Source organism: Pseudomonas sp. DE0010 (assembly GCF_007680745.1).
GTDB lineage: Bacteria > Pseudomonadota > Gammaproteobacteria > Pseudomonadales > Pseudomonadaceae > Aquipseudomonas > Aquipseudomonas parafulva_B.
Map to the genome: position 1 here is coordinate 1 of NZ_VEJQ01000013.1, position 114,709 is coordinate 114,709.

Consider the following 114,709-nt stretch of genomic DNA (forward strand, 5'->3'; position numbering starts at 1 on the left):
GTACGGCGTGGTGAAATCTGGAAAGCCGTTCGACCCTCAAATCGCGCTTGCGAGGTGAGGGTCAAGACGGTATCTACCCGGAAATCGGCTAGCCTCAGAGGCGACGCTAGCAGTTGCTTCTGCAAAGTCCAAGCCTGCGCTATCTCAGCCAATACAGGACCAAGATAGATACCGTCTTAACCCTCAAATCGTACTTGGGAGGTAGAGGATCAAGACGGTATCTACCCGCAAACAGGCGGCACGGAGGATTCCCGATCAACGGTGGATTGACGCGCACAGGTGTTTTTGTTCTAGTGAAACCGGTTTCATCATGATCACAACAACCATAAGGTCCCATCATGAGCCCAGCACCCGCGCCAGTGCGCGACCGTGTCACCATCAGCGAGGTGGCCCGTGTCGCAGGCGTCTCGAAGGCCACCGTTTCCCGGTACATCGGGGGCGATCGCCAATTGTTGGCCGATGCCACGGCCCAGCGCCTGGGCGAGGTGATCGAGCAGCTTGGCTATCGGCCGAACCAGATGGCGCGCGGGCTCAAGCGCGGGCAGACACGGCTGATCGGCATGTTGGTCGCCGATATCCTCAACCCCTATTCGGTCGCCGTTATGCACGGCGTGGAGACGGCGTGCCGCCAGCATGGCTACAGCCTGGTCGTGTGCAACACCAACCGCGATGACGAGCAAGAGCGCCACCACCTGCGCGCCTTGCAGTCATACAACGTGGAAGGACTGATCGTGAACACCCTGGGCCACCACCCGGGTGAGTTGCTTACCGTCATGCGTGACCTGCCCATCGTGCTGGTCGACCGGCAGTTGCCTGAGCTCAACGCCGACCTGGTCGGCCTGGATAATGCTCACGCGATGCAGCAGGGTATCGAGCATCTACACGCCCGTGGTTACCGAAACATTCTCGCCATTACCGAGCCACTGGACGGTACCAGCTCGCGAGCCGAGCGCGTCCAGGCATTGACAGCCCTTGTCCAAACCCGTGCTGACATGCAGTGCCAGGTGGTGCCAACCGGCCCTGGATTGTCGCAAGCGCTCACCCGCTTCCTGGGGAGCGACGGCACCCGTCCCAAGGCACTTTTCACCCTCAATGGCGTTGCGACGCTGGCGGTGACCACCGCATTGCGCGAGGCCGGGCATGCGCTGTTCGGTGAGGTCGGGGTGATCGCATTGGACGACCTTGACTGGTACCCCTTGGTTGGCAACGGCATCACGGCCCTGGCGCAGCCCACCGAACGCATCGGTATGGCAGCCTTCGAACACTTGCTCAGTCGCCTGCACGGTGAACAAGGCGCCGCCCGGCGCATCGATTTCAAAGCGTCGCTGATCATACGAGGTTCCACCCACCCACGCTGAACACAACGGCGGCTTGCGGCTTGCCCGCGATGCCTGCCGTCTAAAAATGAAACCGGTTTCATAGGACAATAACAATGCATGCAAATCCTGTTTCCATCAGCCTGTCCAGCTACGGCGCAGACTTCGTCCGACAACGCGGCCAGGAACAGTTCATCGATCTGCTGGCCAGCGCCGGGGCAAGCCGCGTGGAGTTACGTGAGGAGTTGTTCTCATGTCAGCCCGACCCGACTGCTCTGGGTGCATTCATCGCCGGTGCAGGGCTGCAGTGTCTGTACTCCACGCCGCTGGAGCTCTGGTGCGCCCAAGGGATCCTCGCGCCCGAGTTGAAGGCCAAGCTGCGCATCGCCAAGGTACTTGGGGCTGTGGCGGTCAAGGTGTCCCTGGGGCATTACCGGGGTGACGTCGACATGCGGGCATTACGGGCGCTGCTGTCCGAGGACGGCCCGGTATTGCTGGTCGAGAACGACCAGACTGAGCACGGTGGGCGGATAGCGCCGCTCGTGGGTTTCTTCGAACAGGCACAGGCGTGCGGTGTGCGGGTCGGCATGACCTTCGACATCGGCAACTGGCAGTGGCTGGACGAGCCTGTGCTGGAGGCGGCCAACCGGCTTGGCCGTTGGGTCGAGTACGTGCATTGCAAGGCAGTGACCCGCCATGCCACCGGGCGACTGGCAGCCGCGGCACCCCAGGCGCCCGACCTTGAGCACTGGCAGCAGATACTGGCCCATTTCACACCTGGGGTGGTATGCGCGGTCGAATACCCGCTGCTCGGCGAAGACTTGCTGACCGTAACGCGCAGCCATGTACGTCAACTGTCCGCACTGGGTGCGCGCCATGACGCACGGGAGCTGAGCCATGCCTGATCATGACGTGTTGTGCTTCGGCGAGACCATGGCCATGTTCGTGGCCGATGATGTGGGGGATCTTGCACAGGTCGGGCGGTTCGGCAAACGCATTGCCGGTGCCGACAGCAATGTCGCCATCGGCTTGTCGCGGCTTGGCTTTGGCGTGCGCTGGATCAGCCGGGTAGGCAACGACTCGCTGGGGCGCTTCGTGCTCGACAGTTTGCGTGCAGAAGGGCTCGACTGCGCGGATGTGCAGGTGGACCCCACGCACCCAACCGGTTTTCAACTGAAGGCGCGCTGCGATGACGGCAGTGACCCTGTCGTCGAGTATTTCCGGCGTGGCTCTGCAGCCAGCCACATGAGCGCTTCGATGCTGGACCCGGCCTGGCTGCGCGCGGGCCACCTGCATGTAACCGGCATTCCGCTGGCGCTCTCGGATGGCTGTCGCACGCTGGCCCAGGCGTTGGTCAGCCAGATGCGCACAGCCGGTCGCACCATTTCATTCGACCCCAACCTGCGCCCGACGCTATGGCCCGACAAGCAGCGCATGATCGAGGAGATCAACGCCATTGCTGCCCAGGCCAACTGGGTGTTGCCGGGGCTGGAGGAGGGGCGTCTGCTCACGGGTCGTCAGACACCTGCCGAGATCGCCGGCTTTTACCTGGACCTTGGTGTGGACCTGGTGGTGATCAAGCTGGGCGAGGCGGGCGCCTATTACCGCAGCGCCAACGACGAGGGCCAGGTCGCGGCCGTACCCGCGCCATGGGTGGTCGACACCGTGGGCGCTGGCGATGCCTTCGCCGTCGGTGTGCTCAGCGCCTTGCTCGAAAGCCAGCCCGTCGAGCACGCCGTTGCCCGTGGCAATTGGTGCGGCAGCCGCGCCGTGCAATCGCGCGGTGACATGGAGGGCTTGCCGCGCCGGCACGACCTGACGACATACGAACTCCCACATAACCCTGAAATACGCACGGCCTGAATCACCTGTCGCACAAAAACAACAAGCTCAGGAGAAACTCACCATGAAACGTACAAGCCTGGCGCCACGCCGCTGGTGGTACATCATCCCCATCGTGTTCATCACCTACAGCCTTGCCTACCTGGACCGTGCCAACTACGGCTTCGCAGCAGCATCGGGCATGGCCGACGACCTGCACATCACCCCTGTGCTGTCCTCGCTACTGGGTGCGCTGTTCTTTCTGGGCTACTTCTTCTTCCAGGTGCCGGGTGCGATCTATGCCGAAAAGCGCAGCGTCAAGAAGCTCATCTTCGTCTGCCTGATCCTGTGGGGCGGGCTGGCCACGCTGACTGGCATGGTCAGCAACGTGTACATGCTGATCGGCATCCGCTTTCTGCTGGGCGTGGTGGAGGCGGCGGTGATGCCGGCCATGCTGGTCTACCTGTGCCACTGGTTCACCCGTGCGGAACGCTCACGCGCCAACACCTTCCTGATGCTGGGCAACCCAGTGACCATCCTGTGGATGTCGGTGGTATCGGGCTACCTGATCAAGCATTTCGACTGGCGCTGGATGTTCATCATCGAAGGCTTGCCGGCGGTGATCTGGGCGTTTTGCTGGTGGCGCCTGGTCGATGACCGGCCTGCGCAGGTTTCCTGGCTGAGCGAGCAGGAGAAAAATGATCTGCAACAGGCACTGGCGGCAGAGCAGCAGGGCATCAAGCCGGTCAAGAACTACCGTGAAGCGTTTCGCTCGCCGCAGGTGATCATCCTGTCACTGCAGTATTTCTGCTGGAGCATTGGCGTGTATGGCTTCGTGCTGTGGCTGCCCTCGATCCTCAAGCAGGCGGCCAACGTCGACATCGTCGAGGCCGGCTGGCTGGCCTCGGTGCCTTACCTGGCGGCGGTGATTGCCATGGTGGGCGTCTCCTGGGCCTCTGATCGGATGCAACGGCGCAAGCGCTTCGTGTGGCCACCGCTGCTGGTGGCAGCGCTCGCTTTCTACGGCTCCTACGCGTTGGGGACCGAGCACTTCTGGTTGTCGTATGTCCTGCTGGTGGTCGCCGGGGCCTGCATGTATGCCCCCTACGGCCCGTTCTTCGCGATCGTGCCCGAGATTCTGCCGGCCAACGTGGCCGGTGGCGCCATGGCCTTGATCAACAGCATGGGCGCGCTGGGCTCATTCGGTGGCTCGTGGCTGGTGGGATACCTCAACGGCGCCACGGGTAGCCCCGCAGCGTCGTACCTGTTCATGTGTGGCGCGCTGCTGTGTGCCGTTGCCCTGACCGCAGCGCTGAACAACTCAACCACCTCCGGGCGCGCCAAGACGCCTTGCCTGCGTCCGGCCACCCCCTTCAGGAACCCAACATGAATAAACGCATCGTGTTGTACAAGGCGTTGTCCCACGACTTGCTCGCGCGCCTTCAGGCCGCGGCAGAGGTCACCACCGTCGACCTGGCCCGCCCCGATGGGATGGCGCGCTTGCGTGATGCGCTGCCCGGCGCCCACGGCTTGCTAGGCGCCAGTTTGCGCCTGGATGCCAGCCTGCTCGACCTGGCGCCCGAGCTTGAGGTCATTTCCAGTGTGTCGGTGGGGGTGGACAACTACGACATCACCGACCTTGATCGACGCGGCATCGTGCTCACCAATACGCCCGATGTGTTGACCGAAACCACGGCCGACACTGGCTTCGCACTGATCCTGGCCACGGCCAGGCGGGTGGTGGAACTGGCCAACTGGGTGCGCGATGGTCATTGGCAATCAAGCCTTGGCCCTGCGCAGTTCGGCAGCGACGTACACGGCAAGACGCTGGGCATCGTCGGCATGGGGCGTATCGGCGAAGCACTGGCGCGGCGGGCGGCCGCGGGTTTCGGCATGCAGGTGATCTACCACAGCCAGCGACCCAAGCCTGACGTCGAGGCCCGCTACGGGGCCAGACGCGTTGCGCTGGACGCGCTATTGGCGCAGGCAGATTTCGTCTGCCTCACCGTCCCGTTGAGCGCAGCTACCGAGGGGCTAATCGGGCGCAAGGAACTGGCGCTGATGAAACCTGCGGCCATCCTGATCAACATCTCCCGAGGGCGTGTCGTGGACGAACAGGCGCTGATCGATGCCCTCGAAACACGACGCATCCGCGGCGCGGGCCTGGATGTGTTCGTTCAGGAGCCATTGGCGGTCGACTCGCCTTTGCTGCGGCTGGCTAACGTGGTGGCCACCCCGCACATAGGTTCGGCCACCGAAGAAACCCGGCAAGCGATGGCGCGTTGCGCTGTGGACAACATGCTCGCCGCGCTGGCGGGTAGACGCCCAGCCAACGCGGTCAACGGCTGATGCGCCGCCGCTGAGGATGGTCGATCAGCGGCAGTTGCCGGCTTTGCGGTAGCCCGCTGCCTGGGCTTCTACCTCGGTCGCGAAGGCGACCTGGTTCTTGGGCGCGACCTGGTGATAGCCCGGGCACCCGGCAGACAAGTGATACACGTGGCTGTTGCGGTTGCCCAGCACGGCGCCCACGGGGGCTTGGCTTGCTACGGTGGTACGGGCAGGCGCCGCCAGCGACGGCTGCACGCCATCGCCCGTGGGGGTGTAGTTCAGGGTCCACTTGCGTTCGCCCGTGACGAACGGGTTGGCGTGGCCCATGATGGCGGAAATGCGTCTGTCGCGCTCTTTTTCCCAGGCTGAAACGGGGTGCTGGCGGTCCCATGCCATCAGTAGCTGTTGCTGTTGGCGCGACATGTTCAAGCGGTAGCGATCGAACATGTAGAACGTGGTACGGGCGACCAGGCCCTTGACTTCATCCCTGGGCTCGGCCGAGCGCTGGGCAAAATCCACTTTGGTCGTGCACTGGCCATATTCGCCCTGGTTGCCACTGACCATGCCGTAGTTGAAATTGCTGCGGTCACCGTTGACCTCACCGACGGCAGGGTAGAGGTTGAAGAGGTCGGCCTCCATGGCGCGGAATACCGGGTCGCTGTCCACGCAGTGCTCCCGGCCACCGTTTCTCCAGCACTGGCGTTGGTTGCCGAAGGTATGGGCCGGCACGATGTGCTCCCACTCGGTGCGTTCGGCGCGGTTTTGCTGTTTGCGGGTCTGGTAGCCGCACGAAGCCGCGTCGATCCGTCCGCCTGACTTGCCTACCCATGTCCATTGGCAGCCGCAATACAGCTCGCCCATGGCGCTCTTGCCCTGGTCCATGTAGACCTGCTGCTTTGCCACGACCTTGGCTTCAGCAAAAGTGGAGGGCGGGTTTGCCCAGGCAGGGCTACTTAGAATCAGAAGTAGATGAAGGGCGTAACGCAATGATTTCATGGGTAAACAACACGCAGAGTACTGGGGCGTGCATTGTAGTACTTCTACCCAGAGCAGACAGCACGCATTGACCACCACGCGTAGGAAAACGGGTGGCCAATGGTCGCAGGGAAGGCGTGATGCTATTTGAAACCCGTGACTGCATGGGGCACGTAGGGTGCCTCGAGTCGAGCGGTCTCCTCAGCCGTCAGGCGCAGGTCGATGGCGGCCAAGGCGTCGTCCAGGTGCGCAGGCTTGGACGCACCGACGATGGGCGAGCTGACCCCTTGCTTGCCCAGTACCCAGGCAAGCGCCACTTGGGCCATCGGCACGCCACGCTCCTGGGCAATCTGTTCGACCACGTCGATGACGCGTCCGTCTTGCGCCTCGGTTTTCTCGAAGAATGACTGCCCGGACAGATCGGTGCGGGTCCGTTCGGTCTGCTGCCCGTTGGGGCGGGTCAGGCGACCACGTGCCATGGGGCTCCAGGGCATCAGCCCGACGCCCTGATCCAGGCACAGGGGAATCATTTCGCGCTCTTCTTCACGGTACAGCAGGTTCAGGAAGTTCTGCATCGACACGAAACGGCTCCAGCCGTTGCTGGCGGCTACCTGCTGCGCCTTGGCAAATTGCCAGGCATACATTGACGAAGCGCCGATATAGCGGGCCTTGCCCGCCCTGACCACGTCATTGAGCGCTTCCATGGTCTCTTCGATGGGTGTGGTGTAGTCCCAGCGGTGGATCTGGTACAGGTCGACGTAGTCGGTGCCCAAACGCGACAGGCTGGCGTCGATACTGGTCATGATCGCCTTGCGCGACAACCCTTGCTCATTGGGGCGGCTGGCGCCCTGCCACATGTTGGCCGGGTAGAACACCTTGGTGGCGATCACCGTCTCGTCACGCCGGGTGAATTCCTTGAGCAGTTTGCCGAGGATCACCTCTGAGGTGCCCGCGGAATAGCTGTTGGCCGTGTCGAAAAAGTTGATGCCCTGCTCGACGGCATGGCGAATGATGGGCCTGCTCGCGTCTTCGCCCAGTGTCCAAGGGTGCGTGCCGGCATCCGGCTCGCCGAAGGTCATGCAGCCCAGGCACAACCTGGAAATGTCCAACCCGGTGGTACCCAATTTCACGTATTGCATCAGTGTGTCCTCGTCAGCCTTTGAATAGGTGCAGCGTACCCGCGTTGGCCATGCGGGCAAATTCCGTGTTGCTGCAAGTGGGACCTGCAGGAATTCACAAGCGCAACAGGGGCTTGATCTGCTGGTGCAGGAAATCGGTCACTGCCTTTATCCGCGGCGTGGCGCGCACGTCTTCATGCACCGCCAGCCAGATCTCGATGCTCATGGTCTGCTCAGGCTGGCCAGCCACGGTCAACCCGTGCTCATGGGCCATGAAGGCGGGCAGGCAAGCGATGCCTATACTTCCGGCACACGCCTGGGCCTGGATGCGTAAGTCGTTGCTCAGCAGGGCGAAGGGTTGCTCGCCCGCCTGGCGGTTGAGCCACTGTTGCTGCGGTGAATGGGCCTGGGAGGCGTCATAGCCGATGTACCGGCGTGCAGAACCGCTGGCTTGGTAATCGGCACTGGCATACAGACGGTAGTCCAGGTGCCCGAGCAGGCTGACCACCAGGGTCGGCTCGGTGGGCCGTGACAGGATGATGCTGACGTCGGCCTCCCGCCTGGCCAGGGATGCCCGAGACTTGCTGCCCACCAGCCGCAGGCGCAGTTGGGGGTAGCGCTTGTAAAGGTCCCCCAGGCGCCTTGCGATGATGCTGCCCAGCAAGGCGGGCGGCGCCGAGAGGATCACTTCACCTTCTACCGTCTGTTGACCGGCGCTGGCAAAGTGTTCGAGGGCGAAGGACGATGCGGCCATCTGACCGGCCAACTCGCCCACGCGCTCGCCATCCTCGGTGAGCACATAGGCCCGTGCGCGGCGGTCGACCAGCTTCAGGTTGAGCGAAGCTTCGAGGGATGCGATCCGCCGAGCGACGGTAGCGTGGTCGACTGACAGTACCCTGGCGGCGGCAGACAGCGACCCGGTCGCGCAGAAGGTCGAGAAATGGCGTAGGTCTTCCCAATCGAACATGAGCGGGCTCGGCAGTTATAGGTCTGAGAGGGCCAGACACCGTCTTGGATACCAGCCCGTGCGGGAACGTAGCCTTGCCTCAAGCGCCGCCTTTCATGCGCCGTGCGACAACATAGAGCCCCAGCCCCAGCAGCGCCATGGCGGCGCCGATGTAGCCTGTACTGGTCCAGCCCAACCCCGCCGTGATCGCCATGCCTCCCAACCATGGGCCCAGGGCGTTGGCCAAGTTGAAGGCGGCATGGTTCGAGGCCGCTGCAAGGCTTGGGGCTTCGTGAGCGATGTCCATCAGGCGGATTTGCAAGGGCGCTGCCAGGGCGATCATGGTACCCACCAGGCCGATGCCCAGCAGCAGGCTCCACAGGTTCGCGGCGGCAAAAGTGAAGAACAGCAGGACCAACACCGACCACGCCAGCACCAGCCCCACGGCGCGGAACTGCAAGCGGTCGAACAATTTGCCGCCGACGATATTGCCGACAATGCCGCCCACGCCGAAGGCTGCCAGGCCAAACGGAATCCACTGCGGCGCCACGCGGGTCACTTCGAGCATGGTCGGGGCCAGGTAGCTGAACACGCAGAACATCCCGGCAAAGCCGATGGACGCAATGCCCAGCGCCATCCAGACCTGGGGCAGGGTGAAGGCCTTGAGCTCCTTGCGCGGGTCACTGCGCAGCTCATCATGACGCTGGGGCACGAAGCGCCACACCATGGCGATGGTGCACACGGCGATCAGCCCGACCAGCACGAACGCCGAACGCCAGCCAAAGTACTGGCCCAGGAAGGTGGCGATCGGGTTGCCCAACAACATGGCCAAGGTAAGCCCCATCATGACCCGAGCCACGGCGCCTGCGCGCTGGTTGTTGGCCACCATGCTCGAGGCCACGACTGCGGCAATGCCAAAGTACGCACCGTGAGGCAGGCCGCTGATGAAGCGAAACGCGATCAGCCCGCCAAATGAAGGGGCGAAGGCGGTGGCCAGGTTACCCAGCGCATACAGGCCCATCAGCAACAGCAGCATGTGCTTGCGCAGGATCTTGGCGCCAAGGATGGCCAGGGTGGGTGCGCCCACCATCACCCCCAGCGCGTAGGCGCTGATGGCGTGCCCGACCTGGGGTTCGCTCAGGTTCAGGTTACTGGCGATATCCGGCATCAGGCCCATGATGGCGAACTCACCGGTGCCAATGGCGAAGCTGCCCAGCGCCATGGCGGCTTCCATTTTTACGACCGTGCTTTTGCTGGGCAACGGGGAGGGTTCTAAAACTGACATCTGGCTCCTTGAAACATGCTGAAACGTTCAAGGGATGATAATGGCAACGCGAACGGTGCGTCGAGCCGCGCTGACTCGCTCGCCGACGCAATCAGCGGTCTTCTACGGGCGCAAAAGTAGGGCGAATGCGAGGTGGAGGACAGATGTACTCCATAGCGCTAGCGATCTAGATATTGACTCTGTCCGGCAAAGTCGATGAAGCGCTGGCTGGCCAGCGACAGGTACTCACCCGACCGCCAGCACAGCCGGAAACTCATCTGCTGGGCAGGCTCGAACGGCACGCCGACGATACCTGGCGTTCGTAATTGCACGGAGCGCAGCAATGTGGCCACGCCCATGTTGTCCAGTGCAGCCTGGACCACCAACGAAACAAAATTGCTCTGCAATGCCACTTGGTAGGTAATGCCGTGTTCGGCAAAGAAGGCGTCGAGCAACTGGCGCTGCACGAATGTACGGTCAAACACCACCATGTCGGTGCTGCGCAGGTCTTCGGCAGTCAGGCTTGCCTTGCCGGCGTAGGGGTGATCCGGGTGCATGCAGGCCAGCATCTCGTCGCTGCCCAACAGGATCGATTCCTTATCCGCGGGCACGCGGCGGGACTCGAGCAGCGCCAGGTCGATTTCTCGTTGCTCAAGGCGCTGGCCAATGTCTTCGGCGCTGCCCTCGAACACGGTCATGGCGATGCCGGGATAAAGCCTGCGAAAGGCGTTCATCAACCCGGGCACATAGTGCAGGCCGAACATGGGCGGGATCCCCAGCCGCACTTCGCCGCGCTTGAGGTCGGCCATGTCACGCAGTGCCTGGCGGGCCACGTCCATCTCCCGCAAGGCTGATGCGATGCGGGGCAGAAATTGCTCGCCTTCCACGGTCAGTACCACCTTGCGCGTGGTGCGGTTGAACAAACTGACGCCCAGTTCTTCTTCAAGGCGGGTCACGGCCATGCTCAGCGCAGGCTGGGCGATATGCAGGTGCTGAGCGGCCTTGGTGAAGCTGCCATGGCGGACGATTTCGACGCAACAACGCAGCGCCTTGAGATTCATTTAGGGCATTCCAGGATTGATAACGTTTTGTGATGCTCAGCATCATAACAATATATTTACTATTATTAACGCCAAGGCCTACGATGCGCGGCACTGAGACATCCTGCAACATCTCAGTCACGCAGCCAGCCGGCTGCATCCTCCCTGGATCTTGAGGTAGTACATTAAATGGCCAAGGCCGCCGATGTCGTTGTGCAATGCCTGGAAAACGAAGGTGTCGAGTATGTGTTCGGCATTCCCGGTGAAGAAAACCTCGACCTGCTCGAATCCCTGCGCAAGTCGAAAATCAAGCTGGTACTGACCCGCCATGAACAGTCTGCAGGCTTCATGGCTGCCACCTACGGTCGCCTGACCGGCAAGACCGGCGTCAGCCTTTCCACCCTGGGCCCTGGCGCCACCAACCTGGTCACCGCCAGCGCCTATGCCTACCTGGGCGGCATGCCGATGATGATGATCACCGGGCAGAAGCCGATCAAGAAGTCCAAGCAGGGCCGTTTCCAGATCATCGACGTGTGCGGCATGATGGACCCCATCACCAAGTACACCCATCAGTTCGCCTCGGCCGACAACATCCCGGCCCGCATGCGCGAAGCCTTCCGCCTAGCCGAGGAAGAAAAGCCGGGTGCCGTGCACCTGGAACTGCCTGAAGACATCGCCGCCGAGCAGACCGACGCCCTGCCTATTCCGCGCAGCCTGCACCGTCGTCCGCTGGCCGAGCACGTGGCCATCGAAGCGGCTGTGGAAAAACTGCAAAAGGCTCGCAGCCCGATTCTGGTGATCGGTGCCGGTGCCAACCGCAAGATGACGGCCAAGGTGCTCAAGCAGCTGATCGACAAGACCGGGATCCCGTTCATCACCACCCAGATGGGCAAGGGCGTGGTCGACGAGCGTCACCCGCGCTTCCTGGGCAACGCGGCGTTGTCGTCCGGTGATTTCGTGCACCGTGCGATCGAAGCGGCCGACCTGATCATCAACATTGGCCACGACGTGATCGAGAAGCCGCCGTTCTTCATGGTCCGTGGCGGCACCGAAGTCATCCACATCAGCTTCCGCTCCGCCGAAGTCGATGCCGTGTACTTCCCCCAGGTCGAAGTGATCGGCGACATCGCCAACGCCGTGTGGCAGATCAGCGAACAACTGACCGACACCGCGCACTGGGACTTCACCCGCCTGATGGCCATTCGTGAAGCCAACGAGGCGCAGATTGCCGAAGGCGGCGACGACGACCGCTTCCCGGTCTATCCACAGCGCCTGGTGGCCGATATCCGCCGTGTACTGCCTTCCGAGGGCATCGTGGCCCTGGACAACGGCATCTACAAGATCTGGTTTGCCCGCAACTACAAGGCGCACAAGCCCAACACCGTGCTGCTGGACAACGCCCTGGCGACCATGGGTGCCGGCTTGCCGTCGGCCATGGCCTCACACCTGGTCTATCCGGACCGCCCGGTGATTTCGGTGTGCGGCGACGGCGGCTTCATGATGAACAGCCAGGAACTGGAGACTGCAGTGCGCCTGGGCATGCACATCACCGTGGTGATTCTGCGTGACGACGGCTACGGCATGATCCGCTGGAAGCAGGCCAACATGGGCTTCACCGACTTCGGCCTGGACTATGGCAACCCGGACTTCGTCAAGTACGCCGAAGCCTACGGCGCCACCGGCCACCGTGTCGAAAGCGCCGAGGGCCTGTTGCCATTGCTGGAGCACTGCATCACCACCCCAGGCGTTCATGTGATCGACTGCCCGGTCGACTACAGCGAAAACGACCGCATTCTCAACAGCGAGCTGCGTGAGCGAGCGCTGGCGATCTGAAGCGTACCCACACGCTGTGGCTGATCGCTGTGTCGTTCATCCTGTTGCATCGACCAGATGCAACAGGCGGTGTAGATGTGATCTCCCGCTGTATGCGGCGGCCGCAATGGCCGCCGTGCTTTGAGCGTTTTCAGTCCTGGGGTTCAAGCAGGCCACGAAGGCTCATCACGATGGTACTCATGTCATAGGGTTTACGCGTGACCGGAATGTGCTTCAGGTGCGCGGGAATACTGATGCCATCGCCATACCCGGTTGCGAACAGGAAAGGGATGCGCCGACGTACCAATGCCTCGGCCACGGCGAGGGACGTACCTCTTCCCAGGTTCACATCGAGAATGGCGGCGTCGGGTGAGTGCCGCTCCAATATCTGCAAGGCTTCCTGTTCTGAACTGGCCGTGATGACGTGCTCGATGTGGGCGTCGTTGAGGATTTGCTCGAGGCCGATGGCAATGACCAACTGATCCTCCAGAATCATCACGCTCATGCCAGGTCGTGCGGCGAATGCGTCTGTCGAATCGATCAGGGGCGAGGCAGCAGCAGGCGCAGGCTCGGATTCCGCGACCGCCAGGTGCCGGGCTGGCAGCGTGAACAAGCCCTGAACCCCTTCAGGGTAGTATTCCACGCTACTGGTACCGCCCAGATCGAACGGGATGCTGCGCTCGATGAGGACCGACCCGAAACCTCGACGCCTGGGCACCTGCACCGGCGGGCCGCCGCTTTCCTGCCAGATGATGGCGCAAGCGCCTGCTGCGTCGATTGCCCAGTTGACACACAGCCGCCCTCCTGGGCATGACAGCGCACCGTACTTGGCGGCGTTGGTCGCCAGTTCGTGCAGCACCAGGGCCATTACCGAGTAGGCCCTGGCATCGAGAATTACGTTGGGGCCTTGCATGAAGATGTCGGCAATCGCCGTGCGATAAGGCGACAGTTCGGCATCGAGCAACATCGCCAGGCGCCCACCACCGTCACCCCGCACGACCTGGTCGTGGGCCAGGGACAAGGCCTGAATGCGGCCTTGCAGGGTGTTCACGTAACCCTTGAGCGTCTGGCCCTCGGCCGTGGGATGGGCGACCAGTGCACCAATCAGTGACAGGATATTCTTGACCCTGTGGTTGAGCTCCTCATTGAGCACGCGCTGGCGCACCTCGGCCTTGGAGCGCTCGCTGGCCAGCAGTTCGCTGTTGTGCAGCAACACCTCGACGATGGCAGTGCGAATGGCGTCCCCGAACTGCCGATCCTGCTCCGACCAGGGCGCAGATTGCTGGTGCACGGTCTGTTTCCAGATGGAAAAACTCGTGCGCGGCGTCAGCCGGTCGCCCATCGCGCCACTGGTATAGGTCTTGTTCGGGTCGCCCGCCCAGTCGAGGGTCTGCACCACTTCCTTGCGAAAGAACATGATGTAGTCCTGCGGGCGCTGCGAAATGGGGATGAGCAGCACGCCTGATACGTCGCTGAAGTAGGCCTGGGCCGCGGGATGGGCCAGGGACAGGCTGTTCGATGCCCACGTTCTGGCTCCGGCCACGCTTTCGGCAAAGCGCAGCAATTCTGGCACGCAGGTTCTAGGCGGAACGGTACCGGCACTCGACCAACGCCCTTGCAGCGAGATGCCGATGCCATCGCACGGGATCAGCGACATGAGCCTTGGCAGCCGGTCCTCGAAGAAGCTGTGCATGTCGGCCGCATGGTTGGCATCGCGTAGCATGAGGTCGAGCGTGTCGTGCACCTGCACGGCCGCTTCAAGTTGTTGCCGGCTGCGCAATGTTTCGATGTGCAGGGCAAAGAACTCGCCGAACATCTCGGCCGCCACTCGCCGGCCCATGGTCAGGTTGCGCGGCGAATAGTGGTGGCAGGCAATCAACCCCCACAACGCGCCATTGACAATGATCGAGATGGACATGGTGGCGCCCACGCCCATGTTCTGCAGGTATTCGCAGTGGATTGGGGAGACGCTGCGCAGGTGGGCATAGGACAGGTCCAATGGCTCGCCCGAAGAGTCCAGCACAGGCTCCAGGGCCATTGCTTCGAACTGCACGTCAGGGATGACCCGGATCGGGTTGCGCAGGTACAAGGCGCGTGCCTGCTGCGGGATGTCCGAAGCGGGAAAATACTGCCCCAGGAAGCTCTCGAGCGTACTGCGCTTGGCCTCGGCAATCACTTTGCCGGCGCCATCGGTGCCCAGTTGGTAGATCATCACCCGGTCGTAGCCCAGTACTGCACGGACAAACCGTGCGGCATCGCGGAACAGGCGGTCGGTCTGGTCGATTTCACGCAACTGCGCGATCAATGTGCGGGCAAGCTCGATGGGTTCCGCGACGTTTTGGCCGGCAGGCTCGAATTCCAGGATGGTGCTGCCCTTGAAGCGGTGCGCCGATACATCCACACGCCTGCCATCGGGCAGGGCGACTGCAAAGCTCAACGCCGGGCGCGAGCCTTCGCGTATGCGGGCCAGGGCATTGCGCAAGGTATGGGCGAGCTCCCCGCCAATCACGTCATCGAGTTTAAGGCCATTGAGTGGCAGCGCCGCCCCTAGTAACTGCGGCGCATTGACCGAGTGGCGCAAGATCACGGTTGCGGTGGCGTCGCAGGCCAGCAAGTAGCCGTGGGGCTGGATGCTGCCAGGAATCTGAATGGGTTCGCGGTCGCAATTACTCAGGTTTACCTGTGGGTCGAGGGTCATTAGCCATGCCTGTAGATGATGTAGAGGCTGCCTGCGCGGCCGCCGCTGTCAGCCTAGCAGCACACCCGCGTACGGCATAGCCGGTGAGTGCCCCGGATAGCAGTTTTGTGGGTGCCGGTCGTCTGCACGAGGTGCCCGCCCTTGTGCATGACAGGCTTCGATGGTTTCATGCGGCCCGTGATTGTGAAGGTAAACGCGCATGAATCGTCCGCTTTTCATCGCCATGGATGGGCCCAAGGGCACTGGCAAGACCACGCTGCTCGAAGCACTCACCCAGGCGTTGCGAGCCCAGGGCAACAAAGTGGTCAGGCTGTGTGAGCGCAACAATGATCCACAGCGCGCGCAGACTATGGAGTTGGTCAATCAGCTGGCCAGGCAGCCTTCGCCAGCGCTTGAGTGGCAGGTCTGCGAACAACTGGCTGAAAGTCGCGCCTGGATCACCCGGCACGTACTGCCGCGTCAACCTGGCGACAGCATTGTTCTGATCGACCGTTGGTACCCCTCGGACGCAGCGTTTCGCCGAACCGTGCCGTTCGATCAGGTATTGCGGTTGAACATCGAACGCGGCGTGCAGGTGCCTGACCTGCACGTTGCGGTGCTCACCACGGCGCAAACGTCCTGGGCGAGGGCGGCGGCACGCCGCCGGGGCCTCGGCAGCACGGTGATGCATACCTTGCAGGAGCAGATCGCAAGTACCCAGGCGTTCAGCCGTGCTGCAAACGAGCACGGCTGGTTGCTCTGTCAGAATGAAGGCGCCGTGACGGCTGCAGTCGACCAGTTGATGGAGTCCATCACGCCGCTGTTGCACGCCTGAACGCGACACTCAAGCCGCCGTGCTCAGAAGCCTTCCAGCACGATCTTGCCCCTGGCCTTGCCGCTCTCGATGACCGCGTGCGCCCGTTTCAGGTTGCTCGCATTGATCGTCCCGAAGTGTTCACCCAACGTTGTCTTGAGCACACCGCTGTCGACCATCTGGCTGATGCGGGTAAGCAGTTGGTGCTGCTTGATCATGTCGGGCGTCTGATAGAGCGAGCGGGTGAACATCAGCTCCCAGTGCAGCGACAAGGATTTGCGCTTGAGTGGGACCACATCCAGTTGGGCCGGGTCATCGATCAAGGCAAGCTGCCCTTGCGGGCGCAGGACCTCGATCAGTTGCTCAAGGTAGGTGTCGGTATGAGTCAGGCTGATGACGTGATCGACCGCTTCAATACCGTGTGCGCTGAGCTGGGCGGCCAGTGGGGCTGTGTGGTCGATGACCAGGTGCGCGCCCAGGTCTTTAACCCAGGCTTGGGTCTGGGCCCTGGATGCCGTAGCGATCACGGTCAGCCCAGTCAACTGGCGAGCCAATTGCACCAGGATCGAACCCACGCCACCGGCAGCGCCGATGATCAGCAGGTGCTGACCCTGACCGCCGTTTTCTTCGAGGCGCAGGCGGTCGAACAGCAGCTCCCACGCGGTGATGGACGTCAGTGGCAGCGCGGCGGCGCTGGCAGCATCCAGGCTGGACGGCTTGCGCCCGACGATGCGCTCGTCTACCAGATGGAATTCGCTGTAGCAGCCGGGGCGGTCGATGGCGCCGGCGTAGAACACCTCATCCCCTGGCTGGAACAGCGTCACCTGTTCACCCACCTCGCGGACAATGCCGACCGCATCCCAGCCCAGCACTTGTGGCTGGTCACCGCCACGGCTGGCGCGAATCTTGGTATCGACCGGGTTGACTGCGATGGCCTTGACTTCGACCAGCAGGTCTCGCGCACCGGGGGATGGTTTGGGCAGGTCTGCATCATAGAGCGATTGAGGGTCTTGCAGCGGCAAGCCGGGCTGCGAGTAAACGACAGATTTCATGGGGCAGGGCCTTGAGTGAAAAGGTACCTGCCTAGGCTATTCCTATCGTTTGCGAAGAAAAACAGGCTTAGAGGATTAATACTTTCTTTTCAGGAGTGAAAACGGGAGGGTAGTTGATGCGCGAAGGTTCAAACCTGAGGCCTGCATTGGCTCTAAGTTGTGAGGGGCCCGGCCTGACGGCGACGGGCTGCGAAGCAGCCCTGAAGCGGTGCATGGCACAACGCTTGCCGTCGGGGACCGGTTCGTGCGACGTGCGCGGTCAGAAATCGACCGATGCACTTAGAGACAGCGTACGTGGCGCACCGAGTACCAGATAGTTAGAGCCTGGATACCCACCAGCGGAAGCCCAATAGTCACGACCGGCCACGTTGTCCAGACGCGCACGCAGGGTGACATCCTTCTCGTCGACCTTGAAGCCGTAGCGGGCCCCCAGGTCCAGCCGCGTCCATGAAGGGATCTCGAGGTTATTGGCATTGTTGATGTACTGACGGCCGGTGTAGACCACTCGGCTGGTCAGGGTCAGGCCGTTCACACCTGGCACGTCCCATTCGCCACCGATGTTGGCCTGGGTCTTGGGCACGCCGATGGCCTGGTTGCCGTCGTCCTGACCGTTCTGGGTCTTGGTGAGCTCAGCATCGAGCAGGGTGACGCCGCCGAGCAGACGCACGCCGGGCGTCGGCTCGCCGAACACCGACAACTCGATCCCGCGGTTGCGTTGTTCGCCGCCTTCTTTGAAGACGAGGTCCTCGACGATGCTGACAGGCTTGCGGGTTTCAAACACTGCCAAGCTACCACCTAGACCACCGCCGTCGTATTTCACGCCTAGTTCCGTCTGCTTGGCAACGTAGGGCGCAAGGGAAGCTCCCGGATTGGATATCACGCCCTCGGAGCCATCGGGGAGTGTCGTCTTGGTGCCCGCGGTATCGCCTTTAGTCAGACCTTCAATGTAATTGGCGTAGATGGAGACCTGCTCGTTGATTTGATAGACGACACCGGCAACAGGAGTAGTTTCATAACGATTGTATTTAGATGTCTTGTTGCCCGAATCGTAGTCGTAACCCGTCACGTTCAGCCCCTGCCGGCGTGCGCCAAGGGTGACTAGCAACTGATCATTGAAGAATCCGAGGGTATCGGCGATGGCCAGGCTTTGGGTACGGGTCCTTGCTGTCACATGCGGGTCCGACATGGATCCTTTGCCCGGATTAGAAACAGGTTCAGCAACATCGTAAGAGTCATAGAGATCGTTGGCAAAACCACTGAAATTACCCGCCCAGGCATTACGGTCCTTGTTGTCGAACATCGAGCCGGACAGCACCCACTGATGCGACACCGGACCTGTTTGCAGGGTGTAGCGCATGCCCACCTCACCGGTGGCCACGGTCTCTTCCCGGTAATTGTCGAAGCGCGTTGAACGGGTCACGCCATTGGCGTCGGAGGAGGGGTTGGCCAGCACGTTCTTCTCTTCCCCCTTGCGCATGCCGATGGCAGCCCAGGTGGTGAGTGCATCGGAGAGGTCATACTCGGCACGGAAGGTGCCGAATGTTTGCTTCTCCTTGGAGTACGTCCAAGGCTGGCCGTAGTTTTTGTCGGCATCCGGCGGGCTGGGTACGCGGCCCGTAGGGGTGACGCTGGGCAGCGGGTTGTCGATGAAATGGTACTGGTGGCCGATGTCGGCCGAAAGCCGCAGACGCTCGCCTTGGTAGTCCAGGCCCAGGGCGAACATGTCCAGCGAGCGGTCCTGGTCCTGTACTGCGGTTTCACCGTCGCGCTTGGCCACGTTCACGCGAACGCCAAAACGGTCCAGCTCCCCGAAGCGCCGCGCCACGTCGGCCGAAACGGTACCGAAGCCCCGGTTTTCAACGCCAGCGGTCAGCCGGGTGAGGGGCTCGTTCGGGGCGCGCTTGGGCAGGATGTTGATGGCGCCGCCGATGCCGGTACCGCCCGGGGCAGCGCCGTTGAGGAAGGCGTTGGCCCCGCGGAATACCTCGACCCGCTCGATGAACTCCGCCGCCACATATTGACGCGGCAGCAGGCCATAGAGGCCGTTGTAGGCGATGTCATCGGAATACAGCGGGAAGCCGCGCATGACATACAGTTCCTGGAAGTTGCCGAAGCCACGGGCGACTCTCACGGAAGGGTCGTTCTGCAGAATATCCGCGACGCTGTGCGCCTGCTGGTCCTGGATCAGTTGATTGGTATAGGAGGTGGATGTGAAGGGCGTCTCCATGTAGTCCTTGTTGCCCAGGATGCCAACGCGCCCACCGCGGGCTACCTGGCCCCCTTCATATTCGGGTACCAAGCCATCCCTGGAGGCGTCGGCGCTGGCCGAGACTGCGGTCTCTTCAAGCTCCAGAACCGTACCGGTAGTGCCGGCCGCATTCACGGGCTGTGCGACCGGCACCGGGATTTCCAGTGCGTTCTGGGCAAGTGCGAGCGGTGAAGCCACGCTTGCGACCAACCCCAGGGGCAACCAGACGACAGTGTGCAACGCAGGCTTGCGGGCAAAATTTGGGAAGGGCATGTAAGAACCTGATGAAGGAATTGGGACGACAGGAAGTGGCCTTGCAGCAAGGTGCAGAATTATAGCGAGTGGGAATCGTTATCGCTAAGCTTTTGTTTGCATCGCCGGCTCAAGTTGTAACTCGGTGATTGCTCACGGATCTCGTGAGTCCCGGCCACTAACGGGTGCGGGTGGTCATCAGGGCGGGTGACCAACTGCGATGGCCACAGCGCGGGCAGGCAATGACGTCATGAAGTTGATGCTGTACCGGCAGACCACAACTGACGCAGCAATACAAACCTGCTGCAGGTGGGGCGTCGTATTCCAGGCGGTGTTCAGGTGGCAGCACTGACAGTCCCGGCTGAGTGTCTTCGGCTTTGTAGAAGTAGAGGCTCAGTTCGCCGTCGGTCTCAAGCAAACCCAACCGCACCTGGCCCAGGTGCTCCACCCCTTGCTGGCGCAGCTCCATGAACAACTCGTTCGAGGAGATGTTCAGGTTGCGCAACGAGTGAATTTCGTACTGCCCCTCCTTGACGACAGTGATCGGGAGGCCGTCGATCCAGGCTTCGCACGTCTTGCTCCGGCGCATCAGGTAGATCGTACCGCGATACAGGAACAGCAGCGTGACGAAGACCAGGGCCACCGGCAGCAATGGCACATCTTCGTAGAAGGTCACATCGCCGGCGGCCGAACCCAGGGTGAGGATAACGACCAGTTCGAAGCGCGAAAGCTGCTTGATGCCACGCCTGCCGCTGAACTTCAGAAACAGAAACACGGCGAGAAAGGCCGCAACCACGCGCATCATCACTTCCATCAGAAACGTGACGGGCAAGTCACCCAGCAGCATCCTTTGCAGATCGAATGACTCCATCAAGCGCCCTCCATCGCCACCTTGTGATCAATTGACCTAAGGGTAATGCCACGGTTCAGCCTGGGCTTGGCCATGGGCCGAGTAAGGGAGGGGGATTTTCGAGCGGGCAAAAGAAAGCCCGCTGCTAGTCGGGCTTAAGTCTTTCTCATGGGGATGAGTTGATAATCCACCTGGCAACGTGAAAATTCGGTGAAATAAAAGTCCCCATTGTGTAGAGCGCTAATTTGTGCGGCAAAGCCGATGAACGGTCAGATTCCAAGATGACCCTCAAGGCAGTTGCGCACGTGGCCACTCCAGGCTCTGGACCAAAGCCCGCAATCGCTGCTTGTCTTCTTCCAACGGCAATGCATGTTCGGCCCGCTTGAGCAACAAATCCACGTGCGCGATGCACGCTTGGCCAAAACGATCAGGCGCGATGTGCGCCAGGCTCGCCAGGGCCTTCACCAAGCGGATGTCCACTTCCAGCAAGCCGGCACCGTCCCGTGCAATCAGGGTGAAGAAGTCATCGAACATGTCGTCGACCGTTAAACCGCGCACATGCACGTTCTGAAACCGGCCATCGGTCGTAGTATCCGGCGCTTGCCGTGCCCATGTGGAAAAGCAGCGTACCCCACGGCCTATGACGTCGATAACCGTGCCAGAGTCGTTGGTCGCAGGAGACAGCGCGCGTGAAGCAATCTCTGCCAGCACCGAGAGCCCGAAGCGCGGGTCCTGGCCATAGGTGCGCCGTGCACCGAGCGTCACTGCAGCCAGAATCTCAGCTTCAAATTCTGCGCGATTGCCTGCCTGAACGCTGCACACGGCGCGTGCCAGTACAGTACCGTGATGCACGAAGCTACCCGGCAGCACTTCCAGGTAGATTACGGCATTGTGCTTGTCGGCTGCGTGGGCGAGGGCGCTGACATCGACGTGTTGTACATAGCCGATGTCATCGCAGGTAATCGGTACTGCGTCCGGGTCAACCTGCGTAGCATCCGTGTAGGGTTGTGCCCCCAGGTAAGGCCACTGCGCGCGGCGCTTGAGCGCTGCAATGGCCGCATCCTCAACGCGGTCGATGGTTTCCCCCACGCGGCCAAGCTTGGACAAGTGATCGATCCAGCGCAGCAGGGTGTACACGATCAGTACGATCATCACCAAGGTCACTGCAAACAACACTACACGGCCCTGAGCGCCATAAATGCCCGTACTCAGGGCGATGATGCCCACCAGGCTGAACAGAAAAGAGCCAATGAACGTCGCCAGGGCGTTCTGAGTAGTGGCGTCCTCCATTACCAGGCTGGTCGCGCGAGGTGTCACGCCACTGCTGGCGGCGCTGTAGGCCGATACCATGGTGCTGAGCGAAAACGTGGTCACCGCCAGCATGCTGGAGGCGATGATGCCCAGGATCTTGTCGACCGAGTCCGCCCCGACTTTCGCCGGCAACGACGCCGGGACCATGTCGCGCAAGGCGATGGCCAGCAGCGCGGTGAGTACACCGATCAGGGAAAACAGGCTGGCGCGAAACCACAGCCTTTTCGTCGTTTGCGCAAGTGCCCAACGCCAGCGAGCGATCATGGTTGTCAATCTTCCTTAGAGGTAGGCCGCGTCAGGGTGGAGCTCTGCGGCATCGCCACGATTGAGTCCAAGTGCGGGCAGATAGTTTCGCGACCCGTGTTCGGGTTTTGCAAACGAGACGGAACGACGGCAGCGCTGCGGTATCCTTATACAAGGCGCTGGATTTGTATAAGTGCGAGCGCTCGACGTTGTCCATCAAGCCCGATGCAGGCCGCGCCTGCCGGATGGAGTATCTGCCATGAACCTAGAGCAACTGAAGCAACTGGCCACTGCCGGCACCGTCACTGAGCTCGAACTGCTGTCGCTCGAAGGCGGCCTTTACGTACTGCGTGCGTTGACGCCCGACGGTCCGCAGACGTTCAGCGATGCCCAAGGGCAGGCGGTACGCCTGCGGTCGATGACGGAGCTGCGCGAGCTACTGGCCGATGTGCCGCCTGTGCCATGCATGCTGGTGCAGCATGTGGTGCATGACGAGATGTGCGGCCAGCGCGATGGCCCCCTGGCGCCGCTGCGCGTACCCGTGACGCTGGCACAGCAGTGGTAGCTCAGCCGGTGCAAACGATAGACGAGAGCCGCCTGCAAGCCTGGCAAGCCCTGTCGCAGTTCTTTCTGGACACCCAACTGACAGAGTCGAGCCTGGCGTGGGTGGCTAGGGCCATGGCCCAGAGCCCCTACACGCTTGATCAATTGCACAGCATGCTGTGGCATGAACTGTATCCTGCATTGCATTGGAACCTCAGGTCCATGGCCGGCGAGTGGGCAGGCTGGACGGATGAGTTCTTGATCGAGCACGTTAAGGTGCGGCCGTTCGAGCCGGCAGTTGCGCGCTGCGGGGCGGTGGGTGATGAGATAACACGGAGCTGGGAGCGGGCCGTGGCAAAGATGAGACCGTGCGCAAACCCCAGCTGAGCAGCCCGTAATGCCGCAGCCTGTTAATGGAACGCACGACGGCCCACCGTATGACTCGCTATGCATGCATCAGGCGCATGCAAGCTAGAAACAATTAGCGCTGTAGCCGGGTTCTGCATGCAGGTAACGTGGCCTGCATGCTCACCTCCCAAGGGGCATGCCCTCATACAACAACAATAACGAGCGCTCGGCGCCGCCCTTGGCGCGCGCGTCTGCGGCTGGAGATCACACATGTCTGTGCAATCCAACAGTGCCAGCGTCACAGTGCATTTAACAACCTCAGCCGTCGTCGCCAGCTCGGGCGCCTGGTCTACGTTACTGATCCTTACCGCCATCTACGCCATTAACATTGCCGACCGGTACGTACTTTCTACCTTGATCGAGCCCATCAAGCACGAGTTCCAGCTCAGCGACGCGGCTGTCGGGTTTCTGACTGGCGTGGCACTGGCCATTTTCTACGTCGCTGCAGGCTTGCCACTGGGCGCCTTGGCCGACCGGACGAATCGCAAGCGCATGGTCGGTGCAGCGGTGGCGGTGTGGTCAGCAATGACCGTACTGTGCGGGCTCAGCAGTGGTTTCTGGCAGCTGCTGCTGGCGCGTATCGGCGTCGGCGTCGGGGAGGCAGGGGGGACACCGCCCAGTCACTCGATCATCGCAGACAAATTCCGCCCGCAACTGCGCGCATTCGCACTCTCGGTGTACGGCATAGGCGCCAGCGTAGGCGCCTGGTTCGGCGCATCCGGCGCAGGTTACCTGAACGATGCCCATGGCTGGCGTACCACGCTGCTGGTATTTGGCTTGTGCGGCCTGCCGTTTGCTCTATTGGCCTGGTTATGTATTCGCGAGCCCAAACGCGTGGACGATGGCCTGCAGCCAGGTACCGTGCTTGATAAGGGCAGCGACAATGGTTTCAAGGCAGCCCTGGCCTACACCCTGCGCCACCGCGCACTGCTGCACCTGATCGCCGGGGCAACGGTGGTGACCTTCTGGGGCTGGGGGATTCTGTGGTGGGCCACCTCCTTCCTGGTTCGCAGCCACGGCCTGTCGGTGGGGGAAGCGGGGGCGCTGCTTGGCCCGATCCATGGTATCGCCGGGACAGCGATGATGGTCATCACCGTCGTCGTCATGCTGCTGCTGCGCAGTCGACCCTTGTCTGGCCAGGCCCGCTTCGTCGCCTGGACCACGCTGTTGGGCACGCTGTTCTCCGTGGCCCTGTTCATCACCCGTGATCTTGCGGTGAGCCATGTGCTGTTGTGGTTGTTCGTGCCAGTCACCTATATCTACATCGGGCCTTCGATCGGTCTGCTGCAGAACCTGTACCCAGCTGCTATGCGCGCCAAAGGCTCCGCCATCCTGCTGTTCACCGCCAACATTGCCAACCTGGCCATCGCGCCGCAGTTGATAGGGCTGCTTTCGGACCTGATTGCACCGCATCTGGCCGACCCCGCGCAGTCGCTGCGCTACGTGCTGCTGGGCTGCGCATTCACAGGCTTCTGGGCCAGCTACCACTACTGGGCCTGCGCCCATCACATGCAGAAGGAAATCCAATGACCCGGCCATTGGCGGTCACCGCCGAACACGTGCGTTACCACCCAAGGCCCCTGTCGGGCAGCTCAAAGGTGGAGATGGGCTGGGCGGTCGAACAAGGCCCGCTTTTAGCAGGCTTTGCGCGCTGGGATGGGGACAACGGGCCATTCAAGACGCTTGATTATGATGAGGTGTTGATGGTTGTCGAGGGCCATTTTGGCTTCGAACTTCCATCGGGCGAGCGCTTTGAGGGTGGACCGCAGACCACCCTGCGCATCCCTAAGCACACACCGGTCAAATACTTCGGCACCCAGGCGAAGGTATTCTTCGTCATCACGCCGCCAGGGGAGTAGTGGCATGGACCTGAGGCTCAAACCCCATGACGATCAAACAAACGGTTGGTCAGCGATATTGCCACCGCGCATGCCCCACGCACCCTTGCTCGGGCATGTGCACGCCGACTGGCTCGTGATCGGCGCTGGCTACGCTGGGCTGGCCGCCGCGCGCCAGCTGGCCTGGCTGCGGCCCAATGACCGCGTCGTGATCCTTGAAGCAGGCGTGGCCGGGGACAACGCCTCGGGGCGCAACTCGGGCTTTGCCATTGATGTGCCGCACAACGTGGGCAGTTCTACTGCCGAACTGGAGAAGGCGGTCAACTACAAGCGTTTGATGAAGGCCGGTATCGCTCACCTAGAAGCCATCGTCACTACCCAGCGCATCGCCTGTGACTGGAGCGAGCAAGGCAAATACCACTGCGCGGCCGCACCACATCTGGCCGACACCTTGTTGCGCCACCATGCTCAAGAATTGCACGCGCTGGGCGAGCCGTACCAATGGCTGGATCAGGCCGAACTGGCCCGGCGACTAGGGACCGCCTACTTTCACGCGGGCATCTACACACCAGGCTGCATTCTGCTGAACCCAGCGGCACTGACGCGCGGGCTGGCCGATACGCTGCCTGACAACGTCGTCATCTTCGAGAACAGCTCAGTGACGCGCTTGCAATACGCTGTAAATATCGTCGCTGAAACTGCAAGAGGTTCAGTTCGGGCTCGTCAGCTGATCCTGGCCAACAACGGCAGTGCCTGCCAGCTGCCAGGTTTTGAACGGCAACTGTTCAACGTGGCCTCTTACGCCAGCCTGACCCAACCGCTGACGCTAGCGCAGCGTGCCCGGCTGGGTAATATCGATGAATGGGGCGTGACACCGGCAAATGCCATCAGTGGCGCCACCCTGCGCTATACCCGTGATCACCGCCTGTTGATCCGCCAGCACTTCGATTTCACCCCGGGCCTGCAGGTAGGTAAGTCGGTGAGGGACAGGGTGCGGGCACAGCACCGGCAGGTATTCCTGGCACGCTTCCCTGAGCTGGAGGATGTGGCGCTTGAACACTTCTGGATGGGTTTTTTCTCCATCACTCGCAATGGTGCGCCGCGCTGGGGCAAGATTGGCGAAAACGTGCATGCCGCCGTCGGGTGCAACGGTGTCGGTATTGCCAAGCAAACCATCGCTGGCGTGACGCTGGCTGACATGGCGTGCGGGTTCGACAATCCCTTGATCGCCGATATGCAGGCCCTCGGCGCGCCGCAAAAGCTGCCACCCAGGCCGTTGCTGGATCTTGGCGTCAATGCTTACCTGACCAAAGAGCGCTGGGTGGGCAGGCAGGAATACTAGAAGGCAGGCCATGAGCACCCCACGCAAACGACTCCCGCCACTGCAAAACCTAGAGGCTTTCGAGGCGGCGGCCCGCCACCTGAGCTTTACCCGGGCGGGCGAGGAGGTCAGCCTTTCCCAGAGTGCCGTGAGCCGACAGGTCAAACACCTCGAAGACAGCCTTGGCGTGCAGTTGTTCACCCGCACGCACAAGACGCTGGAACTGACCAAGGCCGGACGCACCTTGCTGGGCGGGATCGAGCGTAGCCTGGCGGAGCTGCGTGGCGCGGTCGAAACCCTGGAAAACGAGAAAAGCCCAACCGTCACTATCAGCGCCAGCATGGCAATCGCCAGCTTCTGGCTGCTGCCCGGTATCGCCGAGTTCAAGGAACGCCACCCCGACATCCGCGTTCGGGTAATTGCAGCCGATGGGGAGGACTACGCGGGGATCCATAACAACGACACCGACTTCACCATCCTCTACGATCAGGTCCTAGGTCGCGACCAGGTGTGCATCGAGCTGTTCGAGGAAGTGATTTTTCCGGTGTGCACACCGGGCTACCTTCAAGGACGTACGTTAACCAACATGGTCGAGCTCTCGCGAGAAAAGCTGATCGACTTCGAGGTGCGGCACCTGCGCACCGTCAAAGGTTGGCCGGACTGGTTCAACCGGGCCGGATGCGAGACTCGAGGTATCAATTACACGCTGTCGGTTTCCAATTATGACCTGGCTTGCCGGGCAGCCTTGGCTGGGCAGGGTGTCATGCTGATGTGGGCCTACGTGGCACCCTGGCAAGACTTTGCTAACGGCACGCTCATCCGGCCTGTGGAGGCGGTGGTCAACACAGGCCACGTCGAATACCTGGTGCATGCCAAGGCGCTGGAGTCCTCGGCGCCGCATAGGGTGTTCAAACAGTGGATCCTCGACTATGCCAGCCGCACCAACCAGGCCACCCAGGCTTTTTTGCAGTGCTCAGGCGCTGATGGGAGCGCGGTTTCCTAGGCTACCCCAAGCAAGCGCAGCAATTGGGCATGTTCCCAGGTGCTTAGAAACACCACTGGGTTGGTGCCATAGGGTTGGCAGGCATCGAACTGGTAAGTGCGACCGTCAGGGCTGGAACAACGGATGCAATGATCCAGCGCGCCGTTTTCATTGCTCAAGGTGAGTACCCAACCGTCTGCTTGTACGGTGATGGATCCACAGGCCATTTCTGCCCAACTTGGTTCGCTTAGGCGCTGTAAATCTCGAATCCCGAGGACGATATCACGGAGTATCTGGTAGACCTCTCGAGGTGCTAGGGAAGGTGTCGTCACGCTGGCTGTCCGTTATCGATTGAGTTGAAAGTCAGTTGGCATAAGGTTTGTTAGCCTGCCAAAAGGCTTCGAGCCTATGACACCTGTTATGTGCAGGGCGCCTTTTTTTGATAGCCTCCTATCTTTCTGGAGGAATTGTATGACAGCCGCTAGCCGATCAAAACTTGCCGCCCGCTATGGTACCGAAGAGGTATCGCCGCTCACCCAATGCAATGCAGTGATCGAGCAGTTGCTCGACCATCGCAGCGTACGGGCATTTGAGGACCGATCGCTGCCTGATGGTACGTTGGACGCCCTGATTGCCGCTGCGCAGTCTGCGTCCACGTCCTCAAACCTACAGGTCTGGAGCGTGGTGGCCGTTCAGGATCCCGGCCGCAAGCAACGGCTGTCGGTGCTGGCGGGCAATCAGGCTTATATTCACCAGGCGCCGCTGTTTCTGGTCTGGCTTGCCGACCTGTCACGGGTGTCGCGCATTGGCGAGCAGCATGGCGTGGCACTTGAAGCACTGCCTTACCTCGAGAGCCTACTGCTAGGTACGATCGATGCGGCTCTTGCGGCGCAGAATGCGGTCGTTGCCCTGGAGTCCTTGGGATTGGGAAGTGTTTATATCGGCGGCATCCGTAACGACATTCAGGGAGTGGCCGCAGAGTTGGACTTGCCATCTCATGTCTATCCCGTGTTTGGCTTGTGTGTCGGCTACCCCTCTGCGGATCGCCCCGCCAAGGTCAAACCGCGGCTACCGCAGGAGGTTGTCCTGCACCATGAGACGTACTCGACCGCTCAGGAACAGAGCTTGCTGTCCCGTTACGACGAGCGCCTGGGGGCGTTTTACCACCGTGAAGGCATGAAAGCCTCGGGGTGGTCGGAACAGGTCGTCAGCCGGCTACGAAGCGTTGCCAGCTTGCATGGGCGGGAAGCGCTGTTTGATGAGTTGAAGCGGATGGGGTTCGGGTTGCGGTGAGGCGGCATTCACCGACCGATCACAGCGCATGTTCGTTTGAGGGACCCTAATGAATAGCTATCTTCAGGAAGTCGTGGACTTGCACCACCTGATCGAAGCACGGTTTGCCCGGGGCGAGGGTTCGGTTGAAGCGATGATGCAGCACTTCGTACCGGATTTTTCGATGGTTTCACCCGGAGGGCTGCAGTTCGAACTGCGGGATGTGGAGCAGCTTTTTGATCGGAACGCGGGCAGTCAGCCGGGGCTGAGTATCGAGCTCAGGGATTTGCAGACCCTGCATCAATGGACCGATGGTGCGATGGTCAGGTATCGGGAGATACATAGAGCCGAAGGTAAGAGCGAGACGGTACGGGTATCGACGGCATTGTTGGTGTTGGTTGAGGATCGGGTAAAGTGGCGTCATTTACATGAGACATGGGCATTATGATTGCTCGCGGTCGCCAGCAATCTTTTTGAATGCTTGAGGAGGCAGGCGGCAGCGGGATGGCGTCTGCCGCTTGGTCTGACCACGTGAGGCCGCTACCGGCCCGCACTCAAAAAAATGACACTCCCGCCTGCCGTGCGGCAGACCCTGTTTTCACCAGGGTGGCCTGATGCACCGATCCCCGTACAAAATTGCGAATCGATTCATTGCACTTTCCAAGCGTGCGCTGCTGAGCCCCCAGTTCCCGTGATGTTTCTCAGACCCAGCCAGGTCAGCTGGGTAGCTGCTTCATCGTTCGGGAAATCACCCCAAACGCCGGGGGCTTCCTCGAGAGCTTGCGCAGCCGTCAGGCCTCACCGAGCTGCTCTGGCAGCTCTTTAGAGATCTGGGGCAGGTCACGCAGGAATATCTTTTGGTTGGTAAAAACGCACCTCCTCATGCGATGCTCGAACACAAAATTTCCGACACCCAGATTCTACGAAATTGCCGATTAAGTGTTACGGGATGGAAATAATACTCGCCTAGTGCATGACGGGAAATCGTTTCACTGGCGATATTTTATTGATATAGATCAGTTCATCGATAGTACTAGGGCTGCATTTTTTTGAATGCAGTCTTGGTGATTTGGCATGCCTGCTCGGGGGCTTGTGGGCATTTAAGTCATGAGGTGTAGGAACAGTCCCTATTTTTGAAAGGGGCTAGCGCAGCAAGAAAATATGCGCCATGTTTGTCAGTGAAGCACTTCCGGGTAGTGCTGCTGGTCAAGCGTTATCTCGAAATTTACTCAATTATATTTGATCCGTTTTGTTGGGGTTGGGTGGCGCTTTTCAGAGAGCGCTGGTCCCTCCAGGAATCCCGGTTTGCAGGAGGCGGCATCGCTTCAAATAGCTTTCAGAATGAGGTGCCAAAGGCACGAATCAATATCAAGCTAGATCTGCATACAGGCGGCGCCCAGCGCAAGGTGGAACTTCCGCTAAAGCTCATGCTGATGGGGGACTACAGTAACGGCAAGGAGCAACGTCCGCTGTCAGAGCGGCCGAGAGTCAATATCAACAAGAATAATTTCGACAGTGTGCTGTCCGACCTCTCTCCGTGTCTCAAGCTTGTTGTTGAAGATACGCTATCGGGCGACGGTGGCGAGACACCGATCGAACTGAGCTTTCAGCGCATGAAGGACTTCGAGCCAGAGCAGGTTGCCCGGCAGATCCCCCAGTTGCGTGCACTGTTGGCGATGCGAAACCTGCTGCGTGAGTTGAAGGCCAATCTTCTGGACAACGCAACGTTCCGAGCTGAGCTGGAGCGGATTCTTAAAGATGAAGCGCTAAGTAACGAGCTGCTTAAGGAACTCGCTGCCCTTGCACCGCAAAGCAAGCGCTAGAAAACCATCATCTCGACAGACGGGAAGCTAATAAATGTCCGAAGAACAATCTTCTGCGCAATCGCGTGGCGCCACTGTGCTGGTGGAAGAGAGCCAGAGCGTCTATCACGCGCTGTTTGAAAGAATAAACCTTGAGCCGCTTGGTCAGATGGGCGGTATCGAGGTGTTCCAAAGTGTCGATGCATTGTCAGAAGCCACAGCTAATGAGCGCGTGACTGCATCGGTGAGCGTTTTTCTGGACCGCCTCAAGCACGTCTCTCCGAAGGTGGAGAAACTGGACAGGGCTCTGCTAGATGAGCACATCGCCTCGATTGATGCTCAGATCAGCAGCCAGCTGGATGCGGTCATGCATCATCCGGATTTTCAGCGGGTCGAATCAATCTGGCGTGGCGCGAAGTCGTTGATTGATCAAACGGATTTTCGTCAGAACGTTCGGATAGAGCTGCTGGATATCAGCAAAGAGCATTTGATGCAGGACTTTGAGGACGCGCCTGAGATCGCTCAAAGCGGAATGTATCTGCATACCTATACTCAGGAATACGATACGCCTGGCGGTGAGCCTATCGCGGCGGCGGTTTCGAATTACGAATTTGGACGAGGGGCGCAAGATATCGCGCTGTTGCGCAATGTTTCGAAAGTGGCAGCTGCGGCGCATATGCCCTTCTTGTGCTCGGTTGGCCCGGCGTTCTTCGGCAAGGACACCATGGAGGAAGTTGCTGCGATCAAGGATATCGGCAACTACATGGATCGCGCTGAATACATTAAATGGCATGCCTTTGCGCAAAGCGATGACGCCCGATACGTGGGGCCGACGATGCCCCGTGTGTTGGGGCGCCTGCCTTATGGGCCTGACACGAACCCGGTGCGACTCTTTAATTATGTGGAACAGGTTAAGGGGCCGGACCACAGCAAATACCTGTGGGTGAGTTCGACATTTGCATTCGCAGCCAACATGGTCAAAAGCTTTATCGCCAATGGCTGGTGCGTTCAGATACGAGGACCGCAGTCCGGTGGCGCTGTCAAGAACTTGCCGATCCATTTATACGACATGGGAACGGGTAGTCAAGTTAAGATCCCTTCGGAAGTGATGATCCCGGAGACCCGAGAGTTTGAGTTTGCCAATCTGGGCTTGATTCCGCTCTCCTATTACAAGAATCGTGACTACGCCTGTTTCTTCTCAGCCAACTCAGCGCACAAGCCGGCCATCTATGACACAGCGGAGGCCACGGCCAATAGCCGTATCAATTCACGGTTGCCGTATGTGTTCTTGCTTTCACGTATTGCTCATTATTTGAAACTGATCCAGCGGGAGAATATCGGCACCACCAAAGACCGACGCGTGTTGGAGTTGGAACTCAATAGGTGGGTCAGTGGCTTGGTCACCGAGATGACCGATCCAGGCGATGACCTGCAAGCCTCTCACCCGCTGAGGCAAGCAAAAGTGGTTGTCGAAGATATTGATGACAACCCGGGCTTCTTCAGGGTCAAGTTGTTTGCTGTGCCGCATTTCCAGGTTGAGGGTATGGACATCAACCTCTCCTTGGTTTCGCAGATGCCCAAAGCAAAATCTTGATTGCGGTTGCAGGAGTGTATGACGTGAAGATCGATCGGCCTTTATGGGCGTCTGGAGTGGTGTTGTCTGCGCAGCAATTTCAGCAGCAGGCCCGCTTTGAATCGTGGACAAATCGGAGTATCGCCTCACTGGCCCTGATTCACCCCTGGGGCATCCGCCATGTGGCGTTTGATGCAGAGGCGCTGAGGTTAGGCAAGCTGATGGCCACCCGGCTTCAGTTGTGCCTGCCAGACGGTACTTTGATTGACACCGATCGGTTGGATCGACTGCCCGGTGCTCTGGAACTCTCTCGGGTATTGCCCGGTGATATCCAGAAGACCACGGTTGTGCTCGCTTTGCCCCTGGAACAGGCCCATGGTAACAACTGCCTGTTTGAGGGCAACAGCGCCAAGCGGCCCGTCAGGTATCACCAGAAATGGCGTGATACCAAGGATCTCTACACTGGTGAAATACAGTCAATCAGCGTGCTCGAACAGGCGCTGAGCTTGCGCCTGGCTGACGACGATAATGCCGATTACTTGACCTGCCCGGTGGCTCGTTTGCTGCGTGATGGCCGGGATGGGTGGGCAATTGATGATACCTACATCCCGCCCTTGTTGAGGTTTGATGCTCATGCCGGGTTGTTGCTTCAGCTCGACAACTTGCTGACCCAGCTGTCCGCCAAGCGTGAGCGGTTGATGGGCATGCGTCGGGAGAGCAACCAGCGCATGGCGGATTTCGCTGTTGCGGATGTCACCTTGTTCTGGTTGCTCAATGCGCTTAACACGTATCAGCCAGTGCTGGCTGACCTGAAAGCGCAGCCTGGTCGGCATCCGGAACAGGTGTATCAGCAGTTGGTGAAGTTCGCAGGTGGTCTGCTGACCTTCTCGTTAGACCAGCACATAGAGGACATACCTGCCTCTCAGCACGCAGATCTTGAGGCGGTTTTCCCGCCGTTGATGCGTACCCTTTCTACATTGATGGAGGCGAGCCTGCCCTCACGTGTGCTGGCCTTGTCCCTGGAGGCACGCAGTGCAAACCGTTGGCAGGTTTCCCTGAGCGATCCCCGCTTGCTAGAGCCAGAAGGTGCTGACTTCTATCTCTCGGTTCGCTGCCGGCTGCCGGCCGTTCAAATTCAAAGCCAGTTCCCCCGGCTGTGCAAGGTCGGTTCCCCCGATGATGTGGACCATCTCGTCAATGCGGCGCTCGATGGCGTTCCTCTTAAACCTTTGAGCCATGTGCCGGCGGCAATACCGTTGCGGCTGGAGAATCAGTACTTCGCACTCGACCTCGGCCATGCAAAAGGGCGTGCGATGTTGGCTGATGGGGTCTGTGCGCTCTATGTTCCGAGCGTGTTTCAGGATGTCCAACTCGAATTGTTCGCGGTGCTTCGCTCATGAATCGTGCGACACAAAAGAACGCCGCAGTCAAGGTGGATATCGACGAGCTGCTACAAGATACCTATCTGTTGGTGGTCGAGTTGCGACACGGTACCGAGGCGCACACCAGTCCAGAGCTGTGGTCATGTTGCGTTGCTGATGTGGAACATGTGCGCGCCACGCTTCAAGAGGGCGGCCTGGATCGCCGTAGCATCGAGCTGATCAGCCATGCGCAATGTGCCCTGCTGGACGAGACGGTACTTACTTGCGCCAAGGGCAGAGCCCATGAGGACTGGGCGATGGAGACCTTGCAGGCAAAGTTCTTCAGCAGTCACCAGGCGGGTGAGTCGCTCTACGAAGATATGCGCACTGCGCTGCGCGAAGCCTCTGTGCACCCTCACGTACTCACGGTCTTTCAGCGGGTGCTGATGCTTGGCTTCCTCGGCCGCTATCGAGATGCCAATCACCCGGAGCGGCAGCAGTTGTTGACTGCCATCTCTGTCAAGGTGCCACCTTTGGCCACGAGCCAGTCACTGGTTATCCCGCTGAACACTGGTCCACGGATGCCGATCTGGGGATGGCTGCGTGCTCCGCTGGTTCACATCGTGATGGCCGCTGTCCTGTTGGTAGGCGCCTGGTGGGGGCTTGATAACGCGTTAGGTGAGGCAGTGGCCTCACTCTTGCCGGTGCAGGAGTGAGCGTAATGCCGCAGAGACACAAACAAGGGCTTTGGCTATGGGCCGGTGCGCTGTCCTTGTTGTTGATTGCCACGTTGCCGCTGGCTGCAGGGGTTCAAGCAATCGCGGCTCTGCTAGTCAGTGCGTTAGTGGCGGTGGGTTGGCGCCGCATATCACGTGCTACCGGCAAACGCAGCGGTGTCAGCCTGCCTGCTGGATCGTATCGTCATCCCGTTGTTCTAGTGGTCGGTGATTGTCTGGCCGAGCTGTTTGAGGACTCGTCTGCTGAGCAATTGGCTCCACGTGCAACAGGGGAAGGGTGTTATGTGCCAGTGCCCGACCTCTCGAAGTTGCCCGCAACCGTCGCCGATCTACTGCTGGAGCGGCCAGAATGGGGTGGGCAGTTCAGCGTCATGTGGGTCGTAACCCCCAGTGCCCATACTGACGGCGCAGTGCTTGCGAACCAGATTCAAAGCTTGTGCCATCAGCTCGCGATGCTGCGCAAGCGAGGTATACCGCTGCCGCTGCTGATTGTGAGCTATTTCCAGAGTGCGACTGGGCCTTCCCCCTGGTTCAGTTGGGAGGCAGAAGAGTCAAGTGTGCAAGTACGAGAGGCGGGTGAATGCCTGAGCCTGTCCGAATGGCAGCGCAGGGCCAAAGATCCTGAGCACCAGGCTGATCGACTACGCACCACGGTACAGTTGAACGCTGCCGTCGGTTGGCTGAACGAAGCGTGTTTGCCGGAAATAGACATAGGGAATCCCCGTCAGCAGATCGAAACTGCGCTCACCCTTGCGGTTGCATTTGTTCCCAGGGCTGAGGGGGCGCGTGACGGCAGTCTTTGGCACCGTTGGCTCCAGCAGCGGACCGGCCTTTCCTACATTCGTGATGGGGCCAATCACGCAAGCGCGTCGCTACCCTTTCCCGATGCACTGCTTCATTTGCTGCCCGGCAGGGCTCCATACAGTTCGCGTAGCAGGGCCGTGGTGATTGGGGTCTGGTTGTTGGTGCTAGCGGCGTGCGTCGCATTGATCAGCTCGGCGAGGCAAAACACGCTCCTGATACGTCAGGTCACCGATGATTTGCGGCGTTACAGCACCGCTTCGCTGAGCCCCGATTCGGCCAACGTATCGCAGCGCCAGGAGGCAATGATGGTGCTTCGCCAGGATGCGCAGCGCCTGGATCACTACTACCGCCAGGGTGAGCCGTGGTCACTTGGTATCGGGCTGTATCAAGGCGAAAGATTACGTCCTTCACTGCTGGCTGCGATCAACGGCCACCGCATGCCGACCGTGCCTCAAGGCGTGCCTGACAAGCCACGCACGGTTCGCCTGGACAGCTTGTCGCTGTTCAACAGTGGCAGCGCGCAGTTGAAGCCAGAGTCGACCAAGTTCCTGGTGAATGCGTTGGCGGGCATCAAGGCACAGCCAGGCTGGTTGATCGTGATCACAGGCCACACGGATGCGACGGGCAGTGACGAACAGAACCTGCGCTTGTCGCGAGCACGCGCCGCTGCGGTTCACGACTGGATTCAACACATGGGTGACATACCCAGCAACTGCTTCGCAGTACAAGGCTTGGGGGCGAGTGAGCCCGTTGCAAGCAACGACACGGAACAAGGACGGTCGGCCAATCGCCGAGTTGAAATTCGCCTGGTGCCGGAAGCGGGGGCTTGTCAGTCCTCGGCTACGGCCTCGGGATTGCAACCCCTGTCGCACTTCGCGACGCCCAACGTTTGAAATGAGGAACTTCTAAATGGCTATTCCTGTTTATCTGTGGCTGAAAGACGACGGCGGGGCCGATATCAAAGGCTCGGTGGATGTAAAAGGCCGCGAAGGTAGTGTTGAAGTCGTCGGTCAAGATCATGATCTGTATATCCCAACCGATAACAACACCGGCAAATTAACCGGTACGCGTATCCATACACCGTTTGTCTTCACTAAAGAGATAGACGCCTCTTCTCCTTACCTCTACAAGGCCGTGACGACCGGGCAGACGCTCAAAGAAGCGGAATTCAAATGGTACAAAATCAATGATGCCGGGCAGGAGGTGGAGTATTTCAACACCAAACTGGAAAACGTCAAGGTCGTGAAAGTTGCTCCAAAAATGCACGACGTCAAAGATCCAGCGAAAGAGAAACACAATCACTTGGAATTGGTCGAGTTGCGCTACGAGAAGATCACTTGGGCTTTCAAGGATGGAAACATCATCCATTCGGATTCCTGGAATGAACGCCCTAGCGCCGCTGCCGCTGGATAAAACCTGGCTTTCAGCCCAAGTTGGTTGACAGCTCCCAGTGTCTTGGGTTGAGCGTCCGTGCGCGGGCGTTCAGCCAAATACACCTCAGATAGTCAGATGCGCTCGCACTTGTGGCGCCATGCTGATCATTGACGACAAGGATGCCCTGTATGGCACACGATCCTACACGCCTGCTTCGCCGGCTGAACGCCTATTGTACCCAGGCACTCACGGCAGCAGCTTCACTTTGCCAGGCACGTGGGCACAGTCATATCACCGTTGAACAATGGCTGTTGAAATTGCTTGAACAAGGCGAGGGCGATATCGTGGTCATCGCCCGCCGATACGAGTGGGATATGGATGCCATCTGGCAGGGACTGCTTGACCACTTCAATACATTGCCTCGAAGCGTTCTCAGCAAACCTCAGCTGAGCGGTGAAGTGCAGCAGTTGATCATTAATGCCTGGTTGTTAGCATCGCTGGATCGTGACTGTGAGCAGTTGCGATCCGTTCACCTGCTGGGGGCGCTGTTTGAAGCGCCAAACTTGCTTAAGTGTTCAGCCGCTTGGCCTGCATCGAGCATCGGTCCTACGCAATCGGAGCAGGTGAAAGCGCTGCTTGAATTCGATTCGGAAGAACGTCAGTCAGAGTAGAGTTCATTGTTCAAGCCAGAAGTGCCGAGAGAGTCTGAGGCTGTGGGCGGTACAGGTGGTGATTCGGCATTGCTCGCCATCTTGGATCAGTTCAGCCATGACGTTACTGCCAAGGCTGCAGCAGGGCAGATTGATCCGGTGTTCGGCCGCGACGATGAGATCCGTCAGGTGATCGATGTGCTGAGCCGTCGGCGCAAGAACAACCCCATTCTGGTGGGTGACCCAGGTGTTGGGAAAACCGCACTGGTTGAGGGGCTGGCTTTGCGCATCGCCAGCGGTGATGTTCCCGATAGCCTGAAACCGGTGTGCATCCGTACGCTGGACCTGGGGCTGCTCCAGGCGGGCGCCGGGGTCAAAGGCGAGTTCGAGCAACGGCTGAAAAATGTGATCGACGCTGTTCAGCGGTCAGAGACTCCGGTGCTGCTGTTCATCGATGAAGCCCACACCTTGATCGGCGCTGGTAATCAGGCGGGGGGCGCAGACGCGGCGAATCTGCTGAAGCCGGCGTTGGCGCGTGGCGAGCTTCGCACCATCGCTGCCACCACCTGGAGTGAATACAAGCAGTACTTCGAGCGCGATGCGGCGCTGGAGCGTCGCTTCCAGATGATCAAGGTCGATGAGCCGGATGATGCCAATGCCTGTGTGATGCTGCGAGGGCTCAAAGCGCGATATGCCAGCTACCACGGCGTGCACGTTCAAGATGCCGCGGTGCAGACAGCAGTTAGCTTGTCCCGGCGCTTTCTGACGGGGCGACGCCTGCCAGACAAAGCAGTTGATCTGGTTGATACCGCCTGCGCACGCGTTCGCATGAGTCTGGATTGTGAGCCTCACGCACTGGTCCAGCTGAAGTCGCAAATGACGGCGCTGATTGCCGAGCAAAGGGCGCTGGAAGAGGATGCGCAGCTGACCGGGAATGTGGCTGAGCCGCGCCTGGCCAAGATCAATGCACAACGGACCCAGCTTGAAAGCCAGCAAACCGCGTTGGAGCTGCAATACCAGCAAGAGCTCGATCTCACTCATCAGCTGCTAGAGGCTCGCCTGGCCGAGCAGGTCGATACGGCTGCCTGCGCTCAGCTTCAACAAGACCTCAGCCACGTGCAAGGGAGTCGACCACTGTTGGCACTCGACGTGTGCGCACGCAGTGTGGCTGAAGTGATCGCCGACTGGACGGGCGTGCCTCTCGGCAGCTTGCTGAAGGATGAACATGCCAGCTTGTTGAATCTGGAAGACCAGTTGGCCGAGCGTGTTGTTGGCCAAGACACCGCGCTGAGTGCACTTGCTCAACGGTTGCGCGCCGCCCGAACGGGCCTCACTGATGACAAAGCACCGATGGGCGTGTTCCTGCTGGTCGGAACCAGTGGTATCGGCAAGACAGAGACGGCGCATGCATTGGCCAGCAGTCTGTTCGGTGGTGAGAAGTCATTGATCACGCTCAACATGTCTGAATACCAGGAGGCGCACACCGTCAGCCAACTCAAGGGTTCGCCGCCGGGTTATGTCGGCTACGGCCAAGGCGGCGTACTCACTGAAGCCGTTCGCCAGCGTCCCTATAGCGTCGTGTTGCTGGATGAAGTCGAGAAGGCCCACCGTGATGTGCTCAACCTGTTCTATCAGGTATTTGATCGCGGCCTCATGCGTGATGGAGAAGGAAGGGAGATCGATTTCCGCAACACCGTCATCTTGATGACTTCCAATCTGGGCAGCGACTTGCTGCAAGGCAGTGTCGAGCGGCAGCCAGACATTGAGGAAGCGGCACTGCACGAACTACTGCGTCCTGTGCTACGCGAACACTTCCAGCCTGCGCTGTTGGCGCGCTTCCAGACCTTGATCTTCCGCCCGTTGGGGGGCGATGCACTCAAACGCATAGTCGCCATCAAGCTCGATCAAGTGGCCAAACGCTTGCTGCGTCATTACGGCTTGCGATGTGAGGTTGATGACTCGCTCTACGAGGCGCTGGTCGCCGCCTGCCTTTTGCCAGATACCGGCGCTCGCAACATCGATAGCTTGCTCAACCAACAGATCCTGCCGGTGCTCAGCCAGCAGTTGCTGCAGCGCCAAGCCCTCGGTCAGCCAACACAAGCAGTGACGCTTGGGTACTGCGAAGACACCGGCATCAGCTTGATCTTTGCGGATGAACACGATCCAGCGCTGCTGGCTACTGAGAGGGCCTGATAATGGCGAAGCCAATAATGGGTTCCACCCATAACCTCTACCAGTTAGAAGTTGAAGACCTCACGGCCGAGCTCGATGTGCTGTCATTCAAAGGCCAGGAATGGCTAAGCCAACCATTCAAGTACACCGTTGCATTCACTTCCCAGGAGCAGGATATCGAGGCGGCGCAGGTCCTCGGTAAGGATGCCAGTTTCCATCTGGGCAAGTCTGAACTGACCACTCAGCTTCCAATGCCTGACGAGGCATCACGCACAGTGCATGGCGTGATCACGGGTTTCAAGCGTGTCTCCGGCTCCCGGGACGAAGCCCGCTACCAAGTCACACTTGAAGCGCACCTGGCATTGCTCGGACGTGGCAAGCAGTACCGGATCTATCAGCATCAATCGGTTCCGGAAATTGTTGAAAGTATCCTGCGCAGTCGCCACCAGCTGGAAGGGCAGCACTTCGTGTTCGACCTGGCGCGCGAATATCCCAAGCGTGAACAGGTCATGCAGTACGGTGAGAGCGATCTGACTTTCATCAGCCGTCTGCTGGCGGAAGTCGGCATCTGGTATCGCTTCTCCCACGACGATCGGCTTTACATTGATGTGGTCGAGTTTCACGACCATCAACGGCATTACCAGTTTGGCGTCAAGTTGCCGCATCGGCCTCTGTCGGGCTTGGCCAGCAATGGGCAGGACGGCGTATGGGCGCTGCAGGTTGAGCATCAGGTGGTGGAGCAACACGTCAATGTGCGGGCTTATCACTACCGGGAGGCGACCGCCTTCCTGGATGGTGAGGTTGACCATAGCCGGGGTAACACCACTACGTACGGCGAAGGCTATCACTATGGCGAACCCTATACCGCGCTGGGTGACGCAATTGACCAGGATGAAGACCTGCTCAGCGAAAGCGGGTACTTCTATGCGCGCCTGAATCATGAACGCTTTCTCAATGACCAGACCCGTTGCACCGGCATCAGCAGCAGTGTATCGCTCGCCCCAGGGCAAGTGCTGACGGTCACTGACGGGGCGCCACAGGTCTTCGAACCTGGTGTGGTCATCACCCATTTGACCGTCGAGGCAGCCCGCGACCGTGGTTTGGAAGTCACGTTCGACGCGATCCCCTACTCGGAGACGATAGGCTTTCGGCCAAGATTGCTGGGCAAGCCAGAGATCGCCGGTACGGTGCCGGCGCGGGTCACCAGTACTCAAAAGAACGATCCTTACAGCCATATCGACATGGAGGGACGTTACCGGGTCACCTTCTTGTTCGACCGGGACACCTGGCGAGCAGGCGAGGAAAGCGTCTGGCTACGACTGGCACGCCCCTACGCCGGTGACACCCATGGCCTGCATTTGCCATTGATCTGCGGTACTGAAGTGGCGGTGGCGTTCGAGCAAGGTGATCCCGACCGGCCCTACATCGCCCATGCCTTGCACGACAGTGAACATCCCGACCACGTGACATTGCGCAACTACAAACGCAATGTGTTGCGGACCCCGGCTAATAACAAGTTGCGCCTGGACGATACGCGTGGGCAGGAGCACATCAAGCTCAGTACCGAGCACAGTGGCAAGAGTCAGCTCAACCTAGGTCATGTAGTCGACGCGGAGCGCAATCGCCGAGGAGAGGGGGCGGAGCTGCGAACTGATGGCCATGCATCAATCCGGGGCGGAAGCGGCATCTTCATCAGTGCTGATACGCAGCCAGGGGCCAAGGGGCACATGCTAGAAATGGCCACCGCACTAGAGCGACTGGAGCACGCCAAAGAGCAATTGGAAGGACTGTCGGATGACGCTCAGGCTTGCAAGGTTGAGGCTGCGGATGTCCAGGCTCAGTTGGACCTGCTTAAGCAAGATCTGGAACAGCTCAAATCCTCGGTACTGCTACTGAGCGCCCCTCAGGGGATTTCGCTAACTAGTGGCGGCCACCTTCAGCTAGCAGCGCAAAAGAACCTGATGCTCAACGCCGGCGGCGAGGCCGATGTAAGTGTGGTCAAGCGCCTCTTTGTGGGGATAGGGCAGGGACTAAGTGTGTTTGTGCGCAAATTGGGCATCAAGCTCATTGCCAACCAAGGGCCAGTCACTATCCAGGCGCAGAACGATACCTTGTCACTAATTGCACGGCATGGACTGGAGATTTCCAGTACAGAAGATGAGATCCGGATCACGGCCAAAAAGAAGATCACGCTCAATGCGGGTGGCAGCTATATCACCATGGATGCGTGCAGTATTGAGTCTGGCACGGAAGGCGACTACCTAATCAAGGCAGCCAGCTTCGAGTATTTAGAGGAGTCTGCAAAGCAGGTTGCAGAAATGACGTCCATGCCTCCTTTAGCGGACCATGATCCCGATTCATTAAAGTTTACAGCTTTTTCAGGATGAATATTCTCTGAGAAATGGAGTGGCGCATTATGTCTGGCCGTGGTTTAAAATGGTTGACTGACATTTTTGGCGGGGAAGCCGATGGCGATGAGACGGAGAGGTCATTAGATCCGATCTATCCGACACCGGATGGGAAACCAATCAAGATATCTGCGGCCGATGTCACGAAGCTCCTGCCCATAAAGAATTGGAGTCATCCCTTCAAACAAAAAAATAAAGTCAATGTTATAGAACGACTCACCCAGCTGGCCAATGCGACAGCGGGATACTACCCACTGGGAGCTGGCGGACTATGGCATGGAGGCATTCACTTTGACAGTGGCACTGCGGGTGTGCTTGATCAGTCCAGCGTTGTTTGCATAGCAGATGGTGAAGTGGTGGCTTACCGTACTGATATGAACTCCGCCGTGACCAGTTACGTTGGAAACAAAAAGCCGGCGCCTAAACCTTTTTCTCGAAATTTTGTATTGGTTCGTCATCGGCTGGAAGCGCCTAGGATCCCGGGGGGCAATGAAACTCCTCCGTCCCTGATTATCTATAGCCTTTACATGCACTTGGAGGACGGAGCGATTTATCAGGGGGCGCCTGAGTTGCCGCGCCCACATTTCTGGGATATGAAGGAGGACTACCTTGTTCCGATGACTGCGAAGGATGCAGATCGAAGCCTGCCGGGCAAGCTAGGACTTAATGTGCGCCACCAGGAGAAAAGAGGAGCCGTCATTGATTTACTACCGCAAGGAACCCTGTTAAGGATCAGCGGAGAGGGTGAGTACCGCCGGCTGATAAGTACGAAGGGGCCGGCGCGGCGACTGGTGGGTACTGACGGGGCGCTGCGCGGATACGTGCGCTTCGATCAGTTGGAGCCGATTGAGGGAGGGGAGTATCGCGCAAAGGCCGGGTTAGTCATTTATGGAGAGAAAAATGCCAAAGGTGGCGACCGTAAATATGACCTGCCCAAAGGCTCCCAAGTAAAAGTCAGTGGCGAGGGTGAGCTTCGCAAACTGGAGAGTGTTGCGCAGTTTGTCCATTTCGAGTCGTTGCAGGCTTTGCCTGTGCCTAGAGCGTACGATGAAATATGTGTGCTTGATAAGCCATTGCCCATAAGGGCAGGTGCATTGATAGGTCATATAGGCCAATACCAGGATTACGCTGCAGATCTGCCCGAGAGAAAACTCCACTTGGAAGTCTTTAGTGATGGCGACGTGGGGCGCTTTATTGCTCAGTGTCGAAACTGGGAAAAGGGGCTTCCGGTAAAAGACAAGACTTTGCTCAAGCTGGCAAAGGGCACGGCCGTGGTGGGGCACAAGGACCACTTCGGAGAGATGCGCCCGCCGACACTAAACGACGAAAGTCAATTAAGCAGCGCCGATCTATTCCTTCCCGAATCATTGCTGGATGGGTTGCCCTCAACGCATAAAATTCTAATACCAGAGGCTGGTGAGCGTGAAGCCTGCAACTGGTATCGGCTTGAAGGCTTGCTGAATGATGAGAAAAACCAGCTTCTAGACGGATGGGTGAGAGTGGAGAAGGGGGGCGATCAATGGACGAGTCCGTGGGCTTGGGAGGGCTATGACGTCATTACCGATTACACATCTCCGCCTGAATTTATGGCTGCTTCTTTACGCTCACTCAAGCGTCTGACAGACGAGCAGATAAGGCGATATGGCCCTATGGCGGATGCTGGTGATAAGGGGCCTATCAAGAAGCGGTTATTTGATCTTATAGGTAGTGGTAAGGATAAGAAGATCACAGTGGAGGAATTGCGGGCAGTAATGCGCATCCCTGCGCACGCTCAGGCGCTTTCTCGCTTGATTATCTATTGTGAAAGTGAATGGTATTACAGGCCGGAAAAGTGGGATGTTCTGGATGAAATTCTTGGGCATGCGGGGTCGACGCCGCATCTTAATTGGTTGGCAGAGAAAGACAGGATTAATCAATTAAGTTGGTGGTCGGGGGTTTTTGATGAGCTTGGGTTGCCAGCTGACGGGGCGGTCTCCCACTTTCACTTCGTCGGGTTGGTGGGGTGCTTTATGGACGTCAAGAGACACCCTGAGATTTTGATTGATAATGCAAGGGTAAGGTTGGAGTTCTTGGATCTATACGATGGCTCTGAAATCGAAGAAGAGGATTATGTTGAGGCGGCAGCCACTCTGGGGTGTGAGGTTGAGGCAATAAAGGCTGTTGCGCTTACTGAGACGGGGTCTGTCGGAAGCTATTTCGCGGGCGCGGAGGGTGATAAGGTCGCAGCCATATTATTTGAACGGCACTATTTTCATCAGTTGACAGGGGGGCAGTTTGACCAAACAGATCCGGATATATCATATTCAAAATCTGGGGGCTATGGTTTGGTGTCAGAGCAATATGGAAAACTTATCAGGGCTTATAATTTAAGTGCTAGCGAAGCTCTTAAGTCTGCGTCATGGGGGCGTTTTCAAATCATGGGTAGGTATCATATCAATGCCGGATATTCCTCTGTTGAAGCTTTTGTCAGGGATATGAATCGCTCAGAAAAAAATCACTTGAAAGCATTTGTGAGTTTTATCAAATCTAGTAACGCACTGTCGTCTGCAATTGTACAAAAGAACTGGCTAAAGTTTGCCCTTGTATACAACGGTCCTCGGCAGAAGGGCTATGATGAAAAAATGAGAAAAAATTATGATGCGCTCAAGGGTATGTGATTCGCTTATTGGTTTTTTACTCGGTTTTTTTATAGTGCCTTGGGCCGGTGCGGCACCGGCTGGGTGGGTAGATGTTTGTATGGGTGGAGGCGCATCATTTCAGTGTCAAGTTGAAGGCGGTGGTGTTGTGGCTTTATGCTCTAAATATGCCGGAGGGCAGTTGATTGGAGTGCAATATAGATTTGCTGACGGAAAGGGTAGGGGGGTGACCTATCCTGTTTCCGGCTTTGCATTGGAAGGGTTTAAGTATAATCATTTTATTAGATATAAAACGGACTATAAGCTCATTAAGTTCTCTTTTGGGGGTAGGGTATATGGTCTTTATAGTAATTATGATGAGCAGGCTGGTGAGGGGGGGGTGGTGGTCTCGGATTTGGCTGGAAAGCAGGTTTCAGAATTTCAGTGTGGCAGGGTTGATGTGGATAATCTTGAGCGCGTAACTTACGCATTGAAATGTGATACTGATGCTGCCTTGGGGTGCAAATAATTCTTTAGGCTGAAGGAAGGCGATTGTGGAGCTCATGCGGGTGTTCATTGAGTGGCACTAATTGCTTCTGCTGGTTCCATTTTTTAAGAGGTGTACATGAAGGGCTTAATTCGCGTCTGTGATGTAACAACCGGAAGAGGGGTGGTTCTCTCTGGTTCGACCAGTTTGCATTTCGGGGGGACTGGAGTCGCTTACGAAGGCGATCCCGTCAGTTGCCTTGTTCCTGGCCGCGGCCGCACTGTCATCGCAGGAGGGCATTCAGCTTTCCGAGATAACGGTGTGCCAGTTGACTTTGACGGACACCGTTGCGCGTGCTGGTGCGTTTTGATTTCGTCTATGCCTAGCAGCCAATGCCAGTCGAGCTTGATGGCATACCTGCTCAGGCTTGTTGAGAGGGTTACAGCGAGGGTAAATGGGTGAGGAGAAGGGATAGGTAGAAGAAGAATGGCATATAGAGCGGCAGAGGAGGCTCTCGAATGACTGTTTCCGGATTCAAAGGATTCCTTTTTCTGGCCCTGATTTTTTTCGATCTGAGTGCTATTGGTGCTACAGAAAGTCTGTGTAGTTTGGGGCGGGATATAATTTTCACATGTCGTTTAGATGATGGAAAGGGAGGGGTCGTGTCTCTGTGCAAGGGAAGTGTGCCGCTGACGGTGGATTATCTTCAGGGGACTGACAAGGGTATCGAGTCGAAAACTGTATTTAGGCGTGATGAGCCAATATTTCGATGGGTTGATGCTGCCACTTACACCACGTATTTTGGTTTTAAGCGGTCAGGTAGTTCTTATGTTTTTGGTGATCCGCAAGAAACATTTGGAGCAAAAGCTTTTTTGGAGTTCAGTAAAATTAGTGGTCAGGTAGAAACGGTTAGATGTCATGATAAATATTTTGGTGAAAAAGAGTTTGACAGTCCTGCGATTAGTGATGTTCCGGATGAAGTGGTGAGAGGAAGTGGTTTTGAGTTTCCACCGTAGTGCCATTAGTTGTTATTAGGGGTGGGCTGTCAGTTGATTTCTTTTGATGGCGGTACGCTGGGCGAATCCCGGGGAATGAGGGGATGCACCTAGGCAAGGCGTGAGGCGTTGATGGTTTTTCGGAAGAGTTGGGGGTGTTGGCGGCCTTTAATCTGTTGACGATGCGTTAAGTGATGTTGTGATTCAGTGCTTGCATTGGGTTGCTTGCTTTTAGTTTGCTAATAGGTCTATATAGTGGATTGGCAGAATATATGATTCTGGGGGTTATATTTTGCACCGGTGCAGTAACGCTCGTTTCGCCTGATTCGGCATGAGGTTTCATATGTTCACAATGCTTGTGTGGGCGTTTGCAATAATAATGTGCATCGCTGGGCTCACATTCTTTGTATGGATGGCGGTTTCCTGGGGCAGTCACGGGAGTATGGACTTGTCATCCGATATCGCAGGATGTGTTGAGTTGACTTGATTGCTCTGTTGGGCTGCGACTGTAGTGGTGTTGTCTGTGAGGCATAGCTTGCCGCCAGCTTGCAGTTGTGTGTGCCCAGCCGACTATATCCTTCAACCAACCATATCGATTTGCCGCCTACCTGTCATTTTTACTGCAATCTGTAAGAAGTTTCCTTATTTTTAGAGGGGGTGGCGCAGTATGCAAAAATGCGCCATGGTTAGCGAGGAAGCCGTTCCGGTTAATGCATTAATTAAGATGGCGCTCTGGGTGACGAGGCCTGAGAGGGAATATCTGCTGATGTAGATCAAGTCTAGTGCAAAAGATATCACGCATTTCGATTGGCAGGTAGTTAGCAAATATTCGAAAAGCAATATTCTGCGCAATCGCGTGACGCCGCCGCGCGCGTGGAAGGAAAGTTAGGTCCTCGCTGCAAGGACATCGGTATCAACCTGAGTTTATCAATGGGAAAGGGCCTGTCGTGATGAGACCAATAGCAAGCTCCACCCATAACCATTACCAGCTTGAAGTCGAAGGCCTTGCCGCCGAGCTCGATGTGCTGTCATTCAAAGGCGAGGAATGGCTAAGCCAGCCATTCAAGTACACCGTTGCATTCACTTCCCAGGAGCAGGATATCGAGGCGGCACAGATCCTCGGTAAGGATGCCAGCTTCCATCTGGGCAAGACTGAACTGACCACTCTGCTCAACGCCGGCGGCGAGGCCGATGTAAGTGTGGTCAAACGCTTGTTTGTTGGGATAGGACAGGGGGCTGAGTCTGTTTGTGCGCAAATTGGGCATCAAGCTCATTGCCAACCAAGGGCCAGTGAGTATTCAAGCGCAGAACGATGCATTGTCGCTAGTAGCACGGCATGGACTTGAGATTTCTAGTACTGAAGATGAGATTCGGATCACGGCGAAAAATAAGATTACGCTCAATGCCGGTGGAAGTTACATAGCTATAGATGCCTACAGCATTGAGTCTGGTGCCGAAGGCGATTGCCTGATCAAGGCTGCAAGCTTCGAGTATTTAGAACAGCCTGTAAAGCAGGTGGTAGATAGCACGTCCATGCCTCCTTTGTCTGACCACGATCCTGAAAATCTGGGCTCTACAGTTTTTTCAGGTTGAACAATCTCTAGAGCTTGGAGCGGTGTGCAATGGCTGACAGTGTATTTCAACGGGTGACTAATTTCTTTGGCGAGAAGGCGAAGGATGGAGATCAGGATGCTCGGAGTTGCACAGTACCCAGTCAATGCAGCATGTTTGTTCCTTTGTTATAAATATGGAGCGGGTTGCGGAAAAGTTGATTTATAGGTCTAGATTGGATGTTGTGTCTATTGGAAGTCGCGGTGGTGTTTTGAGGGTCGCGTCTAGTGAAGTTGATCCAACACCGTTAGGGTTGGGTTTTTGTGGTGCACATGCTGACATAGATGGGTTGGAGTTTCCATTGTCGAGTAAGGTTAAGTAGTGCGGCGCTTAATCGGTGCTCATTTGATTGCCGATAGGGAGATAGTTCGAACGGTATTGAGGGATAGGAGTAACTGGAAAAAGGATTTCCACTGATGCTAAAGAAAGCGTTTTTTTGGATCGGTATTTTTGTTTCTTCCGGCTTGCAAGCCAGCGATGTGGTAATAGAGGGGCTGGGCAGGGATTTGTATGTAAGAAATTCATCTATAGAGCATTCTGTTACAGATATTCTTGGTGACAAGGGTGGGGTTGATAGGGTGTTGGTTACTATCAATGGGCAGTCGGCTATTTTTGTGCTTGGTCGTGATAGTTACTACTATGCGCTGCGTCTTGATGGTGAGCAGGTTATGGTGGACTGCGTTTATGTCGATGGGCGGAACATATGTAATGGCGCTCGAATTTCGGTTGGGGAGTGCGGGCTAGGTACTTTGCTTGAGTCAAATTTTTATGAGATGGGGATGGAGTTACTGGCCCAGCAGATTAGGGATGTCTATTCATTCGATACCAAGGCTGGTGCTCATGGTAGTGGGCGATATTTCATAGGTAGACTTAATGGCTTAGAATTTATAGATGAGTATTTGATTAAAGAGAGTTTGATGGATTCGCGTCCTAACAAGCTAGTTCAGTGGGGAGGGCGTTGTTATAAGTTCGATACTGATTTGGTTTTTTTGACTAAGGTTGGCGGAGCGATACGGTATGTCGATGTGGTGAGGTCACTCGATCCGATGAGGCTTCAACGGTTGGATGGAGATGATGTGCGGCGTTTGGTGGTGGATGGTTGTTTGTAAGGTGCATGCGCAAGGCATGAGATACTTTCTTTAAAATTGGGGTGTTATATTTTTTGTTTTTCGAGTGTGTGCTCTGTGGTGCATGTCTCTTTTTATCCGTCATTGGGGTTCAAGTTGGTGTTATTAATTGGTTTGTTTATTTGATGAAGGGTGTAGTACGTGTTGGAGACAGAACTACAGGAGGCGGAACCGTGCTTGCTGGTTCTAGCTCAATATTACGATGTGTAACTGGTGTTGACCTGAAGAAGATTCTGCGCAAGGGCTTTGATGCGGAAGCCAAGAGGCTTGGTCGGAAGTTGCCGCCAGAGCCGTTGGCGGTGTTTTCCAATGCTATCGTAAGTGAAGAATTTATGGCAAAGCAGGTAACGGATTTTGTAGGTCGGCTGCGTTTAGCAGTAAGTCTCTATCCTTCCGGCTATCCTGAGTTTCGCATCAATCAGTATCTGAGGACGAAAGTTGGTAGATCGGCCGTTCTGGATCAATACGTCAATAGGCCTGGGTATGTTAGAACAGATTTTGGAAGTGCTTTGAAAATATTCTTCTCTCGGAACCCTCATATTCCAAAGGTTCCGGAGGAATGGGGTGATGATCATGAAGAATACGAGGGAGTTTTGTTGAATATATATGCGTCGGTTCGGAGGATGACGCACTCAGAAAAGAGATTTAATGACCTTAAGGCGAAGCTGTGAATAAGCCATTCTTTACATTGTTGCTTTTCATCAGCGTTTCAGGCGTGGCTGCTGATGAAGTTCGCAGGAAAGTAGATTTAGGAGGGGGGCGTTTATTGCTATATGAGGGCGAGCTGGACGGTCGCTATCAAAGTCTGGCCTTGGTGAATAACGGAGACGTATTGCGTAAGCTATATGGTGTTGCTGATGAAGGTGGTCTGTTTGAATACGATGAGTTTCCGACCGTTTCTTCTGATGGCAGGTATGCGGCAATAAATCAAGTGGAGTCAGGGTGCGATGAAGGAAAGGTTTTTCATGAGGTGGCATATTGTGAATTGATAGACCTTAGAAGTGGATGCATTGTCGCGAGAGATACGGGGCAGTTTTGCGGTGGAGAATTTACTGGTTCTGGCGAGTGGAGGACATCCGTTCTTGAAGATCTGAATTTGCTTGAAGCTACTCCGAATGCTGAAAAGTATGTGATAGGTCGAATGAGGTTTTCAGATTCGCCTGGTGATTCTTTGGAGAATCTCTTAGTGTGCGATCCGATTGACGATGGAAATATAAAATACTACATGAGGTTGGCTCGTGGAGAAATCAATGGTTTGAATGGTGGGATGCAAAGTAAATTGCGTGAATTGTTGGGGGTTAATGGTCATTAATTAAGTGTTTAGGGTTGGCTGGTGTGGTTTATTGTCCCTGAGTTGGAATCACGTTTAGGCCTGGCTGGTGTTCAACGCAACTTGAGGTCGTGAGATGAATGGAGTAGCGCGAGTTGGTGACAAAACTACAGGGGGCGGAACCCTGCTTTCCGGCCCCAGCTCGATGCGCTTCGGCGGTATTTGCGTGGCTTGTGAAGGGGATCCCGTCAGTTGCCCTATTACTGGCCACGGGCGCACCGTCATCGCAGAAGGGCATTCCGCTTTCCGAGATAACGATATGCCAAGTGCTTTTGACGGACACCGTTGCGCGTGCGGGTGCGTTTTGATCTCGTCAATGCCCAACGCTGGTGCGAGATAGCTCATGGCAGTGGAGCTTGATCGCATACCTGCTCAGGCTGATCGGCCGGGCAGCCCCAGGCTATGGCTTTGGCTGTGTTTGCTCCTGATCTTCCTGCTTCTCGCGTGCGCCGGTGTAGCCCTGTTTTCAGAGGTGAATCTGCGCGCGCAAACAGCAGTTGTTTGGGGGACTGCACTGGGTGGGTCATTCCTCGGATGGTGCCTGATATGTGGTATGCGGGTGCTGTACTACCTCGCACAACAGCACAGTGCTGATGGGTGGGACGCTGCTCGCGTAATTGATCTTGATTGCAAGCTCAGTCAGGGGCGGCGCCATCAGCAAGTATTAGCGGTCAGTGTGTACACGGCCCTCCGTACGGAACAGTCGGACGCACTGTTGCAAGTGAATGCCATTCTTGAAGGGACTACCGCGCTCAAGGCCCAACCATCTAGATCAGATAGGGGAACGGTGCGTCATTCCCGTTTGCCTGGTGGTGTGAACGAGAACCCGGAGCGTGCGCTTCTGAGGATCTTGAAGAATTTACTCAATGACCTCGCAGTTCAGCTCCAGGAGTTACCTGATGACGTGGAGCTTGCGTTGTCGCTGGAGATCGATAGCCCGCTGCGTGAAGGCAGAGTAGGCAAGGTCTGGCGGGCGGCGTTAGCTGAGTCGGGTGTTCGCCAAACCGTTTCTCCTATTACCTGGAGTGGGCTGGAGGCGGTGGATCAGTGGCTGGACCAACGTAGCGACGATCAGGCTCTACTCTTGCTCGTCTCAGTGGTGATAGCGCCAGACGCGCCTCAAGGCACAGCTGAAACAGCGGTGGGGCTGTTATTAGGCAACTCCGGGACTCAATTTGCCTTACTGCCAGTGGCCAACCTTTATCGGCCAGAACAGGCTCGAGACGCGTCTGCCGGGGCATTGGCCCGCGCCACGCAACAGGCACTTTCCTGGGCGTCCATGCAAGCAAATAGTGTCGAGCGTGTTTGGCGATCAGGTATTGGACAGAAGTATCACGCAGTAGTGACAAGCGTAATGAGTGACGCCGAGCTGCCGCTGCGCGCTGATCGGAACGTCCACAACTTGGACGCGCTACTTGGACAGCCGGGAGTGGCAGCCCCGTGGGTGGCCATCGCCCTGGCTGCGCAGACTGTTCAACGTGGTTGCGGACCACAACTAATTTTGAGCGGCGCGCGCTGCGCTGACGCGCCGCTGTGGGGAACGGTACTGACACCCGTTCCGCCACTTATGACGTAGGGTTTTTATATGCAATTCAAGCGGACGCGGTTGCTGATTGTGGTGCTTTCCTTTGCACTACTGATTCTTGCGCTGGTGGGCCTGGTGCTTTGGCTTTATCCCTCGGGTTTGAACTTTGCGTTCGGTAGCGTTCAAGGGTGGAACCTGTCAGCAGTGCTGCCTGGGATCGCCCTTCTGATTGTGCTGGTCGTTGAGGGCTTGGTGCTTGCCCGTCGCTTCGGTGCTGCCAGTTACCGCCATCTCACCGAGGACGGTGATCAGCCAGTAGCAGAGGTCCGATCCAAAGCCTCGCATGCATTCCACGGCGCGGCTGCAGACAGCTTTGCCTTGAGTCGAATGTATCTTCGCCAGCAGTACGGTTGTTTTTGGTCGAGAAAAATACAGGTGCTATTGGTGGTCGGCGAGCCTGCCCAAGTCAATGCCATCGTCCCTGGTCTGATTGAACGTCAGTGGCTGTCGGGACGAGCAGTTGTTCTTCTTTATGGTGGTAGTCTCCTTTCTAAACCAGACACAACGCTGCTCGACAAATGGCAACGGCAGTTTCGATGGCTCGGCATTGATGGTGTCGTTTGGGCGCTGAGCGAACGCCAGCTCGACGACGCAGCTTCAATGAGTGCGAGCATTCATCACCTGCAGGATGTAAGCCGTTACCTAGGCCGGCAATTGCCTATGTACGTATGGCAAGTCTGTGAAAGTCCATGGGACCAGTCGGGGCGGGGCATCGAAGCGGTTGGCTGCTTGCTTCCCACTCGACGAGCCGCAGTTCATTGGGAGGAGCATTTGGGCGCCCTCCAGCAATCACTGCGCGAACAAGGTTTGGCGCAGATGCAGAGCCATGCAACCCAAGATTTTCTACTGCGGCTTGCTCGCGACCTGCAAATTGACGGCGCTGCACGATGGTATCGGCTGATTGAGTCCCTCTCAGGCAGAACCACACGTGGCATCCAGGTCCGTGGCGTTTGGTTCAGCTTGCCAGTTCAGAGGCCAGAACCGGCGACGACAATCGAACACCACTGGCCCGAAGACCCAGCATGGTCCGGGATCCTCAAAGATCGCTCCGCCCGAGCCCGCCGACTGGGCTGGCACCCAGCCAGAGTCGGCTACGTTTCCGCGCTGGGCCTCGCTTGCATCTGGGGTATCGGCTTGTTGTTGTCCTTTGCCAGCAACCGGGCCGAAGTCGGTCAGATCGCGGCGGCGTACAGCGCTTTGCAGCAGCCTGTAGCAGGCGTCGATACTAAACAGGCACTGGACGAGCTGGTACGCGAACTCTCCCGCCTGGACTACCGATCAGAGCACGGGGCACCGTGGTACCAGCGCTTTGGCCTGAACCGGTCCGATGACCTGCGCGAAGCGGTGTGGCCGCTTTATACGCAAGCCAATAGCCAACTGCTCCGTGACCCAGCCGCCACGGAACTGGAAAAACGTCTCAAAGCGTTGGTCAGCTTGCCTCCGGCGACCCCTCAGCGCGGCAAGCAGGCACAGCAGACGTACAACTATCTCAAAGCCTATCTGATGCTGGCGCGGCCCGAAAAAGCCGATGCCGCGTTCTTGGCCCAGACTTTGGGCGCTACCGAACCGGAGCTGTGGACATTCTACGGCCAGCATCTGCCTGAGCACCCTGACTGGGCGATCAAGGCCGACCTCAGGTTGATCGCCCAAACGCGTCAGGTGCTGCTGCGCGAACTGGGGCAGCGAAACGCTGAAAGCAGCCTGTACCAACAAGTGCTCGACACTGCGGCGAATCACTACCCAGCGTTGGGTTTGCAACAGATGGTCGACGACACCGATGCAAGCGCCCTGTTCACCAGTGCAGAACAGGTCCCCGGTGTATTCACCCGCCAAGCCTGGGAAGGGCAGGTTCGTGCCGCCATTGAAGACGCAGCGCAGACTCGGCGCGAAGAGATCGACTGGGTACTCAGCGACAACCCCAACGACATCAACAGTGAACTGAGCCCCGACCAACTCAGGGAGCGGTTGACCGCACGCTATTTCCAGGATTACAGCAGTGCATGGCTGGGCTTTCTCAATAGCCTGCGCTGGCGACAGGGCCACGGCCTGAGCGATGTGATTGCTCAGTTGACGCTGATGAGTGATGTACGTCAGTCACCACTGATTGCCTTGATGAACACATTGAGCTACGAGGGCCAGGCCGGCGTCCGTGGCCAGGCCCTGGCCGATTCCCTGATTGAATCCGCACAGAAGTTGGTGGGGCAAAAAGCAGCGCCGATCATCGATCAACTTCCCCAAACACCCAGCGGCCCGCTCGACAGTACCTTTGGCCCTTTGATGGCGTTGCTGGGCAAGGAGTCTGAAGGCCGATCAGTCGATGGCCGCCTGAGCCTGCAAGCCTTCCTCACCCGGGTCACCGCCGTGCGCTTGAAGCTGCAGCAGGTCGTCAATGCACCCGATCCCGAGGCGATGATTCAGACCTTGGCGCAGACGGTATTCCAAGGCAAAGGCGCGGACCTGACCGATACCCAGGCCTACGGCAACCTGATCGCCGCCAGCCTCGGCGCCGATTGGGGGCCAGCGGCCAATACGCTGTTCGTGCAGCCGCTGGATCAGGCCTGGCAACAGATTCTGCAGCCGTCCTCGGTCGGCCTCAACCGGGCCTGGCAGCGCGCAATCGTCGATGAGTGGCAAGGTGCTTTCAGCGGCCGTTATCCCTTCGCCGCCACCAGCAGTGACGCTTCATTGCCCATGCTGGGGCAGATGATCCGCGCCGACTCCGGGCGGATTGAGCAGTTTCTGGCACAACAGCTCACGGGGCTTCTGCGCAAGGAAGGCAGCCGCTGGGTGGCCGACGCGCGGCAGAGCCAGGGCCTGCGTTTCAACCCGGACTTTCTCACCGCGATCAATCAGCTCAGTCAGCTAGCCGATGTGCTGTACACCGATGGCGGTATGGGTTTGAGCTTCGAGCTGCGAGCCAAGCCTGTGCGTGATGTGGTGCAGACCACCTTCGTACTCAATGGTGAAAAGCATCACTACTTCAACCAGCGAGAAAGCTGGCAACGCTTTCGCTGGCCCGGGCAGGGCGACCATCCCGGCATCAGCCTGACGTGGAGCAGCGTCCACACCGGCGAACGCCTGTTTGCGGACTACCAGGGCACCTGGGGGCTGATTCGTTTACTGGAGCAGGCCAATGTCACGGCGCTAGATGACGGCGACAGTCGTTTTCGGGTCGTGCTGGATGCGCCGGATGGCCTGGGCCTCACTTGGCACTTGCGCACGGAGTTGAGCGAAGGCCCGTTGGCACTGCTCAAGTTGCGCGGGTTCAGCTTGCCGCGAGAGATCTTTCTGGCAGATGGCCGTGATACCCCGCAGTACACGCAGAACGGGGGCTTCGAATGAGCCTGAAAAGCCTTGTCGAAAGCTGTTTGCCCGCCAGCGAGCCGCTGGTCCTTGCCCGCAAACACGGCGAATCCTGGGAGCCTTGGCTAATGCCCATCAGCGGTGATGTAGCTGTGGGAAAGGATCCGGGCTACGACGATGATTTCCAGCGCATGCGCGAAGAGGTCAACAAACTCTCCGGGGCGAATGTGGACCTTGTGGCGCAACTGGCGCAGAAGCTGCTCCAGCAGTCCTGCAAGGACCTTCGCGTGGCCACCTACTACATCTGGGCACGCTTGCACCGGGACGGTGAAGCCGGTTTGGCTGATGGCCTGAGTTTGCTGGCGGCGCTATTGGAACGCTATGCCTGCGACATCCTGCCAGTGCGTCCCAATAGCCGCAAGATGGCCTTGGAGTGGCTTGCCGGCAGCAGGGTCCTGGCAAGCCTGTCGCTGTACCCTCAGGTCGTCAAGGCTGAAAGCGAGCGAACGGTGGCTGCATTGGTGTGGCTGGAGCACGGCTTCAGCCATTGGCCCGAAGACCAGCGGCCACAACTGGACGCCTTGTACGGCGCTCTCAACACCCGACTCGCCGTGTCGGGAGGTGTGGAAGCAATCGTCCCGCAGACCAGCAGTGATTCACCGCTGAGAAGTAGCGCCCCTGGCCCGAGCGTCTCACCCATCAAGTCCGGTCGCGATTTGCTGGACAGTGGCCGGGGCCTGGCCAGCTACCTGCGTGAACAACCCGAAGGGTGGTTGGCAGCGCATAGGCTGATGAAGAGCTTGCGCTGGGACACCGTGCATCAGGTACCGCCGCAAAATGCCCAGGGGACTACCCGCCTGGCACCGCCTCGCGGCGAGTATCGCGCGCAGCTCAAGCGCTTGCACCTGCAGCAAAGCTGGAGCGAGTTGATTGATCAGGTGGAGCAAATGTATGCCGAAGGCGTCAATCACTTCTGGCTGGATCTGCAATGGTACCTCCATCAGGCCTTGAGCAAATCGGCTGAGCCCTACAAAAGCTGGGCGGATATGGTCAAACACGATCTGGCCATGCTGCTGCACCGGCTGCCGGGCGTGGAGTTGCTGTGTTGGAGCGATGGCTCGCCATTCGCTGATGAAGCCACGCGTGAGTGGATCAACCAGCAGGTCAGCGCAAACCGCCCAGATCAATGGCTGCCCGCAGCGGCCCCCGCAGTGTCGGCGGCTGCCTGCGAAATACTCGCCTTGGAACCCGAGGCACTGGCGCAAGCGGATGCTGACGGTATCGAGCAGGCGCTGGCCTGGCTGGCGAGCCGGCCCGATGTGCAGACCGGGCGTCAGCGTTGGTTGCTGCGCTTGTTGATGGCGCGCGTGGCCGAGCAGTGCGGCAAGGCCGAGCTGGCCATTCATTTGTTCACTGAGCTGGACGCTGCCGCGCAACGCCACACCTTTGCCGACTGGGAGCCTGACCTGCTCTTCGAGGTCAAGGCGCGTTTACTCAAGCTGCTGCGTTTGAAGGCCCAGCGCAACGACGCTGACCGGCCTGCGTTGGCGCGGCAAATGGAACATCAGTTGGCAGCCCTCGTATCCCTTGACCCGGTACGTGCTGCAGTGCTGTGCAGCTAATTCAATTTGATCAGGAATCTGTTTTGACTGAGGACAACCCAACCCTGCGTTACTTCGACGCTGAAATGCGCTACCTGCGCGAAGCGGGCAAGGAGTTTGCCCAGGCTTTTCCGGACCGTGCGGCGCAGCTCAACCTGGACAAAGCCGGCGCTGAAGACCCCTTCGTGGAGCGCTTGTTCGAAGGCTTTGCGTTCCTGATGGGGCGCCTGCGCGAGAAACTGGACGATGACCTGCCCGAGCTGACGGAGGGGCTGGTAAGCCTGCTATGGCCCCATTATTTGCGCACCATCCCATCGCTGGCCATCGTCGAACTGATGCCAGATGTCAGTCAGATGAAGGGCTGCGAGCAGGTCGCAAGAGGCTTTCAGGTGCTGTCACAGCCGGTGGGGCAGCACCGTACCCGTTGCCGCTACTCCACCACGCAGGATTTGACGCTACGGCCGCTCCATCTGGAAACCGTGCGACTTGACCATGAGCCAGATGGGCGTGCAGTTCTGCGCCTACGCTTCGCGCGTGGAGCACTGGCCAGCTGGGATCAACTCGACCTCGCGCATATCCCGTTGTATCTGAGTGGCGACGCGGCGCTTGCCAGTGTGCTGCATCAGGCGCTGACATTGAACGTACAGGCGTTGCATGTGCGCTTGCCAGGCGCGGCGCAGCGCAAGGCATTTGCGGGGCATTTCAAGCCTAAGGGGTTTGCGGACGATGATCGTCTTTGGCCTAAAGGCGATAGCGCCTTCAGTGGTTATCAGTTGTTGCTGGAGTACTTCACGTTCCGTGAGAAATTCATGTTCGTCACGCTCTGTGGCCTCGATTCGCTCGCGTTGCCCCCAGACGCCCCATGGTTCGAGCTTGAAGTCGTGCTCAGTGAGACCTGGTCGCATACGTTCACGCCCACACAAGAGCACATTCGTCTGCACGCGGTTCCCGTGATCAACCTGTTTGCACTGGAGGCGGACCCGCTCACCCTGGACCCGTTGCAGAATGAATACTTGCTTCGCCCAATGCGCTTGCAGGACGGGCATACAGAGATCTACTCGGTAGACAAGGTTTCTGGAACGAAGGACAGCGTGCGTCAGGACTACGTGCCTTTCAGCAGCTTTCGCCACAAAGGGGGCATGCTTCGCGATGAGGCCCCTGAGCGCTACTTCCATACCCGCTTGAGGCGCGGCGCCAATGGTTTGCATGACACTTGGCTGATTCTTGGCGGGGAGGGCTTTGACAAAGATGTATTGCTCAACCGCAAAAGCCTGTCATTGCGCCTGACGGGTACCAATGGCCAGCTGCCGCGCAAAGCTTTGCGCAGCACCTTGCTCGATGCTGCGGCGCAGTCCACTCAGGCAGGCTTGCGTGTACGCAACCTGACCGCGCCGACGCTGCCTTGCTACCCGCCGAACCGCGATCGTTTCCACTGGCGAGTGCTCAGTCATCTGGGATCGAATTTTCTGCCGATGCTCAACAGCGCTGAAGTACTGCGTGGCACGTTGGCTTTGTATGAGTGGACGGGCAGCGAAACGAATCGCCGCCGTCTTGAGGCCATTGTCGACGTCAAGCATCACCTGATCCAGCGCTTCGAAAAAGGCTTCTTGCTGCGAGGTGTGGATATCGAGGTGACGGTCGATAGCAACGGCTTTTCAGGGGAGGGAGACATCTGCCTGTTCGGTGAAATGCTCAGCCGGTTCTTCGCTTTGTATGCGGACGTTCATCTGTGCACTCAACTGACGATGATTCTGCAACCGACAGGGAGGTGCCTGCGATGGAACGAACATCACAGTCAGCGTATTCCAGGCTGAAGGCCGAAGGCATTCTGCACGTGCTGGCTGAACAGGTTTCAACCGCTAACGTCTACCGCTTCTGCCAGGTGCTGGAGCAGGTGTTGGCTGAACAACCACCGTTGGGCAGCACTGCACACCCCGGCGATGACCGGGTCAGGTTCCGGCCAGACCCTGGAATGGGATTTCCAGCAGGTGAGTTGAAGGCCATTGAAATCGACGAGTCTGCTCCAGACCGACCGCTGACCGTGCGAACCCGGCTGCTGGGTTTGTATGGCGTCGACTCTCCTTTGCCCACAGGCTATCTGGATGATATCGCCCAGCGGCGCGAAGGCCATGAGGCGCTGGAGCACTTCCTCGATATTTTCAACCATCGGCTATTTACCCAGTTCTACCGGATCTGGCGCAAGTACTCCTACCCGGCAACGTTCGAGCCGGGCGGGCGAGATGCCACTTCACAGTGTTTGTTGGGCTTGATCGGGCTGGGTATTCCCGGTACGGCAGCGCGCATCGCCACACCGATGTCACGTTTTCTGGCCCTTCTCAGTGTGATGCGCCTGCCCACGCGCAACGCGGAGGGGATCGGTGCCTTGGTGAAGTTGCTGGCGCCGCATACGGATACGCACGTGACCGGGCATTGGCCGCAGAGCGTTTTGCTTGAGCAGCCTGCCAGTCTTGCTTCCGAGCGTCCGGTGAGGTTGGGCCAGGGCATGCCATTGGGTGCTGTCGGGCACGACGCTAACAGCCAACTGCGCCTGTTGCTGTGTACCGAGGATGTGGATGAAGCGCGTGAGTGGCTTCCGGGTGGCCGGCTGCTAACCGATTTGCGGGTTTTGCTTGAGGTGTATCTGGGGTGGCGTTGCACAGCGCTGCTGCAACTCTCGATTCCACGCGAGATCGTGCCGGCTCCTGTACTAGGACGCACCAGGTCGATGCTGGGCATGACCGCGGTGTTGAGGCAGACAGAAGGCGTACAGGCATCGGCTCAATACAACGCGATCACAATCAACCTGGGCCGATATCAAGGTCTGCAACCGAATCCTTGCAGGAAGGAGGTACAGCATGTTGCGTACCGTTTTTAATTGCTTCACCGCATCAACGTTGCTTGCTGTTTTGAGTGGGTGTGGCCTTGCACAAACGGTGGCAGACGGCACGGCGTCCACCGCCCAGATGATCTTCTACAAGCAAGTCAAAACGCTGCACCTGGATCTCACCGGCCGGACAGCGATTAATACCGATGGCGCAGAAATGAGCGGGCTGTCGGTGCCAGTATTGGTGCGGATCTACCAGCTCAAGGGCAGCAAGGCACTGGAGAATGCCTCCTATGACGAACTGGTAAGCCAAGGTGAGCGAGTGCTTCGCGATGATCTGCTCGATGAGCGCGTCGTGGTGATAAAGCCCGGCGAGGCGGCGCAGCTGAGCACACCTCTACAAAGCGACGCTCGGTATGTTGCGGTGGTAGCGCTATTCCGAAGTCCAGACGTTATCGAAAATACGTGGCGCGTTGTCTTGCAGCGGGACGACCTCGAACCGGATCAGGCCAGGGTGCTCGAACTGGGCGATAACCGACTGACGCTCCGACAGCGCGCGGAGGGCTGACTGCATGCCTGAAACCAGTCCTTCCATTTACGAAATCCTGTTGCAGAACTTCCGCGGTGAGCTAGCGCTGAGCCAGGTGAATGAAGATGACCAGTTGACCCTCTCTGTGCTGGACAACATTCAACGCATTCTCAACAGCCGTGCAGGTTCACTCTCGCATCTGCCCGACTATGGCTTGCCGGATATGGGCACGGTGCTGCAAGGGCTACCGGCTTCAGCCCATGGCTTGATGAACGACATCGCCCGAACGTTGCGCCGTTATGAGCCACGGCTGGCGCAGGTGAGCGTGCATCTGATGCCTCAGTCCCGCCCTAGCCATCTTGACTATGCCCTTGACGTACTCATCAAGGGCGGCGGCAGGGCGTTCTTTGGGACCACGCTCGGGGTCGAAGGCAGGGTTGTGGTGCGTCACCTCAAGCAGGAAGGCTACCTTCCCGTGCAATGGAACTGACAGGGGGCCAGATGACGACGCTTTTTGAGATGCATGTTCGCCTGGGTGGTAATCCGGGCGACTTCGATGAGTTCAAGAGGCTGCACGGTGAGTTGGCAAAGCTCAATCACCCTGCCTGCCCAGACGTGGACTGGGCAAAAGTCGAGGGGCTGTGCCTGCGGCTATTCGAGCTGAACGGGGTTGAACTGCAGACTGCGGTGGCTTTTGTGCTTGCGCGTAGCTACCGCACGGGGTTGGCGGGCTTGACTGAAGGCGTGGCGCTGCTCGGGGCACTGAGCGATGAGTGGCCGCACTTGTGGCCAGTGCAGGCGTCAGCTCGTATCGATCTCCTGGCTTGGCTGTTTGCTCAATTGCATCCATGGGTACGCCGGGTGGAGTGGGGCACGTCAAACTCGGCAGTGCTGAGCAATCTGGTTGTCGAGCTGAACCGGCTGGAGCATCGCTTGGAACGCCTCGGTCATGCGCCATTGGTGTCGCTGCAGGTCTTGCGCAATCAGATAGTCAGCCTTCTGCAACGCGTGTCGGGAAGCCGAGCGGCGCCAATGCCGCTTGCGCTGCAATCCTGGGCGACGGTTGCTGAGCCTTCCATTACGCCTCACATGGCTGCTGTCGTTTCTGCGCCTTCGGCTTATACATTCGTTGTCGAGCCTTCGGTGCAGAAGCGTGTCGTATTGCCATGGTTGCTGACATTGATGGTCACGATTGCATCCTTGGGGTGGTGGGGCTGGCAAGAGTGGGCAGCCAGGCAAGCAGAAGGACCCCCTACGCCTGATCCTATCCAACTCGACAGCTTGACCCTGTTCGATCCCGGCAGCGCTGAACTCAAACCCGGCTCAACCAAGCTGTTGATCAATGCTCTGGTTGGAATCAAGGCTCAACCAGGCTGGCTGATCGTTATTTCCGGACATGCGGATGCGCGGGGGGATGCTGCCAGGAATCTAGATCTTTCTCGTGCCCGCGCCTCTGCTGTTCGCGACTGGATGCAGCGCATGGGCGATATTGCGGACAGTTGCTTCGCTGTCCAAGGTGTCGCAGCCAGTCAGCCGGTCAGCAGCAATGACACCCTCAATGGTCGCGCAGAGAATCGTCGGGTGGACATTCGCCTGGTACCTCAGCGAGATGCATGCGGTGAGCTGGAGGCGGTAGGGCGTTCGACTCGGGGAAAGGAGCCTGCGTGATGGCTAATCCAGGCCATTTAGCAACTAGACTCGCAGGCGCGTAACGTGCGCAAGGATGTACCGGGCATCCTGGAGTCAGCGGGCACTCTAGATCGCCGGGGCCGCTGCGCGGCCCGTCGCGGTGCAAGACCGCTCCTACAGGGACCGCGTAACCCTGAGCCGGGCGCTGCGTCTAGGGTGACTGTCTTGCCCCTTACATGAAACCCACCGGCTCGCGTGTAGGAGCGGTCTTGTACCGCGATGGGGACGCGCAGCGGCCCCCGACGGTGTAAAACGCGAAGCTAACCCCGCAACACGGCATCCAAGCCTGCCAGCGCCTCAGTTGCGATCCAACCACACCGTCTGCACATTGGTGAACTCACGCACGCCAAAATGCGACAGTTCACGCCCAAACCCGCTTTTCTTCACCCCGCCGAAGGCGACACGGGGGTCGGAGGCGCAGTAGCCATTGATGAACACCGCACCGGTCTCCAGCGCCGACGTCATGCGCTCGGCCAAGGCATAGTCGGCGGTGTAGATGGTCGAAGCCAGGCCAAACTCGCTGTCGTTGGCCAACGCCACGGCATGGTCGGCATCCCGCGCGGTGGTGATCGCCGCAACCGGGCCGAACAGTTCCTGCCTGAAGGCTGTCATCTGCGGCGTCACATCCCCCAGCACGGTCGGTGCGTAAACGTTGGCCACACCTTCGACCTTGTGACCGCCGAGCAACAACGTAGCGCCCTCGGCAAGGCTGGCCTGCACCTGGCCATCGAGCTCGTCGCGCAAATCGTAGCGGGCCATGGGGCCGATATAGGTCGCCTCTTCAAGCGGGTTGCCCACCTTCAAGGCCTGCGTTGCTTCAACGAACTTGCGTGTGAAGGCCTCGGCGATGCTCTGCTCGACGATAAAGCGCTTGGCGGCCGCGCACACTTGCCCGGTGTTCTGGTACCGCCCGATCACTGCTGCCTGCACGGCTGCATCCAGATCGGCATCGGCCAGCACGATAAAAGGGTCCGAGCCGCCCAGTTCCAGTACGCACTTCTTCAGCGCAGCACCGGCTTGAGCACCGATCGCCATGCCAGCGCGCACGCTGCCGGTCAAGGTCACCGCGGCAATGCGCGGGTCGTTGATGGCGCGAGTCACACCGTCGGGTGTCACGTTGAGCACCTCGAACACACCCTCCGGTACGCCCGCGTCCTTGAACAGCTTGTCCAGCAGGTAGGCGCTGCCCATCACATTGGGGGCATGCTTGAGCACGTAGGTATTACCCGCCAGAATCGCCGGTACCGCGCCGCGCAGCACCTGCCAGACGGGGAAGTTCCAGGGCATCACTGCCAGGATCGGGCCCAACGGGCGGTATTCGATGCGGGCTTTTTCGACCTGGGTCGCTTCAGGCGCGAGCATCGCGGGGCCGTGCTCGGCGTACCAGCGGCATAGCCCCACGCACTTGCTGACTTCACCCCGGGCCTGGGTGATGGGTTTGCCGATTTCGCGGCTGATCATCTGGGCAAACGTCTCGGCCTGAGTCTCCAGGGCAGTGGCCAGCGCCAGGAGGTGCTCGCTGCGCTGATCGGCCGACAGCCGGCTCCACTGGCCGTAGCCATGCTTGGCTCGCGTTAGCGCAGCTTCGAGCGCGGCATCGGTGTCGAACGGGTAGGCGCCGATCTGTTCGCCGGTGTACGGGTCAAGGGAGATGGCGTGGGTCTGGCTGCTGATCGCATTCATGGCGGGACACTCTCGCTGTAGGTATGCAGTGGGCTCAGACTAGTGGGCTAGGGCTTTAATGAAAACTGAATAATAATGAGCCACTCATTCACGTTTGGAGAAAGCCGTGGACCTGATACAACTTGAGATGTTCAAGGCAGTCGCCGAGCAAGGCAGCATCAGCGCAGCGGCGCAGCATATCCACCGGGTGCCCTCCAACCTGACCACGCGCATCAAGCAACTGGAAGAGGACTTGGGCGTAGACCTGTTCATTCGCGAAAAAAGCCGCTTGCGCTTGTCCCCGGCCGGCTGGAATTTTCTGGAGTACACCCGGCGCATCCTCGACTTGGTCCAGGAGGCGCGCAGCACGGTGGCAGGGGAGGACCCACAGGGCACGTTCGCACTGGGCTCCCTGGAAAGCACCGCGGCGGTGCGGATCCCGGCCGTGCTGGCAGCCTACAACCAGCGCTATCCCAAGGTGGACCTGGATCTGTCCACGGGACCGTCCGGCACCATGCTCGAGGGTGTTCTGTCGGGTCGGCTGGTGGCCGCGTTCATCGACGGGCCGGTCTTGCACCCGACCTTGGAAGGTATGCCGGTCTTCGAAGAAGAGATGGTGATCATCGCGCCCCTCAACCACGCGCCCGTGACCCGGGCGCAAGACGTGAACGGCGAAAACATCTACGCCTTTCGCGCCAACTGCTCGTACCGGCATCACTTCGAGAACTGGTTCGTCAATGATCAGGCTGTCCCACGCAAGATTCACGAAATGGAGTCCTACCATGGCATGCTGGCGTGCGTCAGTGCCGGTGCAGGCTTGGCCATGATGCCGCGCACCATGCTGGAGAACATGCCAGGGTGCAGTACGGTCAGTGCCTGGCCGATGTCTGAAGACTTCCGTTACCTCAAGACTTGGCTGGTCTGGCGCCGTGGGACAGTCTCGCGCAGCTTGTCCACGTTCGTGAGTCTACTTGAAGAAAGCATCTCATCATCCTGATTCAAAACGATTTTGAACGATTCTTACAGCGACCAGTCTAGGCATCGGTTGCCGGCTCGATGCGTTGGCCCGCCCTCCCAGGGCCTTGGATGGGAAAACCGGTCTAGCACGGTTATCCTGCCTGATCCAAGCAGCAAACGGCTAAGGATCATGAGAAGTGATAGCAATCTACTTCCAAGTTCCTATACAACTGACCATAATCCGGCATTATTACATCGTGTGACCGAAACATGAGATTCGGTTACCAAAAATTTCGAGAGGTCAAAGCCCCAGGCCGTCCGGTCGATGCTCAGCAGGCTGATGCAACCGACCGACCCAGGGTCCAGACTTCCAGCTGTCGCACTTACCATCAGGAGATGTCATAGATGAAATCCCGTATCGCTGCTTCGTTGGCTGCCGCCGTGCTGGCCTTCGCCGGGGCGAACCTGGCCCAGGCTGCTCAGGTTTCCGGCGCTGTCGGTATTACCAGCCAAGGCGACATGACCTACCGTGCAGGCTTGTCCTTCGACTGGGACAAGCAGTGGTTCGAGACCAGTGTTGGTCACCTGACCGGCTACTGGGACGCGGGCTACACCTATTGGGAAGGCGCAGATGCCAGCGGTGCCCACTCGCTGTCCTTCAGCCCGGTGTTCACCTATGAGTTCAGCGGCTTCACCTACACCCCCTACATCGAAGCGGGTATCGGTATTGCGGCATTTTCCAAGACCCGCGTCGGTGACCAGCGCATGGGTTCGTCCTTCAACTTCGAAGACCGCATTGGCCTGGGCTTGAAGTTGCCGTCGGAGCAGAAGGTCGGCATCCGCGCCATCCATTACTCCAACGCCGGCATCCGCCAGCCCAACGATGGCATCGAGTCGTACTCGCTGTTCTACAGCAAAGGCTTCTGATAATCAGCCTGGCGCGGCGGCTGCCTTGCCGCCGAGCCGGCCGAGTGCTTGTCAGAAGGTGTAGGCCACCCCGGCCTGCACCGTACGAGGCGCGCCGGGATAGGCGTAGGTGTTGAACGAGCCTTCGTCATAGCCCTTGTTGAACAGGTTCTTCACGTCCAGGTTCAGGCGTACGTGCTCGTTGACCTTGTAGAAGCCTAGCAGGTCCACCACGCTGTAGCGCTCCATGGTGTAGGTGGTGGTTGCGGTCTGGCCGGCGCGGTCATCCACGTACTTCACCCCTACGCCCAACCCGAGCCCCTTGGCCAAACCGTCCTGGAACTCGTAGGTGTTCAGCAGGCTGAAGGTATTGCGCGGAATATTGGCAAGGCGCGTACCGCTGGGCAGGCTGGTGTCCTTGGTGACTTCGGCGTCGACATAGGAATAGCCACCGATGACGCGCCATTCGGGGGTCAGGTTGCCTGCCACATTGATATCCAGCCCGCGGCTGCGCACTTGGCCTGCGGCCACCTTGAAGGTGTTGGTAGGGTCGCTTGGATCGTTGGCCAGGACATTTTCCTTGACGATGTGATAGACCGCGGCATCCGCGCTCAGCTGGCCATCGAGCGACGCCCACTTCAACCCCAGCTCATAAGACTTGCCCTTTTCTGGATCGAAGCCGCCACCGCTGGCGGGCGTGCCGGTGTTGGGCTTGAACGAGCGCGCGGTATTGGCGTACACCGCCAGGGTATCGGTCAGGTCGTAGATCAGCCCAACGCGCGGTGTGACGCCATTTTCCCCTTTGCTGAAGTCGCGGTTGGTGGGCATTTTGTCGTCGTAGTCGTGCTCGAAACGCTCCAGGCGTACCCCGGCCAGCGCCTTGAGACGTTCGGTCAGGGCCACTTGGTCCTGAATGAAGAACGCCCAGGTTTGCAGGTTCTCCTTGTCCCAGGTGGTCGTGCGCGTCAGGGCAGGGCGAGGCTGGCCCAGTACCGGGTGATAGATATCGATGGGGTAGGTGCCATCGCGCGCCGAGGAGCGCTGGATGATGGAGTTGTAATCGTAGTTCTCGTATTCGACGCCGGTCAGCAAGGTGTGGCTGAACGCGCCTGTGTCGAAGTGCCCCGTCAGGTTCAGTTGCCAGTCCCGGTCGGTCCACTGCAGCTTGCGCCAGTTGAAGTTGCGCTCCAGGGTGCGACCATCAGCCGGGGCCTTGTTGGCTTCCACGGCATTGCCCTGCAGGCTGCCATCGAGGAACTGGAAGCCGCCAGCCAGCGTCCAGTCCTGGTTGAGCAGATGCTCGAAGCGTACCTGGGCCATGTTGTTGTCGTTGTGCAGCAGGTTGTCACTGCCTTTTTCCCAGATGTAGGTGTCCCGCGAGGCGCTGCGCGGTTGGCTGGCGTAGCGGGTCAGGCCGCGATCAAGGGGGTGGTTGTTGCGCATGAAGTCGCCTTCGAACACCACCTTGGTGCTGTCGTTGACCTGCCAGCTGAGTACTGGCGCTACGTCATAGCGCTCGCCCTGCACGTCGTCACGGAAGCTGTCGCCGCCTTCGCCCAGCACATTGAGCCGGTAGGCCACGGAGCCATCCTCGTTCAGCGGCCCGGTGGCATCGAGGGTGGCGCGGTGCATGCCTTGGTCGTCGAACTGACTGCCCAGGGTCACTTTAGGGTCTGGCAGGGGCTGCTTGCTGACCACGTTGAAGGTGCCACCTGGATCGCCACGGCCATACAGGCTGCTGGCCGGGCCGCGGATGACTTCCAGCCGCTCGACCGTGTTGGCGTCGGGCGCGTTGGGGTAGCCCCGGTTGATCGGGAACCCGTTGCGGTAGAACTCGCCAGTGGTAAAGCCGCGCACCGTGAAGGTGGTAAGGCCCTGGCCGCCGAAGTTGTTGGCACGGCCTACGCCGCCGGCATAGTCGAGCCCGTCCTGCAGGCGCGTGGCGCCCGTATCCTGGAGGACATCCTTGGGCACCACGCTGACCGACTGAGGCGTCTCGTGCAGTGCCGTGTCAGTGCGCGTGGCGCTGGCCGAGCGACTGGCCTTGTACCCCTCGACCGGGCCATCGGCCCGCTCGGCGTCGGCACTGCCGGTAATGCTCAAGGCTTGAAGTTCGATTTGCGCGGTGTCGGGCGGGGAGGCCGGGTCGGCAAACGCCAGGGGGGAAACGGCGTGAAGTACACAAAGCGAGACGAACGTGCGACGCATCGACAGTACGATCCTAAGTAGGGCGCTGATGTTGGAGGTTTAACCGCGCCGCGAAAAATACTACGAATCATTAGCAAATGCATCTGTTTCGGTTTACACCTGTACTCTGTTTGCGCAGACGGTAATGAGCAGGTCGCTAGCCAGCTATCATCCATTTGGTCAGGCCATTACGGCCGCTTACGCCTAGCTTGGCAGCGGCGCGTTTTAGATAGGTCTCGACAGAACTGTTCTTTACATTCAACCGCTGGGCCAGCTCAGGGACAGTGCAGCCGCCCAGCAAGCCCACGCACACCTCCTGTTCGCGCACCGAGAGCTTGACCGACGCCTGAAGCAGGCGCCTGCCGAAGGCTTGCTGCAGTCTGCCGACCTCCGCGTCATCCAGCGCCTGGCAGATTACTTCGGCGCCGTCGTGACCGAGCAATTGGCCGTGATGTTCCACGAGCGGCAGCAAGGTGCTCGAGAGGCTTTTGAGCTGCGACAGCTCTGCCAGCGAAAAGCGTCGCTCGCTGGGCAACCGGTAGGCACTGATCACCCACCGCTTGCTGCCGCTGCAGGACACCAGGTGGCATTGATGGGCCCGCCGCAGGTTACGCGGATTGCTACCGTCGGGTGCCTCGACCTGACCGTTGCCCAGCGGGATATCTGGCTGGAGCAACTCAGCCAAGGCTCGTCCCCGCTGTACAACATTGGCGCCTATGTCGCGCTGGAGGGGCAGGTGGACAGGACCAGGCTGTCGCAGGCACTGGATCATCTGGCTAGCCTGCACGATGCCTTGCGCACCGCCTGGGTGCAGGACGGTGGCTTGGCACAGCAGCGTTTCGCCACCCAACTGCCCGTGAAGTTGATGCGGGACGACCTGCAGGCTGACGCCCACCCGGCCGGTGCCGCCCTGAACCTTCTCGACGTCTGGATGCGCAGATCTGGCGCTCGCGCTCGGACAGCTTAAGGCCGGTCTGGGCCAGGCGCTCGATGAACCGCTGCTCCAGGCTTTCGTGGCTATTGCGCTGCGCGGTGGGTTGCAGGGCACGCAGGTGTTTCTCCAGCATCGGCAGCACCAGGGGGGTAATGGCCTCAAGCCTGTTGCGCTCCAGGGCGGAGAAGCCGTAGGTGGTGTCGGCGCGCAGTACGCGGATCTCGACCCGCGCGTCGCTTGTGCGGATACGGTGCAGGCGCGATGGGTCGCCCGAGGCGGTGGCAGTGGCTTGATCGCACGAGAACACGGTTTCGTCGAGCACGGTGGTTTCGCTCGGCGAGCGTGGCAGCTGGCGGATCTGCGTGGCGTCGATGCACAGGTGAGCCTGAATCAGGTCATGCAACAGGCGGGGGAACTGACGGCTGCCGGTGCTGGCAATGATCTTGCCGATCTGCGGATAAATGGAATTGATGCTCATCGAATCGTCCTTGAGGCCAGGGCAGAAACCCGGCTGTGGTGCAAGCCCTCATCCTGGGCCGGCATCGGTGCGTGACAGGTATGCTAGTACAACGAGCGAGTCCTGGCTAAATCAAGAATCGATGATGCCATATTGATATCGTTTTGCGGACGCCATGCCGATCAGCGGGTTTGTTATCATGCCGCCTCCCCGACTAGTACAAGGCCCATTTCCATGCCCCTGAGCGCCGAACAGATTGCCGAGTTCCGTGAGTTTGCCGAGCAGTTGGCCGATGTTGCGAGCGCGGCCATCACGCCTTACTTTCGTGCAAGCCTGGAGGTCGAGGACAAAGGCGGTCGCTTGTACGACCCGGTCACCGTCGCCGACAAGGCGGCCGAGGACGCGATGCGCGAGCGGATCCAGGCGCGCTATCCAGACCATGGCATTCTCGGTGAAGAGGCGGGCGTGGCCGTGGGCAGCAGCCCGTTGACCTGGGTGCTCGACCCGATCGACGGCACCCGTGCCTTCATCACCGGCCTGCCGTTGTGGGGCACGCTGATCGCGCTCAACGACGGTACCCGGCCAGTCGTGGGGGTGATGAACCAGCCCTTTACCGGCGAACGGTTCATCGGCACGCCCGAAGGTGCCTGGTCGGGCACGCAAGCGCTAAAGACCCGCGCCTGCAAGGAACTGGCAGCGGCCACGCTGATGTGCACCACCCCTGACATGTTCGATACGCCTGCGCGCAAGGCTGCGTTCGAGCACGTGGCCAGCCAGGCGCGGCTGATGCGCTACGGTGGCGATTGCTATGCCTATTGCATGCTGGCGTCGGGCTTTGTGGATGTCATCGTCGAAGCCAGCTTGCAGCCCTATGACGTGCAGGCGCTCATGCCCATCATCGAGGGCGCAGGCGGGGTGATCACCGCCTGGGATGGCAGCAGCGCGCAGCAGGGCGGTTGCGTGGTGGCCTGTGGTGACCCGGCCCTGCATGCCCAGGTCGTGGAGCTGCTGCGCGGCGCGATGTAATTCAGGTCACTGCACGGACTGGCGCTTGCCGCACTTTTTTGGCTTTCGGGGCTCTATGCTAGGCCCAGGCCGCCGCGATCCCCGCGGTGGCCGCCGAAAACGAAGCGGTGCCGATGGTAGTGTGCAGTTGCTCCACGATAGTTCGCCTGCTGTTGGCAGGCTCCCTGGCCAGCCTGTGCGCCTGCACCCAGCAGCAGGGGCGCGACATCGTCAACCAGCTGGGCGAAGGCAAACCCAGCGAGCTGTTCCAGACTAGTGTGGACCGCCTGGCCACCTTGTCGATGCGCGACAACCTGCAAAGCCTCTACCTGCTGATGAACAAGCTGTACCTGCGCAATCCCAACCAGTTGCAACGTTCAGGCTACCTGGACGCGGCCACGGCCGAGCGCCAGATCCGCCTGGCCATCGAGCAGCGCCAACCCCTGGCGCAACTGGGCAATCGACGCGACCTGGCTGCCTTGAGTTATGCCTTGAGCCCGGAGTTTCGCGGTGATCGAGTGGGTGCGTTCATCTACGCCATCGGCAGTATGCTGATCACCGCCCACGGCGGGCGCACCGCGTTCTACATGACCGACACCCTCGACCCGTTGTTCATCAACAACGCCGCGCGCAACATCGAAAAAGCCACCTGGATGCTGAGCCAGCGGCAGGACGCCAACGGTGTGTTGTTGCTGTTCTCCAACGAAATTTCGGAGGAGGGCAGCAACCTGAGTTTTGCCGTGGAGTTCGGCAAGGTGGTGGCCCGCCTCGACCTGCTGGCCGAGCTGCTCGACGAGCGCTACCGCCGTATCGGCCTCAATTATGCGCAAAGCCTGCTGCTGATGAATTTCCTGCCGGTACAGTGACCTGCTGCGCCTGGAGCAGGGCCTGGATTGCCTTGCGGTAACGCTGCCCGGCCAGGCTCATGCTGTTGTTGTGTGTCGCACCCGGCACCAGCAACAGCGTCTTGGGCTCGCGCGCGGCCTCGAACAGCTGCTGGCTGAAACGCGAGGGCACATAGCGGTCGTCCAGGCCATGGACCAGCAGCACCGGCAGGTCGATGTCGCCGATCTTGCCCAGTGAATCGAATTTCTGCGACAGCAGCCAGCGCACCGGTAGCGATGTATTGGCGACCACGCCTGCCACATCGCCTAGCGAGGTGAACGTGGACTCCAGGATCAGCCCTCGCGCAGGGGCGCTGGTGCGCGTGTCTCGGGCTTCACGGGTAAGCGTGCGCGCCAGATCGACCGCCACGGCCCCACCCAGGGAGTGCCCATAGATCAGGCGTTTGCTCGCATCAGGTTGCAGTTGGGCGAAACGCTCCCAAGCCACGCGAGCGTCCTCGTACACGGTGGCTTCCGAGGGCAAGTCCCCTCGGCTGCGACCAAAGCCGCGATAGTCCACCGCCAGTACCGAATAGCCCATGGCGTGCAGCTGTTCGATGCGAAACAGCTGGCCGGTGAGGTTCCAGCGCACACCGTGCAGGTAAAGAATGGCCGGTGCATCGGCGCGTTTTGCGGGCCACCACCAGGCATGCAGGCTCTGGTTCTCGGCGAAGGTACGCGGGCGCAGGTCCAGTTCCTGAACACCGCCGGGCAGGCCATGGAACCAGCTGGCCTGGCCGGGCTCGATGCGAAACACCAGCTCGCGTTCCTTGTGCTGCAAGACCGAGCACCCGGCGGGCAGGGCGAGCACCAAGGTGGCAGCGCACAGCCAGCTGAACCAACGGCGGCGTAGGGCGGAGAACAACCGGGTAGACATACGGAGTTTGGGGGTCTCGAAAGTGGTCAAGGCGCGGGAACGTACAAGAAGCGTGGCGTAGTTCTATCAAATGCTGCAGGTCATATGTAAGAAATAATACCCGCCGGCGGGTCAGCTTCTTTGCAAGCTGTTTCCAGCGCGAGCGTGCGCACCGTGCGCCGATTGCGCAAGCGCCCCGCAAGCAGGTAGCGTGGCCCGACACCCTCCTGACGAAGGCTTTGTTTTGGACTCGATAACCCAAGCCGTTCTCGGCGCTGCGTTGCAAGGCACATTGTTGGGGCGCATTCAGGGCCGTCGGGCCCTGGTCTACGGCGCTGCGCTGGCCACACTGCCGGACCTGGACGTGATCATCCGCTATGCCGACCCGGTCTCGCAGATGACCTACCACCGCGGCTTTTCCCATTCAGTGTTCGTGCTGACCGCGCTAGCAGCGCTCCTGGCATGGCTGGTGAACAGGGCCTGGCCGGACAAAGGCTATACGCTGTCCCGCTTGTTCCTGACGTTCTGGCTGGTGTTGGTGACCCACCCAGTGCTCGACGCGTTCACCGTGTACGGCACCCAGCTGCTCTGGCCCTTGCACGTGACCCCGCAAAGCTGGGCGGCCGTGTTCATCATCGATCCTGTGTATACCGTGCCGTTGCTGGTGGCGGTGGCCTACGCCGCCGTGCGTGGCACCCATGCCCGCGCAGTACGGTTCATGGGCGTGGCGCTGGCTTTGAGCACCGCGTACCTGGGCTTGGGCCTTGCCAGCCGTACCCTGGCAGAACACCGTTTCCAGGCCGCGCTCGATGCCAAGGGCGTGACTGTGAGCGAGGTTCGGGCAGTGCCCATGGCGTTCAACAGCCTGGTCTGGCGGGTCTTGGCCAAAGCGCCGGACGGCGTCTATTACGAAGGGGTCAGTAGCCTGTTGGACCGCCAGTCGCCAGAGATGCTGCGCCTGAACCGCAACCTGTCATTGGCCCAGGTGCTGGCAAACGATCCGCTGCACCAGCGGCTGCGCTGGTTCACCGACGACTGGCTGCGCTACGACCAGGTCGGCGACCGGTTGGTGGTGACCGACCTGCGCATGGGTACGCCAGGCAACTACACGTTCCGCTTCGACATGGCCCGGCAGGGCGAGCAGGGCCGCTGGCAGACGCAGCAGCCGGCCGTGCACACTGCCAGCGGCCCGCGCGATCTGTTCGACGGGCAGGCACTGGCGTTGATCTGGCGCCGCATCGTCTTCCAGCAACCCCCGCTGCCCTTGGCCGCCTGGACCGCACGCATTGCAGCGCCAGGGCAGGGCCAGGTGGAGTAGCCCCCATGCGCTCAGGCGGGCTGGACCTGGTGAAGTGGGTCGCGATGCTGGCGATGGTCGCTGACCACCTGCGCTTTCTCTGGCCGCAGGCCCACGGCCTGTTCGTGGTTGGCCGGCTGGCGTTTCCGCTCTTTTGCCTGGCCATGGCCATGAACGTGGTGCGGCGCGGGCCTGACACGTTGCTTGATCGCCACCACGGGCGGTACCTGGGGCTGATGCTGCTGTTCACGGTGCTGTCCGAGCCCGCTTACCGCTGGCTGGACAGCGGCTCGACCACGTTCAGCATCATGCCGACGCTGTTGTTGGGCCTGCTGCTGGCCTGGGGCGTGCAGCATACCCAGTTGACAACGCGGCTGCTTGGGCTGGTCGCGCTGGGCGCAGGTTGGGCTGGCAGCCCGTACCTGATGTACGGCCTGCCAGGGGTGCTGCTACCCGCCGCCTGCGTGCTTGCCCACCGCTACGGGGGCCGAATGTGGCTTGTGCCGTGCCTGTCGGCGGTTGCCGGCAACTTGACCAACAGCTGGTTGATGACGCACCTGGGTGCCGCTTTCACCTGGGTCACGCTGACGGTTGCCGCCGTGGCCATCCCGGTCGGCAACGGCCTGTTGCACAGCCGATGGCGTCGCGTGCCGGCAGTGGGTCGCTGGGGCTATGGATTTTACCCGCTGCACCTTTTGCTGATCAAAGCTGCGGGCACTCTTCAGCTGTGACACACCTGTTCCACCTTTGGCCCAAGGTTGACGCAACTGTGTCGAGCATTCGCCCGTATCCGGCCCCTCCTTACTGACGGCCCAAAGGCTCTACCGCGGTATCTCCGGCCGTCAGCCGGCGGTTTGGCACAGCCGTTGCTCTTGCTTGGAATGACGCTCGTCGCAGCGTCGCCATAACAAGAACGGAGAACAGCGCATGAATCGATCAGGCCCCCAACGCCTTGCACTCGGCTGCCTGGCCCTGGCCCTCAGTTGGACACCCCTGGCCTTTGCCGCCGGTGTCGATGGGCAACGCATCATCGATGCGGACAAAGAGCCCGGCAACTGGATGAGCCATGGCCGCACGTACGACGAGCAACGCTTCAGCCCCCTCAAGACCATCGACCAGAGCAACGTCAGCCAGCTAGGGCTGGCGTGGAGCTACAAGCTCGACCTGGACCGCGGTGTGGAGGCGACTCCCATCGTGGTCGATGGGGTGATGTACACCACGGGGCCGTTCTCGGTGGTGTACGCGCTGGATGCGCGCAACGGCCAGCTGCTGTGGAAGTACGACCCGCAGTCCGACCGCAACCGTGCAGGCGAGGCCTGCTGCGATGCGGTCAACCGGGGCGTGGCCGTGTGGCAGGGCAAGGTCTACGTCGGTGTGCTCGACGGTCGCCTGGAGGCCATCGACGCCAAGACCGGCAAGCGGGTGTGGTCGGTCGACACCCGCGCCGATACCACGCGCAGCTACACCATCACCGGTGCGCCGCGGGTGGTCAACGGCAAGGTGGTGATTGGCAATGGCGGCGCCGAATTCGGCGTGCGTGGCTATGTGACCGCCTACGACGCCGAAACCGGGCGCCAGGCATGGCGGTTCTACACCGTACCGGGCGACCCGAAGCTGCCGCCTGAGGACAAGGCCATGCAGATCGCCAGCAAGACTTGGCACGGGGATGCCTACGTCGAGTGGGGCGGCGGCGGGACAGCCTGGGATTCCTTCGCCTACGACCCGCAGTTGAACCTGTTGTACATCGGTGTGGGCAACGGCGCGATGTGGGACCCCAAATGGCGCAGCCAGGCCAAGGGCGACAACCTGTTCCTGTCCTCGATCGTGGCGGTGAATGCCGATACCGGCGAGTACGCCTGGCACTACCAGACCACGCCCGGCGACGCCTGGGACTTCACGGCCACCCAACACATGATCCTGGCCGAGCTGCCCATCGACGGCAAGCCGCGCAAGGTGCTGATGCAGGCGCCCAAGAATGGCTTTTTCTATGTGCTGGACCGGGAAACCGGCGAGTTGCTGTCGGCCAAGAACATCGTGCCGGTGAACTGGGCCAAGGGCATCGACATGAAGACCGGCCGGCCCATCGTCGATGACGACGCGGCGGCCTACTGGAAGGACGGCAAGCGCAAGCTGGTGACCCCGGCGTTCTGGGGGGCACACGACTGGCACCCGATGTCGTACAACCCGCAGACGGGGCTGGTGTACATCCCGGCCCACATCATGTCCGCCTACTACGAGCACGTGCCCGAAGCGCCCAAGCGCAACCCGTTCAAGAGCGTCTATCAGCTGGGGCTGCGTACCGGCATGATGCCCGAAGGCGCCGAAGGGCTGCTGGACATGGCCAAGACCTGGTCAGGCAAACTGATCGCCTGGGACCCGGTCAAGCAGGCGCCTGCCTGGGAAGTGCCGTACATCACCATCTTCAATGGCGGCACCTTGAGCACGGCCGGCAACCTGGTGTTCGAAGGCAGCGCCGACGGCCGGGTCATTGCCTATGCCGCCGAAACCGGCAAGAAGCTTTGGGAAGCGCCTGCGGCCAGCGGCGTGATGGCCGCACCGATCACCTATGCCGTCGACGGCGAGCAATACGTCACCTTCATGGCGGGCTGGGGCGGCGCGTTTTCCACGTTCGCTGGGGCACTCTCGTTGCGTGCAGGCGTGCAGCCCTACGCACAGGTGCTGACCTACAAGCTGGGCGGCACGGCCAAGCTGCGCGAGCCGGCCCCGCCTGCCGATGCGCCCAAGCCGCCGCCGTTGACGGCCAACGCCGAGACGGTCGCCGCAGGCGCTGTGCTGTACGACGGCAACTGCTCCCAGTGCCACGGCATTCATGCGGTCAGCGGCGGGGTCCTGCCGGACCTGCGCAAGCTGAGCGCCGACAAGCACCAGATGTTCCTCGGGATTCTCTACGGCGGCAGGGTGCCCGATGGCATGCCCTCGTTCGCCGACAACCTCAACCCCGAGCAGGTCGAGCAGGTCCATCAGTACCTGATCAAGCGTGCCCACGATTTGCAGGAGGAAGGCGAGGTCTGGAAGCGGTTCAGCGCCCGCCCGGCAAGCCCTTCATCGCTGGCTGACAATGCACCACAGGAGTGAAATGCCCATGAACGATTCGGTCTACCAGAACTTCATCGACAACCGGTTCGAACCCGGTGAGGCCTTGCTTGAGGTCCATAACCCGGCCAACGGCCAGTTGCTCGGTCGCGTGCCTGAGTCTTCGCAGGCCCAGGTCGACCAGGCCGTGAGCGCGGCACGCCGGGCTCAGAAGGCCTGGGCAGCCCGGCCTGCGCAGGAACGCGCGGGCTACCTGCGTGCTATCGCGAGCCGGATACGGGCCAATGCCGACCAGCTGGCCCGGACCATTACCCTGGAAGGCGGCAAGGTCCCGGCTCTGGCCCAGGTGGAAGTCGGCTTCACGGCCGATTATCTGGACTACATGGCCGAGTGGGCGCGACGCCTGGAAGGTGAGGTGTTGACCAGCGACCGTCGGGCCGAGCATGTGTTTCTCATGCGCAAACCGGTGGGCGTGGTGGCAGGCATTCTGCCGTGGAACTTCCCGTTCTTCCTGATCGCCCGCAAGATGGCGCCGGCGCTCATCACCGGCAACACCATCGTGGTCAAGCCCAGTGAGGAAACCCCGATCAACTGCTACGCGTTCGCCCGGCTGGTGGCCGAAACCGGCCTGCCACCCGGGGTGTTCAACGTGGTCGGCGGCACCGGCGCCGCCGTGGGCCACGGCCTGTCCAGTCACCCCGGCGTGGATATGGTGAGTTTCACCGGCAGCGTGGCGACCGGTGCACGGATCATGGCAGCGGCGGCGCCGAACATCACCAAGCTGAACTTGGAGCTGGGCGGCAAGGCGCCTGCCATCGTGTTGGCCGATGCCGACCTGGACCTGGCAGTCAACGCGATCGTCGCCTCGCGGGTGATCAACACCGGACAGGTGTGCAACTGCGCAGAGCGCGTGTACGTGGCGCGCCAGGTGGCCGATCGGTTCATCGATCAGGTGGCCCAGGCGATGGCCGCCACGCGCTATGGGGACCCATCGACGCAGGAGGACCTGCACATGGGGCCGCTGATCAACCAGGCCGGCCTGGACAAGGTGGCGCAGATGGTGCGCACCGCCCAGGCCCAGGGCGCGCAGGTGGTCACGGGCGGGCAGGTGGCCGACCTTGGCAGCGGTTTTCATTATCAGCCCACCGTGCTGGCAGGCTGCGCGGGCGACATGGAGATCATGCGCAAGGAAATCTTCGGGCCGGTATTGCCGATCCAGGTGGTGGAGGACCTGGACGAAGCCATTGCCCTGGCCAACGACAGCGAGTACGGGCTAACCTCGTCGCTCTATACCCGCGATCTGAACGCCGCGCTCAAGGCATGCCGGGAAATCGACTTTGGCGAGACCTACATCAACCGCGAAAACTTCGAGGCCATGCAAGGCTTCCACGCCGGAGCCCGCAAGTCGGGCATAGGCGGGGCGGACGGTAAGCATGGGCTCTATGAGTACACGCGCACGCAGGTGGTCTACATCCAGGGTTGAAGCCCGGCAGTTGCCAGTGCCCCGCCGTCACGGCAGGGCACTGGGCTCAGTGGCCCTGGCGATTGGGTTGCACGATGCCGTGGCGCCTGATCTTGCGGTACAACGTGGACCGCGAGATGCCCGCGGCCTGGGCGGCGGCGCTCATGTTCCACTGGGTACGGCGCAACAGCGTTAGCAGGTGGTCGGCCTCAGCCTCCTCGACCTGCTGCCCAAGCTGCGGCGTTGCGCAGATTGTCCTGCTCGGTTCGACCTGCCCAAGCTGCAACTCGGCGGGCAGGTCGGCCAGTTCGATGCACCCGCCTTCTGCCAGGGCCGCGCCCTGGCGCAGGGCATTGAGCAGTTGGCGAATGTTACCCGGCCAGGAGTAGGCCAGCAGGGCGGCATGTGCAGGTGCTGACAGGTGCAGCCCTGGTGCCAGACGTGCCAGCAGACCCTCGATCACGTGCGCTCGGTCACTGCGCTCGCGCAGCGCCGGCAGCGTGATGCGCATGCCACAGAGCCGGTAGTAGAGGTCCTCGCGGAATTGGTGGGTGGCGATTCTGGCAGTCAGGTCCTGGTGCGTCGCCGATATCACCTGAATATCCAGCCTCACTGGGGTGGCCGCCCCCAGCGCCACCAGCTCCCGTTCCGCCAGCACCCTTAGCAGACGGGTTTGCAGATCGGCCGGCATGTCGCCTATTTCATCGAGAAACAGCGTGCCGCCGTTGGCCTGTTCCAGCTTGCCTTTCATGCCCTTGCGGTCCGCCCCGGTGAAGCTGCCGGGTCGGTAGCCGAACAATTCGCTTTCGATCAGCGCTTCGGGGATGGCGGCGCAATTGAGCGCCACGAAAGGCCGGGCGCTTCGGGCGCTTGCCTGGTGCAGGGCGCGAGCGAACGCTTCCTTGCCAGTGCCGGTTTCACCGCTGAGCAGTAGCGCGATGTCCTTGTCCAGCACCTTGCGCAGGCGCGCGACGGCGTGCTGCAACTGCGGGTCGCCGCCGGCCAGCTGGTCGAGTGTCGGATGCGCGTTGGCAGAGGCCGCCGGTGCAGTCGGGGCACAAGGGCGATAAGCACGCGGCACGCGCAGGCCAACCTCAAGGCCCGTGACCTGGCTCGCATCGTACAGCTGCGTGCCCCGGGCACCGCCCTGGGTCAGGGCCAGCAACTGGTCGATGTCGGCACTCAACACCTGCTCGATACGCAGGCCGAGCAGGGCATGGGGGTTGCTACTGAACGCGGCCCGGTTGGCCCCGACAATACGCCCACCCTCGTCGAGGGCCAGCAGTTGCTCGGCTGCCAGGTCCGCATCGCCGTCGCAGGGCTTGACCGCGAGGGTCAGGCAGTCGCGGTAACGCTGGCGAAAATGCGCGTTTTCGATCAGCCGCGCGTACAGCGTCACCAATTGCAAGGTCAGGTGCTGGGCCTGCTTGGGCCCATCGTTGTACAAGCAGGTCGCGTTCAGGCAACCCAGCAGGTGGTTATGGCTGTCGAAAATGGGCGAGACCGAGCAACTGAGCCGGGCATTGCTGGCCAGGAAATGTTCCTGACGGTGAATGGTCAGCGCCTGTTGTGAGGCCAGCGCGGTGCCGATGCCGTTGGTGCCGGCGATGGACTCGTCCCAGCGCGCCCCTACCACCAGCCCGGACCCGGTGAAGTGCCCGGCGTCGGCAGGCAGGCGGGCATCGAGCGTGACCCCCGCCGCATCGCTGAGCAAAACGGCAAAACCTGCATCCGCCACCCGCCGGGCCAAGCCACTCACGCCCTGGCTGGCGAGGGTCAGGTAGGCCTGGTGCTGGGCTTGCAACTGGCGGATTTCGGCGGCACTGAGCATGTTGTCCGTCGGGTGCACACTCGGGTCCAGGCGGTGCTGGGTGACACTGCGGTACCAGGATTCGGCGATCACCGTTTCCGGGACCAGGCCGCGGTGGCCGAAATGACTGTCGACGAAGGCCGCCAGTTCCGAGGCAGGGTTATGAGCGGGCATGGGCGCTCCACAGTTATTGTTATCAGGGGTGAAGATAACCCTAGCTGATGGCGCGCTACCAGCCCAGACACACGGCCAGGGCCCTCAGTGGATCAGTTCGAGTGCCTCGGCGGTGGTCAGCGGCCGCTTCATGCGTTGCGACAGCTGCATCATGGCTGAGGCATAACCCTTGGCGACCACGGCCTGTACCTGATCCGCCAGGCATTGCAGCGCAATGAAATCACCGCTTTCCGGGGCGCCGACGAAGGTGATGGCGTCCCACTGCCGAGCGTGGCCCAGTACTTCAAATCGCTGCCCATGGTGATAGGTCCAGCAAAACGGCACGTCGGCGTAGCGGCGCTGCTCGCCCAGCATGTTTGCCGCGGCGATGACGCCGTGTTGCTGCGCCAGCCGCCAGTGTTCGATGCGCACCGATTGGCCGGCGAGTGGGAAGGTGGCCATGTCACCCGCCGCCCACAGGCCTTCGGCCACCTGCATTTCACCGTTGACCGGCACGCCATGGTCGTCGGCCAGCGACACCCCATTGAGAAAAGCCGTGGCCGGGGCTACCCCCGTTCCCAGCAGCACCACCTGGCAGCCCACGCGCTCGCCGCTGCCAAGCACGACCGCTTCGACCTGATCTACGCCTTCGATCGCCGTCACCTCGGCCGGGCCATGGAAAGTGACGCCCTTGCGCTCGTGCAAGGCCCGAATCGCCCGGCCGATGCGCTCGCCCAGCTGCTTGACCAGCGGGACATCGTGCCGTCCGATTACATGGACCTGGGCACCGTATTCGCTCAACGCCGAGGCCGCTTCCAGGCCGATGAAACTGTCGCCCACGATCACAACCGGCTTGCCCGGTTCCACGGCATCGAGCAGTTGCGCCGCGTCCGCGCGCGAGCGCAGCGTGAAGACGCCAGGCAGGTCACGCCCCGGGATATCCGGGCGCTGGGCCTTGGCGCCCGTGGCGAGCAGACAGGCGTCATAGTCAATGCGTTGGCCGTCGGCCAGCAGGAGCTGGCGTTTCTGGGCATTGAGCGAGCGGACCTTGGCGTGCCGACGCTCCAGTTGCCCCATACGCAGGTCATCAGGCTCCAGCAGCATCGGCACCTCATCCGGGGCCATCTGGCCTGCGAGCACGAATTTGCTCAAGGCCGTGCGGTCGTAGGCCGGCTGGCGCTCCTGGTCGATCCACACCAGGCGACCATTGAAACCCTGGCGGAGCAACGTGGCCACGGCGGCACTGCCTGCCGCACCGGCCCCCAGCACCACGAAACACCGCGCATCGCTGTGCCGGGGCGGGCGCGCCTTGGGCAAAGGACGGTCGTCCACCCACACCTGGTCACCCTTGACCCAGGCCTTGTAGCGGCGCAGGTCGGTCAGGGCAGGGGGCTCGCACACGGCCCCCTCGTCCACGGCGAACGCGGCCTTGTGCCATGGGCAAATCAGCAAGCCACCGCAGACGCGGCCCTCATCCAGCGGCGCGCCTGCATGAGGACAGTTGCCCTGGAAAGCACGCACCTGATCGCCCTGACGGACGATGATCAGCTCTTCGTTACCGGCCTCCACGCGCAGGGGGGTGTGTTCATCGAGGTCGGCCAGTCGGGCCACGGCGTGTTCGGTCATGGTGAATTCTCCAAAGGGGGCCTCTGGAAGGGTTCGACGCCGAGTTGCCCGGTCGGGCTGCGTCGAGCTGACGACTGGAGCGCCGTACAGGGAACAAGGGGTGGTCAACCTTGCTCGCACGGGACCGCATGACCCGTGCGAGCAAGCGCCGTTGGCGCGACCGTCAGTCGGCTGTGGCAGGGGCGGGCGTAAGGGTACGGGTGGCGCGCAGGGCCACCAGGCTACCCACCACGATCAGCGCCGCCAGGGCGTAGAGGGCAGCATCGGTCGAGCCGGTCTGGTCCTTGATGAACCCGACCAGATAAGGGCTGAGAAAGCCCGCCATTTGGCCGACCGAGTTGATCAGGGCCAGGCCCGCCACGGCCGCACCCGCGCTGAGCAAGGCCGTGGGCATCGGCCAGAACATCGGCAGGCCGGTGAGGGCGCCCATGGTGGCGATGGACAGGCCAAGGATGGCGATCGCCGGGGTAGACGCAAAATTCACCGCCATCAGCAGGCCCACGGCGCCCATCAGCATTGGCACTACCAGGTGCCAGCGGCGCTCGTTGCGAAGGTCCGCCGAGCGCCCGCACAGGATCATGAAAACCCCGGCCAGCAAGTAGGGAATGGCGCTCAACCAGCCAATGAGCAGGGGGTTGTCGAAGCCCATGTTCTTGATGATCGAAGGCAGCCAGAAGTTGATCGCGTACACACCGCTCTGGATGCAGAAATAGATGAAGCCGAAGGTCCAGATCAGCGGGTTGGCCAGCACGGCCAGGACGCTGTCGCCCGTGGTGGGCGGCTTGCTGTCGGCATCGGCCTGCAGGTCGGCGGCGATCAGCCGGCGTTCATCATCGCTCAGCCAGGCCGCTTTCTGGTAGCCGTCGCTGAGCAGGAACGCCGCCAGCACGCCGAGCGCAACGGTCGGCAGCCCTTGAATCAGGAACATCCATTGCCAGCCGGCAAGGCCATGTTGCCCGGCTGCAAAATGCTCGAGGATCCAGCCGGAGAACGGGCTGCCCAACAGGCCCGAGACCGGGATCGCGGACATGAACAAGGCCATGATGCGGCCACGGCGCGCACCGGGGAACCAGCGCGAGAGGTACAGCACCACGCCTGGGAAGAAGCCTGCCTCGGCGGCACCTGTGAGCAGGCGCAGGGCATAGAACTCGGTGGGGGTCGTCACGAACAGCAGACAGGTGGACAAGCTGCCCCAGGCAATCATCATCAAGGCGATCCAGCGCCGTGGGCCGAAGCGGTTGAGCGCCAGGTTGCTCGGAAGGCCGCACAGGACGTAGCCGATGAAGAAGATGCCGGCACCGAGGCCGTAGACGGTTTCGCTGAACTTGAGCGCGTCGAGCATCTGCAGCTTGGCGAAGCCGACGTTGACGCGGTCGAGGTAGTTGAACAGGTAGCAGATGAAAATGAACGGAATCAGCCGCAAGGTGATGCGCCGGTACAGCGCATTGCGGGTGGTGTCCGTGCCTTGGTCAGGGGCGGGGCTGTGTGCCATGATCGGGTTCTCTGTTGTTATGGTTGTCACCGCGTCGCCTGTTCCGGCGCTCGCCTGAACGAGTCTCGGGGACGGCGGCGTGGCTGTCTTTGTGCTTTTGCACAGGCCATGGGCCTTGCTGCTGTGCCCGAGCCCAACCGCACGCCCCCAAGGACCGTTGAATGTTCGAACTCGACCACGACCTGGCACAGGATATCGTAGACCGCGCCATGGCCATTCTGCCCTGCAACGTCAATGTCATGGACAGCCAGGGCCTGATCCTGGGCAGCGGCGAGCCGGAGCGCATCAACACACGACACGAAGGCGCCCAGCTGGTGCTCGCCAATGGCCGTATCGTGGAGCTCGACCAGGAGGCCGCACGCTGCCTGAAGGGGGTGCAGCCTGGGGTGAACCTGCCGCTGATGCTCGACGACCGCCTGATGGGCGTCTTGGGGCTGACGGGTGATCCGCAGCAGGTTCGGGTGTATGCCGAGCTGGTGCGCATGACCGCCGAAATGTTGCTGGCCCAGCGTCACCTGCAGGCCGACCAGCAGTGGCGCAAGCAGCGCTGCGACGATTTGCTGGCCTTGCTGCTGGGCGGGACCGGCGACGCCTCACGGCTGCTGGACGAGGCACGCCAACTGGGCCTGAAACCGCAGCTACCACGCATTCCCTGCCTGTTCGAGCTGGCCAGCGGGCCCGATGCCGAAGCGCTGGCAGGCTGGCTGATGAGCCGCTACCCCGACAGTTGGTGCGTGAGCCCAGCGCGCCACTCGCTGCTGTGGTGTCGCCCGGCAGGCGTGGCGCTGGAGGCATCACGGCTGGTCGAGCGCGTCGAGCGGCACGGTTGGGCAGTGGAGCGCTCGGCCATGGGTACCGCCGCGCAAGGCCTTGAGCAGCTGCGCCGCGGCTACCGGCGTGTGCGCGACCTGCTCGCCTATGGGCGTGAGGTGGTGCCCCAGGAACGGCTGCTGAGCTTGCAGCGCTATCGCCTGCCAGCCTTGCTCTGGCGCCATCGCAACGATGAGGCGCTGGACGAACTGCTCGAGCCGTTGCTGCGCATCCAGGCTCGCGACAGCAGTGGGCAATTGCTGGCTACGCTGCGTGCCTGGTGTGCCCATGATGGTCAGAGCCAGGCGTGTGCCGAGGCGCTGGGTATTCACCGCAACAGCCTGCGTTACAGGCTTGAACGCATCGCCGAGCTGGGCGAGGTGGACCCCATGCGCCTGGAGGGCATGCTCAGTTTGTACCTGGGGCTGCAGTTGCTGCCCATTCGATAGCCATAGCCGGCTGGGCACTGTCGCCTGGCGCTGGCATCTGCCCAAACAATCCGTCGGGCGGTTTGTGCATTTGACCGACGCCGCTTCGCGGGCCAGCTGTCAGCATGCCGCTACCCGGACAGGAGAATCATCATGAAGATCGTCATCGCGCCTGACTCGTTCAAGGACAGCCTCGAGGCGGCAGACGTGGCGCGCGCCATCGCTGCTGGCCTGGCCGAAGCACTGCCCGACGCCCAGTTGATCGAGTGCCCCATGGCCGACGGTGGCGAAGGCACGATGCAGGCCATTCTTGCCGCCAGCGACGGCGAGCTGCGCCGGCTTACCGTGCGCGGCCCCTTGGGCACACCTGTGGCGGCGGGCTGGGGCTGGCTGCCCCAGAGCCGCACCGCGATCATCGAAATGGCGCAGGCCAGCGGCCTGCAACAGGTGCCCACCGGGCAGCGCGACGCCTGCCGCAGTTGCACCTGGGGCACCGGTGAGCTGGTCGCCGCGGCGCTCGACGCCGGCGCGCAGCGCGTGGTGCTGGCGATCGGCGGCAGTGCCACCAATGATGCGGGCAGTGGCATGCTGCGCGCCTTGGGCCTGCGACTGCTGGATGCGGACGATCAGCCACTGGCCGAGGGTGGCCTGGCCCTGGCCGGCCTGGCACGGATCGATGCCAGCGGGCTGGACCCGCGCCTGGCGCACGTAAATTTCGAAGTGGCGGCTGATGTGGACAACCCGCTGTGCGGCCCCCAGGGCGCATCGGCCATCTTCGGGCCGCAGAAGGGGGCCAGCCCGCAACAGGTTCAGGCCCTCGACCAGGCGCTCGGTCACTTCGCCGACCACTGCGCCCGCTTGCTGGGCCAGGATGTGCGTGATTACCCAGGCTGCGGCGCCGCCGGGGGCATGGGCTTTGCGGCCAGGGCCTTCATGGGTGCCCAGTTCCGGGCCGGCGTGGAAGTGGTGGCCGAACTGGCCGGCCTGCAAGCGCATGTCAGGGACGCGGACCTGGTGGTGACCGGGGAGGGCCGTTTTGATGCCCAGACCCTGCGCGGCAAGACGCCGATGGGCGTGGCCCGGGTCGCCAAGCGTCATGGCGTGCCGGTGGTCGTGCTGGCGGGCATGCTCGGCGAGGGCTATCAGCAGCTGTACGCCCATGGGGTAGATGCCGCCTTTGCGCTGGTGGACGGCCCCATGACGTTGGAACAGGCCTGCCGCGACACCGCCCGCCTGCTGCAAGCCCGCGCCTGTGACATCGGTCGGCTCTGGGCCTGGGTCAAGCGCGTCTGAGCAGATGAAGCGCGCAGTTCATGATGCCAGCACCGGCAGGGGTGTGTTGGGTAATAGGGCCAGGTCACCGAAACGCTGCGTCGAATCGATGTAGCGCAGCGCAGACTTGGCGTCCTTCCAGCCTACGTAGCTCATGAGCGACTTGAGCTCCCAGCCATTGGCGCTGGCCCAGGTGGCGAAGCCGCGACGCAATGAGTGACCGGTATACAGCGCAGCTGGCACCTGGGCGCGGGTCAACATGCGCCGCAGCAGGCCCACCAGGCTGTTGCTGTTGAGCGGCTGGTCACCGAGATTGCCCCAGCGGTCGAGCTTGCGGAACACCGGGCCGTGGGCGATGCCGGCCACCTGCAGCCATTGCAGGTAGGCCGTTACCGGGCATAGGGCCTTCAGGGCAGGGGTGCGGTGCTGCACGCCAAGTGCCTCGCGGTCGCCTTTGCTGCGCGGCACGAACAGCGTGATGCCCACGCCCGCTTCGGCCTGTATGTGCTCGACCCGCAAGCGCGCCAGTTCATCGCCGCGAAAGCCACGCCAGAACCCCAACAGCAGCAGCGCCGTGTCGCGCCGGGCGCGCCGCAGCCCGGCCATGTCGTGGTTCGCCTGGGCCTGGCGGGCTTCTTCCTCGAAGCAGGTCACGGCCGTTTGCACATGTTGCAGCAGCAATGGCGCTGCCTGCTTGGGCGGGGTGGGATGCAGCGTGCGGATGCCGCGCAGGACCTGGCGCACCACCGGTGCTTTGGTGGGGTCGGGGAAGCCTTGGCTGATGTGCCACTGGCTGAGGGCCGCCAGGCGCTGGCGCAGGGTACTGACCGCATGCTGCTGGGCGTGGTCGGCCAGGTACCGGGCGATGCTTTCGGCAGTGGCCGGCAGAAAACCGCCCCATTGCGTCTCGAAATGATCCACCGCCGCCTGGTAACTGCGGCGGGTGTTGTCACGCGTGGCGGCGCGCAGGTAGCGCTCGATATCGGTCATGGTGCGGGCGTCGGCGGATGGATGCAGTGGTGCCACCTTAAACCTTGAGGCCTGTCGGTACCAAGGGTTTGCCAGGGTTTGCACGCTCTTCTTAGCTTCAGTGCAACGCGGCCAGGGGCTGCGCCTGATGCTTGAACGGCACGTAGTCACGCAGCTGCGCGGCGGACAGGGGCCGGCTGAAATGATAGCCCTGAGCAACGTCGCACCCCGCCAGGCGCAGGCACACGACCTGCTCGCGGGTTTCCACGCCTTCGGCCACCACCACCAGGCCCAGGCGTTTGGCCAGGATGATGGTGGAGGCCACGATGGGGCTGTCGTCCGGACTGTTGGACAGCGAGGCGATCAAGGATCGATCAATCTTCAGTTTGCTCAGAGGCAGTGCATGCAGATGGGCGAAGCCTGCATAGCCTCGGCCAAAGTCGTCCAGGCTGATCCCGATGCCTGCCTGGCGCAGCCGGTGTAGATGCGCGATCGCCGGGCCCTCTGGGTCGAGGATGGTGGTTTCGGTGATCTCAAGCTCCAGATGCTCAGGGGCAATGCCGTGCTCACTCAGTTGATCGAGCAGGCGCGCGGTGAAGTCAGGCTGACGCAACTGCAAGGCAGACACGTTGACGGCCAGACTGACCTGGCGGCCTTCCGTTTGCCACATCGACAAGGCCTCGCAAGCCAGGCGAAGGACTTCCCAGCCCAACTCGACGATGAAGCCGCTGCGTTCGGCCAGGGCGATGAAACGGTCGGGGTAGAGCAGGCCGAACTCGGGATGCTGCCAACGCACAAGCGCTTCAAAGCCTGCGACCTTGTGGTCATCGAGGCCTATCTGCGGCTGGTAGTGCAAGACGAATTGCCTGCCTGCCAGTGCAGCGCCAAACGCCTGCTCCAGGGAAAATGCCTGGATGTCGGCCACGTTCAGGGAGGGGTCGAAATAGCGGTACTGCGCGCGGCCGGCCTGCTTGGCCGAATACATGGCCGCATCGGCGCTGCGCACCAGGCTGTCGATGTCCTGGCCATCGCGCGGGCAGATGCTCACCCCGATACTGGGACTGGTGTTGACCTCTTGTCCGTCCAGGGCATACGTGGCGCAGAGCCTGCGGGACAGTTCGCGTACCCAGGCATCGATCTGCTCCTCGCTGCGTTCGCCTGCGAGCAGTACGACGAACTCATCGCCACCAAAGCGCGAGGCTTCATCGCCCGGTTCGAGCAAGCGCTGGATACGGCCGGCCACAGCCTGCAACAGCAGGTCCCCGACCTTGTGGCCAAGCGAGTCGTTGATGGACTTGAAACGGTCCATGTCGATGAAAAGGATGGCCATCAGTTGGCGCCTGCCACGCTGATGGATGAGCGCGGCACCTGCCACTTCGACGAATTGACGACGGTTGTGCAGGCCGCTGAGGTGATCGGTGGCGGCGGCATGACTGCTGCGCCGGTGCGCGTCTTCCAGGCGCCCGATCAGTTGCTGGTTGATCTGCTGGGCGTGCTCCAGCGCCGTAAAGGCTTCCTGGCGCTTGCGCAGCAGGCGCAGGGTCCAGGCCAGGCTGGCCAGGATCATCAGTGTCATGCCCAGGGTCAGCCAGAACTGCCGGGCATAGGCCGCGTCGATGGGCCCGGTGATCTCGTTCTCGCGTTGGCTGATGACGAGGGTAAAACCGTGCTCGGGCCGATGCCTGAAGACGCTCTGGTAAGGGTCACCTTCCAAGTACTGGGTCAGCACGCCCGCAGGGGTGCCATCGGTTGGCAGTGCCGGCTGCAAGGCAGCTGTGATCGGCAACAAGCCGTGATTACCGAGGCGCAGATGCTCCGTGCCGTCGGCCCGCAATATGCTCACGCGGGTCGAGCCCCCCAGATCCACCTGTTGCAGCAATTGCGCCAAGGGGTGGGCGGCGAGCTGCACTGCAACCAATGTATCGCATGCCTCGAGCTGCTCAGGGATGTTGAACGGGGAGGAGGTCGCACACGCTATGCCTTCGGCAGCGGCGTGCGCACGGTCGAGCCATTGGCTGACGTTTTCGGCGAGCACGTTGGCCAGCCGCTGATGTTCGTTGCCACGGTTGGTCAGAGCATCCTGGCGAGCGGTGGCTTTCTGAGCAACATGCACCCCCCACACAAAGGCCAGCGTAGCAGCGCACAGCAGCAGGATCAGCAGCCTGAGCAGGGTCGCCGAGGAAAGTGAGCGTCGTATCAATTGCAGTGTTTCCCGGCCTTGTGTGAGGCCCGCACATTACGACAGCAACATGACAGCGCCATGACTAGTGGCAAATAGCCTGTAGTGATGGCTGAACCAAAGATGACAGCGGCGGGTCAAGTCGGGTATACCTTGCCGCTACCAAGGGGAGCCCGATAACGGGCTGAGAAACCGCTGAGCCAAGTGCAGCGCGGTGACCCTTCGAACCTGATCCGGATAATGCCGGCGAAGGGATGGGGTGCTATACCGCCTGCCTTCCCGCCGGTCTCAAGGCGAGACCCGATTCATGACCATTGCCCAGCTCTCGCTGTCACCCTCACCAAGGACAGCGCCATGACCGAAGGTTTCACCCAGACCCTGCGCCGCCAGAGCGAGACGACATGGGCCGCCGCCACCGGCCATCGTTTCGTGACCCAACTGTGTGACGGCAGCCTGCCTGACCCCATCATGGTCGACTACCTGGTCCAGGACCACCGCTTCCTGGACAGCTTCCTGATGTTGCTGGGCGCCGCCATCGCCACGGCCGACACCTTCGAGGCGCGCCTGCGCCTGGGGCGGTTCGCGGGCATGATCAGCAGCGAGGAGAACACTTACTTCCTGCGGGCGTTCCAGGCGCTGGGTGTCAGCCCGGCGCAGCGTGATGAGCCGATGGACACGGTGCCCACGGCGGCGTTCAAAGCCATCATGCGCGAAGCGGCTGCCACCCGCTCGTACGCCGCCGCGCTGGCAGTGCTGAGCGTCGCCGAAGGCCTTTACCTGGACTGGGCGCTGCGCGCGCCCAAACCCCTGCCGTCGCGTTTCATCCACGCTGAATGGATCACCTTGCACGACAATCCGGATTTCCAGGCGTTCGTGGCGTTCCTGCACGCCGAACTGGATCGCGTCGGCCCTCAGCATGCCGCGGTGGCGCAGGACTTTCACCAGCGCACCGTCGCGTTGGAGCTGGCCTTCTTCGACGCCATCTACCCGGAGGCGCAATGAACATGGACATCTTCGATCGGCTCAAGCAGGCCGCTGCACCGCAGTGGCGCGGTTACGTCGACCATGCCTTCGTGCAGCAGATGGGCGATGGCACGTTGAGCGAAGCCGCGTTTCGGTCCTACCTGGTGCAGGACTATCTCTTCCTCATTCAGTTTGCCCGCGCCTGGGCGTTGGCGGCGTATAAGAGCAGGCGACCGGCCGATATCCGTGCCGCACAGGCGGGGCTGGCGGCGATCCTCGACGAAACCGACCTGCACGTGCGTCTATGCGCACGCTGGGGGCTGAGCCAGGCTGACATCGAGGCGGCCCCCGAGCACCCGGCCACCGTGGCGTACACCCGGTACGTACTGGACTGCGGTGCCGCTGGCGACTTGCTGGAGTTGCACGTGGCGCTGGCGCCCTGCGTGATCGGCTACGCCGAGATCGGGCAGTCCCTGGCCGCACGCATCGGCAATCTGGACGCGCATCCCTATCGCGAGTGGATCGGCGAATACGCCGGTGCCGGCTATCAGGCCGTCGCAGCAGCTGCACGCGCGCACCTGGATTCATTAGCGGCGCGCAGCATGACGGATCAGCGGTTTGCCGAACTGGCCGCGATCTTTGCCCAGGCCTCGGGGCTGGAGGCCGATTTCTGGCAGATGGGTCTGGACATGGCGTGACTAGGCAGCCGCATGCCTGGATCGCCACTATCCCCGTGTGCCGTTGGCTGGCAAGCTGTAGTGAAAAAGGGGGCACGCGGATGACCGCCGCAACTGGCCCGCAGCGCTCGAAGACGATCCAGGACGAGGAAGGACAGCATGAACATCATCAACGCACGGCTGCGTGGCAAGCCTGGCCTGTACCGCATCGAACTGGCCGGTCAGCGCATTGGCGCGATCACTGCGCAGAACGAGGGTGTGCTGCCCGTGGCCGGCGCCGACCTGGATGCAGGCCAGAACCTGGTAGTACCCCCCTTCGTCGAGCCACACATCCACCTCGACGCGACCCTGACGGCCGGGCAGCCTGAGTGGAACATGAGCGGCACGCTGTTCGAGGGGATCGAGCGCTGGGCCCAGCGCAAGCAGAGCACCACCCATGAGGACATCAAGACCCGGGCCAAGACCACCCTCCAGATGCTGGTCGATCATGGCATCCAGCATGTGCGCACCCATGTGGATGTAACCGAGCCGGGCCTGGTGGCACTCAAGGCCATGGTCGAGGTGCGCGATGAAGTGCGTGATCTGGTCGACTTGCAGATCGTTGCCTTTCCCCAGGAGGGTATCGAATCGTACCCCGATGGCCGCGCATTGATGACCGAGGCGGTGGCCATCGGCGCCGATGTGGTTGGTGGCATTCCCCATTTCGAGAACACCCGTGAACAGGGTGTGGCGTCGATCCAGTTCCTGATGGATTTGGCAGAACGCACCGGCTGCCTGGTGGACGTGCACTGCGACGAGACGGACGATCCGCAGTCACGGTTCCTGGAAGTACTGGCCGAACACGCTCGGGTCCGGCAGATGGGGGCGAGGGTGACCGCCAGCCACACGGTGGCCATGGGTTCGTACGACAATGCCTACTGCTCGAAGCTGTTTCGGCTGTTGAAGCTGTCCGGCATCAACTTCGTGTCATGCCCCACCGAGAGCATTCACCTGCAAGGGCGCTTTGATACCTATCCGAAGCGCCGTGGTGTCACCCGTGTCGCCGAACTCGACCGTGCTGGCATGAACGTGTGCTTCGGCCAGGACTCGATCGTCGATCCGTGGTACCCCCTGGGCAACGGCAATATCCTGCGCGTGCTCGAGGCGGGCCTGCACATTTGCCACATGCTGGGCTATCAGGACCTGCAGCGCTGCCTGGACCTGATCACCGACAACAGTGCCCGCGCCTTGAACCTGGGTGAGCGCTATGGCATCGAGACCAGTCGCCCTGCGAACCTGCTGCTGCTCTCGGCCCCGGACGACTACGAGATGGTGCGCAGCCAGGGCCACGCGCTGGTGTCGGTGCGCAACGGAAAAGTACTGATGCGGCGCCGGCCTGCGCAGGTACAACGCGAGTTCTGAATCCGGCGCTTTCAGGTGCCGATGGCCGCCAGCACACAATCGGCGATCTGCGCATCCTGAACGGCGACGCCGGTCAGGTCAGCCAACGTGATCTGGTCGTCGGACTCCCGGCCACGGGCTCGGCTGGCCAGCAGCGCGCCAAGTTCGACCAGTTGGCTTGCGGTCACCAGGCCTTTGCCGATCGCATGGGACACTTCGCCATATTGGGCGCACTGGGTGATCGAGTCGACGACCAATCGATCGGCCCTGGCGACCAGCCCAGGGTCCAGCTCTTGCTTGCCAGGGCCGTCCGCACCGACAGCGGTGATGTGAGTGCCCGGTTGTATCCAATGCGCCTGCAACAGCGGCTCGCGCGAAGGTGTGGCGCTGACGATGAGGTTGGCAAGGCCCGCCAGTTCCGCGGCGTCGTGTGTGCTGCGCACGGTAAAACCAAGATGCCGCGCCATCGTCACATAAGCGCCTAGTCCTTCGGCGTGACGCCCCCAGACGATCACCTGGCGGCAGTCGGTGACGCTGCGCAACTGCTCCAATTGCATGCTGGCCTGCATGCCTGTGCCCAGGATGCCGATGGCCTTGACCTGTGAGGGCGCGAGCAGCCGGGCCGCGATCCGTCCCGCCAGTGCCGTGCGCATCGCCGTGAGCCAGCCTTGGTCCTGGAGCAGGGCCAGCGGCTGGCCGGTGTGGGCCGAGAACACCATCATTAGCCCGTCGTTGCTGGGCAAACCGTTGGACGGGTTATCATAAAAGCCGGTGGACACCTTGACGGTAAAGGTGGGGCTGCCCACTTTGTAGGCAGACTTGATGCAGCAATCCCCGTTGGTCTCGGCGAAGGTAAACGCCTGCACAGGCGGTACCTGAACGTTGCCAGCGGAATAGGCGATAAAGCCCTCTTCGATGGCGCTGAGCGCCCGCTCGGTGTCGAGGCTCGCGAGGATCTGAGGCTTGGTGATCAGCTTCATTTGACGGCCTCGAGGAAGGTTTCCAGGGCGATGTTCCGCCCACACAGCACCACAGCTACGCGTTTGCCTTGGTACCGGTCCGCGCATTTTTTCATGGCGGCCACTGCGACAGCTGCCGCGCCTTCGATGATCCAACGCTCGCTGCTGGCGATGTCGCGCATGGCGGCGCGTATTTGCGCTTCGCTGACCAATAAAGTATCGGTGAGCAAGACCTGGCACAGGGGCAGGGTGATGGCGCCTGGCCCGACGCCGCCTGCCGTGCCGTCGGACAGCGTGGCACTGGCAGGTACGTCGATGATCCTGCCGGCCTTGAGCGACTGCTCAAGGGCCGGGTCGTTCTCGGGCCAGCAGCCGATGATGTCGACACCCGGTGCCAGGGTACGCAGGGCAGCGCCAATGCCGGCGATCATGCCGCCACCACCCACCGCGACGAACACGGCGTCCAGGTCTGGCGCCTGCTCGAACAGTTCCATGCCGATGGTGCCCTGGCCGGCGATCACCTGCAGATCGTTGTAGGGCGATACGAAGGGCACGCCCTTGGCCTGGGCTTGCCTGGCCGCTTCCAGCTCCGCGCTCAAGGGATCGGTCGGCAGGCAGATCACTTCAGCGCCGAGGTTACGCATGGCTTCGACCTTATAGGTTGACGCCGTAGTGGTGGTGTAAAGGGTCACCGGAACCCCGGCGGTTTTGCCGGCCAAGGCCAGTGCCTGACCATGGTTGCCAGACGAGGCGGCGATAACGCCATGCTCACGTGCACTCACAGGCAAAAGCCTGACTTCATTGCTGGCCCCGCGAAACTTGAATGAACCGGTAGGTTGCAGGTGTTCGCACTTGAGCCATACGTCCACGCCGGTGGTTGCTGACAGGTGCTGGCTGCGCGTCAGCGGGGGTGTGCGTACGGCTGGCCGCAAGGCGGCATGAGCGTGCTTGATGGGCTGGTGGCGACCAGAACCGGCCCAAAATCGGCCTAACATTCGATAAGCCGTGATTATTCCATGTGAGATTGCACTTGTGTTAGCAGCTCCGAACCAGCAGAATTGGTACGTAATTACATAGTACGTACAACATTACGAAATCGTAGGAGCACGCATGGCACGTGGCGGCATCAACAAGGTGGTTGTGCAACAGGCCAGGCAGGCCCTGATTGCAAGAGGGGAGAACCCCAGCATCGATGCCATCCGCATCGAGCTGGGCAATACAGGCTCGAAAACCACCATTCACCGCTACCTCAAGGAGCTCAACGGACAGCAGCCAATGCCCTGCGAAGGCGGCGCGCCGATCAGTGAGGTATTGAGTCGCCTGGTAGGTCAGTTGGCGACGCAACTGCAAGACGAAGCGGATTTGGTGATCGAGCGGGCAGAAAGCGTCTTCACCGAGCAGCGCGAGGCGCTCGAAGTGGCCTTGGCGGCAGCTCAGCAGGCGCTTGCAGCGGCTGAACAACAGCACGCAATCGATGCAGCGGCCTTGCGTGAGGAGTCGGAAAAACTCAACAGCACCCTAAGCACCCTGCAGGCTGAGCAGCTGCGCAGCGCCAGCCTCAACCAGTCGCTGGGGGAACTGCAAGTACGCCTGGCGGATAAGGATGAGCAGGTCAAATCCCTGGAAGACAAACACCGACACGCCCGCGATGCGCTTGAGCACTACCGCACGGCTAGTCGCGAGCAGCGCGAACACGAGCAGCGTCGTCACGAGGCTCAGTTGCAGCAGATGCAGGTCGAAGTACGGCAGCTGCAGCAGGGCATGATCGTCAAGCAAGACGAGCTCACTCGCCTGCACCGAGATAACGAGCGTCTGCTAGGGGAGAATCGCCAGGCGAGCAGCGAACGGCGGGCTCAGGAACAGCTGCTTGAGCAGCGCGACGCCCAGATCCAGGGCTTGCGCACGATGCTGGCACAGGCCCAGGGGAGCAGCGACGAGCTGCGCCGCCAATTGGCTATACAGGCCAAAGCGCTGGAGGACAGCAAGGTCTTGTGCCGGGATCAGGCGCTAAAGCTTGAGACGCTGGAGCGGGAGCTGACAGAGAACCAGGCATCGTTGCGCCTATGTCAGGATCAGCTAAGCGCTAGCGAAGATAAATAAAACTTTCTGGCGCAACGGCTTTCTTCCCTAGACAGCCATTTGGAGAAGACCGCATGAGCGAACTAGGCACAACCCACGGCACGCAGCACGGACCCCACTCGACCGACGAAGCCGATAAACCGGATGATCTTGGCTTTGACCCTGATTCTCCCGACCTCGATGATCCTCAGGTAGACCCCCAAGGCCCCGCCAAACCACCCAGGGATGTCGAGAAGAACACCTAAAGGACACACACCAAGCAAAAGGCCCTGATCCACAGGATCAGGGCCTTTTGCATGATGCGTCCTCGTCAGGGCGCGCTTTGTTGCGGTAGCTGACATCAGGCTTAAGCTGGTTTATCCGCTTCAGCCTGCTTGGCCGCCTCCACACCTTTGGCAGAGAGCTTGATCGGGTAGTTGAGCGTCATCTCATGTTCAGCATCCACACTTACGCTACCGTCGTGGATCAGGCCATCGTCCTGCAGCGATTTGAGCATGCCGGCCACGGCTTTTTCACCGCGGTAGTTGTCCAGCAGTTCCTTGCCCAGACCATGGGGGTGAGCATGGTTGAGTCGGGTCAGGATTTCGCTTTTCAGTGCGTCGTTACTCATGCGCGCCTCACTTGCCATGCTGGGTTTGCAGTGCCTTGGCTTCTTGCAGGTGTTTCTCAAGGGTTGGCAAGGTCTTGGCAGCGAATGCCTTGAGCTCAGCCTTGTCAGAAGAAGTAGCTTCTTTCTTGAACAGTTCGACGGTCTTCTCGTGAGCATCGACCTGGTTGTTCACGTAAGACTTGTCGAAGGACTCGTCACGCCATTCCAGGATCATTTTTTTCACCTTGTCGGTGATGGCCGCATCATCGGGCACCGAGATGTCCAGCTTCTTGGCAATTTCTGCCAGCTCCTGGTTGGCCTTGGTGTGGTCGGTCACCATGTGCTGGGCATAGGTCTTGATCTCGGCGTTCTGGCTTTTTTCCAGAGCAAGGTTGCCGGTCACGATTTCTGCGATGCCGGCTTCGGTAGCCGCGTCTACGAAGTCGTCCGAGCTGGCAGCAAAGGCGTGAACCGAGGCCATGCCCAGCACCATGGAAAGGCCGACGCGCTTGATGAAGAGATTGCTCATGTTTCACTCCTTAAACGATGGCGCGACATCAGTGTCGCGTACTGTTGAGGGCGCGCGCAGGCCAAAGGTTTCATCTTTTTTGCATCAACAGGGTGTGGCAATGGTCAACAGCGTTGACGAAGAACGTGCAGGGGATGTGCATGCGAAGCGCCAGGCAGACCGATGAAGAAAAAGCCCTTGCGCTGGCGGGCCAGGGACGAGCGGTGGCCCTGTTTCGCCTGGTGCTGGCGTTCATGCTGGTGGTCATGACCACGTTCGCAGCCGTTGAGGGCTGGCGAATCTGGCGTGATTACCGGGACGCGTTCCACAATGCCGCGAACATGGTGACCAATCTGGCCCAGGCCACCGCCCAGCATGCCGAGGATGCCATTCGCCAGGTCGATTCCATCAGTGCGGCGCTGGTGGAGCGCGTGCAAGGCGATGGGTTCGAGCACTTGGATCGCAAGCGCATGCATGGGTTGCTCAGCCAACAGGTGCGCATCATTCCTCAGCTCCACGGCCTGTTCATCTACGACAGCCATGGTCGCTGGCTCGTCACTGACCGCTCGGCAACGCCGCCGGCCGCTAACAATGGCGACCGTGATTACTTCATCTACCACCGCGACCACCCCGATAGCGTCATTCGCATCGGTGCAGTAGTACGCAGCCGCTCGACGGGCGATCTGATCGTACCCATTTCTCGGCGCCTTAATTACCCGGATGGGCGTTTTGCGGGCGTACTGCTTGGGACCATCAAGGTCGACTGGTTCGTGCGTTACTACGGCGAATTCAAGATCGACGAACGTGGTGCGCTGGTGCTGGCCAAGCGCGACGGTACGATCCTGGTGCGGCGCCCATTCGTCGAACCGCTGCTTGAGCGTAACCTGGCCAACAGCGATATTTTCAAGCACCACCTGCCCTATGCAGCCCAAGGGTTGGTCGAAGCGGTGGCCGTCGTCGATGGTACACCGCGCCTGTACGCTTACCGAGCCTTGGCCAGCTACCCGCTGGTGGTCGAAGCGGGCCTGTCACGCGAGTCAATCATCGCCCCCTGGCGCCAGGATGCGATCAAATCGCTGGTGGTGTTACTGGTGCTGGTCATGGTCCTTGCGCTGTTCGGTTGGGTGGTCCTGCGCCAGGTGCGCGAACGCATCGTGATCGAGCGCGCCTTGCACCAGGCCCACCAGACCCTCAAGACCCTTGCCCTGACCGACAGCCTGACCGGGTTGGGTAATCGTCGCAGGCTGGACGCGGTGTTCGAGCCCGAGCTGCGCAGGGCTCGGCGCCAGGCGTATCCGGTGTGCGTGGTGATGCTCGACCTTGATCATTTCAAGGCCTACAACGACCGTTACGGACATGCGGCAGGCGATCAGTGCTTGCAACGCTTCGGCGAACTGCTGCGCCAAGCCGCCCAGCGCCCGGCAGACCTGGCCGTACGCTACGGGGGCGAGGAATTTACCTTGCTGTTACCCGACACGGATGTACGCGGAGCGATGGCGTTTGTCGAGACGCTGCAGCAAGCTCTACGCAAGGAGATGCTGGTGCATGCGGGCAGTCCACTGGGGATCGTCTCTTTCAGTGCGGGTATTGCAGTGGCAGAACCCACGCGCAGTGAACAGAGTCCACAGCAACTGCTCGAAGCCGCAGATGCGGCACTCTATGAAGCCAAGCGCCAGGGCCGGGACCGCTACGCGGTCGCAGCCCCTTAAGAACCGCATGGGGATGTAGAAAGCCCCGCTTACCCCTGGCGGGCATGGACTTCATGCCTGAAGTTGCCAACGTACCGAACTGACGCCCTTCTCCAGGCTCACCCGGCTGACCAGCCGCTCCAACTGGGCGGGCGCCTGTGAGGTACCCAGCAACTGGGCACGCACTTCCAGGCGGGCCGGGTCTGGCAAGTCCTCGCTGTGCAAGGACTGCAGGCGCAGATCAGGCTCGCCGAGGCTATGCAGCATCAAGCTGCGTACCTGGATCTCATCCTGGGCTCGACAGACGATACGCACCTCGAACTGCTGTTCCACCTCCGTGGCAGGCACCACCTCCTGGCGGTCCAGGCGTTGGGCGATATCCCGTAGCAAGATGTTGGCGCACAGCACGACCACGGCGCCCAGGCCTGCTTCGAGCAGCAGCCCCAGGCTGCACAGTACGCCGATGGCAGCGGTGCACCACAGCGTTGCCGCGGTGTTCAGCCCCCGCACATTGAAGCCGTCACGCATGATGACGCCGCCGCCCAGAAAACCGATACCCGACACCACATAGGCCGCCACCCGGGAGGCGTCGGTAGGCGCCATGCCCGGAACCGCCTGGGTCATCAGTACGAACAGACAGGCACCCGTGCTGACCAGGCCGTTGGTGCGCAGGCCAGTCAAGCGCTGACGCAGTTGGCGTTCGGCGCCGATCAAAGCCCCCAGCAGCAGGGCGGTGCTGACACGCAGCAGAAATACTTTCCAATCCATTACGAACCTCTTCCACGGGCACAGGCCCGTTCTAACGCCATCACTCAAGAAAGCGCGGTGGTAAAAACCAGAGATGCGAAAGGACCACAGGGGGGAAGGAGGGGGCGATGCTGTGCATCGGCTGCCTCGGCAACTCGGCCAGGCAGCGTGGGAGACTGCCGGGCTAGCGCGCCGCGTGGGCCTGTCGCAAGCGACTGGGGCTAGTGTCCAATGCAGGGCTCCTATTGGTGAATGCAAAAGTGCGGCGCGGACGATAAGCCCGACCCTCGATCAGGTCAAGGGTAAAAACATGACAATGGCTTCATCGGTAAATGCCTGACAAGCCTGCCGGTACGATGGAAAAATCCACGGTCAATGGTTAACCTTTTGCCTTTTCTGAACCGTTGCGGGCTGATCCATGCTGTTCAATATCCTCGTCCTGCTTGGCACACTGGTGGCCATGGAGGGTGTCGGCACCTTGGCGCACAAGTACATCATGCATGGCTGGGGCTGGTGGCTGCATCGCTCGCACCACGAACCCCATCTGGGCGTGCTCGAAACCAACGACGTGTACCTGCTGGCACTGGCGGTGATTTCGCTGGCACTGGTGGCGGTCGGCAAAGCCGGGCATGCGCCATTGCAGTGGGTCGGAGGCGGGGTGGCGGCTTACGGCGCGCTGTACGTGATTGCGCATGATGGCTTATTTCACCGTCACTGGCCTCGCACGGTGCGCCCGATGGGGCGCTACTTGACGCGCCTGCACCGCGCGCATCGGCTGCACCACGCCGTCAAAGGGCGCAAGGGTAGCGTGTCGTTCGGTTTTTTCTACGCCCCACCCTTGAAGCGGCTGGTGCGCGAGCTGCGGCGCAACAAACACGTCGGTCACTGAGACTTCAAGCGCATGGGAGCCTTACCTGTGCAGATGTCCCGCTCGATCCAGCCAATCCTGGGCACAGATTGCACTGCCGGGGTCTGCGCAGTAGCATGCGCGCTTTTCAGCCCAGGACTCGCCCTTCATGCCGTATCAGCAAGGTCTGCTTGCCACGCCCGTGCCGGTGCACGCGCGTCACCTGTTCTTCTCCATCGAGTCAACCGAGGCCGTGCCTGCGGCCCTCGATGCCTTGCTGGGCCATGTCGACGGCCTGCGCGTGACACTGGGTGTGGGTGCCCCTTTGGCAAAAGCCCTGAACGCCCAGATCGAAGGCCTGACCCCGTTCCCGCTGCTGGACGCCGCGGTCGAGAACCCCAGTACCCAGCACGCGCTGTGGCTGTGGTTGCGGGGTGACGAACGCGGGGACCTGTATCTGCAGGCCCAGGCGCTGGAGCGTCTATTGAGCCCAGCCTTTGCGCTGGTTGATCACGTTGATGGCTTCCTCCACCGAGGCGGCCGGGATCTGACGGGCTACGAAGACGGCACGGAAAACCCCAGCGGCGACGACGCCATCGAAGCCGCCATCCTGGGTGAGGGCGCGCCTGGCTTGCAGGGGTCGAGCTTCGCCGCGTTCCAGCTGTGGAAGCACGACATGCACTACTTCAAATCGCTGCCACAGCAGGTGCAGGACAACATCATCGGCCGGCGCCTGAGCGATAACGAGGAACTGGATGATGCGCCTGAGTCCGCCCATGTGAAGCGCACTGCCCAGGAAAGCTATGCACCCGAGGCATTCATGGTGCGTCGCTCGGTTTCCTGGGCTGATACCCGCGGTGCAGGGCTGGCGTTCGTGGCGCTGGGTACGTCTTTCACCTCGTTCGAGGTTCAGCTGCGCCGCATGAGCGGGCTGGAGGACGGTGTGATCGATGCCCTGTATCAGTTCACACGCCCGCTGACCGGGGGCTACTACTGGTGCCCGCCGATGGCGCAGGGTTCGCTGGATTTGCGCCTGCTGTTGCAGCCTGAGGCTTAAACATCCAGATACACAAGATGATCGCAAGACGGCTCCCACGAACTAGCATTGGATATTTCCGCTCTGTTACGGAGATTTCCTATGTATGGACGTCGGGATGTCCTACGTGCGGGCGCTGCGATCGGTCTGCTGGCCACCAGCCCATGGCTGAGCGCAGCTGCACCGGCGAGCCTGCTGTCGCGGCCGATTCCGTCAACGGGTGAGCTACTGCCGGTGATCGGCGCCGGCACGTCAGGCAGCTTCGAAGTCGAGGCCGGCTCAGCGGACTACCGGCAGCTGTATCAGGTGCTTGACGCCTTCTTCAAAGGTGGGGGTCGGGTCATCGACACCTCTCCCAACTATGGCGGCGCCGACAGCTTCCTGGGTCAATTGCTCGCCGAAGGCGGGTGGCACCGCCAGTGCTTCATTGCCACCAAGATCGCCGCCAACAGCCGCGCAGATGCCAAGGCCCAATGGGACGGCACGCTTCGCAGCCTGCGCACGGACAAGGTGGACCTGCTACAGGTGCACAATTTGCGCGACTGGCAACAGCAGTTGCCCTATGCACGTGAACTCAAGCAACAGGGCAAGACGCGCTATGTGGGCATCACCCACTATCTGGACTCGGGACACGACCAGGTGGCCGCGATCGTGCGCAGCCAGGCTCTGGACTTCATCCAGATCAATTACGCAGTCAATGCCCCTGGCGCTGCGCGTGAGCTTCTTCCCTTGTGCCGTGACAAGGGCGTGGCGGTGCTGATCAACCGCGCCTTCGATGACGGTCGTCTGTTCGCGACGGTCAAGGATCGCGCCCTTCCAGACTGGGCGCAGGAACAGGGCATCGGTAGCTGGGCCCAGTTGTTCCTGAAGTTCGCACTCAGCCACCCGGCAGTCACCGCCGTGATACCGGCCACTGGCCGACTGGATCGCCAGTTGGACCAACTCAAGGCAGGGCAGGGTCCGATGCTTACCCAGGCGCAGCAGCAAGCGCTGATCAAACAGTTCGCCTGAGACCATGGTGACGCGGCGACAGCGCCTGCAGCAGATGCTGGACATGCGGCCTGGGGAAGCGCCAGCGGTTCTGGCAGGCAGCCTACTGTTCTTCATGCTGTTCACGGGGTATTTCATGCTCCGGCCGGTACGCGAAACCATGGGCGTTGCCGGTGGCGTCGAAAACCTGCAATGGCTGTTCACCGGTACCTTCATCGCCACGTTGGTTTGCCTGCCTGTGTTTGGTTGGATGGCCTCCCGTGTACGGCGCCGGCACATATTGCCCTGGACCTATGGCTTCTTCATCTGCAACCTGCTTGCCTTTGCCGCGCTATTGGCACGCCATCCCGACGGGCCTTGGGTGGCCCGGGCGTTCTATATCTGGTTGTCGGTATTCAATCTACTGAGTATCTCGCTGGCCTGGAGCGTACTTGCCGACCTGTTCAGCACCGAGCAAGGCAAGCGCCTGTTCGGCGTACTGGCAGCAGGGGCGAGCTTGGGCGGATTGTGCGGGCCGCTGCTCGGCACGCTGCTGGTGGCGCCCCTTGGACACCCCGGTTTGTTGACGCTCGCGGCGGTGTTGCTGCTGGGCAGCGTACTGGCCGCCTGGGTGTTGCAGCGTTGGCGCACGAATAATCCACTCCCGACCCGCGATCCCCCCTGCGAGGGCCGCGCACTGGGCGGCAATCCGTTTTCCGGTGCAACGGCGGTAATACGCACGCCTTACCTGCTCGGTATTGCTCTGTTCGTCGTGCTGCTGGCCAGTGTCAGCACATTCCTCTATTTCGAACAGGCTCGCATTGTCAGTGATACCTTCACCGACCGTACTCGGCAGACGCAGGTGTTCGGCGCAATAGATACAGTCGTTCAGGCACTGGCCATTCTCACGCAGCTGTTTTTCACCGGTCGGCTCGCTCGACGCCTTGGGGTGCGGGTGTTGCTGGTGGCAGTGCCGCTGGCCATGGCTGCCGGGTTCATGTGCCTGGCCTTGTCGCCTGTCTTCGCCCTGTTCGTCATCGTGATGGTCGTACGGCGGGCCGGCGAGTATGCCCTGGTTCGGCCTGGCCGCGAGATGCTGTTCACCGTGGTCAGCGCCGAAGACAAGTACAAGGCCAAGAACTTCATCGATACCGTGGTCTACCGAGGCGGGGATGCGGTCAGCGGCTGGATAAAGCGGGCCCTGGACCTGATGGGAGATCATCCACAGGTGGCCATGCTAATCGGAGCACTACTTGCCGTCTGCTGGGCCGCAACCGGGCATTGGCTCGGTGGCCAGCAAGGTCGACGCGACGAAAGCCATCGCCGCTGACAGGTACGCCAACTATTGGGCTGACCCTTCTTTAACGCCGTTTGTCAGAAGCCTTCTCGATAATGCGAATCCTCGCGCACCGGTGGACTCCCAAGTCATGTACGGCATTGGCGCCGTGCATTCCGAAGTCATAAGAGGTTTCAGATCATGGCCACTAAAGACAACAGCCGTAGCGGTAACCAGCAGGGCAGCCAGGGCGGTAGCAAAAATTCGGGCAACTTCGCCAATGACCGTGAAAAGGCTTCCGAAGCCGGCAAGAAGGGAGGGCAGGCAAGCGGCGGCCACTCCAGCGAGTCGGGCCGCAAAGGCGGCAAGTCGTAAGTGAAGCCTTGCAATGCCAGGTTCGCCTGGCATTGCGTTTCTTCGAACAAGGAGCCTGCCATGCGCACATTCCCACTGATCACTCTCATGGGCGCCTTGACCCTCGTCGGCGGGTGTTTCGACCGCGACAACAATCACCCCGGCAAGGACTCCGATGCCAGCAAGCCGTCCTTGCAGATGCAAAAACCTGACGAACAAACCGCACCCCGTTCTGCGCCAGCCCCTGAGTCGATGCCAGGGCAGAAAGCCAACCAATAATACGCGCACGAGGAATACGCCATGACGGTCATGACCCGCCAGACCGCCGCGATGGTCCAAGCCCCATCTATCGCTCCCAGCCTGAAAGATCGCTATCACGCCCTGCTCGAGGGCCAGGACACCAGTAGCCGGGCCTGGCTCGATAGCCAGTTGGCGCAGGCTCGGAGCATGCCTGATGACCTGCCGGATGACCCAACGCAACTCGACGCCTGGAGCTTGCAGCACGCTGCCGGTGTGGCCGAGGGATACAAGGCGTACCTGGAGCAGCGCAAGCAGGGCGCCCCACGGCGCTATTTCGCCAACCGCGCCCAGGCGTTGTGGTTCCTGCAGCAAGTCGAGCCCACCAAGGTTGTAGACGGCGCCTGGCTGTTCAGTGCCCTGCGTCAATGGCGAGATCCACGCTACCACGGCCTGATCCGTACCTACCTCGAGGAGCTGGGCAGCGGTGACCCTCGCTGCAATCACGTGCTGATCTACCAGCGCCTGATGAGCCGGCTCGGCTGCCTGGATCGCCCGGACCTGGACGATTCCCGTTACCTGCAGGCGTCCTTGCAATTGGCCCTTGGCGAGTATGGCCAGGACTATTTACCTGAAGTGATCGGCTACAACCTTGGCTACGAACAACCGCCTTTGCACTTGTTGATCACAACTTACGAATTGGCTGAGCTGGGCATCGACGGATTTTACTTCCAGTTGCACGTCACCATCGACAATGCAGCCAGCGGTCATGCCCATCTGTCGCTCCAGGCCCTGCGCCAGTTGTGCCCGGCTGATGACGTGGCAGGCTTTTATGAGCGGGTCCGTCGGGGCTACCGCCTTAATGATCTAGGGACCAGCACCCCTGCGCTCATCGCAAGTTTCGACTTGGAAGCTGAGCTGCTCCAGGCCCTGGAGCACAAGCGCAATTTTGGGCAGTTCATGCACTCGGACCACTGCCGTCTGCAAAAACGCACCATCAACCAATGGCTGACCGAGCCAGGCGCCATGCCGGCCTTTCTTGACGCCATGCAGGCCCAGGGTTGGATTCGCCGCGGCGAAGCCCCTGAGCAGAGCCGCTGGTGGACGCTGATCGAGGGGCCGACCGCGCCCATGTATGGCGTATTTACCGCCTACGAGAAGCAGCTGTGGCACGATTGGATCGCCGCGGGTTCACAATCGCGCATTCGCCGTGTGTTACCCGGCAGCTGGGAGGCGGCCCTGCAATTGCAGGACCAGATGCCGGGTACCCAGCGGCAGCGCCCTGCGCACCACGATATTGATACGTTGATCTGTGCCATGTCCGGCAACAAACATGCGACGCCCGAAGGACTCGCCGCGACCCAGGCTTACATACAGGCCACTGGCCTGCTCCAGGAAGGATCTCACTGATGCCCCTCGATTCACCTCAGACAGCCGCTGACCAGGCCCTGCTGCAGCTAGGAAAGCGCCTTCGCGCTGATGGTTACCACTTTACCTGCGTGACACCGGCGACCCATGCATTGGTTAATGCGCGACCAGGCGCTGAGAAGGCTTGCACCGTCCGGGATGTATTCGGTTGGAGCCGGCCATTTGCCGGCTCGATGCTTTCGGCCGATGAGCTGGACTTGATGAAGACCGCTGGCGTGGTGAAGTCTCATCGAGACTTATTGGCCAGCACCGTCCGTTGGTCGAGCCTCGACGGGCTGCTACTGGTGCACTCGGCCTACCCTACGCAGGCCAGCGATGCGGTGTTCTTCGGCCCCGACAGTTACCGGTTCGCTCATGTCATCCAGGATCACCTGCAATCGACGCCCAAGCGCATAGAGCGTGCAGTGGACATTGGCTGTGGCACAGGGGTGGGCGCACTGGTGATTGCCCGTGCTGCGCAGCACGCGCAGGTGACCGCCGTGGATATCAACCCCAAGGCGCTGCGTTTTACTGCGGTCAATACGGCACTTGCCGACATCGGTAATGTGTCTGTACAGCAAAGCGATATTCTGCAGGACGTGACAGGTGAGTTCGACCTGATCGTGGCCAATCCGCCCTACATGCTTGATGATGGGGAACGCACGTATCGCCATGGTGGTGGATCGCTTGGGGCGGAGCTTTCGCGACGTATCATCGAACAAAGTCTCGAGCGACTGAGTGTGGGGGGATCATTATTGCTGTATACCGGCGTTGCTATCGTCGAAGGCGAAGACGCTTTGCTCGAAGGCGTTCGCGAGCAGCTGGCCGGCCCTGAATTTTCCTGGGTCTATCGAGAGATCGACCCTGACGTGTTCGGCGAGCAACTGTTGGAGCCCGGCTATGAGCGAGTGGAACGTATTGCTGCGGTAGCGCTGACGGTTACGCGCAATCGTTGAGACTGGGGTGTTACCGACGCCCCTGGACCATCGTGGTGCTGCTGGATCAGATCTGCCTGTAGAGACGCATCCTTGACCTAACCACCGGTTCAATGAGAATAGCGGGATCGACATCCGTTTCTCCAAGGACCGTAGCCATGATGCTGACCCCGCTGTTCCCCCGTGTCGCCCTGGAAGACACGCTGTTCGTCTTTGCCCTGGAGGCAGAGGCGGGCGGTCTGTTCGGGCATCTGAATACGGTTTTCACCGGTATTGGCAAGGTGAACGCGGCCATCGCGCTCACCCGCGCTGTCAATACACGCAGGCCCAGGCTCATCGTCAATCTCGGCTCGGCAGGCAGCCGGCTGCATGGCAAAGGCAGCCTGGTGTGCTGCACACGGTTCGTCCAGCGCGACATGGACGTCACCCCTCTCGGGTTTGCGCGCTATGAAACGCCGCTTTCCGACATCCCTGTCGTACTTGAACATGGGCTGGCCATTGCGGGGCTGCCTATCGAAACCTGTGGCACTGGCGATAATTTCGAGATCAGCCACGGTGATGCGCCCTATGACGTGGTCGACATGGAGGCCTATGCGCTGGCGCTTGTCGCACGGTCCGAGGACATCCCGTTCGTGTGCCTGAAATACATCTCGGACGATGCCGGGAGCGATGCAGCCACCGACTGGTCCGTGCAGGTGCACTTGGCGGCAGAAGCCTTCAAGCGGGTGCTCTTCAATCCTGCCTGAATATCTGCCTATGGCTGTGGGAGCCACCGGGCACTGCGGTTAAACCTTTGTCGCTGTGGCGCAGTCATTTGAGGTATCAGCAGATCACTCAGGGAGCATGTCAATGGCCAGGGCAATCTGGAAAGGCGCCATCAGTTTCGGTTTGGTACACATCCCCGTGGCGCTCAACTCCGCCGTCAGCAGTGAACGCGTTGATTTTGACTGGCTGGACAAGCGCAGCATGGATCCAGTGGGCTACAAGCGCATCAACAAGATCACCGGCAAGGACATCGAAAAGGAAAACATCGTCAAGGGCGTGGAGTTCGAGAAGGGCCGCTATGTGGTGATCAGTGAACAGGAGATCCGCAAGGCCCGTCCGGAGGCCACCCAGACCATCGACATCTTTTCATTCGTGGACGCAGGGGAAATTCCCCTTCAACACTTCGACACCCCTTATTACCTGAGCCCTGACCGGCGCGGCGGCAAGGTCTATGCGCTGTTGCGCGAAACGCTGGCCACCACCGGCAAAGTGGCTTTGGCGACAGTCGTGCTGCACACACGCCAGCACCTTGCGCTTATCCGACCCCTGGACGAAGCCCTGGTAATGATCACGTTGCGCTGGCCCGATGAAGTACGTGGGCTCGATACCCTTGAACTGGACACGACTGTGACCAAGGCCAAGGTGGACAAACGGGAACTGGACATGGCCAAGCGTCTGGTTGAAGACATGGCCGGCACCTGGTCACCGGACGAGTATCACGACGCGTTTCGGGACACGATCATGGAGCTGGTGGCTGAAAAAGCCAGCAAAGGCAAGATCGAGACGGTGGAGAAGGGCGAGGACAGCAGCGGCGAGAAGAGTGCAGATATCATCGACCTCACCGAGCTGCTCAAGCGCAGCCTCGGCGGCAAAAGCACGGCGCCTCCCAAGAAGAAACCGACTACGGCCAAGAAGCCCGCCAAACGCACGCGCAAGGCTTCCTGAGTACACTCACACCTGCTAGGCCTGCAGGTGCTCCTGCAGGCCGGCCAGGTAATCGCCAAACCCTTCGCGTGCTCGACACTCGCGCCGGCTGCTGGTCGCCACACTGTGCCCGGCAGACCAACTGATCTGCACCCCCAGTGCTTCCAGGTCTCGCACCAGGCGAACATCCTCATGGGCCGCCAGAGGCTGGAAGCCGTCGACGCGCTGATACGCCTGGGCGCTCACACCGAGATTGGCTCCATGAATATGACGATGACCGTCACGTGCCTCGTAGCGGCTCAGGTAGAGCTTGCGCAACGCAGCGGTCTGCCAGGGCTGCCAGTGGCTCACATGGACCGTACCGCAGACGACTTCAGCGCCGCATTCGAGCTGTGACGTCAGCCAGTGGGCAGGGACCTGGCTGTCGGCGTCTGTGCAGGCGAGCCATGTGGCGCCGCGCGCGAGCATCCATTCTGCGCCCGCGCGCCGAGCCATGCCGACATTACCGGCATCGATGGCGAAGGTGTGTGCACCATGGCGCCGGGCGACGGCGGCGGTGCCGTCGGTACAGCGATCGAGCACCACCAGAATATCGACCTCATGACCGGCTACCGCAGCGTGTTGGGCCGCAGCCGAGGCAGCCTTCAGGCATCGACCCAGACGCCGGGCTTCGTTGTGGGCCGGAATGACGATGCCGATCATATGCACGTCTCGTCCAGGTCTACCACGCTGGGCTGATTCGACCAGTAGGCCATGATGAAGTCGGCTTCGTCGTGGCAGAACACCGGGTACAGCGGCAGGTGTTTGGACAGCATTCGGTGTACCTCGCGCCCGTCCTGGGGGCACCCGGCAATCGGGTGCTTCCAGTGACACGCCAGCAGGCCGCCGTCGTAGGACAAGCTGGCGACAGACTGTTCGATTACCTGCAACCAGTCGGTGGGATCAAGGTAGTAGCCCACTTCGCTGAGCACGATCAGATCGAAACGTCCGCCTGGCCAGTCGGCAGGCAGGCGGGCGCGTTCGACCTGTGCGTGGCGGACATCGGCCAGGCGATCAGTGGCCAAGCCCACGGCCTTCGGGTCGAGGTCCTGGCACACCAGCTCGGCACAGCGTTCGGCCAGCAGCACACTGAGTTCGCCATTGGCGCAGGCGGGCTCGAACACCCGTTCGTAACACTGCCGCGGGAGGCTTGCCATGACCAGGTCGCGCTTGCGTTTTTCATACCAGCGGGTACGAAAGGCCCAAGGGTCTTCGTTGGCGGCATACAGGTCGGCAAAATACTGGGCATCGATACTCATGGCGAATCCTTTTACAAGAAGACCAGTTCGAAGGGCTGTAGCACGCAGTCCAGCAGGTTGGGGCGTAGCACCGGCGGTGCGCAACCGTCAGGCTCGAACTGGCTGACGTGTGCAGCAATGGCTTTGCGCTTGCGTGCCACCTGGCCCTCATTGAGTTGCAAGCGGTGCGCGCGCTCCCAAGGCAGACGTGGATCGTCAGGTTGGCCCCAGTGCCATGCCCACACGGGGACTTCCACCAGCTGGGCGCTACGCGCCAACGCTGCCTGTGCGCCGGCACGGCCTACGGCTTCGTGATCGCAGTGGCCGTCACCCCGCCAGGTCGTCATCAGCACATCCTCAGGGCGCAGTAGCTGAGTAAGATGGCCGACCAGAAAGGCCTCCTCTCTGGCCAGCTGACTGTCCTTGAGGTGCAGACGGCGCCAATCGATGCGCTTGGGGTCCAGCCCGAGTTGCTCGATGGCCTTGCGGCTTTCTTGCGGCCGGTCGCGACGCAGGCGATGCTCTGTCCAGCGGGGCGAGCCGGGATGGCTGCCTTCGCCGTCGGTCGCCGAGATCAGCACCAGGTCCTCTTCACGGCCGGCAAAATCGGCCAGCAGACCGCCGGCCATGAGAATCTCGTCATCCGGATGGGGTGCGATCAGCACCAGGCGCCGACCAGGCGGGCAAAGCTGGTGTGCATTGAGCCAAGTGGCCCGGGCCAGATGGGCCGAGTGCTGCCACGCTGACCAGGGCGTACCGTCATTGGACTGGATCAGGTCTTCACTCATAGCTGCCATGCTCCGGAAGAAAGCTGTGCGGTCTGTGCGCCGAGGGCTGCAAGGTCTCGTTCGGCGTGACTTTGGCGGATGAACACCGGCAGGTCTGCGCTCAAGCGCGCAAAGTGGGCATTACGGCAGAACGGGGTTGCACCCAATGCGCGGCCCACATGACGCATGACGTGTTCCACGGCGTGTTCGACCTGGGCGCGCACGCGTTGCACGATCAGGCTGGCATCGGCGCTTGGGTTGCGATCGATCCAGGCAGCACATTCACGCAATGCCGCCCGAGCGCCGCATAGGGCGGCATCTACAGCGCCCAGGTGCGCGTCTGCGTGGGGGTCTGGTTTGGGTTTGCGGCAGTGCTCGCGCAGGTATTCGGCCAGCGCCTCGGCCGCCCCATACCAGCAGGCGGCTATGCCTGCGCCGCCGTGCCAGAAGCCCGGCCTGGACAAATATTGGCCCGCCGCACCGACCAGTACACCAGGTGTGTCGTTGAATTCGACCTCGACACTGGCAGTGCTGGCCATGCCCACAGCCTGCCAGTGCTCGATATTGAGGCCCAAGGTTGGGTCGGCCAAGCGGATGGCAACCAGCTGTGGCTGACCGGACTCGTCCCAGGCAGTGATCAATGCCTGGTCGATTTGCAAGGCGCCCGAACACCACGCTTTCTTTCCGCCGAGGCGGACACGGCCCCCGTCTCGGGAGGTGATGACGGCACGAGCATCCGGGGGCTCTGCGGCCCACACGCCCCAGATCCCGTCAGACGAAAGATGGCCAGCACCACACTCGGCCAGGATCGCCAAAGCGTCCGTATGCCCTTCATAGAGCTTGGTCAATACCAGGTCACAGCCGGCGACCCGCGACAAGGTCTGCCAACGCTCAAGCGTATTGCCGTGGCCCGGCCTTGGCAGAATATCCAGGCAATGGGCCTGCAAAGCTTTCATCAGTTCAAGTAACTGGGTATCGACATTGAGCGGCTGCAGCCGCTCGTCATAGGTGCGCAACAAGCGGTCCAGCTGGGTGAGGTCATAGTTCTGAGGCATGCTCATGCGCGTAACTCCCTGTCGCGTTGGGCGTCGCCCATCACGTGAGCCCAAGTTGTTTGCGCATCCGCGCCGTGATGGATTGACGGGTCTTGCTCATATCGGCCCAAGGGTCTTGGGTATCGGCCAGTCGCTCACCTATTGTGGCGATGGTCCACTGATTGGCGCCCTTGAGCTGCGCCAGTTCTTCACGCCAGACCGGCACTGATACCGGCAAGCCCTCGCGAGCGCGCAGCGAGTAAGCACACACCGTGGTGGCACCTTTGCCATTGCGCAAGTAGTCGATGAAGATGCGGCCTACACGGTTCTTGGGGCCGGACACTGCGGTGAGCCGATCAGGGAACAGTTTTGCCAGGTAGGTGACGATGGCGTGGCTGAAATCCTTGACCTCGTCCCAACTCGCTTTTCTCGTTAGCGGGACAACCAGGTGGATACCTTTGCCCCCGCTGGTCTTGATGAACACCTTCAGACCCAGTTCGTCCAGCAGGGTCAGGGTTAGCTGTGTGGCCTCCAGCATTGCCTTCCACGGCAGGGCCGGGTCAGGGTCCAGGTCGAGCACGAAACGGTCTGGCCGGTCGAACTGCGTGTCGGTGGCGTTCCAGGTGTGCAGTTCAAGCATGTTCATCTGTACGGCGCCCAGCAAGGTGTCAGGGCGGTTGATGACCATGGCGGCCTGGCCGGCTTCCTCTTTGCCGTACGTACGCACGTTTGGGATGTGCAGCTGGCCCGCGTTTTTCTGGAAAAACAGTTCCCCGGCGAGGCCGTCTGGCGCACGCACGAGCGCAACCGGCCGATTCTTGAGGTGGGGCAAGATCCATTGGCTGACCTGGGCGTAGTATTCGACGACGTCACGCTTGGTCATGCCAGAGGAAGGGTCAATCACGCGATCAGGGTGGGTCAGGCGCAAGTCACCCAGCGTCTCGGTGCCCTTGTCCGCCTTGCGCTGATGGACGGTCTTGCTCGGCATGGCACGCTCCAGGTCGATATCGGTCGCCGGTTTGTCGTCGCGCAAACCGTGGAATACCGCGTGGCGTACTACGCCGTCACGGGTCATCTGGGCAAAGGCGATCTCGGCCAGCAACTTGGGCTCGAGCCAATGTATCCCTCGGGCTTCGGCGCCGGTTGGGGGGTTGGCTACAGTGGGTTGGGCAGTTTGTAGGGGTTCGAGTTGTGCGTGCAATGTGTCAAGGGTGGTGGCACTGAACCCGGTGCCCACCTTGCCGGCGTAACGCAGCATGCCTGCATCGTCGTGCAGGGCCAATAGCAAGGCGCCGAACCCACTGCGGCTGCCCTTGGGGTCGGTGTAGCCGACCACTACAAACTCCTGCCGCCGCTTGCACTTGAGCTTGATCCAGTCGGCACTGCGCGTGCCGGAATAGCTGCTGTCGGCCCGCTTGCCGATCAAGCCTTCAAGGCCCAGCTTACAAGCGCTCTCGAGCAACGCTTCAACCGGCTCGTCGAAGTCCGCAGAGTACTTGAGGTTGTCAGCAGTGTTGTGCTCAAGCAAGCGCTCCAACGCGTCGCGTCGCTGCTGCAAGGGTAGGGCGCGTAGATCTTGACCGCCCAGAAACGGCAGGTCGAAGACGTAATAGGTGATTTGTTCGTCATGCGCGGTATCGAATGCGTTCTGTAAGGCCTGGAAGTCGGCAACCCCTTGGTCGTCATTGACGACCATCTCCCCATCGAGCCACGCAGAGTCCACACCCAACGCGCGTAGCGCAGCGATTTGGCCCGGCATCTTGGCGCTCCAGTCATGGCCATTGCGGGTGTAGAGCCGCACATCATCGCCCTCGATGCGCGCGAGGATGCGATAACCGTCGTACTTCACCTCATACCGCCAGTCCCCCGACGGGGGTGAGTCGACCAACGTGGCCAACTGCGGCTGCACATGTTCTGGCAACTTAGCGGGCTTGGACTTGGCGGCTTGCTTGGTCGGGGCAGGCTTGCCTTTGCCGGGTTTGGCCGTTTTGGCGGATTGCTTGGCAACCAGAGTGCGGTCGCTGATCACGCTGTCGGGCTGGTCTTCGACAATGCTGTACTGCGCCTCGCTGCGGGCCTGGCTGTCATTCGACTTGACCAGCATCCACTGCTCTTTCTTGCCAGCCAGCCGTGTGCGGAACAGGTTCCACATGCCCGCAAGCTTCTCGCCTTGCAGGCGAAAACGCAGTTTGCCTTTTTTGTAACCCTCATGCGGGTCACCATCGGGTTCCCAGACTCCACGGTCCCAGACGATGACATCGCCCCCACCGTAGTGACCTTCCGGAATGTGGCCTTCGAAGGTGGCGTAATCGAGCGGATGGTCTTCGACATGCACGGCCAGGCGTTTGACTTTCGGATCCAGGGAAGGACCCTTTGGAATCGCCCAACTTTTGAGCGTGCCGTCCAGCTCCAGCCGGAAATCATAGTGCAAATGGCTGGCGTCATGTTTCTGGATGCAGAACTGTAACGCGTGAGCCGCTTTGCTGCGGCCGGATTTGCCGCTTGGCTCGGGCGTGGCGTTGAAATCGCGCTTGCGCGCGTATTCCTCGAGTGGCTTGGCCATGGGGGGGCTCCGGAACCTGCGCTGTCTTGATCTTGGGAGACGGGGAACGGCACCGGAGTTCAAAAAACCGCCACTGGCCGCGTAAAACTCTGAATCTTCCTGGGTACAAAGCAGTCGACTTTGGGTAAGCCAACTGATGGAGAGGCGTAATGTCCAGACCCGATGAACCCAAAGCCTATACCCCGACCGAGATCGATGACATCGAGGATCGTATGGGCAGTGTGCATGAGCTGAACTTCAGTGATCGCCTTGATGACCGTCAGGGGCGGGTAGGTGATGAGCGACCAGAGCGTGAAGTGGAACAGGAATTCCCGGAAGAGCGCGTGCGCCAGAGCGGCTTGACTGGCGGCGAGACGCTGACCGACAGCCTGCATGAGGACGGTGTCACCGATGATGATCTGAGCCCGGACACGCTACTGGACGAAACCGGCGCTCGAGATCCCCATGAGCCTGGGTACGGCGGCCCTGCCGATCAGGCGCTGACTGAAGTAGACGCGATCGAGATCGGCGGCGGTCGTGGCCTCGACGAAGCAGAACTGGCCCGCACCAACCCGCTTGACGGGAAACCGTGGACTGACGATGCAATCGAAGAAGACGAAAGGAGCTGATGATGAGCGAATTACGCTGCGCTTGTACCGAGTGTTCCTGCACGGTGAGCACCTTGCCGCAGAACGGCAAGGCCTACTGCTGCGAAGCGTGTGCAACCGGGCATCGTAACGGCGAGCCATGCCGCATGCCTGACTGCACCTGTGGCAAGGTTGAGCAGAAAAAGGAAACCAGTGTGGACAATGCGCTGGATGAGACTTTCCCAGCGAGCGATCCTATTTCGCCGTAAGGGGTATTGAGCCGGGTCTGCCTGGGCAGACCCGGCCTGTTCAACCTGTCTCGAACCGTTTCAGAAAGTTAGCGAATTCTATAGAAGCGGCCTTGCAAGGGGGCTGTGCTGAGCTTGGAGCCGCACTAGCCGTGCGACTTACCCAACAAGCTCACCCCTTCACGTTGGTGCTGCCGTATCTTGCCGGCGCATGCTCTTAGCGCGCTTTTCCAGCACCAAGTAGGTGATGACCGCCATCACCAGCGGTATCAGGTAGTACAAGGTCCGATAGGCCAGTAAGGCTGCAATCAGGCTGCCTTGTGGAATCTGCCCTTGTAGCAGGCCCAGGAACACTGTTTCCAGCACACCAAGCCCTGCCGGAATGTGGGCCACCACCCCAGCCACGCAACTGATCAGCAGAACCCCCAGGATGGAGGGATAGAACGCCTGCTCTGGCAACAGCCAGAAGATCAGCAGCGCCATCATTGCCCAGTTGCTGGCGCCCAAGGCCACCTGGCACAGCGCAAGCCGCAGCGAAGGCAAAGTCAGTTCATGCTCGCGCCAGCGCCAGGTACGTTTTTTGGCAAAACCACAGGCCAGCAGGTAGCCGATCGAAATGGCCAACAGCGCGAAGCCAATGAGCTGCAGCCCAGTGTTGCCGACCGCCCAGTTTGCCGGCAACTCGACCAGGCGCATGGCAAACACGCTGCCTGCCAGCAGCATGTAGCCCATCCAATTGGTCAATAGCCCCAAGGTGAGAATGCGTGTGATGGTTGGGGTGTCTAACCCAAGCCTGCCGTATAACCGATAGCGCAACGCAACCCCGCCTACCCAGGTGGTGAAGTTGAGGTTGAAGGCGTAACACACGAAGGCAATGGGCAGCACTTGCCGTACTGGCAATTTGTGACCGGTATAGGCACGGGCCAGAAGGTCATAGCTGGCGAAGATCAAGAAGCTCATCAGTGCCATGACCAACCCGACGGCCAATGTGCCGGGTTTGTAGGCCAACAGCGATTCACGCACCTCGTTCCAATCCAGGTTGCGCGCCAACGTGAACAGCAACGCCGGGATCAGGATAAGGAACAGGACGGTGAACAGACGCTTGGCCCACACTTGCCAACGCTTTCGTTCCATCAGGTGTTGCCCTCATGCAGGTTGCCTTGGGTTTCTACCGCTTGCCCAGGCGTTTTCAGGCGCTTGCGATGCGCAGGTAGCCAACCGGCAATGCGCGGGAAGTGACGTATGACGTGGAAGCTCAAGAAGATCAGTGGCGCCCGCCACCAGTAGCCGCGAACCATTCGCTCCAGGGTGACCGTCTTGCACTGTTCGCTGGCCAGCGACTGCAGGTGGTCATGGAGCTGCTGATTGAAGGCACGGCTGCGGATGAACAGGTTGGCTTCAAGGTTGAACGACAGGCTCAGCGGGTCGAGGTTGCTCGAACCGACCGTGGACCATTCGTCATCCACCAGTGCGACCTTCCCGTGCAGGGGGCGCCGGCAATACTCATGGATCCGCACCCCGTCGCGAAGCAGGTAGTTGTAGAGCAGGCGAGCCAGGGTGCGCACCCACCACATATCAGGCTCACCCTGCATGATGAGTGTCACTTCAACCCCGCGACGCGCGGCATTACGCAACTCGCGCAACAGGCGATAGCCTGGGAAAAAATAGGCATTGGCTACCACGATGCGTTTGCGCGCGCCACGCAGCGCTTCGAGATAATAGGCTTCGATAGCCGTGCTGCGCTGGCCGTTGTCCCGCTCTACCATCACGGCGGTGATGTCGCCAGTGGGGTCGGTGACAGGGCGCACCTCGCTTGGGGGCTCGAGCACCGGCGACATCAATCGACGGCTGACGGCATGCACCTGCGCGACCACTGGCCCGGTTACCTCCACGGCGTAGTCCTGCTTGGCCATGGGGCCATAGTCGCCGAGATGGTCGGCGCTGTAGTTGATGCCGCCAATGAACGCACGCTCCCCGTCGATCACGACGATCTTGCGATGCAGCCGGCGGAACAGGTTGGTGCGCAGGCCCGCCAGACGAGGCTGGGGGTCGAACAGGTGAAACCTTACTCCCGCCTCGGTCATCGCCGCGATGAACTCGGCCGACAGGTCAGCGGTGCCGTACCCGTCGGCAACCACTTCCACACGGACCCCGCGTTGCGCTGCCTCGATCAGCGCACGCTGCAACTGATGGCCTACCTTGTCTTCGTAGATGATGAATGTCTCGAGCAGGATTTCATTGCGCGCCTGGCCCATGGCCTCGAAGACCCGCGGGTAGAACGCCTCACCATTGATCAACAGCTCGACGCTGTTGCCATCGACCCAAGGTCTTTTCACACGTTGATCTCCGCTGCCAGGGGGGCGTGGTCGGATAGGTGCGACCACGGATAGTTGGATAAAACCTTTGCAGCATGGGGCATGGCATTGCGCACGTAGATCCGGTCAAGCCGAAGCAGCGGCAGGCGTGCCGGAAAACTGCGGGCTGGCGAGCCGAAACGCTCCCCGAA

General features: G+C 60.6%; 103 protein-coding genes, 2 pseudogenes and 1 riboswitch (1 of these 106 cut by a window edge). Of the genes and pseudogenes, 69 read left to right on the forward strand and 36 right to left on the reverse strand.

Going from position 1 to position 114,709, the window contains the following annotated elements:
- Positions 1-338: 338 nt before the first annotated feature.
- The 5 genes from FS767_RS11755 to FS767_RS11775 all read left to right on the forward strand — a co-directional run bounded on the left by FS767_RS11755 (position 339) and on the right by FS767_RS11775 (position 5,486).
- Positions 339-1,358: a LacI family DNA-binding transcriptional regulator gene (locus FS767_RS11755; protein ID WP_144965537.1), complete on the forward strand. Its 1,020-nt coding sequence runs from the start codon at positions 339-341 to the stop codon at positions 1,356-1,358.
- A gap of 74 nt (positions 1,359-1,432) precedes the next feature.
- A complete protein-coding gene (locus FS767_RS11760) occupies positions 1,433-2,221 on the forward strand; it encodes a sugar phosphate isomerase/epimerase (protein WP_144965539.1) in 789 nt (262 codons plus the stop codon).
- Positions 2,214-3,179 (forward strand): sugar kinase, encoded by a 966-nt coding sequence (locus tag FS767_RS11765; RefSeq protein WP_144965541.1) that lies wholly within the window; start codon positions 2,214-2,216, stop codon positions 3,177-3,179. Before FS767_RS11760 ends, FS767_RS11765 begins: the two co-directional genes overlap by 8 nt.
- Positions 3,180-3,222: 43 nt before the next feature.
- Positions 3,223-4,527, forward strand: a complete 1,305-nt coding sequence (locus FS767_RS11770; protein ID WP_144965543.1) for an MFS transporter — start codon at positions 3,223-3,225, stop codon at positions 4,525-4,527.
- Complete coding sequence (locus FS767_RS11775; protein WP_144965545.1) at positions 4,524-5,486, forward strand: D-glycerate dehydrogenase; 963 nt, start codon at positions 4,524-4,526, stop codon at positions 5,484-5,486. The genes FS767_RS11770 and FS767_RS11775 overlap by 4 nt, the downstream gene beginning before the upstream one ends.
- Positions 5,487-5,510: 24 nt before the next feature.
- Here the strand turns inward: FS767_RS11775 and FS767_RS11780 are convergent, their stop codons facing one another.
- The 5 genes from FS767_RS11780 to FS767_RS11800 all read right to left on the reverse strand — a co-directional run bounded on the left by FS767_RS11780 (position 5,511) and on the right by FS767_RS11800 (position 10,829).
- Positions 5,511-6,461, reverse strand: a complete 951-nt coding sequence (locus FS767_RS11780; RefSeq protein ID WP_144965547.1) for an endonuclease — start codon at positions 6,459-6,461, stop codon at positions 5,511-5,513.
- A gap of 122 nt (positions 6,462-6,583) precedes the next feature.
- Positions 6,584-7,579: an aldo/keto reductase gene (locus FS767_RS11785; protein ID WP_144965549.1), complete on the reverse strand. Its 996-nt coding sequence runs from the start codon at positions 7,577-7,579 to the stop codon at positions 6,584-6,586.
- 94 nt (positions 7,580-7,673) lie between these two features.
- Positions 7,674-8,525, reverse strand: a complete 852-nt coding sequence (locus FS767_RS11790) for a LysR family transcriptional regulator (protein WP_144965551.1) — start codon at positions 8,523-8,525, stop codon at positions 7,674-7,676.
- A 79-nt stretch (positions 8,526-8,604) separates the two neighbouring features.
- Positions 8,605-9,789 carry an MFS transporter gene (locus FS767_RS11795; protein ID WP_178102732.1) on the reverse strand — a complete coding sequence of 395 codons (1,185 nt, stop codon included), beginning with the start codon at positions 9,787-9,789 and terminating at the stop codon, positions 8,605-8,607.
- Between the two features lie 158 nt (positions 9,790-9,947).
- Positions 9,948-10,829, reverse strand: coding sequence for a LysR family transcriptional regulator (locus FS767_RS11800; RefSeq protein ID WP_144965552.1), 882 nt, complete (start codon positions 10,827-10,829; stop codon positions 9,948-9,950).
- A gap of 168 nt (positions 10,830-10,997) precedes the next feature.
- Between FS767_RS11800 and FS767_RS11805 the strand changes: the two genes are divergently transcribed.
- On the forward strand, positions 10,998-12,641 hold the full coding sequence (locus tag FS767_RS11805; RefSeq protein WP_058604990.1) for an acetolactate synthase large subunit: 1,644 nt from the start codon (positions 10,998-11,000) through the stop codon (positions 12,639-12,641).
- A gap of 130 nt (positions 12,642-12,771) precedes the next feature.
- Here the strand turns inward: FS767_RS11805 and FS767_RS11810 are convergent, their stop codons facing one another.
- The gene (locus tag FS767_RS11810) at positions 12,772-15,318 is read right to left on the reverse strand and encodes an HWE histidine kinase domain-containing protein (protein ID WP_144965554.1); all 2,547 of its coding nucleotides are present in this window, start codon (positions 15,316-15,318) and stop codon (positions 12,772-12,774) included.
- A gap of 199 nt (positions 15,319-15,517) precedes the next feature.
- Here FS767_RS11810 and FS767_RS11815 point away from each other — a divergent pair, with 199 nt between their 5' ends.
- Positions 15,518-16,132 carry a thymidylate kinase gene (locus FS767_RS11815; protein ID WP_144965555.1) on the forward strand — a complete coding sequence of 205 codons (615 nt, stop codon included), beginning with the start codon at positions 15,518-15,520 and terminating at the stop codon, positions 16,130-16,132.
- 23 nt (positions 16,133-16,155) lie between these two features.
- Here FS767_RS11815 and FS767_RS11820 read toward each other — a convergent pair whose 3' ends face one another.
- The 4 genes from FS767_RS11820 to FS767_RS11835 form a co-directional block, all read right to left on the reverse strand.
- Entirely contained in the window at positions 16,156-17,163 is a 1,008-nt protein-coding gene (locus tag FS767_RS11820; RefSeq protein WP_144965557.1) for a zinc-binding alcohol dehydrogenase family protein, read from the reverse strand.
- Between the two features lie 259 nt (positions 17,164-17,422).
- Positions 17,423-19,684, reverse strand: a complete 2,262-nt coding sequence (locus FS767_RS11825) for a TonB-dependent siderophore receptor (protein ID WP_144965559.1) — start codon at positions 19,682-19,684, stop codon at positions 17,423-17,425.
- Between the two features lie 157 nt (positions 19,685-19,841).
- Positions 19,842-20,534 carry a DUF421 domain-containing protein gene (locus FS767_RS11830; RefSeq protein WP_144965561.1) on the reverse strand — a complete coding sequence of 231 codons (693 nt, stop codon included), beginning with the start codon at positions 20,532-20,534 and terminating at the stop codon, positions 19,842-19,844.
- A gap of 267 nt (positions 20,535-20,801) precedes the next feature.
- Positions 20,802-22,088: a DUF2254 domain-containing protein gene (locus tag FS767_RS11835; RefSeq protein WP_144965562.1), complete on the reverse strand. Its 1,287-nt coding sequence runs from the start codon at positions 22,086-22,088 to the stop codon at positions 20,802-20,804.
- Between the two features lie 238 nt (positions 22,089-22,326).
- Here FS767_RS11835 and FS767_RS11840 point away from each other — a divergent pair, with 238 nt between their 5' ends.
- From FS767_RS11840 to FS767_RS11860, 5 genes are all read left to right on the forward strand, one after another.
- A complete protein-coding gene (locus FS767_RS11840) occupies positions 22,327-22,632 on the forward strand; it encodes a DUF6482 family protein (RefSeq protein WP_144965715.1) in 306 nt (101 codons plus the stop codon).
- Positions 22,633-23,228: 596 nt separating this feature from the next.
- A complete protein-coding gene (locus FS767_RS11845) occupies positions 23,229-24,548 on the forward strand; it encodes an MFS transporter (protein ID WP_144965716.1) in 1,320 nt (439 codons plus the stop codon).
- The gene (locus FS767_RS11850; RefSeq protein ID WP_144965718.1) at positions 24,545-24,877 is read left to right on the forward strand and encodes a hypothetical protein; all 333 of its coding nucleotides are present in this window, start codon (positions 24,545-24,547) and stop codon (positions 24,875-24,877) included. Before FS767_RS11845 ends, FS767_RS11850 begins: the two co-directional genes overlap by 4 nt.
- A 4-nt stretch (positions 24,878-24,881) precedes the next feature.
- Positions 24,882-26,198, forward strand: coding sequence for an FAD-binding oxidoreductase (locus FS767_RS11855; protein WP_144965720.1), 1,317 nt, complete (start codon positions 24,882-24,884; stop codon positions 26,196-26,198).
- 10 nt (positions 26,199-26,208) lie between these two features.
- Positions 26,209-27,180, forward strand: a complete 972-nt coding sequence (locus FS767_RS11860; protein ID WP_144965722.1) for a LysR substrate-binding domain-containing protein — start codon at positions 26,209-26,211, stop codon at positions 27,178-27,180.
- Here the strand turns inward: FS767_RS11860 and FS767_RS11865 are convergent.
- The gene (locus tag FS767_RS11865) at positions 27,177-27,386 is read right to left on the reverse strand and encodes a hypothetical protein (protein WP_205885211.1); all 210 of its coding nucleotides are present in this window, start codon (positions 27,384-27,386) and stop codon (positions 27,177-27,179) included. The genes FS767_RS11860 and FS767_RS11865 overlap by 4 nt on opposite strands.
- A gap of 244 nt (positions 27,387-27,630) precedes the next feature.
- Between FS767_RS11865 and FS767_RS11870 the strand changes: the two genes are divergently transcribed.
- Positions 27,631-28,452 carry an NADPH-dependent oxidoreductase gene (locus tag FS767_RS11870; protein WP_144965726.1) on the forward strand — a complete coding sequence of 274 codons (822 nt, stop codon included), beginning with the start codon at positions 27,631-27,633 and terminating at the stop codon, positions 28,450-28,452.
- A gap of 49 nt (positions 28,453-28,501) precedes the next feature.
- On the forward strand, positions 28,502-28,879 hold the full coding sequence (locus FS767_RS11875; protein ID WP_144965728.1) for a nuclear transport factor 2 family protein: 378 nt from the start codon (positions 28,502-28,504) through the stop codon (positions 28,877-28,879).
- A 150-nt stretch (positions 28,880-29,029) separates the two neighbouring features.
- Here FS767_RS11875 and FS767_RS11880 read toward each other — a convergent pair.
- Positions 29,030-29,184: pseudogene (locus FS767_RS11880) on the reverse strand (IS256 family transposase); the annotation flags it as partial.
- Between the two features lie 566 nt (positions 29,185-29,750).
- Here FS767_RS11880 and tssB point away from each other — a divergent pair.
- The 13 genes from tssB to FS767_RS11945 all read left to right on the forward strand — a co-directional run bounded on the left by tssB (position 29,751) and on the right by FS767_RS11945 (position 45,430).
- Complete coding sequence (gene tssB, locus FS767_RS11885) at positions 29,751-30,254, forward strand: type VI secretion system contractile sheath small subunit (protein ID WP_144965875.1); 504 nt, start codon at positions 29,751-29,753, stop codon at positions 30,252-30,254.
- A 34-nt stretch (positions 30,255-30,288) separates the two neighbouring features.
- Entirely contained in the window at positions 30,289-31,827 is a 1,539-nt protein-coding gene (gene tssC, locus FS767_RS11890; RefSeq protein WP_144965729.1) for a type VI secretion system contractile sheath large subunit, read from the forward strand.
- 23 nt (positions 31,828-31,850) lie between these two features.
- Positions 31,851-33,206: a type VI secretion system baseplate subunit TssK gene (gene tssK / locus FS767_RS11895; protein WP_144965732.1), complete on the forward strand. Its 1,356-nt coding sequence runs from the start codon at positions 31,851-31,853 to the stop codon at positions 33,204-33,206.
- On the forward strand, positions 33,203-33,883 hold the full coding sequence (gene tssL / locus FS767_RS11900) for a type VI secretion system protein TssL, short form (protein ID WP_144965734.1): 681 nt from the start codon (positions 33,203-33,205) through the stop codon (positions 33,881-33,883). Before tssK ends, tssL begins: the two co-directional genes overlap by 4 nt.
- Positions 33,884-33,939: 56 nt before the next feature.
- Positions 33,940-35,601: an OmpA family protein gene (locus FS767_RS11905; protein WP_256674266.1), complete on the forward strand. Its 1,662-nt coding sequence runs from the start codon at positions 33,940-33,942 to the stop codon at positions 35,599-35,601.
- 16 nt (positions 35,602-35,617) lie between these two features.
- The gene (locus tag FS767_RS11910) at positions 35,618-36,121 is read left to right on the forward strand and encodes an Hcp family type VI secretion system effector (RefSeq protein ID WP_012315100.1); all 504 of its coding nucleotides are present in this window, start codon (positions 35,618-35,620) and stop codon (positions 36,119-36,121) included.
- 149 nt (positions 36,122-36,270) lie between these two features.
- Positions 36,271-36,753 carry a Clp protease N-terminal domain-containing protein gene (locus FS767_RS23500; protein ID WP_371921587.1) on the forward strand — a complete coding sequence of 161 codons (483 nt, stop codon included), beginning with the start codon at positions 36,271-36,273 and terminating at the stop codon, positions 36,751-36,753.
- Positions 36,754-36,822: 69 nt separating this feature from the next.
- The gene (gene tssH, locus FS767_RS11915; RefSeq protein ID WP_371921588.1) at positions 36,823-38,925 is read left to right on the forward strand and encodes a type VI secretion system ATPase TssH; all 2,103 of its coding nucleotides are present in this window, start codon (positions 36,823-36,825) and stop codon (positions 38,923-38,925) included.
- 17 nt (positions 38,926-38,942) lie between these two features.
- Positions 38,943-41,291, forward strand: a complete 2,349-nt coding sequence (locus FS767_RS11920; RefSeq protein ID WP_256674267.1) for a type VI secretion system Vgr family protein — start codon at positions 38,943-38,945, stop codon at positions 41,289-41,291.
- Positions 41,292-41,320: 29 nt separating this feature from the next.
- The gene (locus tag FS767_RS23055; RefSeq protein WP_218571730.1) at positions 41,321-43,969 is read left to right on the forward strand and encodes an N-acetylmuramidase family protein; all 2,649 of its coding nucleotides are present in this window, start codon (positions 41,321-41,323) and stop codon (positions 43,967-43,969) included.
- The gene (locus tag FS767_RS11935; protein WP_144965738.1) at positions 43,947-44,456 is read left to right on the forward strand and encodes a hypothetical protein; all 510 of its coding nucleotides are present in this window, start codon (positions 43,947-43,949) and stop codon (positions 44,454-44,456) included. The genes FS767_RS23055 and FS767_RS11935 overlap by 23 nt, the downstream gene beginning before the upstream one ends.
- Before the next feature lie 96 nt (positions 44,457-44,552).
- Positions 44,553-44,876 (forward strand): PAAR domain-containing protein, encoded by a 324-nt coding sequence (locus FS767_RS11940; RefSeq protein ID WP_144965740.1) that lies wholly within the window; start codon positions 44,553-44,555, stop codon positions 44,874-44,876.
- A gap of 56 nt (positions 44,877-44,932) precedes the next feature.
- A complete protein-coding gene (locus FS767_RS11945; protein WP_144965742.1) occupies positions 44,933-45,430 on the forward strand; it encodes a hypothetical protein in 498 nt (165 codons plus the stop codon).
- A 1,028-nt stretch (positions 45,431-46,458) separates the two neighbouring features.
- Here the strand turns inward: FS767_RS11945 and FS767_RS23340 are convergent.
- Positions 46,459-46,674 carry a hypothetical protein gene (locus FS767_RS23340; RefSeq protein WP_305985674.1) on the reverse strand — a complete coding sequence of 72 codons (216 nt, stop codon included), beginning with the start codon at positions 46,672-46,674 and terminating at the stop codon, positions 46,459-46,461.
- On the opposite strand from FS767_RS23340, the gene FS767_RS11950 reads away from it, so the two are divergent.
- From FS767_RS11950 to FS767_RS12010, 13 genes are all read left to right on the forward strand, one after another.
- A complete protein-coding gene (locus tag FS767_RS11950; RefSeq protein WP_305985676.1) occupies positions 46,667-47,002 on the forward strand; it encodes a DUF2345 domain-containing protein in 336 nt (111 codons plus the stop codon). The two genes, FS767_RS23340 and FS767_RS11950, sit on opposite strands and share 8 nt — an antisense overlap.
- Positions 47,003-47,436: 434 nt before the next feature.
- The gene (locus tag FS767_RS11955) at positions 47,437-48,129 is read left to right on the forward strand and encodes a hypothetical protein (protein WP_144965744.1); all 693 of its coding nucleotides are present in this window, start codon (positions 47,437-47,439) and stop codon (positions 48,127-48,129) included.
- 191 nt (positions 48,130-48,320) lie between these two features.
- The gene (locus FS767_RS22840) at positions 48,321-48,818 is read left to right on the forward strand and encodes a hypothetical protein (protein WP_178102733.1); all 498 of its coding nucleotides are present in this window, start codon (positions 48,321-48,323) and stop codon (positions 48,816-48,818) included.
- On the forward strand, positions 48,815-49,459 hold the full coding sequence (locus FS767_RS11965; RefSeq protein ID WP_144965746.1) for a hypothetical protein: 645 nt from the start codon (positions 48,815-48,817) through the stop codon (positions 49,457-49,459). Before FS767_RS22840 ends, FS767_RS11965 begins: the two co-directional genes overlap by 4 nt.
- A 94-nt stretch (positions 49,460-49,553) precedes the next feature.
- On the forward strand, positions 49,554-49,817 hold the full coding sequence (locus FS767_RS11970) for a PAAR domain-containing protein (protein WP_144965748.1): 264 nt from the start codon (positions 49,554-49,556) through the stop codon (positions 49,815-49,817).
- A gap of 78 nt (positions 49,818-49,895) precedes the next feature.
- Positions 49,896-51,053: a hypothetical protein gene (locus tag FS767_RS11975; protein WP_256674268.1), complete on the forward strand. Its 1,158-nt coding sequence runs from the start codon at positions 49,896-49,898 to the stop codon at positions 51,051-51,053.
- 9 nt (positions 51,054-51,062) lie between these two features.
- Positions 51,063-54,404 (forward strand): ImcF-related family protein, encoded by a 3,342-nt coding sequence (locus FS767_RS11980; protein ID WP_144965752.1) that lies wholly within the window; start codon positions 51,063-51,065, stop codon positions 54,402-54,404.
- Entirely contained in the window at positions 54,401-55,987 is a 1,587-nt protein-coding gene (gene tssA, locus FS767_RS11985; RefSeq protein ID WP_144965754.1) for a type VI secretion system protein TssA, read from the forward strand. The genes FS767_RS11980 and tssA overlap by 4 nt, the downstream gene beginning before the upstream one ends.
- A gap of 23 nt (positions 55,988-56,010) precedes the next feature.
- Positions 56,011-57,780, forward strand: a complete 1,770-nt coding sequence (gene tssF / locus FS767_RS11990; protein WP_144965756.1) for a type VI secretion system baseplate subunit TssF — start codon at positions 56,011-56,013, stop codon at positions 57,778-57,780.
- Positions 57,744-58,841, forward strand: coding sequence for a type VI secretion system baseplate subunit TssG (gene tssG, locus FS767_RS11995; protein ID WP_144965882.1), 1,098 nt, complete (start codon positions 57,744-57,746; stop codon positions 58,839-58,841). Before tssF ends, tssG begins: the two co-directional genes overlap by 37 nt.
- Positions 58,822-59,358, forward strand: a complete 537-nt coding sequence (tssJ, locus tag FS767_RS12000) for a type VI secretion system lipoprotein TssJ (RefSeq protein WP_144965758.1) — start codon at positions 58,822-58,824, stop codon at positions 59,356-59,358. Before tssG ends, tssJ begins: the two co-directional genes overlap by 20 nt.
- A 4-nt stretch (positions 59,359-59,362) precedes the next feature.
- Entirely contained in the window at positions 59,363-59,809 is a 447-nt protein-coding gene (gene tssE / locus FS767_RS12005) for a type VI secretion system baseplate subunit TssE (protein WP_144965761.1), read from the forward strand.
- An 11-nt stretch (positions 59,810-59,820) separates the two neighbouring features.
- Complete coding sequence (locus FS767_RS12010) at positions 59,821-60,987, forward strand: OmpA family protein (RefSeq protein ID WP_144965769.1); 1,167 nt, start codon at positions 59,821-59,823, stop codon at positions 60,985-60,987.
- Positions 60,988-61,305: 318 nt separating this feature from the next.
- Here the strand turns inward: FS767_RS12010 and FS767_RS12015 are convergent, their stop codons facing one another.
- Positions 61,306-62,691, reverse strand: a complete 1,386-nt coding sequence (locus tag FS767_RS12015; protein WP_058604545.1) for an aldehyde dehydrogenase family protein — start codon at positions 62,689-62,691, stop codon at positions 61,306-61,308.
- 106 nt (positions 62,692-62,797) lie between these two features.
- Here FS767_RS12015 and FS767_RS12020 point away from each other — a divergent pair, with 106 nt between their 5' ends.
- Together FS767_RS12020 and FS767_RS12025 are read left to right on the forward strand one after the other, a co-directional pair.
- Positions 62,798-63,667: a LysR family transcriptional regulator gene (locus FS767_RS12020; RefSeq protein ID WP_058604546.1), complete on the forward strand. Its 870-nt coding sequence runs from the start codon at positions 62,798-62,800 to the stop codon at positions 63,665-63,667.
- A 365-nt stretch (positions 63,668-64,032) separates the two neighbouring features.
- Positions 64,033-64,554: an acyloxyacyl hydrolase gene (locus FS767_RS12025; protein WP_144965771.1), complete on the forward strand. Its 522-nt coding sequence runs from the start codon at positions 64,033-64,035 to the stop codon at positions 64,552-64,554.
- Between the two features lie 51 nt (positions 64,555-64,605).
- Here the strand turns inward: FS767_RS12025 and FS767_RS12030 are convergent, their stop codons facing one another.
- The gene (locus FS767_RS12030) at positions 64,606-66,741 is read right to left on the reverse strand and encodes a TonB-dependent siderophore receptor (RefSeq protein WP_144965773.1); all 2,136 of its coding nucleotides are present in this window, start codon (positions 66,739-66,741) and stop codon (positions 64,606-64,608) included.
- A gap of 136 nt (positions 66,742-66,877) precedes the next feature.
- Entirely contained in the window at positions 66,878-67,405 is a 528-nt protein-coding gene (locus FS767_RS12035; protein ID WP_371921589.1) for a helix-turn-helix transcriptional regulator, read from the reverse strand.
- Here FS767_RS12035 and FS767_RS23505 point away from each other — a divergent pair.
- Positions 67,313-67,543, forward strand: a pseudogene (locus FS767_RS23505) (condensation domain-containing protein); the annotation flags it as partial. The gene FS767_RS12035 and the pseudogene FS767_RS23505 sit on opposite strands and share 93 nt — an antisense overlap.
- Here FS767_RS23505 and FS767_RS22845 read toward each other — a convergent pair.
- Positions 67,497-68,132 (reverse strand): LuxR family transcriptional regulator, encoded by a 636-nt coding sequence (locus tag FS767_RS22845; RefSeq protein ID WP_167338737.1) that lies wholly within the window; start codon positions 68,130-68,132, stop codon positions 67,497-67,499. The pseudogene FS767_RS23505 and the gene FS767_RS22845 sit on opposite strands and share 47 nt — an antisense overlap.
- Before the next feature lie 213 nt (positions 68,133-68,345).
- Between FS767_RS22845 and hisN the strand changes: the two genes are divergently transcribed.
- Both hisN and FS767_RS12050 read left to right on the forward strand, forming a co-directional pair.
- On the forward strand, positions 68,346-69,137 hold the full coding sequence (gene hisN / locus FS767_RS12045) for a histidinol-phosphatase (protein ID WP_144965775.1): 792 nt from the start codon (positions 68,346-68,348) through the stop codon (positions 69,135-69,137).
- Positions 69,138-69,250: 113 nt separating this feature from the next.
- Positions 69,251-69,982 (forward strand): hypothetical protein, encoded by a 732-nt coding sequence (locus FS767_RS12050; RefSeq protein WP_058639248.1) that lies wholly within the window; start codon positions 69,251-69,253, stop codon positions 69,980-69,982.
- Here the strand turns inward: FS767_RS12050 and FS767_RS12055 are convergent.
- Positions 69,933-70,877 (reverse strand): alpha/beta hydrolase, encoded by a 945-nt coding sequence (locus FS767_RS12055; RefSeq protein WP_058604556.1) that lies wholly within the window; start codon positions 70,875-70,877, stop codon positions 69,933-69,935. The genes FS767_RS12050 and FS767_RS12055 overlap by 50 nt on opposite strands.
- A gap of 223 nt (positions 70,878-71,100) precedes the next feature.
- Here FS767_RS12055 and FS767_RS12060 point away from each other — a divergent pair, with 223 nt between their 5' ends.
- From FS767_RS12060 to aldA, 4 genes are all read left to right on the forward strand, one after another.
- Positions 71,101-72,174 (forward strand): metal-dependent hydrolase, encoded by a 1,074-nt coding sequence (locus FS767_RS12060; protein ID WP_144965777.1) that lies wholly within the window; start codon positions 71,101-71,103, stop codon positions 72,172-72,174.
- Positions 72,175-72,179: 5 nt separating this feature from the next.
- The gene (locus tag FS767_RS12065) at positions 72,180-72,884 is read left to right on the forward strand and encodes a TraX family protein (protein ID WP_144965779.1); all 705 of its coding nucleotides are present in this window, start codon (positions 72,180-72,182) and stop codon (positions 72,882-72,884) included.
- A gap of 196 nt (positions 72,885-73,080) precedes the next feature.
- Positions 73,081-75,249: a PQQ-dependent dehydrogenase, methanol/ethanol family gene (locus FS767_RS12070; protein ID WP_144965781.1), complete on the forward strand. Its 2,169-nt coding sequence runs from the start codon at positions 73,081-73,083 to the stop codon at positions 75,247-75,249.
- A 7-nt stretch (positions 75,250-75,256) separates the two neighbouring features.
- Positions 75,257-76,690 carry an aldehyde dehydrogenase gene (aldA, locus tag FS767_RS12075; protein WP_144965783.1) on the forward strand — a complete coding sequence of 478 codons (1,434 nt, stop codon included), beginning with the start codon at positions 75,257-75,259 and terminating at the stop codon, positions 76,688-76,690.
- 46 nt (positions 76,691-76,736) lie between these two features.
- Here aldA and FS767_RS12080 read toward each other — a convergent pair whose 3' ends face one another.
- The 3 genes from FS767_RS12080 to FS767_RS12090 all read right to left on the reverse strand — a co-directional run bounded on the left by FS767_RS12080 (position 76,737) and on the right by FS767_RS12090 (position 81,750).
- Positions 76,737-78,653, reverse strand: a complete 1,917-nt coding sequence (locus tag FS767_RS12080; protein WP_144965785.1) for a sigma-54-dependent Fis family transcriptional regulator — start codon at positions 78,651-78,653, stop codon at positions 76,737-76,739.
- 84 nt (positions 78,654-78,737) lie between these two features.
- On the reverse strand, positions 78,738-80,258 hold the full coding sequence (locus FS767_RS12085; RefSeq protein ID WP_144965787.1) for an FAD-dependent oxidoreductase: 1,521 nt from the start codon (positions 80,256-80,258) through the stop codon (positions 78,738-78,740).
- Between the two features lie 163 nt (positions 80,259-80,421).
- On the reverse strand, positions 80,422-81,750 hold the full coding sequence (locus FS767_RS12090; protein WP_144965789.1) for an MFS transporter: 1,329 nt from the start codon (positions 81,748-81,750) through the stop codon (positions 80,422-80,424).
- A 161-nt stretch (positions 81,751-81,911) separates the two neighbouring features.
- On the opposite strand from FS767_RS12090, the gene FS767_RS12095 reads away from it, so the two are divergent.
- Together FS767_RS12095 and FS767_RS12100 are read left to right on the forward strand one after the other, a co-directional pair.
- Positions 81,912-83,009 carry a sugar diacid recognition domain-containing protein gene (locus tag FS767_RS12095; RefSeq protein ID WP_144965791.1) on the forward strand — a complete coding sequence of 366 codons (1,098 nt, stop codon included), beginning with the start codon at positions 81,912-81,914 and terminating at the stop codon, positions 83,007-83,009.
- Between the two features lie 132 nt (positions 83,010-83,141).
- Positions 83,142-84,281: a glycerate kinase gene (locus FS767_RS12100; RefSeq protein ID WP_144965793.1), complete on the forward strand. Its 1,140-nt coding sequence runs from the start codon at positions 83,142-83,144 to the stop codon at positions 84,279-84,281.
- Positions 84,282-84,299: 18 nt separating this feature from the next.
- Here FS767_RS12100 and FS767_RS12105 read toward each other — a convergent pair whose 3' ends face one another.
- Positions 84,300-85,286, reverse strand: a complete 987-nt coding sequence (locus tag FS767_RS12105; RefSeq protein WP_144965795.1) for a site-specific integrase — start codon at positions 85,284-85,286, stop codon at positions 84,300-84,302.
- A gap of 61 nt (positions 85,287-85,347) precedes the next feature.
- Entirely contained in the window at positions 85,348-87,429 is a 2,082-nt protein-coding gene (locus tag FS767_RS12110; RefSeq protein WP_144965797.1) for a bifunctional diguanylate cyclase/phosphodiesterase, read from the reverse strand.
- Positions 87,430-87,563: 134 nt separating this feature from the next.
- Positions 87,564-87,680, forward strand: a riboswitch (TPP riboswitch).
- Between the two features lie 82 nt (positions 87,681-87,762).
- Here FS767_RS12110 and FS767_RS12115 point away from each other — a divergent pair.
- From FS767_RS12115 to codA, 3 genes are all read left to right on the forward strand, one after another.
- Positions 87,763-88,410, forward strand: coding sequence for a TenA family protein (locus FS767_RS12115; RefSeq protein ID WP_144965799.1), 648 nt, complete (start codon positions 87,763-87,765; stop codon positions 88,408-88,410).
- Entirely contained in the window at positions 88,407-89,069 is a 663-nt protein-coding gene (gene tenA, locus FS767_RS12120; RefSeq protein WP_144965801.1) for a thiaminase II, read from the forward strand. The genes FS767_RS12115 and tenA overlap by 4 nt, the downstream gene beginning before the upstream one ends.
- 138 nt (positions 89,070-89,207) lie before the next feature.
- Positions 89,208-90,449: a cytosine deaminase gene (codA, locus tag FS767_RS12125; protein ID WP_144965803.1), complete on the forward strand. Its 1,242-nt coding sequence runs from the start codon at positions 89,208-89,210 to the stop codon at positions 90,447-90,449.
- 11 nt (positions 90,450-90,460) lie between these two features.
- On the opposite strand, the gene FS767_RS12130 is transcribed toward codA, so the two are convergent.
- Positions 90,461-91,408: an ornithine cyclodeaminase family protein gene (locus FS767_RS12130; protein ID WP_144965806.1), complete on the reverse strand. Its 948-nt coding sequence runs from the start codon at positions 91,406-91,408 to the stop codon at positions 90,461-90,463.
- Positions 91,405-92,382, reverse strand: coding sequence for a threonine/serine dehydratase (locus FS767_RS12135; protein ID WP_144965808.1), 978 nt, complete (start codon positions 92,380-92,382; stop codon positions 91,405-91,407). The genes FS767_RS12130 and FS767_RS12135 overlap by 4 nt, the downstream gene beginning before the upstream one ends.
- Positions 92,383-92,497: 115 nt before the next feature.
- Here FS767_RS12135 and FS767_RS12140 point away from each other — a divergent pair, with 115 nt between their 5' ends.
- Together FS767_RS12140 and FS767_RS22850 are read left to right on the forward strand one after the other, a co-directional pair.
- Entirely contained in the window at positions 92,498-93,487 is a 990-nt protein-coding gene (locus tag FS767_RS12140) for a DNA-binding protein (RefSeq protein ID WP_144965810.1), read from the forward strand.
- Positions 93,488-93,540: 53 nt separating this feature from the next.
- Positions 93,541-93,711, forward strand: coding sequence for a DUF6021 family protein (locus FS767_RS22850; protein WP_178102734.1), 171 nt, complete (start codon positions 93,541-93,543; stop codon positions 93,709-93,711).
- A 101-nt stretch (positions 93,712-93,812) separates the two neighbouring features.
- Here FS767_RS22850 and FS767_RS12145 read toward each other — a convergent pair whose 3' ends face one another.
- Positions 93,813-94,076, reverse strand: coding sequence for a hypothetical protein (locus FS767_RS12145; protein ID WP_144965812.1), 264 nt, complete (start codon positions 94,074-94,076; stop codon positions 93,813-93,815).
- 7 nt (positions 94,077-94,083) lie between these two features.
- The gene (locus FS767_RS12150; RefSeq protein WP_144965814.1) at positions 94,084-94,584 is read right to left on the reverse strand and encodes a DUF4142 domain-containing protein; all 501 of its coding nucleotides are present in this window, start codon (positions 94,582-94,584) and stop codon (positions 94,084-94,086) included.
- Between the two features lie 140 nt (positions 94,585-94,724).
- Between FS767_RS12150 and FS767_RS12155 the strand changes: the two genes are divergently transcribed.
- The gene (locus FS767_RS12155; RefSeq protein WP_144965816.1) at positions 94,725-96,272 is read left to right on the forward strand and encodes a sensor domain-containing diguanylate cyclase; all 1,548 of its coding nucleotides are present in this window, start codon (positions 94,725-94,727) and stop codon (positions 96,270-96,272) included.
- A 51-nt stretch (positions 96,273-96,323) separates the two neighbouring features.
- On the opposite strand, the gene FS767_RS12160 is transcribed toward FS767_RS12155, so the two are convergent.
- On the reverse strand, positions 96,324-97,019 hold the full coding sequence (locus FS767_RS12160; protein ID WP_144965818.1) for an MgtC/SapB family protein: 696 nt from the start codon (positions 97,017-97,019) through the stop codon (positions 96,324-96,326).
- Positions 97,020-97,416: 397 nt separating this feature from the next.
- On the opposite strand from FS767_RS12160, the gene FS767_RS12165 reads away from it, so the two are divergent.
- The 10 genes from FS767_RS12165 to FS767_RS12210 all read left to right on the forward strand — a co-directional run bounded on the left by FS767_RS12165 (position 97,417) and on the right by FS767_RS12210 (position 105,769).
- On the forward strand, positions 97,417-97,887 hold the full coding sequence (locus FS767_RS12165) for a sterol desaturase family protein (protein ID WP_144965821.1): 471 nt from the start codon (positions 97,417-97,419) through the stop codon (positions 97,885-97,887).
- Positions 97,888-98,014: 127 nt separating this feature from the next.
- Complete coding sequence (locus FS767_RS12170; protein WP_058604576.1) at positions 98,015-98,902, forward strand: Dyp-type peroxidase; 888 nt, start codon at positions 98,015-98,017, stop codon at positions 98,900-98,902.
- Positions 98,903-98,983: 81 nt separating this feature from the next.
- Positions 98,984-99,892 carry an aldo/keto reductase gene (locus FS767_RS12175; protein ID WP_144965823.1) on the forward strand — a complete coding sequence of 303 codons (909 nt, stop codon included), beginning with the start codon at positions 98,984-98,986 and terminating at the stop codon, positions 99,890-99,892.
- Positions 99,893-99,896: 4 nt separating this feature from the next.
- Positions 99,897-101,180: an NTP/NDP exchange transporter gene (locus tag FS767_RS12180; protein WP_144965825.1), complete on the forward strand. Its 1,284-nt coding sequence runs from the start codon at positions 99,897-99,899 to the stop codon at positions 101,178-101,180.
- 147 nt (positions 101,181-101,327) lie between these two features.
- The gene (locus FS767_RS12185; RefSeq protein ID WP_023535600.1) at positions 101,328-101,501 is read left to right on the forward strand and encodes a general stress protein; all 174 of its coding nucleotides are present in this window, start codon (positions 101,328-101,330) and stop codon (positions 101,499-101,501) included.
- Between the two features lie 60 nt (positions 101,502-101,561).
- Positions 101,562-101,759 carry a hypothetical protein gene (locus FS767_RS12190; protein ID WP_058604580.1) on the forward strand — a complete coding sequence of 66 codons (198 nt, stop codon included), beginning with the start codon at positions 101,562-101,564 and terminating at the stop codon, positions 101,757-101,759.
- 21 nt (positions 101,760-101,780) lie between these two features.
- Positions 101,781-103,127: an iron-containing redox enzyme family protein gene (locus FS767_RS12195; protein ID WP_144965828.1), complete on the forward strand. Its 1,347-nt coding sequence runs from the start codon at positions 101,781-101,783 to the stop codon at positions 103,125-103,127.
- Entirely contained in the window at positions 103,127-104,080 is a 954-nt protein-coding gene (locus tag FS767_RS12200) for a class I SAM-dependent methyltransferase (protein ID WP_144965829.1), read from the forward strand. The genes FS767_RS12195 and FS767_RS12200 overlap by 1 nt, the downstream gene beginning before the upstream one ends.
- Positions 104,081-104,217: 137 nt before the next feature.
- The gene (locus FS767_RS12205) at positions 104,218-104,805 is read left to right on the forward strand and encodes a nucleosidase (RefSeq protein WP_144965831.1); all 588 of its coding nucleotides are present in this window, start codon (positions 104,218-104,220) and stop codon (positions 104,803-104,805) included.
- A gap of 103 nt (positions 104,806-104,908) precedes the next feature.
- Positions 104,909-105,769 carry a Ku protein gene (locus FS767_RS12210; protein ID WP_144965834.1) on the forward strand — a complete coding sequence of 287 codons (861 nt, stop codon included), beginning with the start codon at positions 104,909-104,911 and terminating at the stop codon, positions 105,767-105,769.
- Positions 105,770-105,784: 15 nt separating this feature from the next.
- Here the strand turns inward: FS767_RS12210 and FS767_RS12215 are convergent, their stop codons facing one another.
- Genes FS767_RS12215 through ligD form a run of 5 tightly spaced genes read right to left on the reverse strand, consistent with a single transcriptional unit; the run spans position 105,785 to position 111,389 of the window.
- Complete coding sequence (locus tag FS767_RS12215) at positions 105,785-106,450, reverse strand: glycosyltransferase family 2 protein (RefSeq protein ID WP_144965836.1); 666 nt, start codon at positions 106,448-106,450, stop codon at positions 105,785-105,787.
- Entirely contained in the window at positions 106,447-107,046 is a 600-nt protein-coding gene (locus tag FS767_RS12220) for a bifunctional 2-polyprenyl-6-hydroxyphenol methylase/3-demethylubiquinol 3-O-methyltransferase UbiG (RefSeq protein WP_144965838.1), read from the reverse strand. Before FS767_RS12220 ends, FS767_RS12215 begins: the two co-directional genes overlap by 4 nt.
- Before the next feature lie 11 nt (positions 107,047-107,057).
- Positions 107,058-107,813 (reverse strand): PIG-L deacetylase family protein, encoded by a 756-nt coding sequence (locus FS767_RS12225; RefSeq protein ID WP_144965840.1) that lies wholly within the window; start codon positions 107,811-107,813, stop codon positions 107,058-107,060.
- Positions 107,810-108,853 (reverse strand): acyl-CoA dehydrogenase family protein, encoded by a 1,044-nt coding sequence (locus tag FS767_RS12230; RefSeq protein WP_144965842.1) that lies wholly within the window; start codon positions 108,851-108,853, stop codon positions 107,810-107,812. Before FS767_RS12230 ends, FS767_RS12225 begins: the two co-directional genes overlap by 4 nt.
- Before the next feature lie 34 nt (positions 108,854-108,887).
- Positions 108,888-111,389: a DNA ligase D gene (gene ligD, locus FS767_RS12235; RefSeq protein WP_144965844.1), complete on the reverse strand. Its 2,502-nt coding sequence runs from the start codon at positions 111,387-111,389 to the stop codon at positions 108,888-108,890.
- A gap of 149 nt (positions 111,390-111,538) precedes the next feature.
- Between ligD and FS767_RS12240 the strand changes: the two genes are divergently transcribed.
- Positions 111,539-111,997, forward strand: a complete 459-nt coding sequence (locus FS767_RS12240; RefSeq protein ID WP_144965846.1) for a phosphotransferase system, HPr-related protein — start codon at positions 111,539-111,541, stop codon at positions 111,995-111,997.
- A 2-nt stretch (positions 111,998-111,999) separates the two neighbouring features.
- Positions 112,000-112,224, forward strand: a complete 225-nt coding sequence (locus tag FS767_RS12245; RefSeq protein ID WP_027915593.1) for a metallothionein — start codon at positions 112,000-112,002, stop codon at positions 112,222-112,224.
- Between the two features lie 159 nt (positions 112,225-112,383).
- Here FS767_RS12245 and FS767_RS12250 read toward each other — a convergent pair whose 3' ends face one another.
- The 3 genes in view from FS767_RS12250 to FS767_RS12260 are tightly spaced (each overlapping or abutting the next) and all read right to left on the reverse strand, a layout consistent with a single transcriptional unit that may run on beyond the window.
- Positions 112,384-113,337 carry a lysylphosphatidylglycerol synthase domain-containing protein gene (locus FS767_RS12250; RefSeq protein ID WP_144965849.1) on the reverse strand — a complete coding sequence of 318 codons (954 nt, stop codon included), beginning with the start codon at positions 113,335-113,337 and terminating at the stop codon, positions 112,384-112,386.
- Entirely contained in the window at positions 113,337-114,539 is a 1,203-nt protein-coding gene (gene clsB, locus FS767_RS12255) for a cardiolipin synthase ClsB (protein WP_144965851.1), read from the reverse strand. The genes FS767_RS12250 and clsB overlap by 1 nt, the downstream gene beginning before the upstream one ends.
- Positions 114,536-114,709: the 3' end of an endonuclease/exonuclease/phosphatase family protein gene (locus FS767_RS12260; protein ID WP_058604593.1), read on the reverse strand. Its footprint extends 612 nt past the window's final position; 174 of the gene's 786 nt are visible here — the last part of the coding sequence; the start codon falls outside the window, past its right edge — the gene reads right to left on this strand; it ends in the stop codon at positions 114,536-114,538. Before FS767_RS12260 ends, clsB begins: the two co-directional genes overlap by 4 nt.

Excerpts from the sequence above, each read along its gene's own strand:
- FS767_RS11755 (WP_144965537.1), top strand. The coding sequence starts at position 339 with ATGAGCCCAGCACCCGCGCCAGTGCGCGACCGTGTCACCATCAGCGAG.
- FS767_RS11760 (WP_144965539.1), top strand. The coding sequence starts at position 1,433 with ATGCATGCAAATCCTGTTTCCATCAGCCTGTCCAGCTACGGCGCAGAC.
- FS767_RS11765 (WP_144965541.1), top strand. The coding sequence starts at position 2,214 with ATGCCTGATCATGACGTGTTGTGCTTCGGCGAGACCATGGCCATGTTC.
- FS767_RS11770 (WP_144965543.1), top strand. The coding sequence starts at position 3,223 with ATGAAACGTACAAGCCTGGCGCCACGCCGCTGGTGGTACATCATCCCC.
- FS767_RS11775 (WP_144965545.1), top strand. The coding sequence starts at position 4,524 with ATGAATAAACGCATCGTGTTGTACAAGGCGTTGTCCCACGACTTGCTC.
- FS767_RS11780 (WP_144965547.1), bottom strand. The coding sequence starts at position 6,461 with ATGAAATCATTGCGTTACGCCCTTCATCTACTTCTGATTCTAAGTAGC.
- FS767_RS11785 (WP_144965549.1), bottom strand. The coding sequence starts at position 7,579 with ATGCAATACGTGAAATTGGGTACCACCGGGTTGGACATTTCCAGGTTG.
- FS767_RS11790 (WP_144965551.1), bottom strand. The coding sequence starts at position 8,525 with ATGTTCGATTGGGAAGACCTACGCCATTTCTCGACCTTCTGCGCGACC.
- FS767_RS11795 (WP_178102732.1), bottom strand. The coding sequence starts at position 9,789 with ATGTCAGTTTTAGAACCCTCCCCGTTGCCCAGCAAAAGCACGGTCGTA.
- FS767_RS11800 (WP_144965552.1), bottom strand. The coding sequence starts at position 10,829 with ATGAATCTCAAGGCGCTGCGTTGTTGCGTCGAAATCGTCCGCCATGGC.
- FS767_RS11805 (WP_058604990.1), top strand. The coding sequence starts at position 10,998 with ATGGCCAAGGCCGCCGATGTCGTTGTGCAATGCCTGGAAAACGAAGGT.
- FS767_RS11810 (WP_144965554.1), bottom strand. The coding sequence starts at position 15,318 with ATGACCCTCGACCCACAGGTAAACCTGAGTAATTGCGACCGCGAACCC.
- FS767_RS11815 (WP_144965555.1), top strand. The coding sequence starts at position 15,518 with ATGAATCGTCCGCTTTTCATCGCCATGGATGGGCCCAAGGGCACTGGC.
- FS767_RS11820 (WP_144965557.1), bottom strand. The coding sequence starts at position 17,163 with ATGAAATCTGTCGTTTACTCGCAGCCCGGCTTGCCGCTGCAAGACCCT.
- FS767_RS11825 (WP_144965559.1), bottom strand. The coding sequence starts at position 19,684 with ATGCCCTTCCCAAATTTTGCCCGCAAGCCTGCGTTGCACACTGTCGTC.
- FS767_RS11830 (WP_144965561.1), bottom strand. The coding sequence starts at position 20,534 with ATGGAGTCATTCGATCTGCAAAGGATGCTGCTGGGTGACTTGCCCGTC.
- FS767_RS11835 (WP_144965562.1), bottom strand. The coding sequence starts at position 22,088 with ATGATCGCTCGCTGGCGTTGGGCACTTGCGCAAACGACGAAAAGGCTG.
- FS767_RS11840 (WP_144965715.1), top strand. The coding sequence starts at position 22,327 with ATGAACCTAGAGCAACTGAAGCAACTGGCCACTGCCGGCACCGTCACT.
- FS767_RS11845 (WP_144965716.1), top strand. The coding sequence starts at position 23,229 with ATGTCTGTGCAATCCAACAGTGCCAGCGTCACAGTGCATTTAACAACC.
- FS767_RS11850 (WP_144965718.1), top strand. The coding sequence starts at position 24,545 with ATGACCCGGCCATTGGCGGTCACCGCCGAACACGTGCGTTACCACCCA.
- FS767_RS11855 (WP_144965720.1), top strand. The coding sequence starts at position 24,882 with ATGGACCTGAGGCTCAAACCCCATGACGATCAAACAAACGGTTGGTCA.
- FS767_RS11860 (WP_144965722.1), top strand. The coding sequence starts at position 26,209 with ATGAGCACCCCACGCAAACGACTCCCGCCACTGCAAAACCTAGAGGCT.
- FS767_RS11865 (WP_205885211.1), bottom strand. The coding sequence starts at position 27,386 with ATGGCCTGTGGATCCATCACCGTACAAGCAGACGGTTGGGTACTCACC.
- FS767_RS11870 (WP_144965726.1), top strand. The coding sequence starts at position 27,631 with ATGACAGCCGCTAGCCGATCAAAACTTGCCGCCCGCTATGGTACCGAA.
- FS767_RS11875 (WP_144965728.1), top strand. The coding sequence starts at position 28,502 with ATGAATAGCTATCTTCAGGAAGTCGTGGACTTGCACCACCTGATCGAA.
- tssC (WP_144965729.1), top strand. The coding sequence starts at position 30,289 with ATGTCCGAAGAACAATCTTCTGCGCAATCGCGTGGCGCCACTGTGCTG.
- tssL (WP_144965734.1), top strand. The coding sequence starts at position 33,203 with ATGAATCGTGCGACACAAAAGAACGCCGCAGTCAAGGTGGATATCGAC.
- FS767_RS11910 (WP_012315100.1), top strand. The coding sequence starts at position 35,618 with ATGGCTATTCCTGTTTATCTGTGGCTGAAAGACGACGGCGGGGCCGAT.
- FS767_RS23500 (WP_371921587.1), top strand. The coding sequence starts at position 36,271 with ATGGCACACGATCCTACACGCCTGCTTCGCCGGCTGAACGCCTATTGT.
- FS767_RS11920 (WP_256674267.1), top strand. The coding sequence starts at position 38,943 with ATGGGTTCCACCCATAACCTCTACCAGTTAGAAGTTGAAGACCTCACG.
- FS767_RS23055 (WP_218571730.1), top strand. The coding sequence starts at position 41,321 with ATGTCTGGCCGTGGTTTAAAATGGTTGACTGACATTTTTGGCGGGGAA.
- FS767_RS11935 (WP_144965738.1), top strand. The coding sequence starts at position 43,947 with ATGATGCGCTCAAGGGTATGTGATTCGCTTATTGGTTTTTTACTCGGT.
- FS767_RS11940 (WP_144965740.1), top strand. The coding sequence starts at position 44,553 with ATGAAGGGCTTAATTCGCGTCTGTGATGTAACAACCGGAAGAGGGGTG.
- FS767_RS11945 (WP_144965742.1), top strand. The coding sequence starts at position 44,933 with ATGACTGTTTCCGGATTCAAAGGATTCCTTTTTCTGGCCCTGATTTTT.
- FS767_RS23340 (WP_305985674.1), bottom strand. The coding sequence starts at position 46,674 with ATGCCCAATTTGCGCACAAACAGACTCAGCCCCCTGTCCTATCCCAAC.
- FS767_RS11955 (WP_144965744.1), top strand. The coding sequence starts at position 47,437 with ATGCTAAAGAAAGCGTTTTTTTGGATCGGTATTTTTGTTTCTTCCGGC.
- FS767_RS11970 (WP_144965748.1), top strand. The coding sequence starts at position 49,554 with ATGAATGGAGTAGCGCGAGTTGGTGACAAAACTACAGGGGGCGGAACC.
- FS767_RS11980 (WP_144965752.1), top strand. The coding sequence starts at position 51,063 with ATGCAATTCAAGCGGACGCGGTTGCTGATTGTGGTGCTTTCCTTTGCA.
- tssA (WP_144965754.1), top strand. The coding sequence starts at position 54,401 with ATGAGCCTGAAAAGCCTTGTCGAAAGCTGTTTGCCCGCCAGCGAGCCG.
- tssG (WP_144965882.1), top strand. The coding sequence starts at position 57,744 with ATGGAACGAACATCACAGTCAGCGTATTCCAGGCTGAAGGCCGAAGGC.
- tssJ (WP_144965758.1), top strand. The coding sequence starts at position 58,822 with ATGTTGCGTACCGTTTTTAATTGCTTCACCGCATCAACGTTGCTTGCT.
- tssE (WP_144965761.1), top strand. The coding sequence starts at position 59,363 with ATGCCTGAAACCAGTCCTTCCATTTACGAAATCCTGTTGCAGAACTTC.
- FS767_RS12010 (WP_144965769.1), top strand. The coding sequence starts at position 59,821 with ATGACGACGCTTTTTGAGATGCATGTTCGCCTGGGTGGTAATCCGGGC.
- FS767_RS12015 (WP_058604545.1), bottom strand. The coding sequence starts at position 62,691 with ATGAATGCGATCAGCAGCCAGACCCACGCCATCTCCCTTGACCCGTAC.
- FS767_RS12025 (WP_144965771.1), top strand. The coding sequence starts at position 64,033 with ATGAAATCCCGTATCGCTGCTTCGTTGGCTGCCGCCGTGCTGGCCTTC.
- FS767_RS12030 (WP_144965773.1), bottom strand. The coding sequence starts at position 66,741 with ATGCGTCGCACGTTCGTCTCGCTTTGTGTACTTCACGCCGTTTCCCCC.
- FS767_RS22845 (WP_167338737.1), bottom strand. The coding sequence starts at position 68,132 with ATGAGCATCAATTCCATTTATCCGCAGATCGGCAAGATCATTGCCAGC.
- hisN (WP_144965775.1), top strand. The coding sequence starts at position 68,346 with ATGCCCCTGAGCGCCGAACAGATTGCCGAGTTCCGTGAGTTTGCCGAG.
- FS767_RS12050 (WP_058639248.1), top strand. The coding sequence starts at position 69,251 with ATGGTAGTGTGCAGTTGCTCCACGATAGTTCGCCTGCTGTTGGCAGGC.
- FS767_RS12055 (WP_058604556.1), bottom strand. The coding sequence starts at position 70,877 with ATGTCTACCCGGTTGTTCTCCGCCCTACGCCGCCGTTGGTTCAGCTGG.
- FS767_RS12065 (WP_144965779.1), top strand. The coding sequence starts at position 72,180 with ATGCGCTCAGGCGGGCTGGACCTGGTGAAGTGGGTCGCGATGCTGGCG.
- FS767_RS12070 (WP_144965781.1), top strand. The coding sequence starts at position 73,081 with ATGAATCGATCAGGCCCCCAACGCCTTGCACTCGGCTGCCTGGCCCTG.
- aldA (WP_144965783.1), top strand. The coding sequence starts at position 75,257 with ATGAACGATTCGGTCTACCAGAACTTCATCGACAACCGGTTCGAACCC.
- FS767_RS12080 (WP_144965785.1), bottom strand. The coding sequence starts at position 78,653 with ATGCCCGCTCATAACCCTGCCTCGGAACTGGCGGCCTTCGTCGACAGT.
- FS767_RS12085 (WP_144965787.1), bottom strand. The coding sequence starts at position 80,258 with ATGACCGAACACGCCGTGGCCCGACTGGCCGACCTCGATGAACACACC.
- FS767_RS12090 (WP_144965789.1), bottom strand. The coding sequence starts at position 81,750 with ATGGCACACAGCCCCGCCCCTGACCAAGGCACGGACACCACCCGCAAT.
- FS767_RS12095 (WP_144965791.1), top strand. The coding sequence starts at position 81,912 with ATGTTCGAACTCGACCACGACCTGGCACAGGATATCGTAGACCGCGCC.
- FS767_RS12100 (WP_144965793.1), top strand. The coding sequence starts at position 83,142 with ATGAAGATCGTCATCGCGCCTGACTCGTTCAAGGACAGCCTCGAGGCG.
- FS767_RS12115 (WP_144965799.1), top strand. The coding sequence starts at position 87,763 with ATGACCGAAGGTTTCACCCAGACCCTGCGCCGCCAGAGCGAGACGACA.
- tenA (WP_144965801.1), top strand. The coding sequence starts at position 88,407 with ATGAACATGGACATCTTCGATCGGCTCAAGCAGGCCGCTGCACCGCAG.
- codA (WP_144965803.1), top strand. The coding sequence starts at position 89,208 with ATGAACATCATCAACGCACGGCTGCGTGGCAAGCCTGGCCTGTACCGC.
- FS767_RS12130 (WP_144965806.1), bottom strand. The coding sequence starts at position 91,408 with ATGAAGCTGATCACCAAGCCTCAGATCCTCGCGAGCCTCGACACCGAG.
- FS767_RS12135 (WP_144965808.1), bottom strand. The coding sequence starts at position 92,382 with ATGTTAGGCCGATTTTGGGCCGGTTCTGGTCGCCACCAGCCCATCAAG.
- FS767_RS12140 (WP_144965810.1), top strand. The coding sequence starts at position 92,498 with ATGGCACGTGGCGGCATCAACAAGGTGGTTGTGCAACAGGCCAGGCAG.
- FS767_RS22850 (WP_178102734.1), top strand. The coding sequence starts at position 93,541 with ATGAGCGAACTAGGCACAACCCACGGCACGCAGCACGGACCCCACTCG.
- FS767_RS12145 (WP_144965812.1), bottom strand. The coding sequence starts at position 94,076 with ATGAGTAACGACGCACTGAAAAGCGAAATCCTGACCCGACTCAACCAT.
- FS767_RS12150 (WP_144965814.1), bottom strand. The coding sequence starts at position 94,584 with ATGAGCAATCTCTTCATCAAGCGCGTCGGCCTTTCCATGGTGCTGGGC.
- FS767_RS12155 (WP_144965816.1), top strand. The coding sequence starts at position 94,725 with ATGCGAAGCGCCAGGCAGACCGATGAAGAAAAAGCCCTTGCGCTGGCG.
- FS767_RS12160 (WP_144965818.1), bottom strand. The coding sequence starts at position 97,019 with ATGGATTGGAAAGTATTTCTGCTGCGTGTCAGCACCGCCCTGCTGCTG.
- FS767_RS12165 (WP_144965821.1), top strand. The coding sequence starts at position 97,417 with ATGCTGTTCAATATCCTCGTCCTGCTTGGCACACTGGTGGCCATGGAG.
- FS767_RS12170 (WP_058604576.1), top strand. The coding sequence starts at position 98,015 with ATGCCGTATCAGCAAGGTCTGCTTGCCACGCCCGTGCCGGTGCACGCG.
- FS767_RS12175 (WP_144965823.1), top strand. The coding sequence starts at position 98,984 with ATGTATGGACGTCGGGATGTCCTACGTGCGGGCGCTGCGATCGGTCTG.
- FS767_RS12180 (WP_144965825.1), top strand. The coding sequence starts at position 99,897 with ATGGTGACGCGGCGACAGCGCCTGCAGCAGATGCTGGACATGCGGCCT.
- FS767_RS12185 (WP_023535600.1), top strand. The coding sequence starts at position 101,328 with ATGGCCACTAAAGACAACAGCCGTAGCGGTAACCAGCAGGGCAGCCAG.
- FS767_RS12190 (WP_058604580.1), top strand. The coding sequence starts at position 101,562 with ATGCGCACATTCCCACTGATCACTCTCATGGGCGCCTTGACCCTCGTC.
- FS767_RS12195 (WP_144965828.1), top strand. The coding sequence starts at position 101,781 with ATGACGGTCATGACCCGCCAGACCGCCGCGATGGTCCAAGCCCCATCT.
- FS767_RS12200 (WP_144965829.1), top strand. The coding sequence starts at position 103,127 with ATGCCCCTCGATTCACCTCAGACAGCCGCTGACCAGGCCCTGCTGCAG.
- FS767_RS12205 (WP_144965831.1), top strand. The coding sequence starts at position 104,218 with ATGATGCTGACCCCGCTGTTCCCCCGTGTCGCCCTGGAAGACACGCTG.
- FS767_RS12210 (WP_144965834.1), top strand. The coding sequence starts at position 104,909 with ATGGCCAGGGCAATCTGGAAAGGCGCCATCAGTTTCGGTTTGGTACAC.
- FS767_RS12215 (WP_144965836.1), bottom strand. The coding sequence starts at position 106,450 with ATGATCGGCATCGTCATTCCGGCCCACAACGAAGCCCGGCGTCTGGGT.
- FS767_RS12220 (WP_144965838.1), bottom strand. The coding sequence starts at position 107,046 with ATGAGTATCGATGCCCAGTATTTTGCCGACCTGTATGCCGCCAACGAA.
- FS767_RS12225 (WP_144965840.1), bottom strand. The coding sequence starts at position 107,813 with ATGAGTGAAGACCTGATCCAGTCCAATGACGGTACGCCCTGGTCAGCG.
- FS767_RS12230 (WP_144965842.1), bottom strand. The coding sequence starts at position 108,853 with ATGAGCATGCCTCAGAACTATGACCTCACCCAGCTGGACCGCTTGTTG.
- ligD (WP_144965844.1), bottom strand. The coding sequence starts at position 111,389 with ATGGCCAAGCCACTCGAGGAATACGCGCGCAAGCGCGATTTCAACGCC.
- FS767_RS12240 (WP_144965846.1), top strand. The coding sequence starts at position 111,539 with ATGTCCAGACCCGATGAACCCAAAGCCTATACCCCGACCGAGATCGAT.
- FS767_RS12245 (WP_027915593.1), top strand. The coding sequence starts at position 112,000 with ATGAGCGAATTACGCTGCGCTTGTACCGAGTGTTCCTGCACGGTGAGC.
- FS767_RS12250 (WP_144965849.1), bottom strand. The coding sequence starts at position 113,337 with ATGGAACGAAAGCGTTGGCAAGTGTGGGCCAAGCGTCTGTTCACCGTC.